Annotated in this window: 119 protein-coding genes and 1 tRNA gene (2 of these 120 cut by a window edge); 36 read left to right on the forward strand and 84 right to left on the reverse strand. The window is 39.6% G+C overall.

Features of this window, described 5'->3' with window-relative positions; all coding sequences use genetic code 11:
- Positions 1-1,042 carry the 3' portion of an RNA polymerase sigma factor RpoD gene (gene rpoD, locus N0B29_RS08160; RefSeq protein ID WP_263833209.1) on the forward strand. It extends 815 nt beyond the left edge of the window, so 1,042 of the gene's 1,857 nt are visible here — the last part of the coding sequence; its start codon lies off the left edge, out of view; its stop codon occupies positions 1,040-1,042.
- Positions 1,043-1,044: 2 nt separating this feature from the next.
- On the forward strand, positions 1,045-1,731 hold the full coding sequence (locus N0B29_RS08165) for a hypothetical protein (protein ID WP_263833210.1): 687 nt from the start codon (positions 1,045-1,047) through the stop codon (positions 1,729-1,731).
- Positions 1,732-1,776: 45 nt separating this feature from the next.
- On the opposite strand, the gene N0B29_RS08170 is transcribed toward N0B29_RS08165, so the two are convergent.
- Positions 1,777-2,139 carry a winged helix-turn-helix transcriptional regulator gene (locus N0B29_RS08170; RefSeq protein ID WP_263833211.1) on the reverse strand — a complete coding sequence of 121 codons (363 nt, stop codon included), beginning with the start codon at positions 2,137-2,139 and terminating at the stop codon, positions 1,777-1,779.
- 112 nt (positions 2,140-2,251) lie between these two features.
- Between N0B29_RS08170 and N0B29_RS08175 the strand changes: the two genes are divergently transcribed.
- Positions 2,252-2,935 carry a flavodoxin family protein gene (locus N0B29_RS08175; RefSeq protein ID WP_263833212.1) on the forward strand — a complete coding sequence of 228 codons (684 nt, stop codon included), beginning with the start codon at positions 2,252-2,254 and terminating at the stop codon, positions 2,933-2,935.
- A gap of 143 nt (positions 2,936-3,078) precedes the next feature.
- Here N0B29_RS08175 and acs read toward each other — a convergent pair whose 3' ends face one another.
- From acs to N0B29_RS08200, 5 genes are all read right to left on the reverse strand, one after another.
- Entirely contained in the window at positions 3,079-5,025 is a 1,947-nt protein-coding gene (gene acs, locus N0B29_RS08180; protein ID WP_263833213.1) for an acetate--CoA ligase, read from the reverse strand.
- A 147-nt stretch (positions 5,026-5,172) separates the two neighbouring features.
- Positions 5,173-6,813: a cation acetate symporter gene (locus N0B29_RS08185; RefSeq protein ID WP_263833214.1), complete on the reverse strand. Its 1,641-nt coding sequence runs from the start codon at positions 6,811-6,813 to the stop codon at positions 5,173-5,175.
- Entirely contained in the window at positions 6,810-7,124 is a 315-nt protein-coding gene (locus N0B29_RS08190; RefSeq protein WP_263833215.1) for a DUF485 domain-containing protein, read from the reverse strand. The genes N0B29_RS08185 and N0B29_RS08190 overlap by 4 nt, the downstream gene beginning before the upstream one ends.
- Positions 7,125-7,254: 130 nt before the next feature.
- The gene (locus tag N0B29_RS08195) at positions 7,255-7,932 is read right to left on the reverse strand and encodes a response regulator transcription factor (protein WP_263833216.1); all 678 of its coding nucleotides are present in this window, start codon (positions 7,930-7,932) and stop codon (positions 7,255-7,257) included.
- A 3-nt stretch (positions 7,933-7,935) separates the two neighbouring features.
- The gene (locus N0B29_RS08200; protein ID WP_263833217.1) at positions 7,936-9,408 is read right to left on the reverse strand and encodes a sensor histidine kinase; all 1,473 of its coding nucleotides are present in this window, start codon (positions 9,406-9,408) and stop codon (positions 7,936-7,938) included.
- 116 nt (positions 9,409-9,524) lie between these two features.
- On the opposite strand from N0B29_RS08200, the gene N0B29_RS08205 reads away from it, so the two are divergent.
- The gene (locus tag N0B29_RS08205; protein ID WP_263833218.1) at positions 9,525-10,517 is read left to right on the forward strand and encodes an agmatine deiminase family protein; all 993 of its coding nucleotides are present in this window, start codon (positions 9,525-9,527) and stop codon (positions 10,515-10,517) included.
- Positions 10,517-11,416 (forward strand): cation diffusion facilitator family transporter, encoded by a 900-nt coding sequence (locus tag N0B29_RS08210; protein ID WP_263833219.1) that lies wholly within the window; start codon positions 10,517-10,519, stop codon positions 11,414-11,416. Before N0B29_RS08205 ends, N0B29_RS08210 begins: the two co-directional genes overlap by 1 nt.
- Before the next feature lie 250 nt (positions 11,417-11,666).
- Here the strand turns inward: N0B29_RS08210 and feoB are convergent, their stop codons facing one another.
- Positions 11,667-13,763 (reverse strand): ferrous iron transport protein B, encoded by a 2,097-nt coding sequence (feoB, locus tag N0B29_RS08215; protein ID WP_263833220.1) that lies wholly within the window; start codon positions 13,761-13,763, stop codon positions 11,667-11,669.
- Positions 13,760-13,987 (reverse strand): FeoA family protein, encoded by a 228-nt coding sequence (locus N0B29_RS08220; RefSeq protein WP_263833221.1) that lies wholly within the window; start codon positions 13,985-13,987, stop codon positions 13,760-13,762. Before N0B29_RS08220 ends, feoB begins: the two co-directional genes overlap by 4 nt.
- A gap of 106 nt (positions 13,988-14,093) precedes the next feature.
- Between N0B29_RS08220 and N0B29_RS08225 the strand changes: the two genes are divergently transcribed.
- From N0B29_RS08225 to N0B29_RS08245, 5 genes are all read left to right on the forward strand, one after another.
- Positions 14,094-14,966: a carbon-nitrogen hydrolase gene (locus N0B29_RS08225; RefSeq protein ID WP_263833222.1), complete on the forward strand. Its 873-nt coding sequence runs from the start codon at positions 14,094-14,096 to the stop codon at positions 14,964-14,966.
- 54 nt (positions 14,967-15,020) lie between these two features.
- Positions 15,021-16,868 (forward strand): AAA family ATPase, encoded by a 1,848-nt coding sequence (locus N0B29_RS08230; protein WP_263833223.1) that lies wholly within the window; start codon positions 15,021-15,023, stop codon positions 16,866-16,868.
- Position 16,869: 1 nt separating this feature from the next.
- Positions 16,870-17,805 carry a hypothetical protein gene (locus N0B29_RS08235; protein WP_263833224.1) on the forward strand — a complete coding sequence of 312 codons (936 nt, stop codon included), beginning with the start codon at positions 16,870-16,872 and terminating at the stop codon, positions 17,803-17,805.
- Between the two features lie 116 nt (positions 17,806-17,921).
- Positions 17,922-18,113 (forward strand): hypothetical protein, encoded by a 192-nt coding sequence (locus N0B29_RS08240; protein ID WP_263833225.1) that lies wholly within the window; start codon positions 17,922-17,924, stop codon positions 18,111-18,113.
- 51 nt (positions 18,114-18,164) lie between these two features.
- Positions 18,165-18,584: a TOBE domain-containing protein gene (locus N0B29_RS08245; RefSeq protein ID WP_263833226.1), complete on the forward strand. Its 420-nt coding sequence runs from the start codon at positions 18,165-18,167 to the stop codon at positions 18,582-18,584.
- Positions 18,585-18,605: 21 nt separating this feature from the next.
- Here N0B29_RS08245 and N0B29_RS08250 read toward each other — a convergent pair whose 3' ends face one another.
- The 3 genes from N0B29_RS08250 to N0B29_RS08260 form a co-directional block, all read right to left on the reverse strand.
- The gene (locus N0B29_RS08250) at positions 18,606-19,175 is read right to left on the reverse strand and encodes an NUDIX hydrolase (protein ID WP_263833227.1); all 570 of its coding nucleotides are present in this window, start codon (positions 19,173-19,175) and stop codon (positions 18,606-18,608) included.
- A 4-nt stretch (positions 19,176-19,179) separates the two neighbouring features.
- Positions 19,180-20,139, reverse strand: coding sequence for a magnesium/cobalt transporter CorA (gene corA / locus N0B29_RS08255; RefSeq protein WP_263833228.1), 960 nt, complete (start codon positions 20,137-20,139; stop codon positions 19,180-19,182).
- A 202-nt stretch (positions 20,140-20,341) separates the two neighbouring features.
- On the reverse strand, positions 20,342-21,508 hold the full coding sequence (locus tag N0B29_RS08260; protein WP_263833229.1) for a peptidoglycan DD-metalloendopeptidase family protein: 1,167 nt from the start codon (positions 21,506-21,508) through the stop codon (positions 20,342-20,344).
- Between the two features lie 157 nt (positions 21,509-21,665).
- Here N0B29_RS08260 and N0B29_RS08265 point away from each other — a divergent pair, with 157 nt between their 5' ends.
- From N0B29_RS08265 to N0B29_RS08275, 3 genes are read left to right on the forward strand one after another with little or no spacing between them, the layout of a single operon-like run.
- Positions 21,666-22,388 carry a plasminogen-binding N-terminal domain-containing protein gene (locus N0B29_RS08265; protein ID WP_263833230.1) on the forward strand — a complete coding sequence of 241 codons (723 nt, stop codon included), beginning with the start codon at positions 21,666-21,668 and terminating at the stop codon, positions 22,386-22,388.
- Between the two features lie 7 nt (positions 22,389-22,395).
- Complete coding sequence (locus tag N0B29_RS08270) at positions 22,396-23,775, forward strand: FAD-linked oxidase C-terminal domain-containing protein (protein ID WP_263833231.1); 1,380 nt, start codon at positions 22,396-22,398, stop codon at positions 23,773-23,775.
- Positions 23,776-24,579 carry a YihY family inner membrane protein gene (locus tag N0B29_RS08275; RefSeq protein WP_263833232.1) on the forward strand — a complete coding sequence of 268 codons (804 nt, stop codon included), beginning with the start codon at positions 23,776-23,778 and terminating at the stop codon, positions 24,577-24,579.
- Here the strand turns inward: N0B29_RS08275 and N0B29_RS08280 are convergent.
- The 8 genes from N0B29_RS08280 to N0B29_RS08315 all read right to left on the reverse strand — a co-directional run bounded on the left by N0B29_RS08280 (position 24,541) and on the right by N0B29_RS08315 (position 31,784).
- Positions 24,541-25,803, reverse strand: a complete 1,263-nt coding sequence (locus N0B29_RS08280) for a ComEC/Rec2 family competence protein (protein WP_263833233.1) — start codon at positions 25,801-25,803, stop codon at positions 24,541-24,543. The genes N0B29_RS08275 and N0B29_RS08280 overlap by 39 nt on opposite strands.
- A 2-nt stretch (positions 25,804-25,805) precedes the next feature.
- Positions 25,806-27,236: a replicative DNA helicase gene (locus N0B29_RS08285; protein ID WP_263833234.1), complete on the reverse strand. Its 1,431-nt coding sequence runs from the start codon at positions 27,234-27,236 to the stop codon at positions 25,806-25,808.
- A complete protein-coding gene (gene ispG, locus N0B29_RS08290) occupies positions 27,233-28,297 on the reverse strand; it encodes a flavodoxin-dependent (E)-4-hydroxy-3-methylbut-2-enyl-diphosphate synthase (protein ID WP_263833235.1) in 1,065 nt (354 codons plus the stop codon). The genes N0B29_RS08285 and ispG overlap by 4 nt, the downstream gene beginning before the upstream one ends.
- 134 nt (positions 28,298-28,431) lie before the next feature.
- Positions 28,432-30,267 (reverse strand): primosomal protein N', encoded by a 1,836-nt coding sequence (locus tag N0B29_RS08295; RefSeq protein WP_263833236.1) that lies wholly within the window; start codon positions 30,265-30,267, stop codon positions 28,432-28,434.
- Positions 30,268-30,272: 5 nt separating this feature from the next.
- A complete protein-coding gene (locus tag N0B29_RS08300) occupies positions 30,273-30,749 on the reverse strand; it encodes a prepilin-type N-terminal cleavage/methylation domain-containing protein (protein WP_263833237.1) in 477 nt (158 codons plus the stop codon).
- Positions 30,750-30,791: 42 nt separating this feature from the next.
- Entirely contained in the window at positions 30,792-31,256 is a 465-nt protein-coding gene (locus tag N0B29_RS13030; RefSeq protein ID WP_318526699.1) for a type II secretion system protein, read from the reverse strand.
- Between the two features lie 79 nt (positions 31,257-31,335).
- Positions 31,336-31,554 (reverse strand): hypothetical protein, encoded by a 219-nt coding sequence (locus N0B29_RS08310; protein ID WP_263833238.1) that lies wholly within the window; start codon positions 31,552-31,554, stop codon positions 31,336-31,338.
- A complete protein-coding gene (locus tag N0B29_RS08315; protein WP_263833239.1) occupies positions 31,551-31,784 on the reverse strand; it encodes a hypothetical protein in 234 nt (77 codons plus the stop codon). Before N0B29_RS08315 ends, N0B29_RS08310 begins: the two co-directional genes overlap by 4 nt.
- Before the next feature lie 62 nt (positions 31,785-31,846).
- Between N0B29_RS08315 and uvrB the strand changes: the two genes are divergently transcribed.
- The 4 genes from uvrB to N0B29_RS08335 all read left to right on the forward strand — a co-directional run bounded on the left by uvrB (position 31,847) and on the right by N0B29_RS08335 (position 37,128).
- Complete coding sequence (gene uvrB, locus N0B29_RS08320; protein ID WP_263833240.1) at positions 31,847-33,823, forward strand: excinuclease ABC subunit UvrB; 1,977 nt, start codon at positions 31,847-31,849, stop codon at positions 33,821-33,823.
- A gap of 58 nt (positions 33,824-33,881) precedes the next feature.
- On the forward strand, positions 33,882-34,424 hold the full coding sequence (locus N0B29_RS08325) for a putative metalloprotease CJM1_0395 family protein (RefSeq protein ID WP_263833241.1): 543 nt from the start codon (positions 33,882-33,884) through the stop codon (positions 34,422-34,424).
- A 63-nt stretch (positions 34,425-34,487) separates the two neighbouring features.
- Positions 34,488-36,599, forward strand: coding sequence for an RNA degradosome polyphosphate kinase (locus N0B29_RS08330; RefSeq protein ID WP_263833242.1), 2,112 nt, complete (start codon positions 34,488-34,490; stop codon positions 36,597-36,599).
- Positions 36,600-36,603: 4 nt separating this feature from the next.
- Entirely contained in the window at positions 36,604-37,128 is a 525-nt protein-coding gene (locus N0B29_RS08335) for a gamma carbonic anhydrase family protein (protein ID WP_263833243.1), read from the forward strand.
- Here N0B29_RS08335 and N0B29_RS08340 read toward each other — a convergent pair.
- Genes N0B29_RS08340 through rpe form a run of 3 tightly spaced genes read right to left on the reverse strand, consistent with a single transcriptional unit; the run spans position 37,109 to position 39,141 of the window.
- The gene (locus N0B29_RS08340) at positions 37,109-37,912 is read right to left on the reverse strand and encodes a 3'-5' exonuclease (RefSeq protein WP_263833244.1); all 804 of its coding nucleotides are present in this window, start codon (positions 37,910-37,912) and stop codon (positions 37,109-37,111) included. The two genes, N0B29_RS08335 and N0B29_RS08340, sit on opposite strands and share 20 nt — an antisense overlap.
- Positions 37,909-38,496 (reverse strand): phosphoribosylanthranilate isomerase, encoded by a 588-nt coding sequence (locus N0B29_RS08345; protein ID WP_263833245.1) that lies wholly within the window; start codon positions 38,494-38,496, stop codon positions 37,909-37,911. The genes N0B29_RS08340 and N0B29_RS08345 overlap by 4 nt, the downstream gene beginning before the upstream one ends.
- 3 nt (positions 38,497-38,499) lie before the next feature.
- Positions 38,500-39,141, reverse strand: coding sequence for a ribulose-phosphate 3-epimerase (rpe, locus tag N0B29_RS08350; protein WP_263833246.1), 642 nt, complete (start codon positions 39,139-39,141; stop codon positions 38,500-38,502).
- 148 nt (positions 39,142-39,289) lie between these two features.
- Here rpe and rpmB point away from each other — a divergent pair, with 148 nt between their 5' ends.
- The 3 genes from rpmB (at position 39,290) to N0B29_RS08365 (ending at position 41,037) form a co-directional block, all read left to right on the forward strand.
- A complete protein-coding gene (rpmB, locus tag N0B29_RS08355) occupies positions 39,290-39,478 on the forward strand; it encodes a 50S ribosomal protein L28 (RefSeq protein ID WP_012857374.1) in 189 nt (62 codons plus the stop codon).
- An 87-nt stretch (positions 39,479-39,565) separates the two neighbouring features.
- Complete coding sequence (gene argJ, locus N0B29_RS08360) at positions 39,566-40,756, forward strand: bifunctional glutamate N-acetyltransferase/amino-acid acetyltransferase ArgJ (protein WP_263833247.1); 1,191 nt, start codon at positions 39,566-39,568, stop codon at positions 40,754-40,756.
- A gap of 53 nt (positions 40,757-40,809) precedes the next feature.
- Positions 40,810-41,037, forward strand: a complete 228-nt coding sequence (locus N0B29_RS08365; RefSeq protein ID WP_263833248.1) for an HP1242/YdcH family protein — start codon at positions 40,810-40,812, stop codon at positions 41,035-41,037.
- 155 nt (positions 41,038-41,192) lie between these two features.
- Here N0B29_RS08365 and N0B29_RS08370 read toward each other — a convergent pair whose 3' ends face one another.
- From N0B29_RS08370 to yajC, 12 genes are read right to left on the reverse strand one after another with little or no spacing between them, the layout of a single operon-like run.
- Complete coding sequence (locus N0B29_RS08370) at positions 41,193-41,855, reverse strand: 3-methyladenine DNA glycosylase (RefSeq protein ID WP_263833249.1); 663 nt, start codon at positions 41,853-41,855, stop codon at positions 41,193-41,195.
- A complete protein-coding gene (locus N0B29_RS08375) occupies positions 41,848-42,654 on the reverse strand; it encodes a TIGR00282 family metallophosphoesterase (protein WP_263833250.1) in 807 nt (268 codons plus the stop codon). The genes N0B29_RS08370 and N0B29_RS08375 overlap by 8 nt, the downstream gene beginning before the upstream one ends.
- Positions 42,651-45,620, reverse strand: a complete 2,970-nt coding sequence (gene mfd / locus N0B29_RS08380; RefSeq protein WP_263833251.1) for a transcription-repair coupling factor — start codon at positions 45,618-45,620, stop codon at positions 42,651-42,653. The genes N0B29_RS08375 and mfd overlap by 4 nt, the downstream gene beginning before the upstream one ends.
- The gene (locus tag N0B29_RS08385) at positions 45,621-46,019 is read right to left on the reverse strand and encodes a bactofilin family protein (RefSeq protein ID WP_263833252.1); all 399 of its coding nucleotides are present in this window, start codon (positions 46,017-46,019) and stop codon (positions 45,621-45,623) included.
- Entirely contained in the window at positions 45,953-46,858 is a 906-nt protein-coding gene (locus N0B29_RS08390; protein ID WP_263833253.1) for a peptidoglycan DD-metalloendopeptidase family protein, read from the reverse strand. The genes N0B29_RS08385 and N0B29_RS08390 overlap by 67 nt, the downstream gene beginning before the upstream one ends.
- Entirely contained in the window at positions 46,848-48,002 is a 1,155-nt protein-coding gene (locus N0B29_RS08395) for a bifunctional folylpolyglutamate synthase/dihydrofolate synthase (protein ID WP_263833254.1), read from the reverse strand. Before N0B29_RS08395 ends, N0B29_RS08390 begins: the two co-directional genes overlap by 11 nt.
- Complete coding sequence (locus tag N0B29_RS08400; RefSeq protein ID WP_263833255.1) at positions 48,002-49,546, reverse strand: GGDEF domain-containing protein; 1,545 nt, start codon at positions 49,544-49,546, stop codon at positions 48,002-48,004. The genes N0B29_RS08395 and N0B29_RS08400 overlap by 1 nt, the downstream gene beginning before the upstream one ends.
- The gene (gene lptE / locus N0B29_RS08405; protein ID WP_263833256.1) at positions 49,530-50,045 is read right to left on the reverse strand and encodes an LPS assembly lipoprotein LptE; all 516 of its coding nucleotides are present in this window, start codon (positions 50,043-50,045) and stop codon (positions 49,530-49,532) included. Before lptE ends, N0B29_RS08400 begins: the two co-directional genes overlap by 17 nt.
- 1 nt (position 50,046) lies before the next feature.
- Complete coding sequence (leuS, locus tag N0B29_RS08410; RefSeq protein WP_263833257.1) at positions 50,047-52,494, reverse strand: leucine--tRNA ligase; 2,448 nt, start codon at positions 52,492-52,494, stop codon at positions 50,047-50,049.
- Between the two features lie 15 nt (positions 52,495-52,509).
- A complete protein-coding gene (gene secF, locus N0B29_RS08415) occupies positions 52,510-53,481 on the reverse strand; it encodes a protein translocase subunit SecF (protein ID WP_263833258.1) in 972 nt (323 codons plus the stop codon).
- Complete coding sequence (gene secD / locus N0B29_RS08420; protein WP_263833259.1) at positions 53,481-55,061, reverse strand: protein translocase subunit SecD; 1,581 nt, start codon at positions 55,059-55,061, stop codon at positions 53,481-53,483. Before secD ends, secF begins: the two co-directional genes overlap by 1 nt.
- Positions 55,054-55,329 (reverse strand): preprotein translocase subunit YajC, encoded by a 276-nt coding sequence (yajC, locus tag N0B29_RS08425; protein ID WP_263833260.1) that lies wholly within the window; start codon positions 55,327-55,329, stop codon positions 55,054-55,056. The genes secD and yajC overlap by 8 nt, the downstream gene beginning before the upstream one ends.
- A gap of 11 nt (positions 55,330-55,340) precedes the next feature.
- Between yajC and N0B29_RS08430 the strand changes: the two genes are divergently transcribed.
- Positions 55,341-56,576, forward strand: a complete 1,236-nt coding sequence (locus tag N0B29_RS08430) for an apolipoprotein N-acyltransferase (protein ID WP_263833261.1) — start codon at positions 55,341-55,343, stop codon at positions 56,574-56,576.
- A gap of 38 nt (positions 56,577-56,614) precedes the next feature.
- On the opposite strand, the gene metK is transcribed toward N0B29_RS08430, so the two are convergent.
- From metK to N0B29_RS08485, 11 genes are all read right to left on the reverse strand, one after another.
- On the reverse strand, positions 56,615-57,829 hold the full coding sequence (metK, locus tag N0B29_RS08435) for a methionine adenosyltransferase (RefSeq protein ID WP_263833262.1): 1,215 nt from the start codon (positions 57,827-57,829) through the stop codon (positions 56,615-56,617).
- Positions 57,830-58,202: 373 nt separating this feature from the next.
- Positions 58,203-59,099, reverse strand: a complete 897-nt coding sequence (locus N0B29_RS08440) for an AEC family transporter (protein ID WP_263833263.1) — start codon at positions 59,097-59,099, stop codon at positions 58,203-58,205.
- Between the two features lie 37 nt (positions 59,100-59,136).
- Complete coding sequence (gene aat, locus N0B29_RS08445; RefSeq protein WP_263833264.1) at positions 59,137-59,817, reverse strand: leucyl/phenylalanyl-tRNA--protein transferase; 681 nt, start codon at positions 59,815-59,817, stop codon at positions 59,137-59,139.
- Complete coding sequence (gene clpA, locus N0B29_RS08450; RefSeq protein ID WP_263833265.1) at positions 59,807-62,005, reverse strand: ATP-dependent Clp protease ATP-binding subunit ClpA; 2,199 nt, start codon at positions 62,003-62,005, stop codon at positions 59,807-59,809. Before clpA ends, aat begins: the two co-directional genes overlap by 11 nt.
- Before the next feature lie 58 nt (positions 62,006-62,063).
- Positions 62,064-62,372 (reverse strand): ATP-dependent Clp protease adapter ClpS, encoded by a 309-nt coding sequence (gene clpS, locus N0B29_RS08455; protein ID WP_263833266.1) that lies wholly within the window; start codon positions 62,370-62,372, stop codon positions 62,064-62,066.
- Positions 62,373-62,381: 9 nt separating this feature from the next.
- Complete coding sequence (locus N0B29_RS08460) at positions 62,382-62,981, reverse strand: TlpA disulfide reductase family protein (RefSeq protein WP_263833267.1); 600 nt, start codon at positions 62,979-62,981, stop codon at positions 62,382-62,384.
- Between the two features lie 57 nt (positions 62,982-63,038).
- A complete protein-coding gene (smpB, locus tag N0B29_RS08465) occupies positions 63,039-63,503 on the reverse strand; it encodes an SsrA-binding protein SmpB (protein WP_263833268.1) in 465 nt (154 codons plus the stop codon).
- An 11-nt stretch (positions 63,504-63,514) separates the two neighbouring features.
- Positions 63,515-64,288, reverse strand: a complete 774-nt coding sequence (locus N0B29_RS08470; protein ID WP_263833269.1) for a 4-(cytidine 5'-diphospho)-2-C-methyl-D-erythritol kinase — start codon at positions 64,286-64,288, stop codon at positions 63,515-63,517.
- Complete coding sequence (csrA, locus tag N0B29_RS08475) at positions 64,288-64,515, reverse strand: carbon storage regulator CsrA (RefSeq protein WP_263833270.1); 228 nt, start codon at positions 64,513-64,515, stop codon at positions 64,288-64,290. Before csrA ends, N0B29_RS08470 begins: the two co-directional genes overlap by 1 nt.
- 1 nt (position 64,516) lies before the next feature.
- Positions 64,517-65,344 (reverse strand): tRNA pseudouridine(55) synthase TruB, encoded by an 828-nt coding sequence (truB, locus tag N0B29_RS08480; protein ID WP_263833271.1) that lies wholly within the window; start codon positions 65,342-65,344, stop codon positions 64,517-64,519.
- On the reverse strand, positions 65,344-67,389 hold the full coding sequence (locus N0B29_RS08485; protein ID WP_263833272.1) for an ATP-dependent helicase: 2,046 nt from the start codon (positions 67,387-67,389) through the stop codon (positions 65,344-65,346). The genes truB and N0B29_RS08485 overlap by 1 nt, the downstream gene beginning before the upstream one ends.
- 165 nt (positions 67,390-67,554) lie before the next feature.
- Here N0B29_RS08485 and N0B29_RS08490 point away from each other — a divergent pair, with 165 nt between their 5' ends.
- Positions 67,555-68,460, forward strand: a complete 906-nt coding sequence (locus N0B29_RS08490; protein ID WP_263833273.1) for a LysR substrate-binding domain-containing protein — start codon at positions 67,555-67,557, stop codon at positions 68,458-68,460.
- Here the strand turns inward: N0B29_RS08490 and N0B29_RS08495 are convergent, their stop codons facing one another.
- Genes N0B29_RS08495 through N0B29_RS08515 form a run of 5 tightly spaced genes read right to left on the reverse strand, consistent with a single transcriptional unit; the run spans position 68,461 to position 73,014 of the window.
- Positions 68,461-68,916 (reverse strand): hypothetical protein, encoded by a 456-nt coding sequence (locus tag N0B29_RS08495; protein WP_263833274.1) that lies wholly within the window; start codon positions 68,914-68,916, stop codon positions 68,461-68,463.
- A complete protein-coding gene (locus N0B29_RS08500) occupies positions 68,909-70,633 on the reverse strand; it encodes a M3 family oligoendopeptidase (RefSeq protein ID WP_263833345.1) in 1,725 nt (574 codons plus the stop codon). Before N0B29_RS08500 ends, N0B29_RS08495 begins: the two co-directional genes overlap by 8 nt.
- Positions 70,634-71,227, reverse strand: coding sequence for an aminotransferase class IV (locus N0B29_RS08505; protein ID WP_263833275.1), 594 nt, complete (start codon positions 71,225-71,227; stop codon positions 70,634-70,636). It lies immediately after the preceding gene.
- Positions 71,190-72,152 (reverse strand): aminodeoxychorismate synthase component I, encoded by a 963-nt coding sequence (locus N0B29_RS08510; protein ID WP_263833276.1) that lies wholly within the window; start codon positions 72,150-72,152, stop codon positions 71,190-71,192. The genes N0B29_RS08505 and N0B29_RS08510 overlap by 38 nt, the downstream gene beginning before the upstream one ends.
- Positions 72,142-73,014, reverse strand: coding sequence for an aspartate carbamoyltransferase catalytic subunit (locus N0B29_RS08515; protein ID WP_263833277.1), 873 nt, complete (start codon positions 73,012-73,014; stop codon positions 72,142-72,144). The genes N0B29_RS08510 and N0B29_RS08515 overlap by 11 nt, the downstream gene beginning before the upstream one ends.
- A 107-nt stretch (positions 73,015-73,121) precedes the next feature.
- Between N0B29_RS08515 and N0B29_RS08520 the strand changes: the two genes are divergently transcribed.
- On the forward strand, positions 73,122-73,643 hold the full coding sequence (locus N0B29_RS08520; protein ID WP_263833278.1) for a glycine zipper 2TM domain-containing protein: 522 nt from the start codon (positions 73,122-73,124) through the stop codon (positions 73,641-73,643).
- On the opposite strand, the gene bioD is transcribed toward N0B29_RS08520, so the two are convergent.
- The 3 genes from bioD to N0B29_RS08535 all read right to left on the reverse strand — a co-directional run bounded on the left by bioD (position 73,605) and on the right by N0B29_RS08535 (position 75,733).
- Entirely contained in the window at positions 73,605-74,279 is a 675-nt protein-coding gene (bioD, locus tag N0B29_RS08525; RefSeq protein ID WP_263833279.1) for a dethiobiotin synthase, read from the reverse strand. The two genes, N0B29_RS08520 and bioD, sit on opposite strands and share 39 nt — an antisense overlap.
- Before the next feature lie 73 nt (positions 74,280-74,352).
- Entirely contained in the window at positions 74,353-74,775 is a 423-nt protein-coding gene (locus N0B29_RS08530; protein ID WP_263833280.1) for a hypothetical protein, read from the reverse strand.
- 94 nt (positions 74,776-74,869) lie between these two features.
- Positions 74,870-75,733, reverse strand: a complete 864-nt coding sequence (locus N0B29_RS08535; RefSeq protein ID WP_263833281.1) for an AraC family transcriptional regulator — start codon at positions 75,731-75,733, stop codon at positions 74,870-74,872.
- 102 nt (positions 75,734-75,835) lie between these two features.
- Between N0B29_RS08535 and N0B29_RS08540 the strand changes: the two genes are divergently transcribed.
- A complete protein-coding gene (locus N0B29_RS08540) occupies positions 75,836-76,999 on the forward strand; it encodes an aminotransferase-like domain-containing protein (RefSeq protein ID WP_263833282.1) in 1,164 nt (387 codons plus the stop codon).
- On the opposite strand, the gene N0B29_RS08545 is transcribed toward N0B29_RS08540, so the two are convergent.
- The 16 genes from N0B29_RS08545 to N0B29_RS08620 form a co-directional block, all read right to left on the reverse strand.
- Positions 76,996-77,856, reverse strand: coding sequence for a damage-control phosphatase ARMT1 family protein (locus N0B29_RS08545; protein WP_263833283.1), 861 nt, complete (start codon positions 77,854-77,856; stop codon positions 76,996-76,998). The genes N0B29_RS08540 and N0B29_RS08545 overlap by 4 nt on opposite strands.
- An 81-nt stretch (positions 77,857-77,937) precedes the next feature.
- Entirely contained in the window at positions 77,938-78,294 is a 357-nt protein-coding gene (gene rplS / locus N0B29_RS08550) for a 50S ribosomal protein L19 (protein ID WP_041958257.1), read from the reverse strand.
- A 25-nt stretch (positions 78,295-78,319) separates the two neighbouring features.
- Positions 78,320-79,012, reverse strand: a complete 693-nt coding sequence (gene trmD, locus N0B29_RS08555; protein ID WP_263833284.1) for a tRNA (guanosine(37)-N1)-methyltransferase TrmD — start codon at positions 79,010-79,012, stop codon at positions 78,320-78,322.
- Positions 79,012-79,551 (reverse strand): ribosome maturation factor RimM, encoded by a 540-nt coding sequence (rimM, locus tag N0B29_RS08560; RefSeq protein WP_263833285.1) that lies wholly within the window; start codon positions 79,549-79,551, stop codon positions 79,012-79,014. Before rimM ends, trmD begins: the two co-directional genes overlap by 1 nt.
- Entirely contained in the window at positions 79,544-79,789 is a 246-nt protein-coding gene (locus N0B29_RS08565) for a KH domain-containing protein (RefSeq protein ID WP_067177159.1), read from the reverse strand. Before N0B29_RS08565 ends, rimM begins: the two co-directional genes overlap by 8 nt.
- A 2-nt stretch (positions 79,790-79,791) precedes the next feature.
- On the reverse strand, positions 79,792-80,022 hold the full coding sequence (gene rpsP, locus N0B29_RS08570; RefSeq protein ID WP_263833286.1) for a 30S ribosomal protein S16: 231 nt from the start codon (positions 80,020-80,022) through the stop codon (positions 79,792-79,794).
- Positions 80,023-80,100: 78 nt separating this feature from the next.
- Positions 80,101-81,441 carry a signal recognition particle protein gene (gene ffh / locus N0B29_RS08575; protein WP_263833287.1) on the reverse strand — a complete coding sequence of 447 codons (1,341 nt, stop codon included), beginning with the start codon at positions 81,439-81,441 and terminating at the stop codon, positions 80,101-80,103.
- Positions 81,442-81,614: 173 nt separating this feature from the next.
- On the reverse strand, positions 81,615-82,343 hold the full coding sequence (locus N0B29_RS08580; protein WP_263833288.1) for an RluA family pseudouridine synthase: 729 nt from the start codon (positions 82,341-82,343) through the stop codon (positions 81,615-81,617).
- Positions 82,327-83,496, reverse strand: coding sequence for a lipid IV(A) 3-deoxy-D-manno-octulosonic acid transferase (waaA, locus tag N0B29_RS08585; protein ID WP_263833289.1), 1,170 nt, complete (start codon positions 83,494-83,496; stop codon positions 82,327-82,329). Before waaA ends, N0B29_RS08580 begins: the two co-directional genes overlap by 17 nt.
- A gap of 3 nt (positions 83,497-83,499) precedes the next feature.
- Positions 83,500-84,219 carry a zinc ribbon domain-containing protein gene (locus N0B29_RS08590; protein WP_263833290.1) on the reverse strand — a complete coding sequence of 240 codons (720 nt, stop codon included), beginning with the start codon at positions 84,217-84,219 and terminating at the stop codon, positions 83,500-83,502.
- Positions 84,220-84,233: 14 nt separating this feature from the next.
- The gene (locus tag N0B29_RS08595; RefSeq protein ID WP_263833291.1) at positions 84,234-84,953 is read right to left on the reverse strand and encodes a Nif3-like dinuclear metal center hexameric protein; all 720 of its coding nucleotides are present in this window, start codon (positions 84,951-84,953) and stop codon (positions 84,234-84,236) included.
- On the reverse strand, positions 84,953-85,810 hold the full coding sequence (gene glyQ / locus N0B29_RS08600) for a glycine--tRNA ligase subunit alpha (protein ID WP_263833292.1): 858 nt from the start codon (positions 85,808-85,810) through the stop codon (positions 84,953-84,955). Before glyQ ends, N0B29_RS08595 begins: the two co-directional genes overlap by 1 nt.
- A 25-nt stretch (positions 85,811-85,835) precedes the next feature.
- Positions 85,836-86,324 (reverse strand): DUF3972 domain-containing protein, encoded by a 489-nt coding sequence (locus N0B29_RS08605; RefSeq protein WP_263833293.1) that lies wholly within the window; start codon positions 86,322-86,324, stop codon positions 85,836-85,838.
- Positions 86,325-86,337: 13 nt separating this feature from the next.
- Positions 86,338-86,832, reverse strand: coding sequence for a 5-(carboxyamino)imidazole ribonucleotide mutase (gene purE / locus N0B29_RS08610; protein WP_263833294.1), 495 nt, complete (start codon positions 86,830-86,832; stop codon positions 86,338-86,340).
- A gap of 3 nt (positions 86,833-86,835) precedes the next feature.
- A complete protein-coding gene (locus N0B29_RS08615) occupies positions 86,836-88,101 on the reverse strand; it encodes a peptidase U32 family protein (protein WP_263833295.1) in 1,266 nt (421 codons plus the stop codon).
- Complete coding sequence (locus N0B29_RS08620; protein ID WP_263833296.1) at positions 88,102-88,833, reverse strand: chemotaxis protein; 732 nt, start codon at positions 88,831-88,833, stop codon at positions 88,102-88,104. It lies immediately after the preceding gene.
- Between the two features lie 91 nt (positions 88,834-88,924).
- On the opposite strand from N0B29_RS08620, the gene N0B29_RS08625 reads away from it, so the two are divergent.
- A complete protein-coding gene (locus tag N0B29_RS08625) occupies positions 88,925-89,704 on the forward strand; it encodes a histidinol-phosphatase (RefSeq protein ID WP_263833297.1) in 780 nt (259 codons plus the stop codon).
- 71 nt (positions 89,705-89,775) lie between these two features.
- Positions 89,776-91,206: a type I glutamate--ammonia ligase gene (glnA, locus tag N0B29_RS08630; RefSeq protein WP_263833298.1), complete on the forward strand. Its 1,431-nt coding sequence runs from the start codon at positions 89,776-89,778 to the stop codon at positions 91,204-91,206.
- Positions 91,207-91,405: 199 nt separating this feature from the next.
- On the opposite strand, the gene N0B29_RS08635 is transcribed toward glnA, so the two are convergent.
- The 8 genes from N0B29_RS08635 to N0B29_RS08670 all read right to left on the reverse strand — a co-directional run bounded on the left by N0B29_RS08635 (position 91,406) and on the right by N0B29_RS08670 (position 102,306).
- Positions 91,406-93,331 carry a transglycosylase domain-containing protein gene (locus tag N0B29_RS08635; protein WP_263833299.1) on the reverse strand — a complete coding sequence of 642 codons (1,926 nt, stop codon included), beginning with the start codon at positions 93,329-93,331 and terminating at the stop codon, positions 91,406-91,408.
- Entirely contained in the window at positions 93,328-94,023 is a 696-nt protein-coding gene (locus N0B29_RS08640) for an ATP-binding cassette domain-containing protein (protein WP_263833300.1), read from the reverse strand. Before N0B29_RS08640 ends, N0B29_RS08635 begins: the two co-directional genes overlap by 4 nt.
- Positions 94,020-95,111, reverse strand: coding sequence for an aminotransferase class I/II-fold pyridoxal phosphate-dependent enzyme (locus tag N0B29_RS08645; protein WP_263833301.1), 1,092 nt, complete (start codon positions 95,109-95,111; stop codon positions 94,020-94,022). The genes N0B29_RS08640 and N0B29_RS08645 overlap by 4 nt, the downstream gene beginning before the upstream one ends.
- A gap of 2 nt (positions 95,112-95,113) precedes the next feature.
- Positions 95,114-95,668: a septum formation inhibitor Maf gene (maf, locus tag N0B29_RS08650; protein WP_263833302.1), complete on the reverse strand. Its 555-nt coding sequence runs from the start codon at positions 95,666-95,668 to the stop codon at positions 95,114-95,116.
- Between the two features lies 1 nt (position 95,669).
- Positions 95,670-96,167, reverse strand: a complete 498-nt coding sequence (locus N0B29_RS08655) for a hypothetical protein (RefSeq protein WP_263833303.1) — start codon at positions 96,165-96,167, stop codon at positions 95,670-95,672.
- Positions 96,168-96,170: 3 nt separating this feature from the next.
- Positions 96,171-98,717 carry an alanine--tRNA ligase gene (alaS, locus tag N0B29_RS08660; protein WP_263833304.1) on the reverse strand — a complete coding sequence of 849 codons (2,547 nt, stop codon included), beginning with the start codon at positions 98,715-98,717 and terminating at the stop codon, positions 96,171-96,173.
- Between the two features lie 96 nt (positions 98,718-98,813).
- Positions 98,814-100,766 (reverse strand): glycoside hydrolase family 17 protein, encoded by a 1,953-nt coding sequence (locus tag N0B29_RS08665; RefSeq protein WP_263833305.1) that lies wholly within the window; start codon positions 100,764-100,766, stop codon positions 98,814-98,816.
- Positions 100,767-101,187: 421 nt separating this feature from the next.
- Entirely contained in the window at positions 101,188-102,306 is a 1,119-nt protein-coding gene (locus tag N0B29_RS08670) for a polysaccharide deacetylase family protein (RefSeq protein WP_263833306.1), read from the reverse strand.
- 53 nt (positions 102,307-102,359) lie between these two features.
- Here N0B29_RS08670 and N0B29_RS08675 point away from each other — a divergent pair, with 53 nt between their 5' ends.
- The 3 genes from N0B29_RS08675 (at position 102,360) to N0B29_RS08685 (ending at position 104,523) form a co-directional block, all read left to right on the forward strand.
- Positions 102,360-103,526: a tetratricopeptide repeat protein gene (locus tag N0B29_RS08675; RefSeq protein WP_263833307.1), complete on the forward strand. Its 1,167-nt coding sequence runs from the start codon at positions 102,360-102,362 to the stop codon at positions 103,524-103,526.
- A gap of 205 nt (positions 103,527-103,731) precedes the next feature.
- Complete coding sequence (locus tag N0B29_RS08680) at positions 103,732-104,292, forward strand: hypothetical protein (RefSeq protein WP_263833308.1); 561 nt, start codon at positions 103,732-103,734, stop codon at positions 104,290-104,292.
- Between the two features lie 66 nt (positions 104,293-104,358).
- The gene (locus tag N0B29_RS08685) at positions 104,359-104,523 is read left to right on the forward strand and encodes a hypothetical protein (protein WP_263833309.1); all 165 of its coding nucleotides are present in this window, start codon (positions 104,359-104,361) and stop codon (positions 104,521-104,523) included.
- On the opposite strand, the gene N0B29_RS08690 is transcribed toward N0B29_RS08685, so the two are convergent.
- Entirely contained in the window at positions 104,520-104,999 is a 480-nt protein-coding gene (locus tag N0B29_RS08690) for an Lcl C-terminal domain-containing protein (RefSeq protein ID WP_263833310.1), read from the reverse strand. The two genes, N0B29_RS08685 and N0B29_RS08690, sit on opposite strands and share 4 nt — an antisense overlap.
- The gene (locus tag N0B29_RS08695; protein WP_263833311.1) at positions 104,996-105,682 is read right to left on the reverse strand and encodes an SDR family oxidoreductase; all 687 of its coding nucleotides are present in this window, start codon (positions 105,680-105,682) and stop codon (positions 104,996-104,998) included. The genes N0B29_RS08690 and N0B29_RS08695 overlap by 4 nt, the downstream gene beginning before the upstream one ends.
- Before the next feature lie 104 nt (positions 105,683-105,786).
- On the opposite strand from N0B29_RS08695, the gene N0B29_RS08700 reads away from it, so the two are divergent.
- The 3 genes from N0B29_RS08700 to hemH are packed head-to-tail and all read left to right on the forward strand — an operon-like array spanning position 105,787 to position 108,735.
- A complete protein-coding gene (locus tag N0B29_RS08700) occupies positions 105,787-106,878 on the forward strand; it encodes a DegT/DnrJ/EryC1/StrS family aminotransferase (protein WP_263833312.1) in 1,092 nt (363 codons plus the stop codon).
- A 3-nt stretch (positions 106,879-106,881) separates the two neighbouring features.
- Complete coding sequence (locus N0B29_RS08705) at positions 106,882-107,781, forward strand: Gfo/Idh/MocA family protein (protein ID WP_263833313.1); 900 nt, start codon at positions 106,882-106,884, stop codon at positions 107,779-107,781.
- Positions 107,782-108,735, forward strand: a complete 954-nt coding sequence (hemH, locus tag N0B29_RS08710) for a ferrochelatase (RefSeq protein WP_263833314.1) — start codon at positions 107,782-107,784, stop codon at positions 108,733-108,735.
- Here hemH and N0B29_RS08715 read toward each other — a convergent pair.
- From N0B29_RS08715 to flgB, 4 genes are read right to left on the reverse strand one after another with little or no spacing between them, the layout of a single operon-like run.
- A complete protein-coding gene (locus tag N0B29_RS08715; RefSeq protein WP_263833315.1) occupies positions 108,698-110,482 on the reverse strand; it encodes a peptidoglycan D,D-transpeptidase FtsI family protein in 1,785 nt (594 codons plus the stop codon). The genes hemH and N0B29_RS08715 overlap by 38 nt on opposite strands.
- A 12-nt stretch (positions 110,483-110,494) precedes the next feature.
- Complete coding sequence (gene fliE / locus N0B29_RS08720) at positions 110,495-110,791, reverse strand: flagellar hook-basal body complex protein FliE (RefSeq protein ID WP_263833316.1); 297 nt, start codon at positions 110,789-110,791, stop codon at positions 110,495-110,497.
- A gap of 5 nt (positions 110,792-110,796) precedes the next feature.
- Positions 110,797-111,291, reverse strand: a complete 495-nt coding sequence (flgC, locus tag N0B29_RS08725; protein ID WP_263833317.1) for a flagellar basal body rod protein FlgC — start codon at positions 111,289-111,291, stop codon at positions 110,797-110,799.
- Between the two features lie 9 nt (positions 111,292-111,300).
- A complete protein-coding gene (gene flgB, locus N0B29_RS08730; protein WP_263833318.1) occupies positions 111,301-111,738 on the reverse strand; it encodes a flagellar basal body rod protein FlgB in 438 nt (145 codons plus the stop codon).
- Positions 111,739-111,860: 122 nt separating this feature from the next.
- Here flgB and N0B29_RS08735 point away from each other — a divergent pair, with 122 nt between their 5' ends.
- From N0B29_RS08735 to N0B29_RS08745, 3 genes are read left to right on the forward strand one after another with little or no spacing between them, the layout of a single operon-like run.
- Positions 111,861-113,021, forward strand: coding sequence for an FtsW/RodA/SpoVE family cell cycle protein (locus N0B29_RS08735; RefSeq protein ID WP_263833319.1), 1,161 nt, complete (start codon positions 111,861-111,863; stop codon positions 113,019-113,021).
- Positions 113,018-114,055, forward strand: coding sequence for a UDP-N-acetylglucosamine--N-acetylmuramyl-(pentapeptide) pyrophosphoryl-undecaprenol N-acetylglucosamine transferase (locus N0B29_RS08740; protein WP_263833320.1), 1,038 nt, complete (start codon positions 113,018-113,020; stop codon positions 114,053-114,055). Before N0B29_RS08735 ends, N0B29_RS08740 begins: the two co-directional genes overlap by 4 nt.
- Positions 114,049-114,507, forward strand: coding sequence for a GNAT family N-acetyltransferase (locus N0B29_RS08745; RefSeq protein ID WP_263833321.1), 459 nt, complete (start codon positions 114,049-114,051; stop codon positions 114,505-114,507). The genes N0B29_RS08740 and N0B29_RS08745 overlap by 7 nt, the downstream gene beginning before the upstream one ends.
- Positions 114,508-114,513: 6 nt before the next feature.
- Here N0B29_RS08745 and N0B29_RS08750 read toward each other — a convergent pair.
- Positions 114,514-114,590 (reverse strand) — tRNA-Arg (locus N0B29_RS08750).
- A 67-nt stretch (positions 114,591-114,657) separates the two neighbouring features.
- Here N0B29_RS08750 and N0B29_RS08755 point away from each other — a divergent pair.
- A protein-coding gene (locus tag N0B29_RS08755; protein ID WP_263833322.1) for a nucleoside recognition protein crosses the window boundary here: on the forward strand, positions 114,658-115,343 show its 5' portion. 193 nt of this gene lie beyond the right edge of the window; only the first 686 of its 879 coding nucleotides appear in the window; its start codon is at positions 114,658-114,660; its stop codon lies beyond the right edge, outside the window.

A 115,343-nucleotide genomic window follows, 5' to 3' on the forward strand; every position in this document is an offset into this window, starting at 1 on the left:
CGAGCTTGTAAAATCTATGGAAACCGCACTTAAAAGTGACTTTGAATTCGACAAAGAACTCAAACGTTTAGAGTACCGTTTGCCACTTTTTAACGACACACTCAGAGAAAACCATGTTAATCTTCTCAAAAGCATTGTTGATCTTAACAAAGAAGACATTACGACAATGGTTCCAGAAGCTACGATGGTTTCAACCTATATGGAAATCAAAAAGCTTTTCCAAACCAAGGAAGCGAGTAAACAAGGTTTCGATCTTGATCCTGAAAAACTCAAAGAGGTTCTAGAACAGATCAAACGGGGTAAAAAAATTGCTGACGAGTCTAAAACCCGTATGGCAAAAAGTAACCTTCGTCTGGTTGTATCCATCGCAAAACGTTACACCAACAGAGGCTTACCATTCTTGGATTTGATTCAAGAAGGTAACATCGGTCTTATGAAAGCGGTTGATAAATTTGAGTACAAAAAAGGCTACAAGTTTTCGACCTACGCCACATGGTGGATTCGCCAAGCGATCTCACGTGCCATTGCCGATCAAGCACGTACCATTCGTATTCCTATCCACATGATTGAGACGATTAACCGTATCAACAAGATCATTCGTAAACACCTTCAAGAAGAAGGTAAAGAGCCTGACATCGAAACCATTGCACTAGAAGTGGGCCTGAGTGCGGACAAAGTCAAAAACGTTATTAAGATCACGAAAGAGCCTATTTCACTTGAAGCACCTATTGGTAACGAAGACGATGGTAAATTCGGCGATTTCGTTGAAGATAAAACCTCTGTTGCGCCACTCGATCACATTCTAAAATCTGACCTTAAAGATCAGATCGATGAAGTACTAGATCAGCTCAATGATCGCGAAAAAGCGGTTATTCGTATGCGTTTTGGTTTAATGCACGATGAGAGTGATAGAACACTTGAAGAGATCGGTAAAGAACTTAATGTTACGCGTGAGCGTGTTCGTCAGATCGAAAGTTCTGCGATTAAAAAACTGAAACATCCTAAAGTGGGACGTAAACTTAAAAACTACATCGAAAGTTAACCATGAGTAGTTTTGCCGAAGCATGGATTGAACACGATTACAATCCTTTTATTGTTTTTGATAGTACCGGTAAGATCATTTCCCTCAACCAAGAAGCGCAATACCTTCTTGGTGAGGTCAACCACAAAAAAATCTTTGATATCGCCCAAACGTATGCAAGCATGACGTATGGTTTTAAAACAACCATCGTTGACATTTCATTTAGTTCATACAAGTTTTATGCGATTACGGTGGGCTATACCGATGAAACATCCATAGGTATCAAGCTTTACAAGAGCGCAACGAAAAAATTTGCCAATGTCGAAGAGTATGGTGAGAGTGTGAATATTTACGCGCTACTTGACCTTTGCATTAGTGCATCTTCCACCAATGCAAACATCAAGTTTAAAAAAGAGTTTGACCCAACTTTCCCAGATGTTCGTCTCAAAGTTGAAGACTTTATGAAGCTCCTTACTAAAGTCTATCAGTCACATATCAACTCACCCGTCATTACCACGCGTCTAGCCCTGATTACAGGTGAATACATTCGCTTTAACAATAAAAAATACCCTATTTTTGCCATCTCCATCAAAGGTGATAGCCGAGATAGAAACTATGAAAAAAGCATTGAAGAGATAGGTGTTAAAGGTAACTGCACCATTCACTTTGAAAATGACGAAACCCTCATCCACGCGGCATTAGTGTCGTAAAAATCTTTACATGTAAAGTCATTTGGCTTTACATGTAACTTTTATTTACAAACTTAAACACGATTCTCCATCAAGCGCCTCACCTGGTTTTATATGCTCTTTTCCCCACTGATACATCAAACTTAAAATGGGTATGAGCGTTTCGCCCTCTGACGTGAGTGAGTATTCCACTTTGGGAGGTACTTGATTGTACTGTTCCCTGTGAATAATATTATTACGCTCTAACTCTTTGAGTTGTTGGCTTAATGTTTTGTGTGCAATCGGCTGTAACATCTCTTTTAAGCGATTGTAGCGAATGACTTTTGATTCCGATATTTTCCACAAAATAATCCACTTCCACTTTCCTTCCAAAATCGACATCGCATAATACATAGGGCATTTTTCGTATTTATCACTAAATTTTTCCATTTTTCCTCCATTACTTTCCTTTTGGTTAGTATATAACTAAAAAGTTCATTCTATACTTAAATTATATATTGTTCTATAATTCGCTTCAGCACATAATTAAGAAGGATTATCGATGAAAATTATAGCCATTAATGGAAGTCCGCGAAAAAATGCAAACACTGCCACTTTACTGAAAAAAGCGCTGGAGGGTGCAAAACAGCATGGAGCGAAAACAGAGCTTGTTCACCTTTATGACTTTGCGTATCAAGGATGTATTAGTTGTTTTTCTTGTAAGCTTCCTAAAGGAAAATCGTATGGAAAGTGCGCACATAAGGATGCGCTCAAACCTCTTTTAGAAAAGCTCCACGATGCCGATGCCATTCTTTTAGGCTCACCTATTTATTTTGGCAACATTACAGGTATGATGCGCTCATTTATAGAACGTTTAGCCTTTCAATACACCGTTTATGATGTACATTACTCCTCACTTTTTCCTCGAAAAATACCCATAGGTTTTATCTATACGATGAATTTAGATGAAAAAAGGATGCAAGAATGGGGTTATGTTGAAACACTTAAAGGTCTTGAAAAGAGACTTGGAAGTATTTTTGGTTCTTCTGAAGCACTTTATGTAACTGATACCTATCAATTTAAGGACTATTCCAAATATAAAATTACCGCTTTTAGTGAACCACTCAAAGCCAAAAGGCGCAAAGAAGTCTTCCCCATAGATTGCGAAAAAGCTTACGATATGGGAGCGCGATTTGTTACAATAGGCGCTTTTTTAGCTTCTAACAGTGAAAGTGTACCTCATTGAGTGTGACCTACTTTTACATGCAAGCTTATTATTTTGTATGTAATTTTAAATGAGATATGTCTTTACATGTAAAGATTTTCAATGCACTATTAGGATTAAAATTTAAGGAGCGGTTACACATTACATGTAACCGCTTTAGAAGTCTAGAATTCGATAAGGTTTTGGATTTTCTCAACGATACTTGGATCTTCAAGTGTTGAGATGTCTTGAGTAATAGGCTCTTTTTTCGCGATTGAGCGAAGAATTCTTCGCATGATTTTACCACTTCTGGTTTTTGGAAGACCAGGAACGAAGCGGATCGCGTCAAGTTTAGCGATATTACCGATCTCTTTAACAATGAGCTTGTTAAGCTCTTGGATCATGTAAACCTCTTCACTAATCGTATCTTGTCCTTTGATAACAATGTACGCAAAGATGCCCTCACCTTTAATCGCATCAGGACGTCCAACAACGGCAACCTCTGCAACGTTTTCATGATGCGCAAGAACAGCTTCGATCTCCGCTGTACCGATTCTATGTCCCGAAACGTTGATAACGTCATCTGTTCGTCCTGTAATGACGATATAGCCATCGTCATCGTACATTGCGCCATCGCCTGAGAAGTAAACAGGTTTACCGTCTTTTTTACAATCACCAAAATACGATTTTACAAAACGATCACTATCGCCCCAGATATTACGAATCATTGAAGGCCAAGGCTTAGTGATACACAAGAACCCTTTTTCACCTTTGGGTGTTGGATTACCATGCTCATCAATAATCTCAGCTTTAATGCCTGGAAGTGGGAATGTAGCAGAACCCGGTTTAATCGGCGTAGCTCCTGGAAGTGGAGAGATCATGTGACCGCCTGTTTCTGTTTGCCACCATGTATCCACAATCGGACAGTTTCCACCACCGATTTGCTCATAGTACCACATCCACGCATCAGGATTGATCGGCTCGCCAACGGTTCCAAGTACTTTTAGAGAACTTAGATCGTATTTTGAAGGAGCATCAGCACCCTCTTTGTGAAGTAAACGAATCGCTGTTGGAGCGGTATAGAACTGATTGACACGGTGCTCTTCAATCATGTGCCACCATCTGCCTACATCTGGGAACGTTGGAACGCCCTCATACATAATGGTTGTTGCACCCATCGCAAGTGGTCCATAGACGATGTACGTATGTCCCGTAATCCAACCAACGTCTGCTGTACACCAGAAGGTGTCGTTCTCTTTAACATCAAAAACGTGCTCCATTGTGTACTGCGCCCAAAGAATGTAGCCAGCACTTCCGTGTTGAACACCTTTTGGCTTACCAGTACTTCCTGAAGTGTAAAGTAGGAACAATGGATCTTCTGAGTCCATCCATTCAGGATCGCAGTACTGAGACTCGTTCATTATGATCTCGTTGTAAACATAGTCACGTCCTGGAACGTAGTCAATGTCTTCAAAGTTTCTTTGAACGATAAGCACTTTCTCACAACATTCACAGCCAACACTAAGCGCCTCATCAACAACGGGTTTTAACATGTATGGTTTACCGCGTCTAAATGCACCATCGGCTGTAATAACCAATTTTGCTTCTGCATCTTGGATACGATCACGTAAAGCTTCAGCAGAGAATCCACCAAAAACAACGGAGTGAATCGCACCAATTTTTGCACAGGCAAGCATTGCAAAAGCAGCTTCTGGAATCATTGGCATATAAAGAACAACACGGTCACCTTTTTTGATGCCAAATTTATTGCGCATCAAGTTTGCTAAACGGTTAACGCGGTAAAAAAGTTGAAGATACGTAATGATACGACGTTTGCCATCTTCGCCTTCCCAGATAATCGCCGCTTTATTTTTACGGGTTTTTAGATGTCTTCCTAAACACTGATGCGTAACGTTTAATTTGCCACCTTCGAACCATTTGTAGAACGGAGCGTTATCTTCATTTAACACTCTGTCATAAGGCTTAAACCACTCAATTTTCTCACGTGCTAGCTTATCCCAATAGCCTTCAAAATCCTCATCCGCTTGGATACAAAGCTCCTTGTACTCACACATGTTCTTAATTCTGGCTTCTTTGCTTAAAGCTCTACTTGGTTCAAAAAGTTGTGACATCGTTACTATCCTTTTTCATATAATTATTTTATAACGTCTCTTGGGCGAAGCCCAAAAGCCTACGTTGCACTATGCGCTAAAGCTTGCCTCTGATGAGGCAGAGATTTAGTTTTATTACGGCTTCTTTTAAAAAAAGCCGTATGTTTTTTAGTGACTTGAAGCGCCCTCTGCTCCAATACCTGTTTGACTTCTGATATACTGATGGTCAAACGCCGCTCTCTCTTGCTCTGCACTTTCGCTATTATCCATTAAAGAGATAATCCAAATGCCGATAAAGGCAACACTCATTGAGAAAAGTGCTGGGTTACCATAAGCGTAGATCGCTGTTTTATTGCCTAAAACATCTACCCAAACCGCTTTACTAAGAATGACCAACACAATCGCTGTGAAAAGTCCTAAACTACCGCCATAAACAGCACCTCTAGTTGTCAATTTTTTCCAAAACATTGAGAGGAAAAGAATTGGGAAGTTAGCACTTGCTGCAATCGCAAACGCAAGACCTACCATGAACGCAATGTTCTGCTTTTCAAACGCAATGCCTAAGATAATTGCTACGATACCAAGTGCAATCGTAGAGTACTTAGAAACTCTCATCTCTGTCATCTCATCCACACGACCTCTTGCAAATACGTTTGCATAAAGATCATGACTTACCGCACTTGCACCTGCAAGGGTAAGACCTGAAACAACCGCTAAAATCGTTGCAAAAGCAACCGCTGAAATAAATCCTAGGAATAAGTTTCCACCAATCGCATGTGCTGTGTGAATCGCAGACATGTTACCACCACCAATGATGCCACCCTTGATCGGATCAAGATAGGTTGGATCATTTGTTAATAATACGATAGCACCAAAACCTATGATGAAAGTTAAAATATAAAAATAACCTATAAATCCAGTTGCAACAAAGACTGACTTACGAGCTTCTTTTGCATCACTTACGGTGAAAAATCTCATCAAGATGTGTGGAAGACCAGCCGTTCCAAACATCAAGGCAATTCCTAAGCTAATAGCCGAAATTGGGTCACTTACTAAGCCACCTGGTGCCATAATTGAAGCACTTTTTTTAGCTGCTACGGCTTGAGAGAAGAGTGTTTCAAAGCTAAAGCCCACTTTGTACATAATCATGATTGCCATGAATGATGCACCTGAGAGCAATAATACTGCCTTGATAATCTGAACCCATGTTGTTGCCAACATGCCACCAAAAGTAACATATAAAATCATCAAGATACCCACCATGATAACCGCGTACTCATAATCAAGACCAAACAAAATTTGAATCAATTGACCCGCACCAACCATTTGAGCAATCAAATAAAGTGCAACCGTAGCGAGTGACCCCAATGCCGCAAGTGTACGGATCGGTGTTTGTCTCAAACGGTATGAAGCAACGTCAGAGAACGTATACTTACCCAAGTTTCTAAGCTGTTCTGCCACCAAGAAAAGAATGATTGGCCAACCGACTAAGAAGCCGATAGAATAAATCAAACCATCAAATCCTTTAAGGTAAACCAGTCCAGAAATTCCTAGGAATGATGCCGCTGACATGTAGTCACCTGCAATGGCTAGACCATTTTGAAAACCTGTAATGCCTCCGCCAGCTGTGTAAAAATCTTTAGCTGTTTTAGTTCTTTTTGCTGCCCAGTACGTAATACCAAGGGTTGCAAGAACAAAGAGGACGAACATAATGATCGCTGAAACGTTTAAGTCTCGTTTGCCGCTAAATTGAGCATCTGCAGCAAAAGCAAAATTGCTTAAGGTTAATAGGAGTAAGCCCCATTTCATTTTTCACTCCTTGCTTCTTCTTTGATTTGGTTGGTTAAGTCATCAAATTCACCATTGGCTCTTTGGGTATAAATACCTGTAAGAACAAACGCAATGACGATAACTCCCAATCCTACAGGGATACCGACGGTGGTAACACCTTCTCCAAGTTTAACTGCAAATGTTGCAGGGGAAAAAGCAATTACAAGGATGAAAGAGTAGTAAACAACTAGCATGATAATTGCTAGTTTCCATGCAAAACTACTTCTTTTTTTTACGAGTTCGGCAAATTTTGGATTGGCCTGTACTCTGTCGTAGATGTTCTGACTCATAAATGCTCCTTCATTATTTATTTGGTAGCCTGATGACATTGTAAAGAAGTAACGTAGCATTATCGTAGCATTTTGGATTTTGGTAAAAAGCGAAGATTTTTTTTAAATAATTTGAGTAGAAACGTAACTTTTAGCGGTTTTTTTCGGGAAAGTACTTATCAATCTTATAGCCAACACCTTTTAGATTGATAATAAAATCTTCTTTAAGAAGCTTGCGAAATCGGCTTATTTCAGCCCTAATAGAGGCATTATCAATGGGTTCATCATTCCAAACATAACTGCGGAATTTTTCAAAGTCAACGACTATGCCTATGTTCTCACAAAGCAATGTAACTATTTGTAACTGTTTTTTTGTGAGCACTTGAACATTGTTGTTGTAAAAGAGCATCTGCTGCTCTTTGGAGAAGACGTATTTGGGGCTGAGAATGATATGTTGCAAGTTTTTAATCTCATACTCTTTTTTGATCTTGTCAATGCGAAGCCCTAATTCTTTAAGATGAAAAGGTTTTTTGAGGTAGTCTGACGCGCCTAACTCAAATGCTTCCGAGATGTCATCAATGTCAACATTGGCACTAATAAAAATAGTAGGATAAGCGTGTTCAATCTCATTGAGCGCTTTAAGGAGAGCCAGCCCACTCATTTTTGGGATATTAATGTCTAAAAGCAACAGATCAAACACATCCTTTTTGATGGCTTCATACGCCTCTTCACCGTTACCAAAAGCGATGACTTTATGCCCAAGTGCTTCTAAATACTCCTCGATGGAGCTTCTAAGCATCAGTTCATCTTCAAGCAGTAAAATTTTCATGGTTTATCCTTTAGGAAAGCGGTAGGCAAAGAGCGTTCTGGACTCATCGGAAAGCACATCAATGCTCACATCATTGCTATCACAAATCTCTTTTACAATGTTTAATCCCAAGCCAAACCCTCCACGCGCCTCATCTTCGCGGTAATACCGACCAAAAACTTTCCAAGGCGCTTGAATCATTTCTCCGCAATTTTGCACTTCCAAAACAACACTCTCTTCTTCAGCATAAAGTCTTACATGTAAAGGTTGTTTTTCGTAGCTATACTTAATGGCATTGGAAAGATTGTTGTCACAAATGCGCTGCAATTCGATCTCATTAAAAACAATAAACAGATCAGGCGCAATGTCTGTAACGATGTGCAGTTTATTTCCTTCTGCTACGTCTTCAAAGTACTCTACTCTTTCGGTTATAAACTTTGAAAAATCGATCATCGATTTTTCATAAACGACTCTGTCTTTTTTCACCACATACGCCAAATCTTCATAGATGTTATCAAGCACTTTGACGGCTGCTTCGATTTTGATCAAATAAGGATTTTTGTCAAATTTGAGATTGTAGAGATCAATGTTCATCAAAATAATGGAGAGTGGCGTATTGATCTCATGTATCGCATTTTTCACAAAACGGTCTTGCTTTTCAAGAAGCTCCTGCGTAAAATCGACCGAGCGTTTAAGCTCTATGGTCTTTTGCTCAACGATCCCTTCAAGATTGCTGTTAAGATCAACCAGTGCACTGTTTTTACTCTTAATTTCCTCGATCATCACATTGGCATGCGTCACAATCTCTTGAAACTCTTGAAACTTGATCTTTTCCATATCAATAAACTCATAGCTTTGAGACGCTTTCTTAAACGAATAGACGATAAAGCGAATTTCACGCTTCATAATGTCGCTAACATAGCGATATTCAACCGTACTGACCAGATATAAAAAGAGTGTTAACATGTAAATTTTCAGTACAAAATTGATGATTTTATCTTCATACGCTTTCTTTTTCTGTGCTAAAACATCTTCAATACTATGCGTACTCACACCACTACCCAAGAGAAGATCTAAAGGCTCATACAGTTGCGTTACAATAATATCTTTACTTGTATCTTCGTGATTGAGTACTGCGGAACGATAGATTATTTCACCCGAACTTCGCTTTAAAAAAACATAGTTTTGCGCTTCCATGTTCGCCATCAGTGCCGTGATGTCTTCTTTAAGCTTTTTGTAAATCTTTTCTTTTGGAAGGTTTTTACTTTGAGAGTATCGGTATTCTGCAATATTTTGAAGAAGACTTAGTTGTGTAGAAGCACTCTTTTGTTGCATTTGAATGTAACTCTCTTCAACGACTTTGATCTCTTTTTGAAAGTCCAAGTATTCGTTGACAATGACCAAACACGCAGAGAGGAAAGCAAAAAGACCCGCAAAAAGAATCGCCATGAAATTGATCTGGTTGATACTCTTGTTATCTTTTTTCTTTTGCAGCAAAAAAATCCTTTACATGTAAAGCTTTGGTCGCTATTTTACCAACATTATCCCCAAATAAGAGAAACAAGCCATTTTTGGTATAATTTAACTCAAATACGAGCTACATGGAGTTACACATGAAAATCCGAATACCAGCTGAATGGGAAGAGCAAGAGGCACTTATCGTCGTTTTCCCTCCCAAAAAGAGTGACTGGGCACACTCCATCGAGGAAATTCACCAAACGTATCTTACTTTTATTACAACGATTGCACGCTTTCAAAAATGCCTTGTGGTCTGCGAAGACAAAAAAGCACTGGCGAACTTGTTACCAACGATGCAAAACATCGAACTCATCGAAATGGCAACGAACGATACATGGATTCGCGATTTTGGTGGCATCAATATCTATAAAAATCATAAACGACGCACCTACGACTTTATCTTCAACGCATGGGGCAATAAATTTGAAGCAAATCTCGATAACAGCATCACCAAACAGCTTTTTGAAGAGGGCTACCTAGAAGGTAAACTCAAAAGTTTTGACTTTGTACTAGAGGGCGGAAGCATCGATAGTAACGGCAAAGGCGTAATGCTTTCAACCGCTTATTGTCTGTATGAACAAAACCGCAATTCACATCTTTCCAAAAAACAGATTAGAAAAACGCTCATCGAACTCTTTGGGCTTAAAGAGCTTATCGTGCTTGAACATGGCGCACTTATGGGTGATGATACCGACTCGCACATCGACACGCTAGCTCGCTTTATCAACAAAAAAACCATCGCTTATGTGAAGTGTTACGATAAAAATGATGAGCACTATGATGAGTTAAAAAAGATGGAGAAAGAGCTTCGAAAAACAGAGTTTGACCTCCTCCCTTTGCCTCTGCCCTCAGCTAAATATTTCAACAATCACCGTATCCCCGCAACCTACATGAACTTTGTGCTTATCAATAATGCGGTATTGGTTCCAACCTACAGTGACCCTTACGATAAAGAAGTTTTAGCGATGTTTGAGCGATGTTTTCCCGAACGAGAAGTCGTTGGTATAGAGTCTTCAGTACTCATTCGCGAACACGGAAGCCTTCATTGTGCTTCAATGAATATCTATAAAGAAAGAGACGATTCCTAATGACATTACAAAAAAAAGCAACCATTATCTCAAGCAGTACCGCTACTGTACTCATTGTCATTAAGCTCTTTGTGGGCATTTTAAGCGGCTCCGTTGCCGTTCTTGCTTCTGCGATTGACTCTGTGCTTGACCTTATTGTATCGGCATTTAATTACTTTGCTATCACCAAAGCTGAACAACCTGCCAATAAAAAATTTAACTACGGCAAAGGTAAAATCGAAGCTTTAGCGGCTGTTATTGAAGGAACGGTTATTACCGTATCGGGTCTTTTTATTTTCTATACTGCTATCAAAAAAGCGATAAAAAGTGAACCGTTAGAGTATCTTGGTGATTCAATTATGGTTATGGTTATTTCTCTTGCCCTGACGATCGCTTTGGTTCTATTTTTGAACTATGCTGCCAAAAAAACGAGAAGCATGGTTGTCAAGTCTGACGCGCTCCACTACAAAACCGACGTTTTAAGCAATGGCGCGATTCTTGTCTCTTTGGTACTCATCCAAGTGACAGGATTTGAGATGATCGACTCCATCATGGGTGTGGTTATCTCTATCTACATTATCCATTCAGCGTATGAGATCATTCGTGATGGTGTCTACATCTTGCTTGACGCATCACTTGACGAGGAAGTGGTTGAAAAAATACGAAATTTCATTTTGGAAGAGAAAGAGATTAGCGATTTTCATTACCTCAAAACACGCAAATCAGGCAATACCAATTTTGTCGATGTCCATCTCGTCTTTAGCCCTGGTATTTCACTTCTAAGGGCGCATTATGCGGGTGATCGCATCGAAGAGAAGATCAAAGAGCTCATTCCCAATGAAGAGTGGGTCATCAACGCACACCTTGACCCTTATGATGATTCAGAAATGAACGATACACAACCTATAAAAATGGACTAGCCTATTAGTGTTGCGTTCTTGCAAACTTGCAAGAACGTTTGACACGCCTTTAGAGCAAAGCTCCAAAACGAAGTTTCTGTGAAAGACTACGCTAACGCTGTGTTCGCTTCGGCAGCGTGCCCGCGCACCTTCGCCTTTTATTTTTAAATACCTTTGACACGCCTTTAGAGCAAAGCTCCAAAGACTACGCTAACGCTGTGTTCGCTTCGGCAGCGTGCCCGCGCACCTTCGGTGCTTTTTATTCTTTATCCTAAAAAAACAATGCCACGCGATAACCGATAAAAGAGAGTCCCCACGCAATCACACTCGTAAAAACGAAGAGGTAAAAAAGGTACTTGTAACTTCCACTCTCTTTCGTAAAAACAATGGATGCCGCCATACACGGCAGGTAAAACATCACAAAGATGATAAATGAAACCGATGAAGCAAACGAAATTTGCTTTTGAAGCTCACCTATTAAGTTCTCATTACCCTCATCAACGCCAGAACCCAGTGCGTACAACACCCCTAAAGTTGAGACAACAACCTCTTTGGCGGCAAGCCCCGATTCAAGCGCTATGGTCATTTTCCAGTCAAAACCAATGGGTTTAAAAAGCACATCGGTAGACTTTCCGATCATGCCTAAAAAACTCTTCTCTAAAAGCTGTTGAGCTTTCTCATTTTCAAGTGTCACTTTTTCTTTATCGCTTTGAGCCAATTCTATTTTTTTTGCAAACGCTGTTTCGATGTCAGGATATTTGGGGTAATTACTTGCAAACCAAACAAGAAGTGAAGCCCCAAGAATAAATGTTCCCGCTTTTTTAAGGTACATAATTGCCTTGCTTACCACCGTATGCCAAATGAGCCTAAAAGAAGGAAGTCGGTACTTTGGCATCTCCATAACAAATGGCTCATCGATTCCTTTAAAGACAAATACTTTCAAAAATTTTGCCGCAAGAAGCCCTACGAGCGCACCTGCGATGTAGATGAGAAAAAGAACATTTCCCGCATTTTGTTTTGCAAAAAAAGCGCCTGAAAACAGAACATACACGGGAAGCTTGGCACCGCAACTCATAAAACCAATGATAAAAAGTGTGATGAGTCTGTCTTTATCGTTTTTAAGCGTACGCGCACTCATGTACGCAGGCACAGAACAGCCAAATCCAGTCACCAACGGAATAAAACTTTTACCATGCAAACCAAAACGGTGGAAAAAGCCATCGAGTAAAAAAGCAACGCGCGCCATATAACCCGTTGTCTCCAAAAGGGCTATACCAAAAAAGAGAATGACGATGTTTGGTAAGAACATCACCACCGAACCAACGCCCGAAATCGCTCCATCGGCTATCATAGACCCCAGCTCGCCATCGCCAAAAATGGTTTTAGCATACGCACCAAGAGAGACAAAAAAGAGATTGATCCAGTCCATTGGTATAGATCCAAGCTCAAACGTCAGCTGAAAAAGTGCCCACATAAGCGCTATGAAGATTGGAATTCCAAAGATCTTATGGATCAACAATGCGTCAATTTTCTCGGTAATCGTTTTAGAGATACTCTTTTTACATGTAAGAACTTCTGTCACAACACCTTTGGCAAATGCCGCTCTCTCCTCTGCAAAAATTTCACTCACATCTTTGGTTTCATGGTGCAAATACAGATGCTCCAATGACTCTTTAAGAAGCGGTGAAAACTCAAGCCAAATAGGCTCTTCGTGCATTTTTTGATACACTCTTGGATCTTCTTGTAAAAGTTTTAGCACCAAATCACGATACGTTAGAAGCGTTTTATAACGCTTTTGTTTTAAAAAGAAAGAGAGTTTTTCCACCTCCTCTTCGACGACATCGCTGTAAATAAGTTTTGATTTTTCATGCGGAAAGTTAGAGATGTCGATGGTTCGATTAAGAAGCTTTCCTATGCCTCTTTTGGTCGCAGCCGAAACTTTGACACAAGGAACACCCAGAATGGAGCTTAGTTGCTCATGGTCAATGCAAACGCCCTCTTTTTGGGCTTCATCCATCATATTTAAAGCGACGATCATCTTTTTATCAAGTTCTAGAAGCTGTGTGGTTAGGTATAAATTGCGCTCCAAATTGGTCGCATCGACCACGTTGATGATAAGATCGTACGCTTCATTTTCCAAAAAATCTTTGGTAACACGCTCATCTTGGGTGTAGTCGTTAAGTGAATAGGTTCCTGGAAGATCAACGATTTTGATGGAGTGCTCTTGCGCTATAAAACGCACCTCTGCTTTTTCAACCGTGACACCTGAAAAATTGCCTACTTTGAGCCTTGCATCGGCGATAGAGTTGATGAGCATGCTCTTGCCAACATTGGGTTGCCCCACAAGAGCGATAATAAGCTCTTTCATAACGGTGATACTTCAATGGACTTGGCTTCTTCAAACCGAAGAGCTAAAAGTGTTGTTCCCACTTCGATTTCCATCGTGCTTTTCGCAATGCTTGTCGCTTTGATTTGGAGATGACTTCCTTTGTGAAGTCCTAAAGAAAAAAGTCTCTGTTTTAGTTCACCATCAGCATTTACTTTTTTAACAATGCCCTTTTCGCCGGCATTCATGTCCGAGAGTGCTCTCATAAAAATCCTTAATTGATAATGCTCATCAAGATTGTAAGTTAAAACGGATTAAAAGCTTATTAATGTAGAATAAGTTATTCAAAACAACTCATACTAGGTGGATTTTATGAAAGCCGGACTCATCCAACACGCCGTTGAAAGTACCAAAGAAAAAACCATAGCCAAAACCGTTTCACTCATCCAAAAAGCTGCCATAGAGGGTGCAGAACTTGTCGTACTCCAAGAGCTTCATCAAGACCGCTATTTTTGCATCAACGAAGATGTAAGCTGTTTTGACCTCGCAAATTCGTGGGAAGATGACATCGCTTTTTGGTCAGATGTTGCTAAAGAGAATAGCGTCGTTTTAGTCACATCTTTATTTGAAAAACGCTCTGCTGGACTTTACCACAACACCGCTGTCGTCTTTGAAAAAGATGGTACGGTCGCTGGTAAATACCGCAAAATGCACATCCCCGATGATCCAGGATTTTACGAAAAATTCTACTTCACCCCTGGTGATCTTGGCTATGAACCCATCCAAACCAGTGTGGGGAAACTAGGACTTCTCGTCTGTTGGGATCAATGGTACCCAGAAGCAGCTCGTTTGATGGCGCTAAAAGGTGCTGAAATGCTCATCTACCCCACAGCCATCGGTTGGTTCGATGAAGACATGGAAGATGAACAAAGAAGACAATGCGACGCATGGGAGACCATACAACGCGGTCACGCCATCAGTAATGGTGTACCCGTTATCAGCGTAAACCGCATCGGCAAAGAAGAAGACAATCACGGTGTGCTTGACGGCATCCGCTTCTGGGGCAACTCTTTTGTAGCAGGCCCACAAGGCGAGATCATTGTACGAGCTAGCCACGACCAAGAAGAAGTGCTCATCGTCGACATAGACCTAGCGCGAGGCGAACACGTCAGACGCATCTGGCCATTTTTGCGTGACCGCAGAATCGAGACTTATGGGGATTTGACGAAACGATTTATCGACTAAAACCTTTTTACATGTAAAGACTCCAAGCTTTACATGTCAACCTTTGGAGTGAGCATGGAACTGGTTTATTTGTGGGTTGAAGAGTATAAAAACATCAAGAATCAGGGGTTTAATTTTTCGCCGAGGTTTACATGTAACTATGAAAATGGCACATTAACGATTGATAAGAAAGAGCCCGACCCCATAAGTGTTTTTCCTCCAAATATCAATGTTACGGCTATTGTTGGAAAAAATGGTGCTGGAAAAAGCAGTGTCTTAAAAAATATTTTAGCTTCACTCTTAGTTAACTATAAATTCCCAAATGCTACCCAAATGCAAGAAAATAAAGAGAACTTTTTACAAAAACAAATTTTACTTTTAATTCAAATGAACGATGGCACTTTTAAATGTTTTTCAAATATAGAAAATTTAAAGAATCAAACACACAAAATTGATTTTATAGCATCAAACTTTGGAGACAACCCTTTTTATACTATGTATCTCAATTTTATGCCAGAAATTTTAAATAATGGAAAATATGAAAGATGGACAGATGAACTATATCATCGTAATGACCACTATAGTTTACCTATTCTTGTAACACCAACTAAGAAACCGTTTACAAGTTCACACATGGATAGTATTGTGCTTACAAAAGTAGAATACTCTATAGATATAGCTAGATCTTATTATTTGACAAAGCATAGATTAGCTTTGCTTCATTTTTATGAACAAGAAAAATTAAACCCAAATCAATTAGAGCAGAATTTTTTTAGAGCAAATAAGATGTCGCTTTCCTTTAATAAATTAAAAGTAGATATATACTATAAAGAAAAATTTTTATACGATAACCAATTTAGTACAGAAATAGAAAAAAGTAAAAATAGCGAAAATGAATATACCCTTGAAACTATAAAAATTATTAATCTACTTTACATTATCAAAAAATCATATAGACCATTTACAAAAACAAACGATCGAAGATTTGAAGAGCTTTGGAAACACATTGATGATGCAATTAATATACAAGTAAATATAAAGGATTTACTATCTTCAATTGATAATGTAATCCCTATCAAAAATGAAGCTATAGATTTTTCTCACGTAAAGCTTGAAAATGCTATCAAATTTCATCATTTATTGAAAGATATTAACAATAAAAATGTCAGCTTATTATTAGAGGCACTAAATTCTTCTAAGCAAGCTATACATATCGCAAAATTTGACGAAGACTTCTTACAAATAATTCCTGGATGGATAGATATAGAACCTTATGATAATGAAAAAAGTTTTGAATCATTAAGCTTTGGTGAAAAGCACCTTTTAATGGTACTTACTGAAATAACATATCATATTAATAACATTATAAATGCACAAAGACATAGTTATGATAGTTTTCTGATAATTTTAGAAGAGACTGAATTAGGGCTACATCCTGATTGGCAAAAACGTTATTTAAAATATATTCTAGAGCTTTTAACTTTCTACTATTCAAATGAAAAAATAAAATTTCACTTACTATTTGCAACACACTCTCCTTTTATCTTGTCCGATATTCCATCGCAAAATATTGTTTTTTTAGATAGAGATCAAAATGGCAATTGCAAAGTCCTTGATGGGCTAAGAGATAAAAAACAAACCTTTGGAGCAAATATTCATACGCTTTTAAGCGATGCTTTCTTTATGGAAGATGGACTTATGGGCGAGTTTGCGAAAGAAAAAATCAATAAAGCCATTAAATACCTCAACAAAAAAGAACTCACAAAAGATGAGACAGATTATTGTGAAAATATCATCTCAATTATTGGTGAGCCAATTTTAAAACGACAACTTCAAAAGATGCTAGACAGCAAACGCTTGAGTGAAGTTGAAAAAATTAAACAACAAATAGCCGAACTTCAACGAAAGCTTGAAGAACATTAACATGCACAAGATTAATCTTTCACAAAAAACGATTGATGAATTTTATACTTCGATTGAAGCAATGTTTACGAACAACCGATTAGAAAAAAGTGAAGATAAAAAAGTTTTATGGACAATATCATGGTCTGAACTAGATAAACTTATCAAAAATAAATTCAAAGCCTTTGATCCCGACATTTCTTTTGAAAAAGTTATCAAAGCAGATTACACTTACCTTCAAAAAATCACAGAATACATCAATAGAAATCTCAAAAGAGTTGAACTTTCACCAACGGAAAAAGACTATTTTTTTACAATGTATTCACGACTTAAAAAGCCTGAACATATCAAAAAGCTTGACATAAAAGTTTGCCCATATTGTAACCGTAATTATATTTTCAACTTCAAAAAAGGAAAAGAACTAAATGCAACGGCACAACTTGACCATTTTTTCGATAAAAAAACATACCCTTTTTTAGCTGTAAGTGTTTACAATCTAATACCCAGTTGCTCTACATGTAATCAACGAAAATCAGCTAAACAAGAAGAGGTTTTTTATCCATTTTTAGAAAGCTTTAACGATCATGCAAAATTTGAATACCAAGGTATAAAATACAAAGAAGAGGGAAATAGCAATTTTTTTGATGAAGATAGAATTTTGCTTGAGCTAAAACCAATATCAGAAGATGAAAAAGTAAATAAACACATTGAAGTTTTTAATCTGCAAAATCTCTACAATGAACATAAAGATATTGTCTCCGAAATTCTTATCAAATCCGAAATGTACAACGAAAGCTACATCGAAGAGCTGATGAAAAACTACGAGGGAACGCTCTTTAAAAATAAAGAAGATTTACTGCGTTTGATCTTTGGTGGGTACATCAGCGATGAAGATTTGGGCAAGCGTCCGCTTTCCAAACTTACCAAAGACATTTTAGAGCAATTAGAGATTATTTAAAAACCCCTTACATGTAAAGCACTCAATTTTTCATTTGCTTAAAAACAAATCACCTTATCGTTATATATTTATAAATACTACGATATAATATGCCTAATTGATTTAGGAGCAATACGATGAGTGAAGTTTATTCTATTTTTCTATCGGCTGTTTTCTCAAGTTTTATTGTTACGACGGGTATTATTGCAGTGGTTGGTACTCTTTATTACCTGACTTACAAATGTTTTGCATCGTATATTTCATTTGACAAAATTGCCCAATCGGAAAAACTGCTATCAGAACCGAAAAGCACTACCGTTGGTAATTGACATTACATAACACTACGTGACATAATTTCATTAAATCTCAAGGAGCATGTTATGAAAATAAGCGCAAGAAATCAAATCGTTGGAAAAGTGGTCGAAGTTAAAAATGGACCTGTAAACAGTGAAGTTGTTGTCTCTACAAAGAGTGGCGATAAAATTGTTTCTGTGGTTACCCTTGATGCTATGAATGCACTTGATTTAAAAGTAGGTGGCGAAGCAGTTTGTATTTTTAAAGCGCAGAGTGTTCTTCTTGCAAAAGCTGACATTGCAGTGAGTGCAAGAAACAAAATCAAAGGTACTGTCACTGAAATCAAAGATGGTGCAGTTAACTGTGAAGTTATCATCTCTACACCTGCTGGGTTAATTGTTACAGCGATTGTGACAGAAGATGCAAAAAAAGATTTAGCACTCGCAAAAGGTGATAGTGTTTATGCGATCATCAAAGCTTCAAGCATTTTAGTAGGCGTTAACTAAGCTTTACGCTTTACATGTAAACTATTTTTCACGTGTTTTAAAGTACCACATCAGCGCAAACATCAAGCCTGATGTGGTCGCGATGTTCTCATCAAACATAAAATTCAGTGCTTCTTCACGTTTTAGGTAGATCACTTCAATGTTTTCACTATCGATGCCACCACCCTCTCCGACTCTCATACTCTCATCAATAATGGCAAAATAAAACGTTTGAAGACCGCCAGCAAAACCAACAGCCGTATAAAAAGAGGTGATTTTTTTGAGATCCTCAAGTGAAACATCATAGCCCGTCTCTTCTAAAACTTCTTCTTGGGCAATTTCAATGAGGCTTTTATTTTTATCGACGATGCCAGCACAAAGCTCATACGTAAAGCCATCGTTATTTTTAAGGTAAATGGAGGGACGAAACTGCTTAACAAAAACAAATGAATCTAAATCTTTGTGGTACAAAAGAATCGCAACACTATCGTGTGTATCGACGATATCCCAGCGTTTTTCTATACTGTTATGCAAGTAGTACATACTCTTAGGTTTGATATATTCCGAGCTTATGCACTCTTCAATTTTAAGCACCTCAATCGTATGTTCCATACGTTTAAATCCAGCCTTTTTTCTTGAAATACAAAATAGGTGAAACCGCAGAAAGCACCATCAAGACCAGCGAAAAAGCATACCCATAATCCCAACGAAGCTCTGGTAAAATATCGAAGTTCATACCGTAAATACTCGCAATCAACGTTGGTGGAAGGAAGATAACGTTCATAATGGTAAAGATTTTGATGACTTTATTTTGCTCAATATTCAAAACACCTAAGAAGATATTTTGGAGATAATCCAATCTTTCAAAATTAAACTCACTGTAATCAATCAACGACTTAATATCTTTAAGCATGATGACAATGTCATTGCGCAAAGAAGCGTCGTATTTGGTTGATTTGATAAAAGAGGTTAGGATACGCTGTTTATCCATAAGGTTCTCACGGATGTTCATGTTAAGATCTTCAAAAGAGGAGATTTTTTCCAACATCTCGGCATCATCATTGGTATAATCTGTAAAAACGTGTTTACGTAAACGTGTAATATCTTTGGAGAGTTTTTCGATGACGTCAGCATCGGCGTCAATTCTAATATCTAAAAGCTGTGAAAAGATGTAGTAGCCGTTTTTAAATTCACGAGGCGCATAGTAAAAACGCTTACTAAACTCTTCAAACGTTTTGAGTTCTTTATAGCGAATAGAAATAAGCAGATTGTCCTGCAAAATAAATGAAACGGTTTCATTGTGCGCATTGTCTTCATCGGTAATCAAGAAGAAACTGTTGATTTCGATCTTTTTGTCTTCTTCCCAGTAGCGTGAAGATATCTCGATCTCTTCAGATTCTTGTTTTGTTGGGAAGTCTATACCAAATGTCTTTTCGACAAAAGTGATCTCTTCACTTGTTGGAAGGAGCATATCAAGCCAAACAACTTTGCTCTTTTTATCTTCGTCACCATCAAATTCACTTAGATCGGTAACGACTTCAAGTTTATTACTGTTCTTAAAAAAACATCGTATCATAGTGGACTCTTTTTGATCATTTATTAACACTTCTTAGGCAAAGCCAAAGAGACTACACTCGCGCTATGGCGCAAAACAAGGGCAAAGCCCAAAGTTTCTGTGAAAAGTTTGCCTCTTTCGAGGCAGAAAACTTCTTGCTTTTTTTGCAAGAGCTTTATTTTATCGCAAAATGGTTTCATTTTGTTTACATGTAATGCTAAAATCAACTTTTTTCAAAAGGCACTGAGAGATTGAAATTCTCTTCTTTAAATGGAGGCGTATCGCTTTCTAGCGCACTCTCAACTTTTTTTCTAAGTCCAGAAGTATAATCTATAAAGGCTTTGAGTTCATTACCACTTAACGCACTTTTAGCAATCTTAACAACACTCGCAGGATTAATCGCGACACTGTTACGATACAAACCAAAATGTAAATGCGGTCCACTGCTCAGTCCTGTGTTGCCAACATACGCAATGACCTGACCTTGCTTCACGCTCTGTCCGCTACGAAGCCCTTTTGCAAAACCATTAAGATGTCCATAAAGTGTTTTATAACTGCTATCGTGGGTAATCTCAACGGTATTTCCATACCCACCTTTTTCCCCTGCAAAAACAACTCTTCCATTGCCTGCAGCTTTAACGGGAGTACCAACACTCGCAGCATAGTCAACTCCTAAGTGCGCACGGTACTTTTGTAAAATGGGATGCCATCTGTTTTGTGTAAAGGGAGATGAAATACGTGTATAATTCACAGGATTTGCCAGTAAAAAACTGGTTAGCTCTTGTCCTTTTGCATCGTAATAGTTCTCTTTATAATAGAAAATATAGTTTTTCTTTTTGGCTGTTTCAATCATTGATACGTCTATTTTTATAGAACCAAATGCTCTACCAAGTCGACGTTTTTGTTTATACACTAAAACCAATTTATCGCCCTTTTGTAGGTTGCGAAGATTGATTTCGCCTTTAAAAGACTGGGCAAATTCGTTGGCCAAACCATAACTATTGGTTGCGTTTAAAATGTCAACATACGGTGAGTTATGAATCTCAATCGCTAAAGTACGCTTTTCTTCTTGTAAAATGATCGGCGTAATTTCCATAACAAACTTGTCATCTTTTTTCTTGAGATGCATTTGAAGCTCTTCACCAATAGGAATTAAAACTTGTTCCAACTGGTTGTCTTCACTTTTGAGAACATGATATTTTACTCCCGCAACGATCTCCGCGGCAAGTTCTTGTTCTTCTTTATCTAAGGTATAGTAAATAGATGATGGTAAATGGTTTTTATCTAAAAAAGTAAGAAACGTTTCACCTTTTGGCCACTTTAACTCTTCAACGTAAGAAGCCTGGGCAAACGATAAAAAAAGAAATAATAATGTTAAGATTTTTGCCATTCGCACCTCCTAGTTCTTTTTCGATTTTATCTGAACAAATCTTACAAAATGCCTAAAACACTTCACTTACAAATAAAGAAGTTTTTTTAAAACAGTTATAGTATAATCTCTCTCATAAAAATAAAAGGGGTGTTATGTACCCTTCAAGGAGTTCCCGTTGAACAAGCTATTTTTGGTTGTGTGTCTGTTTTTATTTGGTACTTTTGCTCAGGCTCAGTCTTTTTTCAGTGAGTACAAAACAAAAGTCTTAGAGGCGAATGAAAAACAAATTATTATCGCTGACTCTTCAGAATTTGTCGTTGGTGCCAGTGGTATTGTTAGCCATAAATTTGATGCGAGAAGTACAAGTATTATTGCACGTGTTGATGTTATCAGCAAAGATGGTACAAAAGCCGTTTTACGCATTGAAAAATTTGAGATGCTTTCACAAGGTGCATTTCCCGACACGGGCGTCAAACCAGCTATTGGCGATGAAGTGACTATCAACTATCTTTATGACCGCGCGCTTATTATTACTCCAAATCAAAATGTTTACACAGAAGTGACCAAAAAATTCAACACGATTACATGGGTTCACCCAGACATCGTTGCAGCTTATTTAACAAAACTGTATCGTCCAAATCCAGATAAAAAGATTTTTCAACAAGCATGCTACCAAAATGCTGCATCGATTATTTTCTTTGGTATCAACAACACAGGATACTTTGTAGATTGCCATAATTTCAATACGCTTCAAACCGTTTCTATTTCTAACAATGGTGAAATTCAACTTCCTTTTTATGCACGTATCAAAAATATCGATACATCTTGGTTTAGCTGGGACAGTTCAAAAATTGGTGACTATAATACCTATTACACAACACTTATTAGTAAGAAGTAATCGCATCATGGAAGCAAAACATATTGACTATTTTAAAAACCTTCTTGGCATTGACAATGTCTATGACGATAAAGCGCACTTGATTGCCTACTGTTACGATGCAACACGTACACGCTACCAGCCTGATGCCGTTCTCTTTCCAAGAGATGAACAAGATGTAAGTACTATTTTAAAGTATTGTAACGAGCATCACATCATCATCACTCCTCGTGGAGCTGGAAGTGGCTTCACAGGAGGTGCATTGCCTGCAAACGGCGGAATTATCTTAGCTTTTGAAAAACACATGAACAAAATCTTAGAGATTGACATGGAAAATATGGTTGCTGTTGTACAACCCGGTGTCATCAACATGGCATTGCAAAAAGCGGTTGAGGCACAAGGACTTTTTTATCCGCCAGATCCTGCAAGTGAAGAGTACTCTACTATCGGTGGCAATGTCAGTGAGAATGCGGGTGGTATGAGAGCCGCAAAATATGGCATTACCAAAGATTATGTCATGGCACTTCGTGCCGTGCTTCCCAATGGAGAGATCATCCGTGCGGGAAAACGTACCATTAAAGATGTCGCTGGTTATAACATCGCTGGTATTATTATTGCTAGTGAGGGCACACTTGCGTGTATTACGGAGATTACCCTCAAACTGATCGCTAAACCTAAAATGTCACAAACGGCTATGGGAATTTTTCCAAGTGTCGATGATGCTATGAATGCTGTTTATAAAACAATGGCAGCAGGTGTTACGCCTGTGGCGATGGAATTTTTGGACAATCTTTCTATTAATGCTGTTGAGCAAAAATACAACAAAGGGCTTCCAAAAGATGCTGGTGCTATTCTCATCACCGATGTTGATGGAAATACACAAGATGAACTTACACAACAACTCGATGTCATTGAAAAAGCATTTGCTGAAAACGGATGCAGTGGTTTTAAACGAGCTGGGAGTGCTGAAGAGTCTAAAAACCTCTGGTTTGCCAGACGAAATGCCAGCCAATGTATCAACATTTATGGCAGTAAAAAGCTCAACGAAGACATCACTGTTCCACGTAGCAAGCTTCCTGCACTTCTTAAAGAGATCGGTAAAATTTCTGAAAAATACCATGTCACCGTCCCTTGTTTTGGACACACAGGCGATGGCAATGTTCACACCAATGTTATGGTAGATGGCAGTGACCCTAAACAACTTGAGATCGGACACCATGCCATCGAAGAGATTTTTAAAGCAACCGTAGCTCTTGGGGGAACACTTAGTGGCGAACATGGCATAGGACTTAGCAAAGCACCATTTATGCACCTCGCTTTTAGTGATGGCGAAATGGAACTTTTCAGATCCATCAAAAAAGCGTTCGATCCTAACAATATTTTAAATCCTTCAAAAATGGGACTCTAATTGTTAAGCGCTAAAAATTGTGTCGAATTTTTCAAAAAGCTCAGAGACGTAGAACTTGCACACTACGCCTCTTCTTTGAGTTTTCACACCATTTTAGCGCTTATTCCGATTCTGCTTATAACCTTTAGTATTTTTACCAAAATGCCTCTTTTTGAAGTTTACTACGAGAAACTTCAAGCTTTTATTTTTAGCTCACTCATTCCGACACAACAAGATGTGATGATCCACTACCTGCGTGATTTTATGGAAAATACGGGTAATATGGGCGTTGTAGGTACTATTTTTGTCCTTTACATTTCTATTATGTTTTTTTTGGATTATGAAAAAATTGTGAGTAAAATTTTTGAAATTCCAACGCGCAGTTTTTGGGAAGCACTCACCACCTACTGGACAATGGTGACGCTTATGCCTCTTGGTCTTATCATCTTCTTTTACAGCTCTGCGGTAGCGCAACAAGTGTTAGAAAGCAGCGAAGTGACGAGCTCTATCAACCTCCTTCGCTATACGCCTTATTTTATCGTATGGGGACTCTATTTTATTATGTACAGTGTCTCCGCTAAAATCAAAATCCACCTCAAGAGTGCCCTACTTTCTTCATTTACCGCCTCTTTGTGCTGGTATATTTCTAAAATTCTTTTCGTCTATTATGTCACCTACAACAAAACGTATTTGAGCATTTATGGCTCTTTTAGCATTTTGCTTTTCTTCTTTTTATGGATCTATTTTTCATGGTTTATCTATCTTTACGGTCTAAAATTTTGCTTTTTATTGAATGAAAAAGAGACTGAGAAAAGCAAAGCCTAAACAGCCATACAATGCCACTTTGTAGCGTATTGCCACAAGTGAAACTCCTACATATAAAACCAATATCCACCACGGAAAACTCAACAGATAACTTCCCGTTTTTACATGTAAAAAGTCTAGCAAATACGCATCTAAAATTCCTCCAAGATTCATTACATGTAAAAGTACACCTAACGGATAAAAGACGATAAACACAAGGCTTGAGAGTGGCGATGTCAGTTGCAAAAAGGTAAAGACAGGGAAAAAGGTATGAACGATGGGAACCATTAGGAGAAAAACGCCAAGATCAATGATGCCAAGCAATACCCAGCGATTGAGACTTTGAAAATGGTGTAAAAAAAGAAAAAGGTAAAAAACACCCGCTACTGAAAACCAAAAAGAGAGCGAAAAAAGAAGCGCTGGGAAGAGTGCTAAAAGTCCAAGTGATGTAAGACCAAGCATCTGAAATGAAAGCACTTTTATGCCTCTTGAATAAAAGAAAAAACCTAAAACACTCATCGCAAATGCCCTTAAAAAGGAGGGAACAAAGTCGATGATGACCATGTAGGCAAATAACACAACAAGCACCACCACTGTAAGATCTGCGTTGACATTACGGTAGGGAAAATAACGACTTTGAAAAAACTGATAAAGTGGTTTGAGAAAAAAGAAAAGCAAAAATGAGATAACCCCGACATTGTAACCGCTAATGGCGATCAGATGTGAAATACCCCATTTTTGAACCTCCTCACGTAACTCTTTTGAAATAGGTGTCGCAAATAGGAGCGTTTTATACAACTCTGCTATCGTTTCATTTTCATGTTGATGCTCAACCCAACGATAAAGCGGTTTTACATCAAGCGGTGGGTCATCTTCGTAGATTTCATACAACGACAATGAAGGGGCAAAAAAGCCTTTGAGATAGTCTAAAAAGGTGACTTTATCGACTTTGAGTTTCACCTTTACACGGCTTTTGAGAGGTGTGGATGTAACGCGCCATGATGTGGTGTAGACTTCCGCACCACTGCCATCGAGTTTGAGCTTGAAAACATCGTAGGTGCGCCCTTTTTCATTGGTTTTTGTGTAGTGATTGAGCACCGTGGCAGTGTTTACATGTAAAGCATTTTGAGTTAGTTTTTGGAAGTGGTAAAATTCAAAAAAAAGGGAACACGAAGCAACAAAAAGCACCACTGCTAGTGTCAGAAAAAATTCCTTTTTGCTGACAAAGAGTGGTACGTTTTGCATGATTACAATGGAGGCAAGCTAATCTTTGCCTCTTGAGAAATGGAGGCGTTATATTGGACGACTTCGATCGGAATAGAATTTTTTCCGCCATCCACAAAGCGCGTACACGCTTTTTGAAAGACAAGGTTGGCAACACCAACAGGTCCATTTCTATTTTTACCGACAATGACTTCGGCTAACTCTTCAGGTCTTTCAAAAAAGTCACTTTTGTACTCTTTGCCCTCAGTTCTAGCCTTTTGTTCTTTCTCTTTCTCTTCACGCATACGGTAAACATCATCACGGTAAACAAACAAGATCATGTCGGCATCTTGCTCGATGGCACCTGACTCTCTAAGGTCACTCAGCATTGGGCGTTTATCGCTACGTGCCTCTAACCCACGGTTGAGCTGCGAAAGTGCGATAATAGGGATGTTAAGCTCTCTAGCTAAAAGCTTCAGTCCACGACTGATGTCACTCACCTCGATATGCCTGTCTCTCGTTCCCGCCGAACTCATCAACTGCAAGTAGTCGATGATCGCAAGTGAGATTTCAGGGTGTTGGGATTTGAGCTTTCGAAGCTTTGCTCTGACTTTATGAATATCCACGGAGCCGTTATCATCCACAAAGAATTTTCGCCTACTCATCTCATCCGCAGCGCTCGTGAGTCTTCCCCACTGTTCATCGCTCATGTCACCTACTTTAAGTTTTTGAAGCGGTATGGAAGTTTTAGCACTGAGCATCCTGAGCATCAACTGCTCTGCTGGCATCTCAAGGGAAAATATCGCAACACCCTTGCTTCGATCTAACGCATTTTGCGCCAAGTTCAAACAAAAAGCCGTTTTTCCCATCGCCGGACGCGCCGCAACAATGATGAGATCGCCCTCGCCAAAACCAGAAGTCAAACGGTTGATTTCAGCAAAACCACTATCAACTCCTACAACACCAGAGTTTCCACGCTTTTTCATCTCATGAATGTGTGCGATGGTCGCATGCGTCATCTCTGGTGATTCACGGAACTCTTTAGAACCACTTTCTTGCGTGATTTGGTAAAGCTTTTGTTGCACCAAATCAACCACTTCATTCGATGGCAAATCTTTCTCAACCGCGATCTCTTTGATGTCGCTGGTCAGCTGTACAAGCTCTCGCTTAATCGCCTTCTCACGAATCTCCTCCACATACGCTTTGGTGGCAGGCAGAGGATTGGTAGAGAGAATTTCAAGCATCGCGTCTTCATCAAAACGCCCTTGTTGGTTAAGCTTTTTTTTGATGAACTCCTCATCAATCGGCAGGTCTTCCCTCTCACATGCCTCCATCGCTTCGTAAATATAACGATGACTTGGCAAATAAAAATCTTTCGCACCAATCAGCGCAGCGACATCTTCAAATGTTGCAGGGTTAAATAAAATGGAGCTAAGAACCGAGCGTTCTATGTTGACATTGTGCAGATTGCTCATGCTTTATACTCCTTGGCAGCAAGCTCTACGGCTTCTAAAAATTTATCGACGAGGTCTTCTTCTTTGAGTTTTGCCACGACTTCGCCTTTGACCATCACAAGCCCTTGCCCTTTTCCAAACGCAATGGCGACATCGGCATGTTTAGCCTCGCCAATGGCATTCACCACGCATCCCATCACTGAGATATTGAGTGGTGCTTTGATGTGTTTGGTACGACGCTCTACTTCAGCAACCGCTTTAACAAGGTTGGCTTCCAAACGCCCACATGTTGGGCACGAGATGATGTTTAAACCTTCTGCTTCAACACCACTGTCTTTTAAAATGGCACGCCCTACTTTGATCTCTTCTTCAAGCTCGCCTGTGATGGAAACTCTCAAAGTGTCGCCAATACCATCGAGCAAAAGAGAACCCAACGCAATGGAAGATTTAATCGTTGAGTGAAACAGTGTCCCCGCTTCCGTAACACCAAGATGAAACGGATACTCAACAAGAGGTCTCAGCATACGGTACGCTTCAACGGTGCGCTCGACATCGCTGGCTTTGAGTGAAACTTTCATATTGGTAAAGCCAAGGTCTTCAAGGTATTTGATGTTATACAGAGCCGATTCCACCATCCCTTTAGCGGTGGGTCCATACTTCTCATCGAACTCTTTTTCCAAGCTTCCACTGTTCACACCAATGCGAATAGGAATATTTCGCTCATTGCACGCTTTAACCACCTCTTTAACACGCTCTTTGTTGCCAATATTGCCAGGATTGATGCGAATACAGTCCACCACTTCCGCGGCAATAAGCGCCAAACGGTAGTTAAAGTGAATATCTGCAACCAAAGGCAAACTTGAACGCTCTTTAATGGCTTTCAGTGCGTATGCATCATCATAATCAGGCACAGCCACACGCACAATGTCAGCTCCAGCAAAATGCAAACGACGGATTTGTTCCACCGTAGCTTCCACATCGTGTGTTTTAGAAAAAGTCATCGATTGAACAGGTATTTTGGCATTGCCTCCCACGGGGACATTGCCAACAAAAATTTGTTTGGTTGGGTATCGTTTTATCATTGTTTATCCTAAACTTTATGCTACAAATAAATTCTGCCAACATGGTTGGCAAGCTTTAGTGCCACAGCGGCTAGCGTAGCCAAAAGGAGCTTTGCTTCGTTGGCGTTGTAAAAATAAATTATACCTTGTTCATATTAAGAAAATGATAATGGGTCTATATCTGCTTCTACATGTAAAAGTTTTACTGCATGTGCCAATTCGAGTAACGCTTTGCTTGAATCACTGCGCGCTAAGAGTTCGTAGCGGTATTTATTGGCGATTTTAGAGATGTTAGCTTTACCGTATCCCACCACTTCCACCTGTGGGAAATTTTGTGCGATGAGGGCTACTTTTTCGATCAACTCTTTAGCTTTGTCGTCTTTAACGTGAGAACTCATAAGCCTCAGCATCTTTTTAAACGGTGGATAAAGCCCTTTTCGAAACACCAACTCATCATTTAAAAACTGTTCAAAATCACTCAAATACTGCTTAAAAAAGTCACTGTTTTTACTCTGAATCAGCACCTCTCCATACCCTTTGCGCCCTGCTCGTCCTGCAATTTGTTGCACCAATGCTAAGGTTTTTTCACGCGATCTAAAATCGCTCATACCTAAAAGGGCATCGACACCAAGGATGACGGCAAGCCCCACACCATGATAGTCATGCCCTTTAGAGAGCATCTGCGTTCCCACCATAATGTCAATTTTATGCTCATTAAAGTCGCTCAAAATTTCAGAGAGTTTTTTCTCTGTTCGTACCTCATCGCGATCAAACTGTTGCACGACATGCTCGTGATAATGCTCCGTAAGTTTTTGGCTCACTTCCGCCGTTCCCATGCGTGTTGCCACGATCTCTTCGCACCCGCATTTGGGGCACACTTTGGGAATCACTTCGGTGTAATTACAATAGTGGCATTTAAGCGCGTTCATATTATGATGAATGCTCATCCCAACGCTACAAAACGGGCACTCGACGTTCGCGCCACAGCTTTTACATGTAATGTACTTAAAGTTCGCACGTGTTGGCAAAAAGACGATGACTTGCTTTTTGGCATTCAATGCTTTTTGAATCGCTTCTGTCATCTTGTAACTAAGCCCATGCTCGCCATCATCGTACATGATGTAGCTTTGAGAGTCAAAAAAAGTACCTTTGAGTCTAAAGGTTGGAATTTTGTGAAAACTCCCAAGTGTAGGCGTTGCACTGCCTAAAAGTACTTTGCATCCGAGTTTTTGACCAAAAAGAAGTGCTAGATCTTTCGCGTTGTAACGAGGACGATTTCCCGACTTATAGCTCTCATCATGCTCTTCATCCACCACAATCAAACCAAGATGCGAAAGTGGCAAGAAAAGCGCAGAGCGCGTTCCTGCGATAATGGAGACTTTACCCTCTTCAAGGTCACTAAGTATCTGCTCTTTTTTCTTCGCACTAATCTTTGAATGCCAAATGGCAACACGCGTGCCAAAATGATGCTTTAGGCGGTTTTTCATTTGAGGTGTAAGACCAATTTCAGGAAGCAAGAAGATGGCTTGCTTGCCCTCATTAATGGTTTTTTCAAAAAGCTTCATATAGATTTCAGTCTTACCACTTCCCGTGTCACCAAAAAGCAGGGATGCCTTCTGTGCCTCTATAAAATCATACGCCTTTTGCTGTTCATCTGAAAGCTTTATGTCCGTTGCAATAGATTCTTTTACATGTAAAGCATTTTGTGAGTAAGGGACAAAAAGACTTAATGCTTCACCCAAAGAGCAAACATAATACTCTGCTATAAAACGAGCAAGTTCAACTGTTTTTTGTGGGTAAAATATTTTACATGTAAGAGAGATAGACTCACATTCAAATTCAGGTTTTTCAACCGAAGCAATCACAACACCTTGCGTAGTACGTTTGGAAAGCGTAACTTCGACAATAGTACCAACCTGAAGCATTTGCTCAGACTGATAGGTTAAAGGAGAAAGAGGGGATTTTAAAAGAGCAATATGGTAGTAAAACACATTAACTAACGGGTAAGATCATTACAATTAGCATTGTTTGCAGTACAATTAAAAAGACCATTTGTGTTGGTATATGTAAAAGCAGTTGCCACACCACCCACAGTGAAAGAATATGCGTTAACACCCGTTTTTAACCAACCACCATCTCTATTTTGTGAAAAAATGGGATACTCTAAAATGTTGGAAGCATTTCCATCACTAACATTAAAAAGTCTATCACCCTCATTGCTCGCTGCTGCAATACCATCAAGATTTGTAGGGAAAAAAGTACCATTTGCTTGAACATTGCCTTCAAGCATATTTTTTGAGCGCTGTAATGCAATTCCACTACGAATAGCAGAAACGTCAGAACGTCCTTTTGTAATGTAAGCATCACCACGTGTTGCAGCAAGTCTTGGAATAGCTATAGCTGATAATATACCAAGTACAACAATAACAAAAACAAGTTCTATCATTGTAAATGCAGAAGTGTGTGTTTTCACAATGCAACCTTAAAGAGAGGAGAGTCATCCCTCCTCTTAGAATTATCGAGTAATTTTTTGCCCACCAAAAGTTTGATTACTATCAATTAATGCTTTAACATTAGGAAGATTTATAACTTCTGTACACACTGTAGAGTTTCCTTTATTCGCAACTGAACCTAAAGTACCATTTCTATCAAGTGTAACATCAAAGCATTTCGTACTATCAATATAAAATGATATGACACCATCTGTAGCATTTGCATCTGCTACGTTCGTCATACTTTTAAACTGTGCTACATCAACATTATCTGCTGTACCGGTTGAAGTATTCGTTTCGCCAGCCCAATGACCTTGAGATGTAAAATATGAACCTAAATCTGAGTACATTGTTGCAATATTTGTAGCAGATGCAGAAACTTTTGCATCATCTCTCGTTGCTGCCAATCTTGGGATAGCCACTGCTGCCAAGATACCTAAAATAACGATTACGAAGATAAGTTCGATCATCGTGAAACCTTTTTTCATTGTAACTCCTTTTGTTTTTTAGCCTATACACTTATAGACCATTGAATGTCATTCTAATACAATCTTTTTAAAGCAGGGCTTAAATCTCTTCTATCTTCTTGACAAGCGTTGTGATCTCTTGTTCTAGCATAAAGTTATCATAACATTTACCCACATACGCAAACAAAAGCTCTTTAGGGTCAATGGTACTTTTACCTTTAAACTTCTCTTTAAAATCCTCTTCAAACTGCACAGCAAATGCACCTTCTAACTTGATGTCAAAGTCTTTGCCACCAAGGCTGATGGTTATCTTACTCATCGACCGAGCACTGCTTCAATTTTACTGAGAAGATCATCGGCATTGACGTCTTTATTGATCAGGTCTTGCTCTAGCTTTGCAATTTGCACATTTTTAGCTTCTGCCATTGCTTTTGCTTTGACCACTTCTTGACGAAGGGCTTCATTTTGAGCCAAAAGGTCTTTGTATTTTTCCAAAAGTTCCGTTATCTTTTGGCTTAATGTGCTAATGTTTCTCTCTTCTTCAAACATTTAGGACTCCATTGTGGTCTGTTTGGTATAATTGTAACAAAATAATGGGAAAAGTATCAACTATGAGCGAATTTTATTTAGAAAGTCCCTATCAGCCCTCGGGCGACCAGCCACAAGCCATCGATAAACTCGTTGCCTCCATCAAAAAAGGAAGCCGTTACCAAACCCTCATTGGGGTAACAGGCAGTGGTAAAACCTATACCATGGCACAAATCATTCAACAATTGAAGATGCCTACTCTTATCATGACGCACAACAAAACGCTTGCGGCACAACTTTACAGCGAATTTAAGGGCTTTTTCCCTAAAAATCATGTGGAGTATTTTATCAGCTATTACGATTATTATCAGCCTGAGGCGTACATTCCACGCAGTGACTTATTTATTGAGAAAGACAGCTCCATCAACGAAGAATTAGAGCGTTTGCGCCTTAGTGCTACCGCATCTTTGCTTAGTTTTGATGATGTCATCTGTGTTGCTTCGGTTTCAGCCAACTACGGGTTAGGCGATCCAAGCGAATATAAAGAGATGGTGCAAGTCATTGAAAAAGGCGATACTATCAACCAAAAAAAGCTTCTTTTGCGACTTGTGGACATGGGCTACAAACGCAATGACACCTTTTTTGATCGAGGCTGTTTTAGAGTCAGTGGCGATGTTATCGACATTTATCCTGCATACAGTGAAGAAGAGGCGGTTCGTGTCGAGTTTTTTGGCGATGAAGTGGAGAGCATCAACTATTTTGAAGTCTTTCTCAACAAAAAACTGCAAAACCTGGGTAAAGTCGTCATCTATGCCGCAAACCAGTTCATCGTCGGACACGAGAGACTTCAAAAAGCCATCAAATCCATCGAGCAAGAGCTGGGTGAGCGCCTCGAATACTTCAAAAAAGAGGACAACCTGGTCGAATACCAACGCCTTAAGCAACGTGTTGAGTTTGACCTTGAGATGCTTCAAAGTACTGGAGCGTGTAAAGGTGTTGAAAACTACGCACGTTACCTCACAGGCATTGAGCCAGGTGCTACGCCCTACTCGCTATTTGACTACTTTGAGGCAATGAATAAAGAGTATCTTGTTATCGTCGATGAATCGCACGTCAGTCTTCCGCAATTCCGAGGTATGTTCGCAGGTGATCGCAGTCGTAAAGAAGTGCTTGTCGAGTACGGTTTTAGGCTTCCTAGTGCCTTGGATAACCGCCCTTTAATGTTTGATGAGTTTATCAACAAAGCACCACGCTATCTGTTTGTCAGTGCGACACCTAAAGAGTTAGAGCTAGGACTCAGCGGCGAAAACACCGCAGAGCAGATCATCCGCCCCACTGGTCTGCTTGATCCTGAGGTGGAAATTTTAAGCAGTAAAAACCAAGTGGAAACCCTTTTTGACAAGATCAAAGAAGTTACATGTAAAGATGAAAAAGTGCTAGTCACAGTACTTACAAAAAAGATGGCTGAGGAGTTGACACGCTATTACGCCGATTTAGGCATTAAGATCAAATACATGCACTCTGACATCGACGCGATTGAGCGTAACCAAATCATCCGATCTTTACGTGTCGGAGAGTTTGATGTCCTTGTGGGCATTAACCTCCTTCGTGAAGGGCTTGATCTTCCTGAGGTTTCCCTTGTCGCTATTTTGGATGCCGATAAAGAAGGCTTTTTACGTTCTGAAACGAGTCTCATTCAAACGATGGGGCGGGCTGCTCGTAATCTTAATGGTCGAGTCATTATGTTTGCCGAAAAAATTACCGATTCGATGCAAAAAGCGATAGAGACGACGCTCAGGCGGCGTGCGATTCAAGAAGCTTACAATACAGAACACGGCATCACGCCAACCAGCACCACGCGTAAAATGGATGAAAATCTTAAACTCGAAGAGCACGCTGACATCTACAACACGTATGATAAAAAAGACAAAATTCCACCGAGTGAAAAAAAGAAGATTATCGCTGAACTCACCAAAGCAATGCACGAAGCGGCAAAGATTTTGGAGTTTGAAAAAGCAGCAAAATTACGCGATCAGATCGAAAAATTAAAAAAAATGTAAAAACTCTTTACATGTAAAGGAATTTTGGAGTAAAATAGACTCGTTTTAGGAGAATACTATGCAAATAGAAAGCTTTTTAAACGCCTCTTACTTACGCATCAACAACACCTCCCTCTCTTCGGATAAAACAACAGCCTCCTCTTCGTCTCAAAAAAAAGACGAAAATACAAACGAACTGACTGCTGCTCAAAAAGCCTTAGTTGCCGAACTTCAAGCCATTGATACAAAAGTGCGTGCGCACGAAAATGCCCACATCGCCGCAGGGGGTGGCGTTATTCGCAGTGGAGCAGTTTTTTCCTATGAAAAAGCGCCCGATGAAAGGCTCTATGCCGTAGGTGGTGAAGTTGGCATCGACACGTCAGAGGGAGCAACACCCGAAGAGACTGTCACCAAAATGCAAACCGTACGAGCAGCAGCCCTCGCGCCTAGTGACCCAAGCCCTACGGATTACCAAGTCGCGTCCACCGCTTCGATGCTTCAAATGATGGCAACACTTGAGGTCGCTCGTCTAAAACAAGCCGAACTCTTAGCAAAGCCGAAGGAGAGCTATTCCTCTGCTAATAATGAAGATACAACCTCACTTTTTTCAAATTACGCCTAAAACGTTACCTTTTTATAACTTTTTTCTGATAAAATAATTGGTACTTTTTAAAAAGGATAAAACGTGCCTGATTTAACCGACTCTAGTCTGTACCTTAACCGCGAGCTTTCATGGCTCAAGTTTAACACCAGAGTCCTTGCTCAATCCATGAAAAAAGAGTTACCCCTTTTTGAGCGACTCAAGTTTTTAGCCATTTACGCCACCAACCTTGATGAATTTTACATGATTCGCGTTGCAGGTCTTAAACAACTTTTTAGTGCTGGTGTCATTGAAACAGGAGCGGATCAAAAAACGCCTTTGGATCAACTCAGAGAAATCAGAACTTACCTTGCAAGCGAAAAAGAAATTATTCAAAGTAGCTATGAAGAGATCGTCAAGGACCTTGAAAAAGAGAACCTTTTTGTAACCGACTATGATGACTTGAGCCCGGCTTTAGCAAAACTTTCAGATGACTATTTTTTCTCCAATATTTTGCCAGTGATTGTTCCCATTGCTGTGAATGCAACACATCCTTTCCCGCACCTCAACAATCTTAGTTTTTCACTCGCGGTTAAACTTCAAGACAATGAAAGCGAAGAAGAAGGCAATTACAAATACGGCATGATTCGTATTCCTCGCGTTCTTCCACGTTTTTTTCAAGCGGGGGACAACACCTACGTGCCTATCGAAACCATTGTGCGAAAACATACTGAAGAGATTTTCCCAGGGTATAAACTCATCGCTTCTGCCGCGTTTAGGGTTACAAGAAATGCCGACATGGTCATCGAAGAAGAAGAAGCAGATGATTTTATGATGATTATGGAGCAAGGGTTGAAGCTTCGTCGTAAAGGAGCTTTTGTGCGCCTTAATATCCAAGAAGGAACCGACCCAGATCTGCTCAATTTTTTAAATTCTCACATGCAGATTTTCTTTAAAGACATCTATACGTATAAAATTCCACTCAATCTTGGAGCTCTTTGGCAAATTGTGGGCAACAAAGACTTTTCGCATCTTGCCTTGCCTCCGTACAACCCAAAAACATTGCCTCCTTTTGATACCAATGAGTCTGTGTTTAAAGTCATTGACAAAGGCGACGTGTTACTCTTCCATCCGTATGAGAGTTTTGATCCTGTTTTAAGACTCATTCGAGAAGCTTCAAAAGACCCTAAAGTTGTCTCTATTCGTATGACGCTTTACCGTGTCGAGAAAAACTCACAGATCGTTCAGGCATTGATCGATGCTGCCAATGATGGTAAACAAGTTACCGCTGTCGTCGAGCTGAAAGCACGTTTTGATGAAGAAAATAACCTCCATTGGGCTAAAGCGTTAGAGCAAGCGGGTGCGCACGTGGTTTATGGTATTACAGGCTTTAAAGTCCACGCTAAAATCGCGCAGGTCATTCGTCAAGAAGAAGATGGCAAGCTTAAATTTTACATGCACTTTAGCACCGGTAACTACAATGGTGCAACGGCGCGTGTTTATACCGACACCAGCTTTTTTACATGTAAAGAAGATTTTGCGAAAGACGGCACGATGTTTTTCCACATTCTATCGGGCTTTTCAAAGCATAAAAAGCTCGACACGCTCTCGATGTCGCCGACACAGATTAAGCCTAAAATCATTAGCCTTATTAACCATGAAGCTAAAAATGGAACGGAGGGTCGCATCATCGTCAAAATGAACTCTTTAGTCGACTCTGACGTGATTCAAGCACTCTACAATGCTTCGATGCAAGGTGTTCAAATCGACATTATCGCTCGTGGTATCTGCTGTTTAAGACCAGGAGTTGAAGGGATTAGTGAGAACATTCGTGTCAAATCTATCATCGGAAAATACTTGGAACATGCGCGTATTTTCTACTTTAAAAATGGTGATCCAACCACAACATTCATCTCAAGTGCGGATTGGATGCCTCGTAACCTTGAGCGAAGGCTGGAGCTTATGACGCCTATTTTTGATAAAGCGTTACAGCAAAAGCTCTTTGAGATATTACAGCTTCAGCTCAATGACAATGTGCTCAGTTGGGAGTTAGGAAATGATGGTGAATACACCGAAATCGAGCCAACAGATGAACGTGCTATCAATAACCATACGGTCTTGGAAGACTATATGAATAAAATCTATAAAGCCCAAAAGAAAGACACCAGCTCCCACAAAGCGGAGAAACTCGCGCGTCGTCTTTTTAAAGAGAGTTAAATTTATGATTATGGAGTTTCAAGGAATATCGCCTCGCATTGCCTCTGACGTTTTTGTAGCACCCAGTGCTGACATCATCGGTGACGTGGTCATCGGTGAGGGAAGCTCCATCTGGTTTGGGTGTGTCATCAGAGGCGATGTAAACTCCATCACTATTGGAAAGAGAACCTCTATCCAAGACCTTAGCATGATTCATGTAACACACTTTAAAAAAGCTGATCGTAGTGATGGCTTTGCAACAGTCATTGGCGATAACGTCACCATAGCACACCGTGTCATGTTGCATGGTTGCACGATTGAAGATGCTTGCCTCATCGGTATGAGTGCGACGATTTTAGATGGCGCAGTTATTGGCAAAGAGTCTATCGTTGGAGCCAACTCATTGGTCACTAAAAACAAAATGTTCCCACCACGTTCACTCATTATGGGAAATCCTGCAAAAGTCGTACGTGAACTCAGTGATGAAGAGGTCGCATCGCTTTACCATTCAGCCGACAATTACGTCAAATTTAAAGCGATGTATCAGTAGGTTTAGCAGGCTTTTCTTTTTTCTTCTTTTTTTGGTTTTGCGGTTTGGTAAAATCAATCAACTGCTCTACCGTTTGAACATCTTCTGGTAATTTTTCCAACGCTTTAAAAAATACTTGAGCCGTAGCACGGGCATCACAAAGCGCTCGATGATGGTTTTCAAACCCAATCCCCAAATATTCAGTCAACGCACCAAGACCATATTTAGGTGCTTGGATGCATTTTCGCGCCAAATCAATCGTGTCAAGTCTGCGGTTTAAAAGAGGGCCAAACCCAGCTTGTTCTAACGAATAGGAAATAAAGTAGTAGTCAAAGTTCACATTGTGTGCCACAAATACCGCATCTTTAATAAAAAGTCGAAATGCTTCTAAAACAGAATTTAGAGAAGGTGCATGTTGCAGTTCTGCAAGGGTAATGCCAGTGAGTTGTTCGATGCTATCGGGTAAAATATCGGTTTTGATCAAAGAAGAAAACTGCGCCACCTCTTTACCGTTTTCAATCATCACCGCCCCAATTTCAATCATCTGATGCAATGTTGGTTTGCTACCATTGGCTTCAATATCCACAATGCAAAACTTCCCTTGCGATATAGGAGTCGTGAGTGTCTCAAGGGTAAAAGCGTAGTTGTTGTATTTGGTAATGGGAAGTCCCAAAAGTTTAAGCATAGAAAGATCTTCAACATCAACATGTTCAAGCTCTTTAAATGTGTGCATTTTGGCAAAAAATTCTTTGTGAAAAATGGGCTTTTGTGTCATCTTATAGATGTAGCTATCGAGTGCTCTCACGCTTTAGCTCTTTGTATAAATGCTCTCACTTTATCATGATCTTTAAAGCCTTTAGATTTTTCAACGCCACTGCTCACATCGACCCCATAAAAGCCTAAAGGTTTAATTTGCTCGATATTATCAGGAGTCAAACCACCTGCTAGGATGATGTTGTCTCTATCACTGTTTTCAAACCATGAAAGATCGATTCTCTGCCCTGCTCCACCAAACCCTTCCACATAGGCGTCAACGAGTCTGATTAAGCCTTCGTACTGTTCGACATCACGAGGTTCTCGCGTACGCACAACACGAACATAAGGCACTTTTAAAGCATTAAAAAATGCCTCATCCACTTCAAATTGAATCTGCGCCATATCCATCTGCGCTTCTTTACATGTAAAGCTAACTTCTTCGGGTGTAACGTCCACAAAAAGCCCAATCTTCTTTACATGTAAAGGTAGTTTTTCCGCAATTTCTTTCGCCTTTTGAGGTGTAATGTAGCGAGGGGATTTTGGATAAAAGACAAAACCAAGGGCATCAGCCCCTGCTTCTGTCGCACATAGTGCGTCTTCAAGGTTGGTAATACCGCAGATTTTAACCCACATCTGTTACACTTTTAAAGAGTCAATAGCGTTTTTATAATCATTGGATCCAAAAACATAATTGCCTGCAACGACAATATCCACACCCGCGTTGGCTAAAGCGTGAATGTTTTGATTATTCACTCCACCATCCACTTCAATCAGTGTTTTAGCATTTCGTTTTACAATCATCTCTTTTAAAATCGGTGCTTTTTCTAAAACACTTGGAATAAACTTTTGTCCGCCAAACCCAGGATTGACACTCATTAAAAGTACCATATCCAAATCTTCAAGCAAATATTCAATGCTTGAAGGTGGCGTATGCGGGTTGAGAACAATCGCTGGAGAGATACCTAAATCTCTAATTTTTTGAATCAAACGATGAGGATGTTTCTCTTCTTCAATATGAAAAGAGATGTATTTTGGGTTCAATGGGGCAAAAAGATCGACAAAAAAAGTATTGTTTTCGACCATCAAGTGAACATCAAGTGGCTTTGTAGCAGCCTTGGCAACAGCACTGACAACAACAGGTCCAATGGTAAGGTTAGGAACAAAATGCCCATCCATAACGTCCACATGCACAAGATCACATCCTGCTTCACAAATCGATACTATCTCTTCTCTTAACTTTCCAAAATCAGCAGAAAGGATACTTGGAGCAACTAACATATTTAGCCTTTATACAATCAACATAAAAAATTTATTGAAATTGTATCAAAATTTATAATATTTTCGATATAATCTCAGGCTGCGTTGAATTAAGCGTTTCTTTTGCTTGTTTAATGTAAAATTCACGAAAAATTTTAAGGATATCGATATGGCAAGAAAATGTGCTCTTACTGGAAAAGGCCCTATGGTTGGTAACAACGTAAGCCATGCGAACAACAAAACTAAAAGAAGATTCCTTCCAAACCTTAGAACTGTCCGTGTGACACTTGAAGATGGAACGACTAAGAAAATTAGAATTGCTGCTTCGACACTTCGTACAATGAAGAAAAACGGCTAAAATTTCTCCTTTCACGGGGAAATTTTATGCTAAGTTATTTTTGCTCTTACCTCATACTTTCACACTAAAATCCTAAAGGGTTTACCCATGTTTACCATTCTTCCACTTAAAAACGGACTTGATAATGTAGCTGGTTTTTTCTGCCAAGGCACTCACGCTGGCTTTAAACCCAATGGCAATAACGATGTTGCATTTATTCGCTCAAATGAGCCATGCGATATTGCAGCAGTTTTTACAACCAATGTCTTTCAAGCAGCACCCATTAAACATTTTTTACGTTACCCAAAAGGGTTTCAAACCAATTTCATTTTGATGAACGCAAAAAATGCCAATGCAATGACCGGTGAAAAAGGTATTGAAGATATTGATACACTTTTTGACAAACTCAAAGCAAAATTCCCAAGCCTGCATAACCCCATTATGAGCTCAACCGGTGTTATCGGGTACCGTCTCAACGTTGAGAAACTTTCAACGGCATTCGATAAATTTGACTTTAACGCTAAAGATTCACACGCTACTGCCTCTGCGATTATGACAACCGATAGCTTCAAAAAAGAACTTTGTTTCAAGGTGATTTTAGAAGATGGAAGCTTCTTTCATATTGCAGCCATCTGCAAAGGTGCGGGTATGATCAACCCTGCGATGGCAACAATGCTTTGCTTTATCCTTACCGATGCGAACATCCCAAAAGCCGATATGGATGAGCTTTTATTGCCAGCCATTGAGCGTTCATTTAATGCCGTCAGCGTTGATGGCGATACTTCAACCAATGACACGGTACTGCTTCTAAGTTCTAAACAAAGTGGAGCTTACCATAAAGAGGCGTTTAATGAAGCACTTCGTTTGATAACCAAAGAGCTCAGTCTGATGCTGGTACGTGATGGTGAAGGTTCAACCAAAGTCGTTGCTTTTGAAGTGAGTGGTGCCAAAACAACAGCAGAAGCAGAAAAAGCGGCGAAAGCTTTAAGCAATTCCCTTTTAGTCAAAACAGCGCTCTTTGGTGAAGATCCAAACTGGGGACGTATTGCTTCAACTATTGGAGCCAGTAGAATTACATGCAATGAGGAAAGCCTTGTTATCCACTATGACGATGTCTTAATTTACAGTAAAGATCAGCGCTCTTTAGATGCTGAAGCGGAGAAAAAAGCAGCAACTGTTATGAAAAAAGAGTCTTTTCGTATTCATTGCGAATTAGGCGTTGGAGAGGCTAGTTTCACTGCTTATGGCTGCGACTTGGGTCATAAGTATGTTGAAATAAACGCAGATTATAGGACATAGCCCTTAAATTAAGCACTTTTTGATAAAATAAAACAAATACAAAAGGAGAACCAATGCTACACGAATACAGAGACGTTATCTCAAAACTCAAAGTTGAAAATGCACACTTTGCAAAAATTTTTGAAAAACATAATGAACTTGATCAAAAAATCACCGATGCAGACGAAGGCAGATTACATATTAGTGATTTAGAGCTTGAGACAATGAAAAAAGAGAAACTAAGACTTAAAGACGAAGCGTATGCACTTATCGTTGCGTACAAAAAAGAGCACAATCTCTAATAGAGTTCTTATAGAACTCTTAACACGTTTTTAAAGCAAAGCTCCAAAAACTACGTTAACACTGGGTTCTCTTCGGCAGAGTGCCCACGCACTTTCAGTGCTTTTACCTTTTGCAAAATTAAATTTTGTAAAAGGTCTCATAAATCTGTTTGGGCTTAAATGCCCAAACTTTCTACGAGAACTATCTTCCCTCGACTATTCTCTTTACAAAATTCCACGATTTTCCCATGAAACCGTGCATAAAGTTCATTGAGCGTTATCTCTTTTTCGTAGAGCTGATTGATTTTTGAAACATTCCCTAAAAGTCCCTCTATCATCCACTCTTGCAATGCCCCGTACGATTCAAAATTGTATCCAAAACCTGCAAGTAACCGTGCCGTATACGCATCAACAACAAAAGCTTCTTGCTTGCAGGCATAACACAAAATAGAGTCTGCACTCTCTTCGCCAATCCCTTTTTGTGCCAACAGCCATTCACGATCTACGTTTTCGCAAAACAGTTCAAAAGAGCTAAATTCCTCAAGAATGGCTGTGGCTAACAGGTGAAGATTTTTGGCTTTCGTATTGTAAAAACCTGAAGGCTGAATCGCAAGACTAAGACGATCCATCTCAAGATTAGAGAGTTTTTCTAAATCATCAATGCCTAAACACTCCAAATTTTCAATGCTCTTTTCAACTTTTTCCCATTTGGTCTGCTGTGTCAAAATTGCACCTACAACAACCCAAAAAGTACCCGATCGTGGCCACCAAAGCGGATCGCGAGTTGCCTTGAGATAGCCTTTGTTTTTAAATGCTACCAAAAGATCAAAACTATTCATGCACCGCCTTGGCGATCAAACGCTCTTGATCATCAAAAATACGCAATTTAAACGCTTCTATACACTTACCCTCATCGATTTCCATAATAACCATCTGCAAAATTTTCTTGCATTTTTTAGGAATTTCGAGCGCGGCTGGCATGCCAGTGAGAAAACGTTTGAGTGGAGCATCTTTATCCATGCCTATAACACCATCACGTGCCCCACTAAGCCCAACATCGCTCACATAGCATGTTCCCTCAACAATTTGAAGATCATCTGTTCCTACGTGCGTGTGGGTACCTAAAATGGCACTCACCTTTCCTTTTAAAAGATGGAGCATGGCGTATTTTTCAGAAGTCACTTCCGCATGAAAATCGACTACTATCGTTTTCACACCCTCATCCTTTAATACTTCAACTGCTTTTTGCACTCTTAGGAAAGGGTTTTCAACCATGGGCATGCCATAATGTCCCATAACATTGATGATAGCGATCTTCTCATCTTTTACATGTAAAACACTTACCCCTCGACCAGGGACACTGGAAGGATAATTTAGAGGTCTAAGAATAGGCATAACATCTAAAAGAGGGATGATCTCTTTTTTATCCCATGAGTGGTTTCCTCCGGTGAGAATATCTGCACCATACGAAAAAAGCTCTTTGGCATGCTGTGAACCTAGTCCAAACCCGTGACTGGCATTTTCACCATTAGCGATAACCAAGTCGAGTTCATACTCTTTTCGGATTTTTTTAAGGTGCTGTTCGAGCATGAAACGCCCCGGACGACCTACTATGTCACCGATAAACCCTACTCTCACGCTTTGCTCCTTAAATGCAACAACACCGTTGCAATGACATCGTCATCGTCACGGCTTCGTGATTGGAGTGTGATTTTTTTCTCATCTTCATATTTGATCGTAATGTTTTGTCCGTAATTAGAGATAAGAACAATGTTTTGCTGAGTCGCTAAAATTTTAATCTCGATAAGTTGTAAAAACTGTTTCGTTGGAACATCAAGTTTTCCAAAGCGATCCACCATCTCCTCTTCAATTTCTAAAACATCATGAACACTTCCACAACGGCTCAAACGCCTGTAAAGCTCCAACCTAACGCGATCTTCGGTGATGTCGTTATCGCTGATAAACGCACTGATAGAGAGTTTAATGTCCACTTCGCGTGAAGCAATAGGTGTTTTACCCAAAAGTGAATTGATAGCGTCTTCAAGCATTTTAAGATAGAGCGAATACCCAATATTTTTGAGATGCCCACTTTGTGCCTCACCGACCAAGTTACCGCCACCTCTGATTTCAAGGTCATGGTACGCAAGAATGGAGCCACTCCCAAGATAAGAGTTTGACTCAAGCGCAATGAGGCGTTTTTTAGCCGATTCCGAGAGTTCCTCTTTGTCTTTAACCAAGAAGTAACAGAATCCCTGACGTTTACTTCGCCCTACACGACCACGAAGTTGGTGAAGATCTGCCATGCCGAAGTGATCGGCTGAATCAATAATGATCGTGTTGACATTAGGAATGTGAATGCCTGATTCGATGATGGAGGTACTCAAAAGCACATCATACGCCTTCTCTTCAAAGTGCAGCATCTCTTTTTCAGTGATTGCCGCACTAATCTCGGAGTGAAGTGTTAGGATGCGAAGGTTTGGCATCATGGAGAGTAACTCTTTTCGTTTAGCCTCAATGGTCGCAATGCGGTTATGGACAAAAAAGACCTGCCCCCCTCGCCTCATCTCACGAATGATCGCCTCTTTAATGACTTTTTCATCGTACTCTTTGACAAATGTTCGCACATCTTCCCTATCGTTTGGAGGCGTAAGAAGTTGCGAATACTGTTTGATGGAACTCAGTGCCATATTAAGGCTTCTAGGAATCGGGGTTGCACTCATGGAGAGAATATGCACGTTTTCACGGAAGTTTTTAAGTTTTTCTTTCTGCTTCACGCCAAATTTATGCTCTTCATCGACCACGACAAGAGCGGGGTTGTGCAGTTGCACTTCAAAAAGTGAGTGTGTTCCAACGCAGACCTGTAATGCTCCACTTTTGAGCTCTTTTAAAATGACCTGCTTTTGAGCTGGTGTAGTAAAACGATCCAACTGAGCCACTTTAATGTTGTACTTAGCAAAACGAGCCGAGAGGCTTTTAAAATGTTGAGAACATAAAAGGGTGGTAGGTGCGATTAAGAGAGCTTGAAATCCTTGTCGCACTGTAGCAAATATCGCGTTCATTGCGACTTCTGTTTTACCAAAGCCAACATCGCCACTTAAAAGACGATCCATCATCTTACCACTTTTAAAGTCCGTCAAAATTTCATTGATGACACGCTGTTGATCTTCGGTATAGACAAATCCAGCATCATTTTGAAAACGTGTCATCTCATCTTTTTCCATAGCAATGCTGAGTCCATCGACCATCTCACGTTTGGCCGCAATGGCGATAATTTCGCTCGCTATCTCTAAAAGTCGCTCTTTGGTTTTTGCTTTGAGTTTTTGGAAACTGCCTTTACCAAGGCGATCTACACTTACAAGACTGCCACTCTCTCCAATGTAACGATCGATTACATGTAAGTTTTCAACGGGAAGTAAAAGTTTGTCATCGCCCAAATATTCAATCAGAACAAAGTCTTTGGTAGCACCTAAGACGGTGGCTTGCGTTAAGCCTTTAAAAATACCGATTCCATAGTTTTCATGCACCACATAGTCGCCATTTTTAAGCTCATCAAGAACGATATTGGCACGCTTGCGTTTGATTTTTGTTGTAGGCTTATTGAGGGAGAGAATAATCTCTTCTGCGCTCATGATATTGACAATGCGTTCACTCTGAACCCATTTTATAGGATATGGCTCAATATCTGCTATGCGTAGTAAAACTTCGTTTTTAGCCAGAATTGTAATCTTCTTATTTTGATGCAACTCTATAAATGTTTTAACATTTGAGGGTGCAATCTCGCGGTAATTTCGTGCTTCGGGAATACGCGGAAGATTTTGAAGGCTTTTAGCCCCTTCTTCGTCAAACAGTGCGATCTCATCAAGCTCATTTAGAGCATCAGCACTCAAAAAAGTTTTGAAACTCTCAGTATAAACTGCCCCACTCTCTCCAAGTACCCAAAGTCCAAGAGAGTGAACATCTTTGGTAAAACTATCACTTTTGAGCGTATCAATGCGCTTTTGCATCAGTGTATGACGCTCTTCATTCAACGCAAAAAGTGCTGGAAACAGTGCAAAGCTCTCCAACTCCTCTTTGGCACTTTTTTGACTTTCACAGTCAAAAAAACGAATACTTTCGACTTCATCATCAAACAGACTGAGTCGAAGTGCCTTTTCGCTATCAGGCGGGAAAATATCAATAATGTCACCGCGTATAGAAATTTCACCCTTACCTTGAACCACATCGACGGCAAGGTAACCCCAATAAAACATCTGTTCACGAAAACGTTCCAGAGGCAGACGCATGCCAAATTCAAGGCTCAAGGTATCAAAAAGTTCTGCTTTTGGAAGAGGCGTTAAAAGAGTACGAAGCGGTGCAATTAAAATCTTTTTGGTTGAATGATCTTGATAAAACGCATGAAGTACACGTAAAAGATCCACCATTTCTTCGTGAAAGGAGAGTAAGTCATCACCACTATTTGCCCTAAGGTCGGGTAGAACATAGCTTTTTTTACCAAGAAAAAGGGCTACTTCAGAAGCTTGTAAAGCCTCTTTTTCGCCTTTGACGCCTAAAAGTTGAAGGTCATTTTTGGTCTGTAAAAATTCATAACACGCAGCTTGTAACAATCAATCCCTTTGCTCTTCATACGAAGGTGTCTCAACACTCTCCATTTTTATTTTACTCTCGCCTTCAAAAATAGCTTTGGCTTCAATCACAAGCTCTTTTGCAATGACTTTACCTAAGAACTTGCCACCTTCTAAGACTTCAACGTTATCACAATTGGCATTGCCTTCAAAAAGACCGTTGATAATCAAATGGCTTGCATTAATTTCACCGCTAATTTTGCCTTGCTTTCCAATGATAACAATGCTATCAGAGAGTATTTTACCGATGATTTCGCCGTCTACATGTAAACGTGTTTGGCAGTTGAAAATGCCCTCTATTTTAGCTCCACTGGCTATAATGGTTGTCTCGGAAGCGGGTACTGTTGTTGTGTATTGATCAACTTTATTAAAGATTCCCATGTGACTCTCTTCTCCTTTTTAAAGATTTCCATAAAATTAGACCCTCTCCATCTTAAAAATGGTTGTGGATCAAGTATTCGTCCAATAAATTTTACCTCATAATGCAAATGAGGACCTGTTGTCATCCCACTAACACCAGAATAAGCAATAATATCACCTTTTCTTACAAATTGTCCCTCTTTAACGACTGGTTTATTTTGTAGATGTGCATAATAACTTTCAAATCCATAGTTGTGACTGAGTGAAACGACATTACCATACCCACTGTTTTGATTGTATTGTGTAAATTTAACAACGCCGTCTGCTGGTGCTAAAACAGGTGTTCCAACAGGAGCCCTTAGATCAATTCCCGTATGAAATTCTTTTCGTTTTAAAATAGGATTGTCTCTCCATCCAAAAGGCGACGAAATCTCGCTGTACGCCATAACATCACCACTTGGAATATTATCAAAAAATGTTTTTTGTTGCATCACGGTAAGATCAATCTCTTCAAGTCGGTTGTCGATGTTTTCTTCTTCATTGACACGAAGACCGATCATCTCTTCCATATTACTGATTTTATCGCGAATATTTTCATACTCTTGCGCTTTTTCAGAAATCTTGCTTTGAAGCTCTTCATTTTGCGTTAAAAGAAGATTTCGTTCAGCAACAGCACTCTCTTTTTTAGCTTCTAAACTTGTAACTTCTTTCATCAAAAATAAAATAACAAAGCTACCCACTAAAATAACGAGCGCTACAAACAGTGTAAAATAGAGTAAAAATTTCTTAATCAGCTGATGTAATAAAAAATGCCTCGAACCATGTACATCGGAAATTGTAACGGTAAATTTATTTTTCACATAAAACCTTTAAAAAAGCTTCCACAACCGAAAAAGAGCCAAATACTAAGTACTCTTTGTTCTTTTGGATAGCAAAAAAGGAAGAGATTGGAAGTGTCAATGCACGAGCAGCGTCATACAAATCGCTCTTTGCAGCAGCTCTTGGGCTGTCGATCTCAATCACTAGAATCTCTTCGATAATGGGTTTTAAAGTCTCTAAAATGACTTTAAAATCTTTATCTTTATAGCTATTATAGACCAAAATAACCTTTTTTTCACCTAAACTCTTTTTCAAAGCTTCAGCTGCCATTACATTATGCCCTACGTCAATGGTGACATTGGGTAAAATTTTTTGACAGCGCCCTTGTAGAACGGAAGGAAAAAATGTTTTTAGATCACAATCATACCCAAGTATTTTTAATGCGCAAAGTGCTGTTTTAAAATTCTCTTGCAGATAAAGAGGCAATCCCAACTCTAGCGCATACGCATCAAGTTCCAAACACGCCTTTGAATCAAAAAAGTCTTCCACGCAGTAGAGATGACTGTCAATTTCTTGCGCTTTGCGAGTAGCGATTGGAAGGATTTTGGGAGAGTATTGTTTCGCCAAAACAAAATCTGTCGTCACACTATTAATTTTTGTCTGAGCAATTTCTTCGATGCTCTCGCCTAAAAATGCTTGATGATCCAATCCAATAGGGGTGATGATAGAAAGACATTTAGGGAAAACATTGGTAGCATCATATTCACCCCCAAGCCCTGCTTCAAAGACGACATAATCGCATCTTTTGCAAAAAATACTTATGGCTAAAAGTGTCGTATATTCAAAATAGGAAAGAGCTTCCGCCATCGAAGGCTCTAACCAAGAGAGCAGTTCTTGATGCGCTTGCTCTAAGGTTGCATCATCCACATCTGAGCCATCGAGCCAAATACGTTCATTAAACTTTAGAATATGAGGAGAAGTATAATGTCCTACATGTAAACCATTGGCTCTAAGCATTTGCGCTAAAAAGCGTCCTGTTGTACCTTTACCATTTGTGCCTACAAGGTGAATAATTTTAGGAAGGGTAAAATGCGATTGTATGCTTTCGTACGTTTGAGGCATACGTGCATAATCAATCACATCATAAAAAAGCGGTTTTGTCTCTAAAAAGGATTGGAGTTGCATTAAAGCACTGGCATCACTTGGTTTCGTCCAGCCTCTTTTGCTTTATACAAAAAGCCATCGGCTGCACTGATGGTCTCGTCTTTGGATTTTTCTAAAGAGCGTTGAGCAACACCGCAACTGACCGTCACATTAATGCGTTCATTTTTATAAAGAAACTTAAATTGCTCAACGATGGAGCGAATTTTATCGGCAAAATGAACTGCATGCGCAAGGTCGGTACTAGGCAAAATCACCAAAAACTCTTCGCCACCATAACGTCCAACAAAATCAACTTGTCTAATGTACTTACGTAAAATTTTGCCAACAGTCGAGAGAATAACATCACCCGCTTCATGCCCGTATGTGTCATTGACTATTTTAAAATGATCAATATCGATAAAGCAGATCGTATAATCAATTTTGTAACGCATAAAGGCATCTTCCACACGATTCATCTCATTTGCAAGAGCTCGTTTGGTTGCCACATGAGTTAGATAATCTTCTTTGACCTCTTGTTTTGCCACTAAAAGAGCGGATTCTAATTTAGAAACGCGGTTTTGGAGTTTGGTAATGGTCTCCTGATTATTCATCATTTTTTCACTCAGAGACTTGGTCTCATTTTCCAAAGAGGAAGCAATATTTAAAAGCTTAACGTGAACATTTTCAAAACTATCATGCTCGAAATTAATATTTTGTAAATCTGCTTTAATGACTTTGACCTGTTCATGACTCAAATTACTACTTTGAATCAGTTCCATAATCTTTCTATTGATTTCATCCAGAATTTTATCTAAAGCAGAAACTTTCTTTTGTACTTCTGCTTTATCTAACTCTATACGCTTTGAAATAAGATGCTTAATCTCTTGTTGGAATGCAGGAGTACCTAGTGCATCAGGAGAATTACGCAATTCATTACTAATAGAAGCTAATTCATCATTCATTCCAGAAGCGATAGAAGGTGAAAGTGATGCGATAATAAGAGGAACAAGTGTTTTATAGAGTTCTGTGCTCGTATCTTTACTCATGATGCGAATGAGATCTCGCACCATCATTTCAAGATCATCTTTACTCACATGCCCAAATACGTCCAATTTTTTAAGATAACTGTCATCGTAATTGGAGATAAAGTCAAACCATTTTTCCTTAACAAGCTCAATGGATTGAAGATTCTGATGAAAATCAAGGCGTTCAAGTGAAGCATTTGCCAAACTCGTGGCTTTTGCATCGTGTAACAATGTAATGGCTTGAAGCACTCGCTTTGTCAAAATTGCAAGGACATTAACCATTTTAAGGGCATCACCCTCATTGGCACGATTTAATTTCGCTACCAAAAATGCCAGAAGTTCATCGACAGAGCTGATATTAAATCGCTTCATATCGGTAACAATATTAGGATCAAGTTTTTTGGTATATTTATCTACTTTTTGACAATCTTCAACAATAACACCTTTTTGTTTAGCAACTTTACAAAAGACTTTCGCATAATTATCAGGTGTTAAATTAAGATGCTCCGCTTTAATAAGCTCTAGTGCATCTTTAATGATTTCATTAATTGTTGTTGCCATTACGGAGTCCTTTAATAGCTATCTTTGAAACAAACTCATCTAAAGCATCACTCGCTGCATATCGAATTGCATCAAAACGATTATTATCAGAGATAACACTGTTAGATTCAATAGAAAAATCGTATTCTCCTGAAGCGGTTAATTTTTGGACTTTCTTAGTTTCATCTTCATAGTCTATTGCCAAAATAACTGTGGTTTTATAGGCGACAACATAACCGTATTTATCATACACGGTAGGAGAGAAAGCAATGGAACCAATCTTTACATGTAAAACACTATCTGCTTGTTCTTTAGCGACCAGCTTTCCGCTAAAACGGCTTACAATCGCTTCATTGACTGCATCTTTAATGAGAACACTATTTCTTGGATCTTGTCTTGAGATCGTAACTTCTGCATATATTTTATTGCCCAATGCTTGCTTTGCATAATAAGATGATGGTTTATAACCACATCCACTGAGAAATGCCAACATCAAGATTCCAAGAAATAGTCGTTTCATCTTATTTTACCACCAAGTTAATCAGTTTATTTGGAACATAGATCTCTTTGAGAAGCTCAGTATTTTCTAACCATTTTGCAACACTCTCTTTTCCAAGGCGTAATGCTTCTTCTTTAGAAACAGATGTTGCTACTTCAATTTCTGAACGTTTTTTGCCATTGACCGTCACGGCTAATATCATACTATCTTCTACAAAAACTTCTTCTTTCATCGCAATAGGCGTTAAGTTGGCACAACCAAAAAGCGCCTCACTCATCTCCCAGCACAAATGCGGAACAATCGGCTCCAAAAGATTTAAAAGAATAAAATAACCCTCACTCCAGACCGCTGGATCATTTTGATCGCCAAGTGCATTTAAGGCTTCCATCGATGCTGCTATTAGTGTATTAAAAGTATAACTTCCCTCATAAATCTCATTTGACTTTTTAAGTGCTTCATAGACTTTCTTGCGAGCATACTTGGATTCTTTAGAAAGTAATGCATGATCAATACTTGGAATTGCTTTACATGTAAGCGCATTTTCACTCTTTTGAGCAAAACGTTTCAAAAATCTAAAGGCACCTTCTACCGCACTGTCGTTCCACTCAAGCTCTTTTTGCGGAGGCGCTGCAAACAGGATGAAAAGGCGCGCCGTATCAGCACCATAGGTTTTGATAATCGCATCAGGATCAACGGTATTGCCTTTAGACTTGCTCATTTTTGAGCCATCTTTAAGCACCATGCCTTGTGTCAATAAGTTTGCAAAAGGCTCATCACAACTCACATAACCTAAATCACGCAGTACTTTTGTAAAGAAACGAGAGTAAAGAAGATGTAAAATCGCATGTTCAATACCACCAATGTATTGATCGACATTCATCCAGTAGTTTGCACTCTCTTTATCAAAAGGTACATCATTCCACAACGATGGATCGGTGGTATAACGTAAAAAGTACCAACTTGATTGAAAAAAGGTATCCATGGTATCGGTTTCACGAACAGCTTCACCATTACATGTAGGACATTTTGTGTGCTTCCATGTAGGGTGCTTATCAAGAGGATTGCCTTCTCCTTTAATCTCAACATCATCAGGCAATGCCACAGGAAGATTTTCAATCTTTTCTGGTACAAGTCCACATTTTGGACAATGCACCATTGGAATTGGAGCACCCCAATAACGTTGACGGCTAATACCCCAGTCACGAAGTTTATAGTTAATGACTTTGGTGCCCATTTTGTTCGCTTCAAAATGCGCAATAATTGCTTTTTGTGCACTTTTAGAATCAAGCCCTGTAAATTCTCCTGAATCAACAAGTTTTCCATACTCAGTTGTTGCTGCACTACCATCAAAAGGAGTTGTTGTTTCAATGCTTTGAATAATCGCTAAATCATACTTTGTCGCAAATTCAAAATCTCTCTCATCGTGCGCTGGAACTGCCATAACAGCACCCCCACCGTACTCGATCAAAACAAAATTTGCTACCCATACAGGTACATTTTTACCGGTAAGTGGATGAATAACGTCAATTTCTAAACTGACACCCTCTTTTGGTGCTTGAGCACGATCACGCGCACCCACGCTTTGCATTTTTTTAATTTGAGCAATTTTATCTTCGCTTAATAACTTATGCTCAATCAGATATTTAACAATGGCATGTTCGGGTGCAAGTGCCGAATAACTAACGCCATAAATCGTATCAGGGCGTGTGGTGAAAACTTTGTAGCTTTCAAATTGATTGCCAAGTTTTGCTTTAGAAGCATCACTAAGGGTAAAAGAAAACTCTAACCCTTCACTTCTGCCTATCCAGTTTTCTTGCATTGTTAAAACTTGACTTGGCCAGCCTTCTCTTAGTTTTTCACAATCATCAAGTAGCTCTTGTGCATATTGCGTGATTTTAAGGTAGTAACCTGGAAGTAATCGTTGTTCTACTGGGTTATCACAACGCCAACAACACCCTTCTTCGACTTGCTCATTGGCTAAAACCGTTTGGCAGGTATTACACCAGTTTAGTGTGGCACTTTTTTGATAGACCAATCCTTTATTAAACATCTCAATAAAAATACGTTGTTCGTGTTTGGTATAGAGCACATCACTTGCGGCAAATTCTCTTTTCCTGGAAAAAGAGAGTCCTAATGAGGCAAGCTCTTTACGCATATAGTCTATGTTCTCATACGTCCATTTTTTAGGATGAACACCATGTTTAATCGCAGCATTCTCAGCAGGCATACCGAAACTATCCCACCCAATTGGATGCAAGACATTAAAACCATTTTTACGGTGATGACGCGCTATGGCATCGCCTATGGTATAGTTGCGAACATGCCCCATGTGAATACGTCCACTAGGATAAGGGAACATACTTAAAATATATTTTTTCTTTTTACTCATATCGGCAAGGGGTTCAAACGCATTGGTTTGTTCCCACTTTTGCTGCCATTTTTTTTCAAGTTCTAAAGGATTGTATAACATCTTCTCTCCATCAAATTAAACGGTACCTTTTTCATACTGTGAACGCATTTTCTCTTTTTCGATCTTGTTTTTCTCTTTGAGTGCAATTTTATTTTTGTACTCTTCTACGCTAAATCCAAGTACCTTTAAAAAAGGTGCAGAAATAAAAATAGAACTATAACATCCTACAATAACACCTAGAAGCATCGTAAAGCTAAATCCATGAATAATCTCTCCACCAAAAACATACAGTGTTAATACAACAAAGAATACCGTCAATACTGTCAAGACAGTACGTGAAAGTGTTTTCGATACAGAAACATTAATGACCGTCATCAAATCTGTCTCTTTAGTGCTTTTGAGTTCTTCACGAATACGGTCGTAAATAATAATTGTATCATTAATAGAGTAACCAATCAGCGTTAAAATAGCCGCTAATACATCCAAGCTCATCTCGACTTTGAAGAGAATAAGCGCTCCCACTGTAATAGCAACATCGTGTAACAACGTGATAATAGAAGCAACCGCAAAGGTCCATTCAAAACGAACAGCAACATAAATCATAATACCTAGCATACTAAGGGCTGCTGCCATAATACCTTTTTGCCTGAGTTCGCCACCCACTTTTGGACCTACAATGTCGACTTTACGAACATCAAATTTGCCCGTATCTTTAAGAAGTGCTCTTACTTTATCCCCCACATCTTCACTGACACCGCCAGAGGTTGAAGCAAAGCGAATTTGGATCTCTTCAGGTGAGCCAAACTCTGTAATAAGTGCGCCGGCAAACATTTTGTCTTTGGCAAGATCATCTCTGATTTTATCAATCGGTGCATGCTGGTCATACTTTAACTGAACAATAGTACCACCTGAAAAATCTATTCCGTACTCAAGTCCTTTGGCAAAGAACAGAACAATGGAGAGTAGTGCTATCGAAAGTGTCGTTGTAATGAAAAAACGACTGACCTTCATAAAATCATAAATTTTATGCTGTGAAAAAAACTCCATTAGTGACTCCTCTTCATACCAAACCACAAGGAAAGGTTCTTACTTTTTTCAATACGTGGCATTAAAAATTCATAAATACCATGTGTTCCTAAAATGGCAGTTAGCATGGAAACACTAATACCAATAGCGGTACTAATTGCAAATCCTTTAATTGGACCCGTTCCGTACACATAAAGTAGTACTGATGTAATGATTGAAGTAACATTACTATCAAGAATAGCACTCATTGCATTTTCATAGCCATGCTCAATCGCTTGTCCCATGGGAACCCCTTGCCGTAAAAGTTCCCTTATACGTTCATTGATAATAACGTTTGCATCTACTGCCATACCAATGGTCAAAACAATACCCGCCATACCAGGTAGTGTCAATGTTGCTCCAAAGAGCGCCATGATGGCAATCAATAAAAAGAGGTTAACAATCAAAGCGATATTGGCAACAACACCTGCTATACGGTAATAAAAGAGCATAAAGCCTGAAACAAGTACAAAACCAGAAATCAACGCTATCAAACTTGCTTGAATACTATCAGCACCTAATGAAGGTCCAATACTTCGTTTTTCAAGAAGCGTTACAGGAGCCAGTAGCGCACCGCTTCGAAGTGCAATAGCAACATCGTGTGCTTCTTTCACACTAAAGCCGCCACTGATTTGTCCACTGCCGCCACCAATACGTTCACGAATCACAGGATCAGAATAGACTTTATTATCCAAAACAATCGCTAAACGATTGCCAATATTATTAGCTGTAAAATCACCAAAGATTTTTGCACCCTCAGAGTTTAGGGTAAAGTTAATCACCGGCTGATGCATTTCGCTAAAAGCAACTTTGGCATCACTGAGCATACTGCCATCAAGAACAGGGATCTCTTTTAAAATGTGTTTTACCTGCTCACTTCTAGCATCGGGTAAAATGACATCACCATACTGTGCCGCTTCCATTGGGCTCATTGTATTGGTACGATCTTTACGTTTTTCATCCACAGCCATAAGTTGCAAATGCGCTGCTTTTGCAATGAGTTCGCGCGCACGTTGTTCATCATCGGCTGTTTTAATACCAGGAAGTTCCACTAAAATTTTATCATTACCTTGTTTAGCAACATTCGGTTCTGAAAGACCAAATTGATCCAAACGGTTACGAATCGTTTCTACTGCTTGAGAAAGAGCATATTCGCGAATAACGTCTTTTTCTTTATCACTAAGTGAAAGCGTATAACGAAGTGCTTCTTTATTGACTTGTAAACCGCTAATAGTCTTGAGCATTTCATCAATTTTTTTCTCTTCATCTTTATCTAAAAGTGTAAAAGAGAGAAGCTCTTCATCAATACGGAAATCATCAATGATGATATCTCCGCTTTGTGCAAAAAATTTGATACTAGAAGCGATAGATTTGATTTTTGATTTGATAGCTTCTTCAGTTTGAACACCTAAAAGCATGTGAAGACCGCCTTGAAGATCAAGACCTAATGAGACTTTAGCACCTTTTTCGCTTTGGAAGAAAGTGGGCATTGACATGCCCACCCCAAAAATAATAGCGATTAAAAAGATAACTAAACGATAGTTAAATTTTCCTCTATTCATCGATTTTCTTTGCGATATATTCTCTTGAAACCTTAACCATGATACCTTCATCATTAAGCTTAACTTTGATAGAATCTTCCTCAGGTTTTACGACTTCACAGATCAAACCACCGCTGGTAATAACCTTGTCGCCCTTTTTGAGTGCATCAAGCATCTCTTTATGTTTTTTCACCTGTTTTTGTTGTGGTCTAATCACAAGAAAAAAGAAAATTGCGAAAAGAACAACGAGTGGTAGTAAAGAAGAGAGTAAACTTGCAGAACCTTGCATGGAAATCCTTTATGAAAAAAAATTTAGACATCTATTTTACCCGCATTTACATAATAAAAGCCTTTGTTATAGCACTCTTGCTTTCTGCCTTTATCTACCTCGATTATTTTGGGCTTACATTCCTCATACTTAACACGACGCTCGCGTTGATTGGCTTTTATTTGCTGTTAGGTGAAAATCGCATCGTTTGGTTTTGGAGTGGTTTGTTTATAGGACTTTTGTGGTTTTACTGGATCAGTTTTAGCTTTGTTTACTACGATTTAGCTTTTCTTATACCCTTCATTATTTTGGGTGTTGCTTTTGTTTATGGTATTCTTTTTTGGCTTATTGGTCGAGTGGGGAGTCGTTCTATTTACGTGCAACTTCCGTTACTTTTTGGCGTCAGCTTTGTTGATCCTTTTAGTTTTAACTGGCTCAAACTTCAACTCATATTGCTCGATACTTATTTTTCGACCACACATCTTGCATTTGGACTTTTTTTAAGTGGTATTACCCTTTTTAAAGCACTACCAAAATGGACAAAAAGCGTTGCACTTCTACCGCTCATTGCGGCACTCTCTTTCAACCATACGACTTTGGAATTTCCTAAAATTGATGTGGCTTTACCCATCATGCACATTCCACAATCCCAGCGTTGGGATGCCAAGTATCAACAAGAAGCCATTGATCTTAATTTTGCATTGATTGAAAAAGCTATTGTTGAGAAAAAAGAGCTGATTATCTTTCCTGAGAGTGCATTTCCTCTCTACTTAAACCGTGCCCCTCGTTTGATTGAAGCTTTGAAAAACTACTCTGAACGGATTACGATTGTGACAGGGTCATTGACGTATGAAGAGAATGAAGGTTTTTACAACTCTTCGTATCTTTTCCAAAAGGGAGAGATGCAAATTGCTCACAAGATTGTTCTTGTACCTTTTGGTGAAGAGGTACCTTTTCCTGCATTTATTGTTGAAATCATCAATAAACTCTTTTTTGATGGGGCAAAAGATTATCAAAAAGCCAAAGAGCCACACGATTTTGTGATAGATGGAATTCCATTTAGAAGTGCCATTTGCTATGAAGGAACAAACGATAAGCTCTTTGTGGAAAATCCTAAACAGATGATTGTCATTAGCAATAACGCATGGTTTAGCCCGTCAACTGAACAGACCTTGCAATATTTGTTGCTGCGTTACTATGCGAAAAAATATCAAACGGTGATTTATCATAGTGCCAATAGTGGCAAAAGCGGTATCATCATGCCCTAAAGGCACTCTTTTGAGTGCCTTTACGAGCTACATGTAAACTATTTTTTGAGTGCTTTAAAAATCTCGAGGCTATCCAGTTTTTCCCACGGATAATCACTTTGACCTACTTGCCCACGTGCCGCAACATCCGCATACAAAAATGTATCCGCGCTTGGTTTATCCAAGCCAAATTTTTGCGTAATCCAACGTGGTGTTAAGCTAAATGTCTCTAGTACAAAACTTGAAAGTTCATCATCACTCACACTGGTATAAGTTCCAGAGGTATCAACTGCAACAGATACTGGTTTTGCAACACCAATGGCATAAGAAAGTTGTACAGAGCATTTTTTAGCAAGTCCAGCTGCTACAATATGTTTTGCTATCCAACGTGCCGCGTAAAGTCCACTACGATCAACTTTTGTATAGTCTTTACTGGATTGTGCGCCACCACCAATAGGTGAGTATCCGCCAAAACTATCGACGATGAGTTTACGTCCTGTTAAACCAGAATCATGAAGCGAACTGTGGTTTACATAACGACCTGTTGGGTTAATGTGAATAATGGTGTCATTTGGATCGTAAAGTTCTGTTGGAAGCCCTGTATCGTCAATCAGCCCTTTAATCAAAGCTCTTACTTCTTCAATTGGCATATTTTCATTTGAAGGGGCTGAGACGACGATGGTGTGAATTTTTTGAGGTTTGCACTCTTCAAAATTTTGTTTCGTGCCATAATCAACGGTTACTTGTGTTTTGATGTCCACACCTAGTTTATGGTTATGAGCAAGCGCATAGTTATACACTTTATCGCACAACATTCTGGCATAGGTAATGGCAGCTGGCATAAAATCAGCCGTTTCAGATGAGGCAAAACCAAACATAATACCTTGATCGCCGGCGCCAATTTCGCCACTCTCTTGGTCAACACCTTGGTTAATGTCGCTACTTTGTTGATTAAGAAGGACTTGTACTTTCACTTCATCAGGGTAAAGGCACTGCTCTTTTGTAAAAGCAGATTTGCCATCGTATCCGATTTTAATGAGTGCATCTTTCACAATTTTTTCATAATCTGCAAAAGAGAGAATGCTTTTTGTATTGACCTCTCCACCAATAATGACGTGCTTACCGGCAACAAAAACTTCGCTTGCGACGCGTGAGTTTTTATCGGCAATGAGAAGTGTATCAACAATGCTATCAGCAATGATGTCAGCACATTTGTCAGGGTGACCTGGGCTTACCACTTCAGAGGTAAAAAGGTAGTGTTTTGTGTGTTCCATTTTTGTTTTCCATTTCTTTGTTTTCCAGCAAAAGCCTAAACCTCTGCATTGTTTTCCATCCCTTTGTTTTCCATTTATGGTTTCAAGAAGATACGAAACATAAAATAAAATTAAAAGTTTGAATAAGAACTCCTATGAGCCCACCGCGTATTAAGAAGAGTATAATACTCTCTTTATTCTAAAAATTTCTTTGACCATTTAGGCTTCTTTTATAACTCTTGAAAAGATAAAGAGTTTGCCCAGAGTGCGTTAATTTTTTAAAACTCAAAATTGAGTCATAGCCAAAGCTATGGCGATGTTTTTAGTTTTAAAAAGTGATGTGCTATAAGCGATACTCTTTTTTCAATGGGTTATGAAAGAAGTCTATTAGTTACTATGAAATGATAAGATTCCATAAACCAATACTGACAAATGAAAAGAGAATGCCTAAAGCAAGGGCATTAATCAATAAATCTCGATTCAACCCTCCCCTAATTCCAAAGACCACAGCCATCGTCATCGGAGGCATTGCTGTTTCTAAAAAAGTGACCCTAACCCATTCGGCTTTTAAATCGGCAAAGAAATAAAATCCTACAAGCATCAAAAGAGGTGCAATGACCATCTTAAGGCTGAGTGCGACCATATTCTCCTTGAAGTAAAGCGATAAGGTCCGAAACTCTAACTTCATACCTACGATAGCAGTGACCAAGGGAATCAGTGTGGCTTGAAACTTATCGAGAATTGTTTCAATGAGCGGCGGAAATTCTGTACCTTGAAAATAGATTGAAACCACAATAGCAAGAAGTGGCGGTGAAAAAACCATCTGTTTTGCGACATCGCGCACGCGTTGCTCTTGTCCTCCACCCCATGCGATGAGCGCTATACCAAACGTCATTAAGGCAATAAACGTACCAATTTGATCATACACCAACGCATAACTAACCGCATGCAGCGAGTAAAAAGACTCAATGTAGGAAAAGCCAACAAAGCCTGTATTGCCAAAGCCGACAATCACCATCATCGTGACAAGATTTTTTCGATCCATTTTCATAAAACGCCCAGCAATATAACCCAAGGCCAAAGAGAGTGCCATCGTCATATAGGCAATGAGAATAATGGAAAAAACTTCATGGCTAAATGTCATGTGACGAATTTTGGAAAGGGCTAAAGCAGGGAGTGAAAAGTAGATCACAAACTCGGTTAAAGCATCTGAAATATCGTGTTTGATTTTTTTAAAGATATACCCTAAGGCAACAAAAATAAAGACGGGAGCAACATTTTCAATCATCATAAACTTCTTTTACATGTAAAGGCAAAAAGGCGCACAATCACCACGGTTTCGTGGTAGAATTTTCAAAAGCGTTTTCTAACATACCTAAAAATTTCTCGCGTTCTATAACACACGCACCTAAAGATTGAAGATGATCTGTTGGGAGCTGACAATCGATAAAATCGCCACCTAAACTTTTCAGCTTCTCACACAATCCCACTAAAGCTGCCTTTGAAGCATCGCTTTTAGTTGAAAACATCGACTCACCACAAAAGACGCCTCCAAGGTAGAGTCCATACAAACCTCCAACCAATTCTCCCCCATAATAGCACTCCACCGAGTGAGCAAAACCCTTTACATGTAAAGTGCAAAATGCAGAAATTAAATCCTCACTAATCCAACTCTTTTGTCCTTTTGAAACTCTGGTTTCCAAACACAAGCGCATTACCTTCTCGAAGCAGGTGTCATAACGTATCTCAAAATGTTTCATGCTTTTGGCGAGACTTTTTGAGATTTTAATGTGCGAGGGAAAAAGAATAAGTCTAGGATCGGGCGACCACCAAAGAATCGGATCGCCCTCATTAAACCATGGGAAAATGCCTTGAACATAGGCACGAAGCAAGCGATCGGGTTTAAGATCGCCACCCCATGCTAAAAGCCCTTCAGTACTGGCATCCATGGGGTCTGGAAACGTATAATCGTTTGGATGCAACTGAGGAATAAGTATCTTAGTTGCCACCGCTGTAACTAAACACCAATTTTTTAGATTTATAATCTATTTTACAGACACCGCCATTTTTAAGCTTACCAAAAAGAACTTCTTCGGAAAGTGGTGTCTTAATTTGTTCTTGAATAACACGACGCATAACACGAGCACCCATCTCCTTGCTATACCCCTCACTCGCGAGGAATTTTTTAGCAGCAAGACTTGCGACGATCTCTACTTTTTTATCTTTAAGTTGATCGGTGAGTTCACCTAAAAGCTTCTCGACAACGTTGATCATCACAGACTCTGAAAGCGGCGCAAAATGGATCACCTCATCCAATCGGTTTCTAAACTCAGGAGAGAAGAACTCTTTGATCGCATGGTCGGTTCGACTCGTTTCACTTTTTGTAAAGCCCATTGTTGGGGCTTCTTTTGTTCCAAGATTGGATGTCATGATGATGATGACATTACGAAAATCGATCTTTGTACCGTTATTATCGGTCAAGGTCGCACTGTCAAAAATTTGCAGCAAGATGTTCAGCATATCAGGATGCGCTTTTTCGATTTCATCCAAAAGAAGAACGCTGTAAGGATGCTTTTTAATCGCTTCACTGAGCTGTCCACCCTCATCATACCCCACATAACCAGGAGGCGCACCGATCAGACGACTTACCGTATGCTTCTCCATATATTCGCTCATATCGTAACGCTCAAAATGCACGCCTAGCTCGAATGCGAGCTGTTTTGCCACTTCGGTTTTGCCCACACCTGTTGGTCCTGCAAACAAGAAAGAACCAATCGGAGATGTAGGATTTCCAAGCCCAGCGCGACTTCGTTTAATGGCTTTAACCAACGATTCAATCGCTGTATCTTGACCAAAAATTTTAGATTTGAGGTGTGCTTCTAAGTGTTGCATCACTTCACCTTCATCCTTGGTGACACTGCGGCTTGGTATGTTGGCAATTTTGGCAAGAACAGCCTCAAGATCGCTCATCTCAACCACTTTTTTGCGCTTCTTAGCGAGGTGAAACGATGCACCCACTTCATCGATGAGATCAATCGCAGAATCGGGTAAAAATTTATCGCTAATGTATTTTTTGGCAAGCTCCACAGAAGCCCTTATGACTTCATTTGGGTACTTCACACCATGATGTTTCTCGTAACTTCCTTTAAGCCCTTTAAGAATCAAAAAGGAGTCCTCAATGCTTGGCTCTAACACATCAATCTTGGCAAAACGACGACTCAGTGCTTTGTCTTTATCAAAGAAATTGCGAAACTCCCCATACGTTGTAGCCCCTATGCAGCGAATTTTCCCAGAAGCGAGTGCTGGCTTTAAGAGGTTAGACAAATCCATTGAGCCCCCACTTGTCGCACCCGCACCTACGATGGTATGAATTTCATCGATAAATAAAATAGCCCCTTTTTTCGCTTCCAATTCAGTAAGGATCTCTTTGAGGCGTTTTTCAAAATCACCACGGTATTTGGTACCGGAGAGAAGTGCTCCCATATCAAGGGCATAGACAGGTGTATTTTTTAAGATTTCAGGCACTTCGCCCTCACTAATCTTCTCAGCCAAACCTTCTACGATGGCAGTCTTTCCAACCCCTGGCTCACCCACTAAAAGAGGATTGTTTTTCTTTCGGCGACACAAAACTTGCATCACGCGCTTTACCTCATCGGCTCTGCCAATGAGAGGATCGATCTGTTTTTGTTTAGAGAGGGCAATCAAATCAAGTGTGTATTTTCCAAGCGCGCTCTCTTTTTGCTCACCAAGACTTTGTTCTTTATTGTGAGGAGCATTTAACGCAGTGACTTCTTCAACAACGAGCAGTTTATCGACGCCTTGTTGCAACAGAAGCGACACACAAAACGCATTGCTCTCATCCATCATGGCGATTAAAAGATCAAACACACTCGCTTCAGATTTACCCGCACTCTTTACATGTAACATCATCGACTCAACGACGCGAGAAAGCGCTACGGTCTCTAATGGCTCGTAATTCTCATCACTTGGAACAACTTGCGGATTTGCCACAAAGTATTTTTCCATAGAGCGTTGCAAGAAAGTGATGCTTAGACCACAATTGATAAGAAGCTCTGCCACATTTTCATTGCTCAAAAGAGCAAAAAAGAGGTGATCGACGGTGATGTATTCGTAACGATGCTTTCTAACAAACGCAATGGCATCGTTAAAAACGAAATTGAGTTCTTGACTGACCATAATGACCTCCTTCTTAATTGTTACACGCAAGCCAACAAAGTTGGCAAAATTATACTTATCATTCTGCTTCCATAATGGCACGAAGCGGAAATTGCTCCTCTTTTGCCATTTTTCGCACATGTACTATTTTTGTTTCTGCAATCTCATACGTGTAAACGCCACACAGTCCTTTACCTTGTTCATGCACCAAAAGCATGATCTCGGTTGCTTTTTCAAAACTATGATGAAAAATCTGCATCAAGACTTTAATGACAAATTCCATGCTACTATAATCGTCATTGAGCAGCAGAACTTTGTACATTCTTGGCTCTTTTACATCAATGGCGTCAATCGTCTCGTTTTGAAAATTGCCCTCTACATGGTGCATTTAAAGCCTCTATTTTGATGTGAGTTTATCAATATCTTTTTGGATAATATCCAAGCCTACTTTTCCAATATAAAACTTATTCTCAGGATTCGCGCTGTAAATGTCCGTTATCTTTTGATAGCTACCATCTTTTAAAACGACTTTAAACGGCACTTGCAATGTCTCTTTGTATTTAATATCTTGCAAGATGGTCTCAACCAATTTTTTATTTTTAGGCGAATTGGTAATGAAATAGTAAGCATTGTATTTTGCCGCAAAATTCTCTACCACGTACTCGTCACTCACCTCTTCAAAAAAGTTAAGCCCGATGAGCATCACATCATCAGCATTTTGAAGCTGAAAATCCATGAGGGAAGGAGCTTCTTCTTGGCATGGTGCGCAGAAAGTACCAAATATATCAATCAGGACAATCTTACTTTCATCATCTTCAATCACAAAACCACCATTTTTACGAAGCAATGTCAGTTTTGCGCCCGCTACGCTTTTAAGTTCTACTTTATCGCCCTCTTTATAGGTCTCTTTCAGTGTTGGCGCATTTGATTTTTCAGAGCCACACCCCAAAAATAGTAGTGATGTTATAACCGCGATTAAGCTGATTAATTTTTTCATGTTTCCCTCGTATAACTTTTGGTTTATTCTACTTTGTTTAAATAAATAATATGTAAACTACTCTTTATAAGCATGATTTTTCATGGCTGTTTTAGCTTCTCTTTGGGCATCTTTTTCTTTTAAACTCTCGCGCTTGTCGTGTTCATTCTTTCCACGCGCCAACGCAATCTCCACTTTAGCAAGATTTTTGCTGTTAAAATAGATCGAAAGTGGCACAATCGTTAAGCCATCTTTGGCGACTTTCATATCCCATTTGCGTAACTGCTTTAGATGTAAAAGCAATTTCCGAGGGGCTCTCTCGTTAGGCGCATAGTTGAGATTCGCCGTTGAGAGATGTGAAATATGCGCATTAAGCAAAAAAGCCTCACCTTTGATAATCTTCACAAACGAATCTTTAAGATTGACTCTGCCTTGGCGAATTGCCTTTACTTCACTGCCTTGAAGCACAATACCCGCTTCAAGTTTTTCTAAAATTTCATAGTCATGGAACGCTTTTTTATTGCGTGCAACGGGTTCACCCATTTAAGTACCTCTTACTTTGCTCTAATTCTGAAAAAACTGCTTCCACTGCCGCTAAAAAACCATCCCTCTTTGGCATACGCACCAAGTTCTGGGTACGCTTTTAAACATGCAGGGAAAAGATCGTTTAGCGCTTCTTTACTAAACCCTTTTAGCAGTTCGGTACTTTTCAAGTCAACCATGTTGAGCGCAAGCGCTTGATCCATAGATTGCAAGAAATATTCCCTATATGTTTTATAGACCAATGCTGTGTTGCATGCTAATGGTGGGGTAAAAACTTCAATATCAAGGGCGGATTCATCAAACTTTTCAACCACCTCTCCAATGCCGCTCACATTGGCACTCTCATAACCTGAGACAAAAAAAGCAACATCGGCACCCACGTCGCTTCCAATGCGCATCATTTCATCTCGTTCAAGCCCTAAATTTGCTCTCTCATTGAGCATTTTTAAAAAGGTCGCTGCATCACTACTTCCTCCCCCTAGCCCTGAGCCTGTAGGAATATTTTTCTTTACATGTAAAGCGTATTCGCTCATCACACGCTCGACCTCTTTGCCAAATCCTTGCGTTTTAAGCACTTCAAAAATGCGGTAGAGCGTATTATGTTCCAACGCACAATTAAACTCCCCTACTAACTCAAAAGCTTCGGTACTTTTTTTAGGAATGAAACTGAGCGTATCCCATAAAGAAGGCACAATCATAAAGCGTGAAAGCAATTCATGGTAATTCCCACGTTTGCCCACGATTTTAAGAAAAATATTGACTTTTGCGTGCGCTTGATAGTGCATTATTTAAGTTTCTCGCTAAGGCTAAAGAGTGCGCTATGATCGGTACTTTTACTCGCTTCAATATTGGACTCTTTAATTGCCTTTTCTAACTCTTCGCGAAGAATCAACATATCTTTGGGTGCATCAAAACCCAGTTTAACAACACCTTTTGAGATTTCAATAACACGAACGGTAATATTTTCATTTAAAACAACACCCTCTCCGACTTTACGTGTGAGTATTAACATGTTACGCCCTTAGCGATAGTGAATTTAGGAGATATTCTACTCCATTTGCGCTGATTTCTACAACGCTGAGCATCTCATCAAGGATGATTTGATAAATGCCCTCTTCTTGCTTTTCAAAATTTTGGGCACTCAGTTTTCGACCCAAGAGAATATCTTGAGTGTCGCCTAAGTAGTGGTTTAGGGGAAGATCAAGATAATCAAGGGGGTTAAGTGCTTTTTCATTATCATAGACAAAAGCCCCTTCATTCAGACGCTCTAACGCACTTAAACACCCACTAAATCCAAGCCTATGGGCAATCATCGCTCCAATGCTTCGTACATAGCCACCCTCTGAAATCGTAATCTCAAAGGTCAAAAAAGGATGCACATAATGCACTAAATGACAGTCATAAATCGTGCTTGTAATGGCTTTAAGTTCAAACTCTTTATCGTTACGTGCCAAGTCATACGCACGCACTCCATCAATCTTTTTAGCCGAATATTTAGGGGGCAAGTATGTTTTTTCTCCTACCATACTTTGCAGTACAAAGTTGACAGCATCAGGATGAAACGCCATCATCTGCTCGACATGTTCAATTTTTTCGATGTCTAATGTTGGACTTGATGCCCCCATCCAGAGTGTCGCCCGATACGTTTTAGGTGCTTTTTTTAAAAAACGAAACAGTTTTGTAAACTGCCCAAAAGCAATAATCAAAACGCCTTGAGCAAACGGATCGAGTGTACCTGAAAATCCCGCTTTCTTTACATTGTAACGTCGTTTAATACGGCTTAAAAAATGGTTTGAAACCATACTTGCAGGTTTATAGGCAACAAAAAGGCGATTGTCCACTATATCTTCTCCACAAATGAAGCTAAGATATCCCTTCTCGTACCACTAAAATTGATCTGAAGTTTAAACTCACGCCCCACTTTACTCACTTCGGTCACACGCCCAATACCAAAGATTTTATGTTTGACAAGGTCGCCTTTTTTAAACGAAGTCGTCTTCTCCAAGATCAAGCTTCCCTCACAGACACCCGCTTCTTTGAGAAAACGGCTCTTCGTAAGCTCTGTTCTACGACCTTTGTAAAAACGACTACCAGAAAAACTGAGTGTCAACTCTTTTTTTGCACGTGTAATCGCTACATAGCCAAGACGACGCTCCTCTTCGATGTCACTACCATCGCCAATGAGCGGGAAGAAACCCTCTTCCATACCAATGACAAAAAGGTATTCAAATTCCAAGCCTTTACTGGCGTGAATACTCATAATGGAGATATTTTCACTGTCAATCTGGTCTTGATCACTCTGAAGTGCCAACTCATTTAAGAAGTCATCGACACCCATTTGAGGATTTTGCTTGACATAATCACGGAAAAGTCCGTAAAATTCATCAATGTTGGAAAGACGCTCTAGCGAATCAGGTTGATTGTTATAGTACTCTTTAAGCGCAAAGGCTTCTTCGATTGCATCGATCATATCGTAGGTTGAGTTTTTCTGAATGCTTTGTATATGTGCGATATTTTGAACAAACTCTTTAAGCGCCAAAGAAGCCTTCTTAGTCGCCTCTTTTTCAATAGCCGCTTCGTTACATGTAATGTATTCATAAATGGATTGACGAGCATCATAAGCCGCTTTAAAGATACGCTCAATGGTGACTTTACCCAGTCCACGCTTAGGGCGATTAATAATGCGTTTAATTGAAAAATCATCATGGGGATTGGCAATGACGCGCAGGTAGCTGATAACATCTTTAACCTCAGCACGCTCATAGAACTTGACGCCTCCAACCATATTGTAAGGGATTTGCTCTTTATTAAGACCCTCTTCGAGTGAACGACTCAGCGCGTTAATGCGGTACAAAACAGCAATTTCATTCGGACTTATGCCACTTAAAATAAGTTTTTTAATGCGCTTTGCAATGGAGTGAGCCTCTTGATTTTCATCGTGTGAGTCCATCACTTCTATCGCTTTGCCGTCCCCTTTAGTACTCTCAAGCACCTTGCCGATACGCCCACGGTTATGCTCGATAAGATCATTCGCCGCTTTAAGAATTTGGGTGGTTGAACGGTAATTTTTCTCGAGCTTGACGATTTTGACATTGTCAAACGATGCGTGAAATTCCAAAATGTTTTTTATATTTGCACCACGCCAGCCATAAATACTCTGGTCATCATCACCCACAACACACAGATTGTTGTGCGTATGACACAATTTACGAAGGAGTTTGTACTGCAATTCATTGGTGTCTTGGTACTCATCAACCATAATATACTGATAACGACGGCTCACCTCTTCGCAAAGGGCATCATCGCTCTCTAAAATCTTATAAGGAAGCACCAAAAGATCATCAAAATCAACCAAGTTATTGGAGACTAAATAGTCTTCGTATTGCTCGTAAAGTTTAGCGATAAATTGATAACTCTTCTGCTCCGCTTTTTCCCATGCCACTTTAGGATCAATCAGGGAAGTCTTATAGCGTGAAATTTCACTAGCAATCATACCGGTAGGAAGTTCTGTGGAGGTACTAAAGCTTTTTAAGATACGTTTTTTATCATCGGTATCAATGACCACAAAACTGTTTTTACGCCCTATTTTTTCAATATGAAATTTTAAAAAAAGCAGACCAAATTTATGAAACGTACATAAAAGCGGTGGATAGGTATGCTCTTCTATCATTGCCATAGCGCGTTCTCGCATCTCACTTGCCGCTTTATTGGTAAAAGTAAGCGTCAACGTGTTCGCAGGAGGAATGCCTAAAGAGAGCAGATACGCTAAACGTGAGGTGATCGTCTTCGTCTTTCCACTACCTGCACCTGCTAAGATAAGCACAGGACCATCTACACATTTGACTGCATCTTGTTGTGATTCGTTTAACATCGCTAAATCTTGCATACGTTCATCTACTTTTTTATAATATAGTATCTTTATTATAGCGAAAAAAGTTTAAGCAAAACTCTTGGAACATTTCATGATTTTACGCATTGTTTTTACTATTATTTTTAGTTATAATCATGCAGAGTTACAAAAGATATTTATATAATTAATAAGGATTATTTCATGCTTAAAGATTTCTCCAAAGTAGAAACCTTTTTAACCGTTGTGCGCGAAAAGAGCTTCTCAAAAGCCTCTAAAAAATTAGGAATCAGCCAACCAGCAGTCACACAACAGATCAAACTTTTAGAAGAATATTTGGACATTCAGATTGTTGATCGTAAGAAAAACGGCATCAAACTGACCACCGCAGGCGAAGAACTCTATAAAGTAGCTATCAAACTTGAAAAACATCTCTTAGCCGCTGAACGTGAAATGTTACGATTGGTCAACAAAGAGGTTATTTTTGTGCTTGGGGCATCTCCTGTCATTGGCAACTATATTCTGCCAAATTTTCTCAATGATATTCAAGAAGCCATTAAAAATAATGTAATGCTCAAAGTTGAAGATGCTAGAGAAATTACTGAAAAACTCCTTGATAAAAAAGTGGATTTAGCATTGATTGAAGCGCCTATTTTTCAAGAGGGCATTATTTACCGTGAGTGGTTAGAAGATGAACTGGTCATCACCTCTCGCTCACCGCTTCCAAAGCTTGTTAAAAAAGAGGATTTGCTTTCTTATAACTGGATTTGTCGCGAAGAAGAGTCCAATACCCGTAAAATTATTCATGAGACATTTGAAAAAATGGATGTGGATTGTAAAAGTTTTAAAGTCAAAAGCATCGTCACAAGTTCCACGGCGGTAAAACATACACTGATGAAAGCTAATATTGAAGAGACACCAACGGTTTCGATTCTCTCAAAACATATTATTGCAGATGAACTGGAAAATGGACTATTGTATACAACAAAAATGAAGGGCTTGAAGCTCACACGAATGCTTTATCTCTGCTATATCAAAGACCGAAAGCATGACGCGTTAATCGATAATGTCATTAATTACATTATGAGCAAACAGGACATTAAAGCCTAGTTACGACTTCTTTACCAACTTTTGATTTTCAGGATTGGACATAAATGCTTCCATCGAGCGTTTAAGTCCACTCTCTTTGGGTAGCTTTTCAACGGTTTTTGGAGGCGTACTCAAGTTTATAAAAACAGGAATTTCTTCAATGATAATCTGCAAAATTGCCTCTATCGGCAAACTCACCAAAGAGCCAAAATTATCACTTCCAAAACCTGCTTCAAAGCTGATTTTACCATTGTAGATTTGCGTACTCTCAAAGGTATACCCTGCTAGAAAGAACATCGTAATGGGTTTAAACCCTTGACTGATCTGCATCGGCAAAGCAGGGTCAAATGATACATCAGCAATGTTAGTTAAAATGGAAAAATTAACCCCACGCTTTAGGAGCAACTCCAACACCTCTTTGGTGTGCTTTTTCATCAGAGTATGAAAATCCTCACTGCCAAGTAACGTTTCAAGCATTGCACATTCCTTTAAACTCCGCCAAAAGGGATTCTATTTCGCCAATACCTAATTGCCAAAAATGCTCATCCTCAATATCAAAACCAAATTTTTTAATGAGTTCTTTGGGGCTTTGGCTTCCCCCTGCACTTAAGAAGCTCGTATAATTTTGAACAAAAGTCGCTTTATCACTTTTTTTATAAAGTCCATAAAGTGCTAAAACAAGCAGCTGACCATAACTGTACGCATAGCAATAAAATGGAGAGTGAATAAAATGAGGAATATAACTCCACCACAAATGATAGTTTGAACTCAGCGTAATGCTTTTGCCAAACATCTTTTGGCTCTCTTCCATCCAGTATTTGTTAAACGTAGCAAGATCCAACTCACCTTCATGGGCATGCACTTTACGCTCAAATGTTGTAAAGTTGATCTGTCTGTAAAGTGTTGAGAAAATATCTTCTATCTTACTCGCATACAAAGCGCGTTTTTCATCCGCATTGAGATTCTCTTTGATCGCATCAAATACCAACATCTCCGCAAAAACGGAAGCGGTTTCAGACGTTGTTAAAGGGGTATCGCTTCCCAAATAGCCTACGTCGCGTGAAAGGTACTGATGAATGGCATGTCCTAACTCATGCGCTAACGTGAAAAGGTCGCGTCTTGTGTCTGTATGGTTTAAAAGCACATAAGGATGCGTTGAAGGCGTTGCTGGATGCGAAAAAGCACCCCCTCTTTTTTTATCTTTTGGAAGCACATCAATCCAGCCTTGTTCAAACGCAATGGAAGCGATCTCATAAAATTTAGGATTGAATTTTTTAAAAGCATCTAAAACAATCTGCTTTGAAGTTTTAAAATCATACTTCGCATTAGAAGTCTCAAGCGGTGCATAACGGTCATACTCAAAAAGTTCAGGAAGCCCCAAAAGTTTTGCTTTTTGCGTGTAATAATCTTGCACCAAATGAAAACTACTTTCCGCACTTTTAATAAGAGCATCAACACTTTTTTGTGTGATTTTATTATCCATGTGGCGTGGTTGTTCTGCATTTTTATAGCCTCGAAGCTCACACTCACTGGCAAGATCGGTTTTAATCATATTGAAAATATACGCCAAGAGTGGCTGATGCGGCTTAATGCCTTTGGTAAAAGCATTGGCTGCTTTTTGTCTTACGTCTCTGTTTTGGTCTTGGAGTTTGCTCAAAATCTCTTCTTCAGAGAGTTTTTCACCTTCATAAGAAAATTTGAGTCGGCTAAAATGCTCATCAAAAAGACGACTAAACGCTGAAGCTGACGTCATCTCTTTTTTAAGAAGAATGCGCTCTTCTTTTTGACTAAGCTGATACGGCTTTTCTTCCATAAGCGATTCGAGATAGTACTTGTACGTGGGAACTGAGGCAATCAACTCTTCTTGTTTTGGTTTGGAAAGTTTGTTAAACTCAAGTTCAAAAAAGAGAAGATTTTCAGCGATATTGGTGTGTGCTTGTTGGTATTTGGCATAAAAACCACCATTGTCACTATTGGTTGCAAATTTCAAAAATGCATACGTCATAATACGACCAAGCTTCTCATTGATCGCTTCATATTCTCTGATTGATTCTAAAAACTCGTTTACATGTAACTCTTTAAGTTTTCCTTTGCAAACACATTCAAAGCTTTTTGCGCGCGTTGCAGCATCTTTTAAATCTGCTTCTAATAACGCTTCATTTTCGTACAGTGCGGATAGATCCCAATTCAATATTTAGTCCTTAATACATACTTCTTTAACTATTTTAAACCCTATAAGAGCATTCATTATAGCAAATTTCTCCGATTTTTGAAGACTTTTAGTGTCTAAATGATCACACTTTAAAAACCCACTTGCAAGTAACCGAGCCCTGGTTGTGCCTTCTAAAAGCGGGTGTGAGGGTGTTTTCCACTCTCCATCAATCAAGAGCGCGATATTGGCAATGCTTGTATCTTGAAGCATCCCTTTACATGTAAAGATGACATCATCGACGTCACTTTGTAAATGCTTATTCAACGCTTCCCTGTTGCAATATTTATAGGCATATGCAACATCGGCTTCTATGAGTGTAAATGTCTGAATAACACGAGGTGTGTAGGGAAGATACTCTACCTTTAAAATCTCGGTGTCATACTCGACGCGCACTCTACATGTAAGCTCTTTGGGTGGCGTTAAAAGCTCTGCCAATGAAATTTTGTGCGTTGTACCATAAAGCTCTTTGCGTGTTTTATCAAACCGTGCTTGGTGAAATGAAAGATGTTCTATTTCGCCATCCACTGCTTTAAGTGTCTCAAAACAAGGGAACATAGACTTTGTCACACAGTTCATCGTACTCCTTTTGCGCCTCACTTAAAAGCGTTATGCCTCCTCCACTTTTAAAGAGGTACCCCTCGTCTGTTTTTTCTAAAAAACGAATCATCACCGCACTATCGAAACTTTCGCCATCGTAAATGCCAAAAACACCTGTAAAAAAACCTCTATCATACCCTTCAATGCGCTCAATGATTTTGACACTGCTACGCTTGGGAGTACCGCTGATGGAGCCTGCTGGAAGCAACGTTGCAATGATATGACCTATTTTTTCATGCCAATCTTCATCAAGTTTGCCCGCAATTTTAGAGCTTACTTGCAAAAGCTCTTTATCCCCTGCTTGAATCTTTTCCACATAACGAAACTGCTCGACACGCACCTCTTTTGAGACCATAGAGAGATCATTGCGTAAAAGATCCACCACCATCACATGCTCCGCTTTTTCTTTCTCATCGTTTAAAATGATCTCTTTGGCACTCGGAATACTCGCATCAATCGTACCTTTCATAGGATAAGTACTGATGCAATTTCCTTCAATTTTGACAAAACGTTCAGGTGAAAAACAGATAAACGCATCATGATAGCAAAGTTTAAAAGGAGCATTTGCCGCATAAAAAAGAGTTTCCAAAGGAGTCGAAAGCTCTACTTTAGTGGGTGCCGTTAGGTTGAGCAGATAGGTATTGCCCGCTTTGATCTCTTCGACCACCGCTTCAACTTTGGCTTTATAATGTTTGGGATTTGGATAGGTTTTATGCCATGAAAAATCTTTACATGTAACGTCATCTAAAGCGTTTGTTTTAGTTTCTAATTGGTATAAAACACCACTAGGTAACGCTTCAAGCGCAAAGAGTTCAAACTGTTTTGCAGCATAATCAATGACAAAGAAAAAAGGCTTCCTCTCTTTACCAAATGTATTGAGTTTTAATGCAAACTCAATGTTCAATCAGCTTCTCCAAAACCGCCATTCTCACCGCAACGCCGTTTTTGACTTGCTCTAGAATTTTTGAACGTGGGTCTTTCATCATCAAATCATCGACATCGACATTGCGGTGTACGGGACCTGGGTGAAGAATGATGATGTCTCGATCTTTCATCAGTTTTGATGTAATGCAAAAATCGGTTCCATAATCTTTCAGTGATGCGTATATCTGGTTCGCATGACGTTCCGTTTGAGCACGCAAACTCATAATGACATCCACCTCATCAATCACCTCTTCAATGCGGTGATGCACTCTAAGATCGGTTTGAGGAAGAAAATGGGGAGGTCCAACCAAGATGACTTCAACACCAACACGTCCTAAAAGTTCAATATTGCTGTTCGCTACGCGAGAATTTTTAATATCTCCCACAATCGCCACTTTCTTACCTTTAACATCACCAAAATGGCGTTTCATCGTGAAAAGATCTAAAAGCGCTTGGGTTGGATGTGCGTGGCTTCCATCGCCGCCATTGACAATCGGGCAGTTAACATAATTGGCAAGAATGTGAGGGACACCTGAGCTTTTATGGCGCACGACAATGGCGTCTGGGCCCATGGCATCAAGGTTTGCCGCAGTATCAAAGAGTGTTTCACCTTTACTCGAAGAACTACGTGAGACATCAAGGCTCACAACCATAGCGCCAAGGCGTTTGGCTGCAATTTCAAAACTACTGCGCGTTCTCGTAGAGTTTTCAAAAAAGATGGTGATGACCGTTTTGTTTTTTAGAATTTCGCGTGGTTTTTCATCCAAAAACTCCGTTGCTCGCTCAAACAACTTCTCAATTTCCTCCAACGAAAAATCCCGTGTATTAATCAAATGGTTCACGCACCGCTCCTTGATGATTTTGCAAAAATAATAACAAATTTTGACTGTAAGTTTTGTTAACACTTCATTCAAAACTCTGTGGTACAATTCGCAAAAAAGGAGATAACATGAAAAAAATCTTTTATGCCCCGCTTCTACTTTTGGGTTCTCTCCTCTATGCTGAGAGCTTTACGTTTCAAGAAGAGGTGCGTGTTACGAGCAGTAAACCAGAATATCGTATGGTTACCACACGAACACCTTTTCAAGAGTGTTGGGATGAACAACTCGAAACACACTATGCTCCACAGCCTCAAAATGATGGCAGTGGTGTTGTAGGCGGTGTCATTGGTGGTGTTGCAGGTGGCGTTTTAGGACACCAGATTGGTGGAGGAAGTGGAAAAACTGCCGCAACCGTTGGTGGAGCAATTGTGGGAACATTGGTTGGTAAAAACCTTGCGGAGCAAAATGATCGTGTTGCACCGCCTCCAACCTACAGAACCGAGAGGCGATGTACAACACGCTATGAAGAAAAAAGCGCTGAAAAATTTATGGGATACCGCAATACCGCCAACTATAAAGGTCAGAGCATTGTCAAATACTCCGATCAACCTTTAGAGTTTATCCACATGAGTGTCACGGTAAGCTACTAAACTCTCAATAATTTCGTTCATATTCTCTTGCAATGAGAGCACTCTGCCAAACAGTTTTTTAAAAAATGGCAGGGTGATCTCATCAAAAGAGCCACGATCCCCTTTGAAATTAATACACCACTCATAATCATCCACACCCAGAGTATCAAGCAGATGCAAATTGAGCAAAATGTCGTTAATGCACCCGAGTTGATCGTGCCCAACGAGCAGTGTCTTCGCATTAAAAAGGCGAATAAAATCGTACATGTAAAGATCTTCTTCAATAGGCACTAAAAGCCCGCCAGCCCCTTCAATAAGCACAATATCGCATAACTCTTCGATCTTAGCGTAAGCACTTTCCAATAACTCTAAACTAATCTTCTTACGCCCTTTTGCCACGTAAGGAGCCGCAGGAAGTTCAAACTGATAAGGGGCAATATCTCTCATCTTCAAAACTTCGAGTGCAGGATTTAAACGCTTTGCATTCTCAAAAAGCAGTGTGGCATCAAGCGGTTCTATAACAACACCCGTTTCTATGGGTTTCATCACGCCAACTTTAAACCCTTTGGCGCTGAGTGCTTCAAGAAGTTTGAGGGTGGTATAGGTTTTACCCACATCGGTGTTGGTTGCGGTAATAAAAATAGGAGGGTATTTCATGGAGACTCTTTTTTACATATTATAACAAAAAAGGCTTAGAGAAGACGGACGCCAAAAGAGCGCCCGTAGTGTTTTAACCTATTAAATAACGTGTTAAAAAAGCAAGTGAAGCGGCAACGATGTGTGGGGCACCATACAAAAAAGTTGCAAAGACTTGCACCAAAATGCTTTTTTTCAGCTTCATTCCAAAGATAATCAATGTACCAATAAATGTTGTCGCAAAGATATATGAGAGCGCATGAGTTAACCCATAGCTTGGATCGTACTTAATACTAGCAAGGGCTAAAGAGATCACATAACTTGCAATGAAAAAACCAATCACATTGGAGAGTGTCTCATAGCGTTGAAACTTCTCATAAAAATCTTCCACACTTGGAGGTGGTAGCCCCTGTGATTCTTTGAGTTTCTTAGATGCGATGGCTCTTTTCTCGAAGAAGAAAAAGACAACTAGCGTTAAAGCAACCCCAAGTGGAACGATTAAAAACAGTGCATCCATAACAAACTCCTTGTGTCATTTTTGTGATATTTGAAGATTGTAACGTTGGTTGGTTTGGGGGATGCTTAAAAGGAATAATTAATGATAATTTGCGCTACTTAAATCGTACGGGCACACAAAAATCCAAATCAAACGTCTCATCGGCATTGATAAAATGGTTTTGCCTATACACCGCAAAGGAGGGAAGTGATGCCTTTTCATAATCGCTTTTAGGTAACCACTCGTGGTAGATCACATCCATAAATTTCTTGAGATCACCATAAACACCTTGCAATGAAAAAACAGCACAAAATGTTTGAGGAATTCGCATAACACCTATTTCACCGCTTCGATAAAATTTCTTCTTTGCAGGCAGTTCTAAACACGCTACATAATGGCACTGAGATGACTCCACAAAGCGAGGATTGCTGTGGTGCAGACCTATCATTGTTTGCTCTTTAAACTCTATTCCTTGGCGCAATGCCCACGCTTGAAGTTTCAGCCACGCCGTCTTGATGCTGCGGTCATACCCTTTGTGTCTGACGTAGGCGACATCGAAACTTGGCATGGATGAGATCTTTACATGTAAAGGTTTATGGGCAAAACTAAAGTCCCTATTTTCATTGGCTTTGTCCACCTCTCGCCACTTGGTTGGAGTTACGCCAAAGTTCTCTTTAAAGGCTTGAGAGAAGGAAGCATTGGAGACAAAACCGACTTCGTGCATAATATGTGTGATGGTTGCATCGGGGTTAAAGAGAAGCAGGTTAGCAGCGTGTTCAAGCTTAACACGCTTTATATAGGCATGTAAACTCTCATGGGTTAATTCTTTAAAAATACGGTTAAAATGAAACGGTGATGTGGCAACGAATGTTGCAAGTTCCTCCACAGAGAAGTTTTTCTCAATATCGCCATGAATGTAAAAAAGTACCTCATTCACACGCTCGATATGGTCATTTTTCGTGATTTGTTTCTGTTTCATAAGGAAATTATAGCACAAATGGACAAAACTAATCCCTCGTTTTATGTGGTATGTCCAATCCATCCTCGCTATAATACGGTACATTTTTTATAAAGGCAGAGGATGCAAACCAAATTTGCAAAACGTGTTACCACAGCGTCACGTTCATTTACACGAACCATCTTAGATTTAACCGCACAAAGCTCCATCATCTCGTTTGCAGGCGGACTTCCGGATGCGGCACTGTTTCCCAGAGAAAACATCGAAAAACACGCAAAAGAACTCTTTGAAACAGGCGATAACCGCCTCTTTCAATACAGCAATGCTTCAGGCGTTGAAGCTCTCAAAGTCGAGATTGCTAAAAAATATCTAGGTGCAACTTCAGCACAGATCATGCTGACCAATGGTTCACAACAAGGGCTTGACTTGGTCTGTAAAACCTTTTTGGATGAAAAAGATTGTATCATCGTTGAAGATCCAAGCTACCTTGCCGCTCTTGGACTTTTTCACATGTACAATGCGACCATTAAAGCCGTACCACTTAGTTCACAAGGCGTAGATACGAAAGTGTTGGAAACGTTATTTAGAGATCATTCGCCTAAGTTTTTCTATACCATTCCTATTTTTCAAAACCCAACTGGCTACTCTTACACGCTTGAAAATCGTCAAGAAGTGGTTCGTTTGGCAAAGAAGTATAATGTCATTTTACTCGAAGATAGCCCTTATGAAGCGCTTCGTTACGATGGTGTTCAAACCACAGCCTTTGCTGATTTGCTCCCAGAGCTTACCATTGCACTCGGAACATTTTCAAAAACACTCGCCCCTGATTTTCGCATCGGCTGGATGAAAGCACCAAGTGAAATTATCAGTGCGCTCACGCTTTCTAAAGAGAGTACGGATCTTCAAAACTCAAAGTTTTTCCAGCATGTATGTGCTGCAATGATGCAAAATGGAGAGTTGCAAGAACATACCAAGACCTTGATTCAAGCTTACCGCCCCAAACGCGATGCAATGGTCAAATCATTACAAGAGCTTTTTGGTGATAGCATTGAGTTTGTCATTCCAGAGGGCGGTATGTTTATTTGGGTTAATTTTAAAAAATGCGATGATAGCATGAAGCTTTTTGATGTCGCCATCAAAAAAGGGGTTGCGTTTGTCCCAGGGAGTGTTTTCTTTGCCGACAAACGTGTTAGCTCTTATGGACGACTTAACTACACCAACTCAAATCTAGAACAGATTAAAGAGGGTGTCAAAAAACTGCATGAAGCCTACGCAGAGCTTAGTTAAATTCCACGTTTACAGATAATATTACCAAGCTGTGCTCCCACAGCACGGGCTACCACATTGCATTTCACTTTAAAGAGAAAGAAAATAGGTAGCCCTTTGGTTTCACCCAAACACTCATAATTTCCCATCCCTTTCGAGATAATGCACTCTGCTCTTTCAAAAATAACACGTGCATTTTCATTCATAAACTCCATGGCAAGCCCTGGTGTTGGCACGCCACTATCGACAATAACGGCTACGTCATCCATTCCTGAAGCGAGTGCGTCTTTACATGTAAGATCATTAATAATCGGACGACCTCTCACGAAATAATAGACCTCTATATTTTGGTAGAGCTCTTTAATGGTTTGAATGTAGAGTTTATCAAAAATCTCTTCACCGGCATTATCCGCCAAATAGACCAACGTTTGAGTACGCGCTAATTGCTGCTCAAGTGCCTTAAAATCATCAATCGCAAATGGCGTATGGTAAATCTTCTCAAGCTCTTCTTCAAGGTCATACAGCATCACCGCCGCAAGATCAATCACATTACCAGCCACAGCTGTTTTTGTCGCTTCAAAGAGTTTATTTTGGGAATTTTGAATTTTGTTTTTGCAGAAAGGAAGAAAGGCTTTCGCTTTTTCGGATGAAGCTTTTTTAAATTCAGCATAAAGATCACCGACATTTAAAAGCTCTGCCATAGCTTCATATAAAGGTGCGGCATTATGTGGAGGTGTTTGGTTCATATCAAACGCTTTGATGTGCTGATGTGCTAAGAGATCAATCGCATGAGCTTGCTTAGTGTTTACATGTAAAAGTTCACAAACACGTTTAGTTTGATCGTAAATACAGGTTAAACAGTGCTCTTGCAGTTTCATAAAATTCTTTTAAAGTTTGGTTGGGAGAAGAAAAAGGAGAGAAAAGGCAGTAACAACGCGTTTGCTACTGCCGAAAAAGTATTATTTTCTAAGTTCTCTAATTTTAGCAGCTTTACCACGTCTATCTCTAAGGTAGAAGAGTTTCGCACGTCTTACAACACCACGTCTAAGAACAACGATCTCATCAATACTGTCAGAATAGATTGGGAAGATTCTCTCTACGCCAACACTGTTTGCACCGATTTTTCTTACCATAAAGGTCTCACCAGTACCCGTACCACGTCTAGCGATACAAATACCTTCAAAATTTTGAACACGTTGTTTATCGCCTTCAACAATTTTAACAGCAACTCTAAGTGTGTCACCTGCTCTAAAAGCTGGAACGTTTTTCTCAGCAATTTGGCCTGCTTCAAAAGCTTCAATAAATTTATTTCTCATCAATTATCCTTTTTGTTCATTCATTCTAGTGCTTCACGCTAAAGCGAGAAAACAGATCTGGTCTGAAATATTGTGTCTTAGATTCAGACATTTTATTTTTTAAGCTTGTGATTTTAGCGTGGTTTCCCTTTAAAAACTCTGAGGGCACTGATTTATTTTCATAAATAGGCGGTTTTGAGAAACACGGTGCCTCTAATAGCGGGCTCTCAAAACTCTCCATGCTTAAAGAATCCTCATTTCCAAGAACCCCTTTTATGTTACGACTGATCGCATCACTCATCACAAGACTCGGAAGTTCGCCTCCCGTTAAAACATAATCACCTATGCAAAAAAGCTCGTCGGCAAATGTCTCAATGACGCGCTCATCAATTCCCTCATAACGTCCACTGACAAAAACCAAATGCTTCTTGAGAGCCAATCGTTTTGCATCGTTTTGCGTAAAAAGTTTTCCAGATGGTGTTGGAAAAATAATATACGCTTCGCTAGATTCTTGTTTAATATGACGTAACAGATCAAACAAAGGTTGAGGAAAAAGTACAAGCCCTGCTCCGCCACTGGCTTGATAGTCATCGACTTTGCCATGTTTGTTGTTTGTAAAATCGCGTGGATTTGCAAAATCAACACTCAAAAGCTCTTTTGCAATGGCGCGCTTTAGAATAGAATCTTCAAAATATGAAGCAATCAATCCTTCAAAAAGCGTCACATACGTAAAACGCATTAGGAGTTCTCCAGAATTCCTAAACCGTCTTTGCTTAGTACCTCTTTTTTCGTCTTATCAAACGCAATAATATAACGCTCAATGTACGGCAAATAAAACGTTTTAGCAAGCCCTTTTTTCACCAATGCCTCATCGGTTTTGATAACAAGATAGTCCGTAGCGGCAATGCGCTCTATCTCATCTACCATTCCTAGCAGCGTTCCATCTTCATCCATAACGCGGGCGTCAATCACATCAAACCAAAAGAATTCACCCTCTTTAAGCGCACACTCGTTGATAGAGTTTTCTTGTGTTGTAAACAAAAAAGTATTAACAAGCTTTGCAGCTTCTTCTCTACTTTGATACCCAACAAAAGAGATAAGCTCGCGAGATTGATTAAAAGAGAAGACTTCAAGTATCTCGCCCTTTTGGGTTTTAAACTTTTTGCCTTTTTTAAACTGTTCTGGAAAGTCACATTGTAGGTGAAGTTTAAGCTCACCTTTTAAGCCCACGAGTCGCCCAATTTGAGCGACTTCAATGAGTGAAGATTGATTATTCATCGTTAGCTTTGACAGTAACTCTGTAAGATTTCCCGTCTTTTGCTTTACACCCAGAGATAAGCGTCTTGAGTGAATTGATCATTTTGCCATCTTTACCAATTAACTTACCGGTATCAATTTTATCTGCATAGATGACAACTTCGCAAAATGTTCCATCAACATCGCTTCGCTCAACGCGTACACCTGCTGGGTTATCTACCAAAAGCTTGGCAAACTCTTCGAGAAATTTGTCAATCATGATTATTTACCAGTGATTTTAGCAACCCTGTCACTTAGCTTAGCGCCAACACTTTTCCAGTACGCAAGTCTCTCTGCATCAAATTTGATTGCTTGAGGATTGCTAAGTGGGTTATAGTAACCGATAGTCTCGATTGATCCACCATCACGTTTTTTTCTGCTGTCTGTTACGACGATTCTGTAAAATGGAGCTTTATTTCTACCCATTCTTGTTAATCTTACAACTGTTGCCATTTTTATGGTCTCCTTAAATTTTTTTCGACGACTTAGATTTACATGTAAAGCTTACATGTAGATATAAACCGTCACATCTTAACGAAGATGTGCGTGTTTACTTTGCGAAAGCATATTTTGAAGATCTTGCATTCCCTTCTTACCAGAGAACTTCTTCGCCATCTTAGCGGCATTGCCAAATTGCTTTAAGAAGCGATTGACTTCAACTTGAGACAGACCTGAGCCTTCTGCAATACGACGCTTTCGACTGTTGTTCAATAATTCTGGATCTTCACGCTCTTTTTTTGTCATTGAGCCAATCATCGCTTTAATACGTTTCATCTCAACAGAGTTTTCCATATCAACATCTTTGAGTTTTCCAGCCATCTGCGAAAGACCTGGAATCATACCGATCAAAGACTTCATACTACCAAGCTTTTTCATCTGTTCCATCTGCTCTAAAAAGTCATTAAAGTTAAATTCACCTTTTTTAATCTTTTTAGTCAGTGCTTTTGCTTGTTTTTCATCAATAATAGAACTTGTTTTTTCCGCCAAAGTTTCAAGATCGCCCTCGCCCATCAAACGGCTGACAATACGATCAGGAATAAAGTGTTCTAAATCTGCAACTTTTTCGCCTACGCCGATAAAACGAAGTGGGACATTGGTCTGCTCTGCAATACCAAGTGCGACACCACCTTTTCCATCGCCATCAAATTTACTTAAAATAACACCGCTAAGGGTAATTTTTTCATGGAAAGTCACCGCACTTTTTACAGCGTCTTGACCCGTCATAGAGTCCGCAACGTAAAAGATTTCGTCCGGTGTCACTTCTTTTTTAATGGCTTCTAGCTGATCCATAAGTTCTGCATCAATTGCCAAGCGACCTGCGGTATCCACTAAAACGACATCATACAAGCCTTCTTTGGCTTTTTTCATCGCGTTTTTAGCAATATTTACAGGATTAGCATTTGCATCTTCAGAATAAAGATCAATCTCATTGGCTGAACAGAGTTGTCGTAATTGCTCAACTGCCGCTAAACGTTGAAGGTCACACGCTACGACTAAAACTTTTTTTTGTTTTAATTTTAGATAATTCGCTAACTTTACAGTCGTGGTTGTTTTACCACTTCCTTGTAAACCTACCATCAACACAGTGGTTGGTGGTTTAGAGGCAAAAACAAACCCTTGACGTCCAGGAACGGTTAAGATGGTTGTTAAATTTGTTTTTAAAGAGCGTAAAAAATTGGCTTGACCAATTCCTTTTGCTTTCGTCTCAAGTTCTACTTGTCGCAATAAATCACGTACAATTTTATGATGGACATCCGCTTTGAGAAGCGCTTTTTTAAGGTTCTCTAGGGCACTTTTTAAAGACTTTTCATCATCACTGAAACGTATTTTATTGATGGCTGAACGAAACGAATCGGTTAAAACCTCAAACACAAATTATCCTTTTTGATCTATTCATGCATACCTGCTTTTGGCAAAGGAACGCAATTTTACAAAATAAATACTTTAAACTAAATTAAACCTTAAATTACGGCAACTATTTTTGAACTTAATATTTAATATAAAGCCCTAAAATACAGATTTCTATTCGTCTTTCTCTTTTTTTATCAAACGCTAAATTTTATAAAATCTTCAGGTTCTTTTGTTTGAAAAATATAACCTAATAGCATGATTTTAGAAGCATGTAACATCAAACGCTTAAAGGGTCGTCCACCGTATTCGGTATCTCCCAAAATAGAAGCACCAATGCTTTTAAGATGTACTCTAATTTGATGTGTTCTGCCTGTTTCAATGCGTACTTTGATCTTGGAACGTTTTCCCTCAATCATCAAAGGCTCAACATGACTAATCGCCTCTTTGCCATCTGCGCTGATTTTACTGTACGCCGTATTGCCTTTTTTAATGGTCATAATTGGGGCATTAATTTCTACGGGTTCAACAATCTTAGCTTCCACGATGGCAAGATACTCTTTTTGAACTTCTCGCTTCTTAAAGGCGATCACCGCACGTTTGCGGAACTCATCATCTTTTGTTAAGAGTAAAACGCCACTTGTTTCACGATCAAGTCTATGCAAGAGTGGCAATTTTTTGATCTCTGCGACTTCTTCTGATGTCATAAAGGCGGGTTTATCCACTGCCATAATAAACTCATCTTCAAAAATCACTTTTATCGGTGCAATTTTTTCAACTTTAAATTTAGTGGTTTCGATAAGTTCACCACGTGCAACACTTACTTTTTTACCCGCGGAATATACAACACCACGATCAATCAAATCTTTTGCAGCACGGTTTGAAATGCCCTCTTGCAAGGCTAATAATTTATAAGCTTTTTCCATTTTTATTTCCTAATATTTGCTCTAGTAGTGGCTCAAAGTCGCCACGATGAACGATAGTACTTTTTGGGTAAGTATCAATACTATCAAAAACGTTTTTTAAATCTTCAACTTTACATGTAAAAGCATTGTCAACGGCATCAAAAAGTACTTTTTGATTGAAAATAAATTCGCCACTGATGATCTTTGTACCAAAAAAAGCAGGCTCTAATGGATTGTGCCCACCGATGCCATCAACAAAAGAACCGCCTAAAATCACCACATCTGCAATGGCGTAAAGATTAATGAGTTCTCCCATTTTGTCGCACAAGATAATATCTGAACCAAACACATCATGTTCGGACAACCTTGCATACGCTTTGTTCTCATTGAGCGCATAGGTTTTCAAAAGCTTATCCACTTTTTCAAATCGCTCAGGGTGCCTAGGACCAACAATCAGTTGATCATTGGTCTGCAATGCAAGGTGCGATAAAATTAATTCCTCTTCACCCTCATGGGTGCTGGCTAATACTATGACCCTTCTAGTATCCATTTTTGGATAGACATGTGTCACAGAATACTCGCTAAATGCCTTAATGTTACCACTCACCTGAACGCTCTTAGCACCAAGTGTTTTAAGTCTTTGCTCATCTTCAATGCTTTGCGCAAAGATGAGATCAACATGGCTAAAAATCCAATGGTACAGCCAACCAAAACGAAGATATGAGGCATACGAATTATCTGAAATGCGCGCGTTCAATAAAACGGTTTTTATACCCTTTGCTTTTGCAACAATAAAAAGGAGCGGCCAAAGTTCAGCCTCCATAACAATCAGTACTTTTTGTTTGCGTATCCAAAAAGGCAAAAAGATCTCAAAAGGCAGATAGCGAACCTCTGCTTGGGAATGTTTACTCGCCTCTTTAAATCCCGTTTGGGTAATCACACTAATGCGAACATCCAAAGGTGAAATCTTGTCGATAAAAGGACTTAACGAACGTACTTCGCCAAAAGAGCACGCATGAAACCAAATGCCACCATCAGTAAAGCTGGGATTATTTTTCAAAAAAAAGCGTGCGGGAATGGAATCTTTGTATTTAGGCTTGAAGCGAAGGTACATGAGATAAGGCAACGCTACAAAATAGAGTAACGTTGCCAAAAGAGAGTAAAAAAAGCTCAAAGCTTACGCCTTTACTTCCTCTATCTCTTTGTATAAAATACGACCACAGTGTGGACATGTCACGATGTCATCTTGTTTTAAAACACTGGCATAGGTTTTATCATTCATTCTCATGAAACAACCATAACATGCCTGTTTTTTAACAGGAACAACGGTTGAATTTTGCGCCCATTTTCTAATTTTTTGATAAAACGTTAAGATTTTTTGACTCATCCCAGAGACAAGTTCATCTTTCGCTTGGTAAACGTTTTTACGCTCTTCTTCAATCGCTTGGATTTGAGAATCAATCGATGCTTTAATCTCTTCTGCTTCTTTAACAGCGTCTGCAATCTTTTCTTGTAATGCAGCAATATTTGTTTGTTTGAGATCAATAATTTTATCTAAACGGTTGATTTCATCATTGGCAAAATCACACTGTTCTTTTGAAATTTCTTCTTCAAGTTGAAGCGCTTTAATCTCTTTGGCTGTTTTAACTAAAGAACTTTTTTTAGTAAGATCTTTTAGTTTTGCTGAAAGTTCTGCAAGATGTGCTTCATTTTTTGCTTTTTTGAGTTTTGCATCCGCGATATCCGCTTGGAAAGACTCTGCTTGGAGTTTTAAATCTCTCTCTTTGTCTAAAGAAAGTTTCAACATTTTCTCAACTTTGGCAATTCTAGGGCCAAAATCGTCGATCTCTTTGTCTAACTTGGAAAGCTCAATTAACTGTTCTAAATACTTATTCATATCTTGTGTGTCCTCTATTTATACTCAAACGGATTTTTAGAATTTGACATTATAGCCTTTAATGGCAAATTTTTCAAATAATTGCCTAAACACTCTGGGAAATAGCGCTCGGACTCAAAGTGACCTATGTCAATTAATGAGAGGTTATTTTCTTTTGCCTCCAAAGCTTGATGGTACTTTAGGTCTCCACTTAAAAAACAATCAGCCTCAATTTTAGAGATCAAATCGCCTCCTGATCCAGTGGTAATGGCACAACGTCCAATCCACTCTTTCGTTCTCACCAAACGCACGTTTTCAATGCCTAAAACACGCTTTACATGTAAAGCCAAATCATCGAAATTTTGGTTCACATCGAAGTAGCTTACAAACTCTCTGCTCTCTTTGATTTCAAAGCCAAGCTTAGAGGCGACATAAGCATTGAGATGCGAGAGATCAAAGTTCGTGTGCATCGCAATTAAACTAATATTTTTTTGCACCATCCTTTGAATCAAATTAGAAGGATATTTCGCAAAATTAAGCTGTTTAAGACCACTAAAAATCAGTGGATGATGCGTTATAATAAGCGAATGCGCTGCTACTTCTTCTAAAAGTGAGCTATCGACATCAAGGCTAAGGTAGATTTGCTCTACTTCATCGTCCTTGCTTCCGATCAACAGCCCACTATTATCCCAACTTGCCTGTGTGGCAAATGGGCTAAGGGTGTCTAAAAAGTCGTAGAGTGCGCCTAGCTTCATTAACCTACAACTTCTTTATACTTAACAGCACACCCTTTAGCGAGTTCACGAATTTTAAGGATGTAGTTTTGACGCTGCGTTACCGAAATGGCTTTTCGTGCATCAAGTACGTTGAATGTATGTGAAGCCATCAAACAGTAGTCATACGCTGGCAATGGTAAGTTTTCTTCCAAACAACGCTTGCATTCGACTTGCGCGTTTTCAAAGTGTTCAAAAAGCATCGCGACATTGGCGATCTCAAAGTTGTATTTACTAAACTCATACTCACTTTGTTTGTGTACATCACCGTACGTTGTGACACCAAATTGGTTCTCATTCCATACAAGATCGAACACAGACTCTTTCTCTTGCAAATACATCGCGAGGCGTTCTACACCATAGGTAATTTCAACCGAAACAGGGTTACACGCAATACCACCTACTTGTTGGAAATAGGTAAATTGAGTCACTTCCATACCATCCAACCACACTTCCCAGCCAAGTCCCCATGCGCCAAGCGTTGGCGATTCCCAGTTGTCTTCCACAAAGCGAATGTCGTGTTTTTTGATGTCAAGCCCAAGCATTTCAAGACTTTTGAGGTAAAGCTCTTGAATGTTGTCAGGACTTGGTTTAATGAGCACTTGGAACTGATAATAACTGCCCAAACGGTTTGGGTTCTCACCATATCTTCCATCGGTTGGTCTGCGACTTGGTGCGACATACGCTGTTGCCCAAGGCTTTGAGCTCAAGCTTCTTAAAAACGTTGCATTATGAAAGGTTCCAGCCCCTGCTGGCATATCGTAAGGTTGAACAATTGTACAGCCTTGATCTTGCCAAAAAGTTTGGAGGTTTAAAAGCATTTGACTAAAGGTTAACACTATCTTTTCCTTTTACATGTAAAGATTATTTGGTTGGAGGGGTATAACTCTCCACCGCTTTATTCCACATCATTTTATATTTTCGCTTGGTAAATTCCAGTTCATCTTGCAATAGTGCAAGTTGCTTGGTCAATGTTTCCATTGTTTTACGATCTTCTTCGTAAAGCTCTTGCATTGAAAAAAGAGCCTCTTTTAAAAAACGATTTTCACTTTTTAGCGCATCGAGGGTCTCTTCTTTGGCATCTAAGACTTTTTCATGCAAACTGAGTATGGCGCCAACCGTTTTTTCCACAAACTCTGAGCTCATTGAGATGGAAGATCCATCATAAGCGTCATCAAGGACAATCCCTTTGGTAGCAGGAATAAGTGCATGAGCACTTCGGCTTACTTCAACAAAACATTGCCCATCTTCCTCTTTTGCTATCAGCTTGCCCTCTTCGATCAATGATTGAATGGCAGAAATATCCAAATTGACTAATTTACTAAACTCTTCAATCTCTAACCAACTGTTCATTGTTTTACCTTACTTATAGAATGATTTCAATACCCATAGAATCCGTTTCGACTTTTTTTGCTTTCAAAATACGATCTTCTTTGAGTTTTGCACTCAATTCTTCATCGCCGATTGCAAGAATTTGCATCGCTAAATACGCACTGTTAACCGCGCCTGCTGCACCAATAGCCACAGTACCTACGGGCATACCTCCTGGCATTTGAACTGTACTTAAAAGTGCGTCCATTCCTTCCATAACGCCACCTTTCATCGGAACACCAATAACAGGTTTCGTGGTAAGTGAAGCTACCACACCGGCTAAATGTGCCGCCATACCCGCTGCACAAATAAAGACTTTAGCCCCTTTGGCTTCAGCACTTTTAACATACTGATGGGTTCGCTCAGGACTTCTATGCGCAGATGAGACGATGATCTCATGCATCACGCCAAATTTCTCTAACGTCTTTGCGCACTCTTCCATAACAGTATAATCACTTTTACTTCCCATTATAATAGAAACAAACTTCACGCTCTATCCTTTTATCTTTGCTCTTAAAAATGTAAATCCAGGCACGATTGCTGGTAGCACAATCGCATTGGTATTTCCGCTGTGTATCTCATCAAATACTTTGCCCATTGGCGTTTGTAGTTTTTTGAAACACACTTTCCACGAACCCTCTTCTTTAAAAATCGTACCAATTTCATTATCAACAGCCTCAATCTTTGCAACTGAGGGCATAATCAATTCATAGTTTACATGTAAAGATAAAACGTCTTTACAAAGGCAGTTCGAGCCATCTTCACTCACTTGCGCAATCACTTGGTGTGTGCCTTCGCTAATCGAGTGCGCGAGGTTTTGTGTATCATTTTTTTCATAAGGGCGATTGACCAAATAGCCATCACTAAACCCTCTATTTTTAGTTGTGTCTAGTTCAGCGGTATATTTACTCGCATCAAACTGATTGGCATAATAATCATCAATCGCTTGACGATATGTTTTGGTGGTAATTCCCACATAATAAGAACTCTTCGTTCGTCCTTCAATCTTGAGTGAATCAATGACACCCGAATCCAGTATCTCTTTCACGTGAGCACTCAAGTTGAGATCTTTCGCATTCATAATATGCGTCCCCTCTTCGCCCTCTTCCAAACGAAAGAGCGTCCCACTCTCTTCATTATGGGCATAAAGCGTATAAGGAAAGCGACAGTCATTCGCACAGCTCCCACGGTTTGAAACACGTCCGCTTTGAACAGAACTAATCAAACAACGACCGCTGTAGGCAAAACACATCGAACCATGCACAAAAACTTCAAGCTCTAGCTTTGGTAATCGCGCTTTAATTTGCTCAAGATCTTTCAGGCTTACTTCGCGTGCTGCAATAATACGCTTCACACCCATATCATAATAGACTTCAGCATCAAGATAATTCAACACATTCGCTTGCGTGGAAAGATGCACAGGAATGTGTGGTGCAATCTTTTGCGCTAACTTTATAACGCCTGGCGCTGCTACAATAAACGCGTCAGGGTTCATTGCCGCTACACGCTCAATATGTTTTTCTAAAAGCGAAATTTGTGCGTTAAAAGGAAAACCATTGATGGTAACATAGAGCTTTTTGCCCATGGCGTGGGTATAGTTGATCGCTTCTTCAAAACTTTCATACGTAAACTCTTTGCCTGAACGTATGCGAAGAGAGAAGTGACTCACCCCCGCATACACGGCATCTGCGCCATAAGCAAGCGCGATTTTTAACTTTTCAAAATTTCCAGCAGGAGAAAGCAGTTCGACGTTTGACACCTATTTCTTTCCTAAACTAGCAATCAATGCTTCAATATCTTCACTGCTAACAACATCTTCTGTTGTTTCATCACCATGAATATGTACAGCTGAACTTACACGTTTAGAGTCGTCTTTAGAGCCTTCAAACAATGCGCTCATGTATTTTGAAAGGGCACGCATAACATTAATAACGCGTTCGATTTTTTGGCGATGAATATCTTGGTATTGCATAATGTCCATCGTCATCATGATCTCATCTTCCGCCATTTGGGCATTCATTAAAAGATCTTCAACACGATCCTTCATCCCTTTGTTGTCATCAAGCGCTTTTTGAAACTGATCAATTTTAGGAAATTTTGTGACTAAAGTCTCAAAAAGAGTAATGTTTGACTCAATGAGTTTAATAACCTCTTTAGCATTCTCTTCAGCACTCATCATAAAGTTATTCACAGTTTCAAGCTTATCAAACACTTGCGTTGCTTTGATCTCAGAATCTTTGGTAACATCATCAAGCTGATGCACCATTTTATGATCATCTGTTGGTGGCGGTGGCGGCCAAGACATTGTCGATGATGGTCTATACTCATGCATCAATTGAGTAGCAGCTTTATCTTTTTCCTCTTCTAAAGCTTCACTCTCTGTTTGTTCTTCAAAATCTGCACTCTCTTCAAGCGCCGCTTCTGTTGGAGCGGCATCGTCCATATCATCTAAATCGCCCGCCATCAAAGCATCAAGTTCTTCTTGCGTCATAAGCTTTCTCCTCAAAATGACAAATTATGGTCTATTATAGTGAACTTTTTATATAATTTAACTTTAAGACCCTGATTGAAGGACACCTATTATGATCATTGATTTACATAACCATACTATTTTATGCAACCATGCGGAGGGGAGTATTGAGGAGTATATTCAAAGTGCTATTGCTAAAAAAATAGATATTTTTGGCTTTTCTGACCATGCGCCAATGAACTTCGATGAAGCGTATCGTATGAGCTTTTCAGAAATGGATACATACGAAAAAGATGTTTTACATGTAAAAGAAAAATACAAAGATCAAATCAAAATATTACTTGCCTATGAAGTGGATTTTTTAAGAGGGTATATCGATGAGAGGGTCCTTAAACGCAATGTTGATTATTTTATAGGTTCTGTACATTACCTAGGTTCTTGGGGCTTTGATAATCCCGAATTTATAGGTGAATACCGCACTAAAAATATCGACGAAGTATGGGAGCATTATTTTGAAGCGATCGGCGCGATGGCAAAAAGCGGGCTTTTTGATATCGTAGGACATTTAGACCTCATAAAGGTTTTTAATTTTCTGCCTAAAAAAGATGTAAGGCTGATCGCAAAAGAAGCCATTAAAGCCATCAAAAAAGCCAATATGTCCATAGAACTCAACGCTGCAGGCTTTCGTAAACCTGTGGGAGAGCAGTATCCAAGCAATCCTTTGATGGAACTTATTAGCGAGCATGATATCCCTATTACGTTTGGTTCCGACGCACATGCTCTAAGCCATATTGGCTACCAGCAAGAGGAACTTCGAGAGATTGCAAAAGCGTATGGGTATAAAAAATGTGCAACTTTTGAAAGTCGAGATCGAATATTGGTTAATTTTTAAGCACCTTTTGCAATGTTATTTTCAGTTCAATCTGATAAAATTACTAAAATTTAAAATTTAGGAGTTACAACATGGGTAAATTCGTTAACAGTGTTGAAGAATTTTTCAAATACTGTGCTGACAATGAAGTTGAATTTGTTGATTTTCGTTTCACTGACATGAAAGGAACATGGCATCACCTTACATATACTATGGAAGCGATTAGTCCAGAGTCTTTCACCAATGGTATTCCTTTTGATGGTTCATCAATCGATGCTTGGCAGCCAATCAACAAATCTGACATGCTTTTAAAGCCAGAAGCTGAGAGCGCATTTTTAGATCCATTTACAGCTGATTCAACCATTGTTGTATTCTGTGATGTTTTTGACATTTACAAAGGTGAATTGTATGAGAAATGTCCAAGAAGTATCGCTAAAAAAACATTGAAGTACCTTGCTGAAACAGGTCTTGGTGATGTTGCATACTTTGGACCAGAAAATGAATTTTTCGTATTTGACGATGTAAAAATTAGAGATGAAATTAACTGTTCATACTACGAAGTAGACTCTGAAGAAGGTGCTTGGAATAGCGCTAAAAATTATACTGATGGCTACAACACAGGTCACCGACCAGGCACAAAAGGTGGTTACTTCCCAGTTCAGCCAATCGATTCTATGGTAGATTTACGTGCTGAAATGGTACAAACTCTTAAACAAATTGGTCTTGAAGTATTCGTTGTTCACCACGAAGTTGCTCAAGCACAAGGCGAAATCGGTGTTAAATTTGGAACATTGATTGAAGCAGCTGACAACGTACAAAAATATAAATACGTTGTAAAAATGGTAGCTCACCTCAATGGAAAAACAGCTACATTTATGCCAAAACCACTTTACGGTGACAATGGTAACGGTATGCACGTTCACCAATCAATCTGGAAAGATGGCAAAAACATGTTCTATAAGGCTGGCGAATACGCAAACCTTAGTGATATGGCTAGATGGTATATCGGTGGTATCTTGAAACACGCAAGAAGTGTTGCGGCGTTTACAAACCCATCAACTAACTCTTATAAACGTTTGATCCCAGGATTTGAAGCGCCTTCAATCCTTACTTACTCTATGCAAAACCGTTCAGCTTCATGCCGTATTCCATACGGTGCGGGTGAGAAATCAGTTCGTGTTGAGATGCGTTTCCCAGATTCAACTTCATGCCCATACCTTGCGTTTGCTTCTATGCTTCTTGCAGGAATTGATGGTATTAAAACAAAAGCTGAGCCTGTTGGTCCAATGGACGAAGACTTATTTGAACTTACACTCGATGAAATTAGAGAAAAAGGTATCAACCAAATGCCTCATACATTAAGAGGTTCACTTGAAGCGTTAATCCGTGACAATGACTATCTTAAACCTGTTATGACTCCAGAATTTTTGGATACATACCAACACTACAAATTTGAAACTCAAGTTTGGCCAGATGAGGCAAGACCTACTGCATTTGAATTTAAAACAATGTTCTCTTGCTAGTCGTTTTTTTATTTTGACACGCTTTTGGGGCAAAGCCCCAAAAGCTACGCTGCGCTATGCACTGAAGCTTGCCTCTGCGAGGCAGAATTGACTTGATCTTCCATCTTCATTTTTTTCACACTTCCCCAAGTAAAGATTGAAAAACTACGTTGCACTTGGCGGCTAAAGCTGCCCCTTACGAGCAAACTTGTTTTAGCTGCTAAAACATCAAACCACCATCGTCTTTAAGTTGTTTTGTATTTGTTTTAGGAAATGGCGATACATCGGTAAAATACTCTGTTGATCCATCGATTTTACGAGAGCCTACACCTTCTGGCATTTTAAACTCACGTGTTGTTTCCGGGTGAAGCTCTACATACTTGGTCATAAAGTATTTAAACGCAGGAGCTGCCGATTTTCCACCGGTTTCGCCTTTTTTAAGCGGTGTATTATTGTCGTTTCCATACCAAGTGAGCACCTCTATGTCAGGAGAAAAGCCACAAAACCAGACATCCACACTGCTGTTGGTTGTTCCTGTTTTTCCAGCAATTTCTATGCCCGAAACTTGAGCATTTTTACCCGTACCTCGTTTGACAACCTCTTTCATCATATCTATCATCAAATAGCTCTGTTTAGGTGATGTGATCGTCTGTGTTTTGGTTTCATAGACTTTTTCAACGCCTTGGCGGTTAATCACTTTTTTAACCAGTACTGGCTCAACACGTACACCGTAATTTGGGAACATTGAGTAAAAACTACTGTATTCTAGCGGTGAAATACCAAAACTTCCAAGTGCCAATGAAAGATCCATCGATAAGCCCTTGAAACCATCTTTTTTGAGCTCTTTATAGACACTATCAAGCCCTAAAAGAGATAACAAGTTAATCGTCGCCAAGTTACGTGAATGTACCAACGCCTCTTTGAGGGTAATAAGGCCTTCAAAATTACTTTCATAGTTCTTTGGTGTCCATGTTTCATCGGTTTCACTGTTGACGTAAGTACGTGAAATATCAGGGATTTCAGACAGTGGAGAGTATCCCCAATCTAAAGCTTTTTGGTACACAAAAGGCTTAAAGCTTGAACCTGGTTGGCGTTTACTTTGCGTTGCACGGTTAAAACTGCTCTTTGCATAATCAAGACCTCCGACCAGCGCTAAAATATTACCTGTGCTATTTTCCATAACCACCATAGCACCATTGAGCTCAGACGCATTCACATCTTTCCCAAGTCGTGACACCATGCCGTTGTAACCCACTTTTAGGGATTCATGTGCAAGTTGTTGTAATTTCAAATCAATACTCAAATAAATCTGAAAGCCACCTTTTTTAATATCGCCATATTCTGTACTCAAGCTTTTAATGACTTCATCGGTGACATAAGGTGCACGATTGCGTGTTAATGTCTCATCGAAAACCATAGGATGCTCTAATGTTGCCTTAGTGTATTCGTTCTCACTAATCCAGCCTAATGTGTACATACGACTAACCACTTGATTGGCTCTGCTTAAAGAGAGATCCATGTGTTTGGTTGGATCATACGAACTAGGCGCTTTTGGAAGTCCCACAAGTATAGCGATCTCTTTTAATGTCAGCGCATCAAGCGTTTTGTTGAAATACCCATGTGCCGCGGTTTTAACACCATAATAGCCATGCCCAAAGTAAACATGGTTAAAGTAACGCTCCAAAATCTGCTCTTTGGTTAAAGACGATTCTACCGTATAGGCTAAGATAGCTTCATTGAGTTTACGTGTTAATGTTTTTTGGCGTGTTAAAACGGTATTTTTAATAAGCTGTTGTGTAATAGTACTCGCACCCTCAACCATTTTCATCGCATGAATGTCTTTGACTAAAGCTCTAAAAATTGCTTCAAGGTTAATACCGCTGTGCTCAAAAAAGGAGGTATCTTCCGTTGCAACAAGCGCTTCGATCAAACGTGGAGGGAGGTCTTTAAAATCGACATACAACCTATTCTCTTCGTCAAAAAGATTCGCGATCAATTCACCATTGCGGTCATAAATTTGTGTGGTTAATTTAGGGGTATAATCAATAATCTTATAGGCATCGAAACGAATTTGTGCGTATAAAAAGATAATTGCCATCAATACTGCAAATCCAAGCATTGCTAAAATAGTCATAATATATTTCACGTTCTAAAACTCCTTTGTCTAAATCCAGACTCCAATAATTGCTTCGTATAAGCCTCTTTGGGGTCATGCAAAATATTTTTGGTTAAACCGTACTCAACGATTTTCCCGTTTTTAATAATCCCCACTTCATTGCATAAATGCTCAATCGTTCCAATATCGTGCGTTACAAAAAGTAGATCAAATCCGCACGTCTGATGAAGCAAGGAAATCAACTCCAACACCGTTGTTTTGCTCTCCTCGTCCAGTGCTGTTGTGGGTTCATCCAGTAACAGCAATTGTGGCTCAACGCTTAGAGCCATCGCAATGATAAGCCGTTGTAACTGCCCACCGCTTAACTCTGAGGGAAAACGATTTAAAAAATCGACATCTAAACCTACCATACGCAAATACTTTTCTGCTTGCTCGCGCGATGCCATAAACTGCTTCTCAATCTTCGTCAAAGGCGAGAGAGCCGTAAAAGGATTTTGAGGCACAAACGCGATGCTTTTCCCACGCTTTAACGCATAAGATGCATCATACTCTAAAAGGGACTCCAACTCTTGTGGTAACATCCCTAAAAGTGCTTTAAGCGTCAAACTTTTTCCACTGCCACTCTCACCAATCAGGGCAAACGACCTCTCAAAAGAAAACTGCACATCTAGCAGTGTTTTTGCCTTACTTTTGATGAGAAGTTGTTTACATGTAAAGCTCAAAAGCTCCCCTTTTGGATAAGAGAGCACACTGTTTTTAACGACTCAACGCTTTCTCCCAGCCTTGGAATAAGGCGTAAAATAGGCTTTGGAACCGTTGGCGGACGAATAGCTCCCACTAAAAAACCTTCATCAATCAGATTCTGCTGAACAGAAAGAGCATCAACACCTTCGCTCAAAGGGTACGCACAAATCAGCCCTTCGATTTTTAAACCTAAAATGGTTTGCACAACCGCTTGGTGCGCCTCAATCTCAGCTTTTAACGCCGCATGATTTTTTAAAATATAGAGCAACCCTTGGTATCCCAAAGCAATGTCAAATAAAGAGGGTGCGGTTGTATAAATGATAGCTTTGGCACGATTTTGTAAAAACTCGGCAATGTGTTCACTGCATAAAATGTATGCGCCATAACTTCCCAGCGCTTTTCCAAGTGTGCCCATCTTAATATGGTTGGCTTTAGGCGTAATGCCAAACAGATCAAAGACGCCTCTCAGGTTTTCCCCCACAACACCTACACTGTGCGCTTCATCGACAATCAAAAGGGCATTGTAACGATCGGCAATTTCGAAAATATCGCGATTTAAAAGATCCCCGCTCATCGAATAAATGCCTTCAACGGCGATAATAATGCGGTTATGATTATGCGTGTTAATCAAGCTTTCAAGATGATTGGCATCGTTATGCCTAAACAGTAAAACTTCGGCATCCACGGTTTTAGATGCTACCATACCACTGGCATGATACTCTTCATCCAAAATCAAAAGATCTTTTTTGCGCGGTAAAGCTTCAATAAGCGAAAAATTGGCTAAAAAGCCACTACCACACACAAGGGCTGCTTCAAAACCATTATGGCGTATCAAAAATTCTTCAAACTCCTGATGAATGGGATGATAACCATTGACTAAGATAGAAGCTTTGGGCGCATGGGTTTTATACATGGAAACTTGGGCAACCGCACGCTCAAAAAGGGTATGGTTTTGTGCGAAGCCTAGATAGTCGTTGGAGCTAAAATCAGCCAAATCATCACTGTACAGCTTACGGCTTCGGTAGCGATTTGACTTTGTGATGGCGTGGAGTTCGTTTTGGTACATGGTTATTGAGGTAAAAAAGGCAAAAGCTTCTCAACGCTCAGCCCCATGGCGGTACTTTGAAGCCCAACCACTTCTTTGATGTAGGATTTACAAAACCCCTCCACCATACACGCACCCGCTTTTCCTCTCCAATCATCACCTTCTAAATAAGCCTCTAGCGCTTTAGCATCAAAAGGGAAAAAGAGATAATCCGTGGCGGATAGATCAATGAGTTCACATGTTTTGGATTTGTAAATCATACAGCTAAGAATGCTGACTTTATTGCCACTTTGCGCTTCTAAAATACGTCTCGCATCAGCCTTATCTTTGGCTTTGCGTAAAATCGCTCCATTTGCAGTGACAACCGTGTCGGCACACAAAACTGGCATTTCCAAGTCATACTTTTCAAGGTAGCTTTGCATCTTTCCTTTAGTGGCATGATAGACAAAATGCGCCGGATCAGAAATTTGCAATTGCTCTTCGTCAAACCCAGCATCTCTTTGAATAAAAGGAACCCCAAACGTGGTAAGAAGTTCCGCTCTCGTGATAGAAGATGAGCCTAAAACAATCGTTTGCATCTTAGTAGCCTCGTAAAATCACGCCAAAGTAGACAGAAATGATTGAGAGAATCAGATTGAGAGGAATGAGATATTTGACCATCAAGATCACATTCTCTTCCACCTCAATATAATTTTCTTCGGCTAAACCTTTTTTGGCATTAAGGTATTTGAAATACATGTAAATAAAATTAAATGCTATAAACGTCCACAATGCCTCTTTCGTGTGTACCATAACGTAAGTCGCTGGATTGCCACTTTTAAAGCCAAGTCCAAGGTGCATAAACACTGAAGTAATGATGATAACCAACATGACTGGCACTAAAAAAACAATGTAGCGTCGCATCATTTCAATGCAGCTGCTAAATTTGATCTTTTCATCAGGGACATCCACTTCCACAGGCTGAATCACAAAACGCATCACAAACATACTGCCAATAAGCAATGCTGAACTGATGATATGTAAAAAGACAATGATTCTGCTAAAGTCACCGAATATATCTATGAAAAAATCGCGCATCATTTAACCTTGAAGAACCGCTTTTGCATACGCAAGTGCCGCAGCTTTTGCCTCTTCTATTTTTGAAGCATCTTTTCCTCCGGCTTGGGCAAAGTCATCTCGACCGCCGCCACCACCACCAACGATAGGTGCGATCTCTTTGATCCAAGCACCTGCTTTAATGGTTGCATTTTTAACACCCGCTGCGATTAACACTTTGTCATCTTTGACTTGAAGTAAAAGCACAGCAACGGACTCTTTTTCATTTTTAAGATCATCAATACGCGCCTTAATATCACCTGCACCCAACACGTCAACAATGAGTTCAACACCGTTTACATGTAAAGATTCCACTGACTTTCCAGCGTGCGAATTTAAAGACTCGACTTCGGTCTTAAGGGTTTTGATCTCTTCTTTAAGACGGTTGATACCGATGAGTGGCTCTTTGTGTTTAACACTCTCTTTAATCGCTTCAAGATCGCTTCTTAAACTTTGTGCGTAAGAAAGTGCCGCACTTCCGCAAATCGCTTCAATACGACGAACTCCCGCACTAACCCCACTCTCTTTTTGGATAAAGAAGCTGCCAATGTTGGCGGTATTGCTGACGTGTGTTCCACCGCAGAGCTCAACACTTGCATCGCCAAAGCTCACAACACGCACTTCCGAGCCGTATTTTTCACCAAAGAGTGCCATTGCACCACTGTTTTTGGCTTCTTCAACATTCATCAATTTTGTCTGCCCCGCAACACCACTCGCAATGACGCTGTTCACAAACGCTTCAATTTTCGTGATCTCATCAGAACTGAGCGCTTTTGGATGCGAGAAGTCAAAACGTAAACGATCTTTTTCAACCAAACTACCCGCTTGAGAAACGTGCTCGCCCAAGACTTTACGAAGCGCGCTGTGAAGGAGGTGTGTTGCACTGTGATGTTTTTCAATCTCCAAGCGAGAGAGATCCACACTAAGGCTTACCTCATCGTTGACATGTAAAGGCTTTTCAAGCTCTACGAGTGAAAGATTGAGGTCAAAAAATTTCTTCGTATCAAGTACTTTTCCATAACCCTCTATGACACCCTCATCGCCGCTTTGTCCACCGCTCATCGCGTAAAATGGTGTTTTCTCAAACATCACCCAACCGTTTTCTTCTAAACTTTGAACCTCTTTGAAGTTCTCATCTAAAAGTGCTAACACTTTTGTTTTCGCTTCTTTTTGAGTGTAACCCACAAAGGTGTTAAGACCAAATTTTTCAAGAAGTGGTTTAAACTCACCTTGAGTTGCTTTGTCTCCACTGCCTTTCCATGAAGCTTTTGAACGTGCTTTTTGTTCTGCCATCAAAGCTTCAAACTCGGCTTCGTTAACGCTTAAACCTTTTTCTCTCAGCATATCAGCAGTAAGATCAAGAGGAAAACCGTAGGTATCGTAAAGTTTAAATGCTACTTCACCGCTAAACATTGTTTTGGTGTTTGGTAACTCTTTTTCAAACAGTTCAAGTCCTGAAGCGATGGTCGCAAAAAAGCTCTCTTCTTCATTTCTGATCTGTTCAGCAATCACATCTTTTTTCGCTACAAGATAAGGGTATTGTTTACCCATAAGCTCACACAAGGTGTCTAAAAGTTTGTACATAAATGGAGCGCGGAGTCCCAAAAGGTAACCGTGTCGTACCGCACGTCTTAGAATGCGTCTTAAAACATAACCACGACCTACACGACCAAAGGTTGTGCCTTGTGCCACAAGAAAGGAAACAGCACGGATGTGGTCTGCAATAACACGGTAACTTGCACCCGTTTTATAAGCATAAGGCTTTCCGCAAAGCTCTGCTACTTTGTCGGTTAAAGGAATAAACAGTGAAGAATCATAGTTGCTAAACACGCCCTCTTTGACCGCAGTCACACGCTCCAAGCCCATTCCTGTGTCGATGGAAGGTTTTGGAAGTGGATGAAGTACACCCGCTTTATCTCTTTCGTACTGCATGAAAACAAGATTCCAGATCTCTAAGAAGCGATCGCCGTCTCCTCCCATGTAGTCTTCTGGTGTATTAAAATTCTCAGCCCCTTGATCGATGAAGATTTCACTGCACGGTCCACAAGGGCCTGTGTCGCCCATTTGCCAAAAGTTGTCTTTGTCGCCAAAACGCATAATGCGACTCGCATCAATGTGTTTTTTCCAAATCGCTTCTGCCTCATCATCGCTCTCATGAACGGTCACCCAAAGTTTTTCTTTAGGCAGTTTTAGCACTTCTGTGACAAATTCCCACGCATGTGAGATGGCATCTTCTTTAAAATAATCACCAAAAGAGAAGTTTCCAAGCATTTCAAAAAAAGTATGATGGCGTGCTGTGTAGCCGACATTATCAAGGTCATTGTGTTTACCACCCGCTCTGATACACGTTTGACACGTTGTCGCACGTGGAGGGTTTGGACGAGGTACTTCGCCTGTAAAAACACTCTTAAAAGGAACCATGCCTGCATTGGTAAACAGAAGCGTCGCGTCATCTGGCACAAGGGGAGAACTCTCGATAATCTTGTGACCTTTTTGTTCAAAAAACTTTAAAAACTCGGCTCTAACATCCATACTATTGTCCTATTTTTTTATGAAAAATTCATCTATTTTAGCTAAAAAACCTAAAGGGTATTATTAAACACCCTGAAAACACTCTATAAGAGGCAATTATAATGTGCATTTATCGTTTAAACGATACCCAACAATCCACCAACCAAGTACTACAATAATCGCACCCAAAAAGCCATTGAATGTTAAAAGACAAAAAAGCCCCATGATGATGGCGATCATACCGAGCACATAGCTTCCACTAAGCACACTAAAGATGGCAACCACAATGCCCGAAAGCCCTACGTAATTGAGATAAACCACTTTACCGAGAAGTGCTCTAAATTGACATACTGGAAGCAGAGGATCAGCAGCACACACCTCTATCCACGACTCATTCACAAAGACACCCTCTTTCATCGCCACAAAGACAACTGCCGCGATAACAAGGATAAGAAGTGTTTTAAAAATTCCGCACAGTTTAGCAGAAGAAAGCCACAACGTTGAGCCAAAAACCAGCACTAAAACAACCCAATTCAGCGCAAAGTCATTGCGCGCACTCTCATGCAGTAAAACGGCTAAAGCACAAATGAAAAGCGTCAAACCACTCACTTTTTCCATCAAACCATTGAGTTCTTGACGCTCTGTGGAAAAATAGATGACCGCATAGACAGTTGCAATGATACCCAGCGTTCCAACCTCAAAGTTAAGGTACCTTCCAGCAAACGCTAAAGAAAGTGCCATAACAAGCACCACGCTCACACTCAGAAGATGCAACACATCTTCCCAAAACGTTTCACTTTTAGGTTCACTCAGCGTTATAACACTCATAAATCGCGCCATAGAACCACGCATCTCTATCTCTTCGTCGATGAGAAAACGAACCAATTTAAGCCATGAAATAAACGCGATGGTAAGGCATAAAATCGCCCAAGCGTACTCTAAATTGTTCCGAGAGACGATCCAGTAAGCATTGGCTTGCCACGTGAGTGCCACCGAGCCACCAAAGAGCGTTGCAAACCAATACGGCGCTTTTTTACACGAACATGTTGGCACACCCCAAAGCCAAATGAGCCCAACCAAACTCAGCAGAGAGCTGGCGATAAAAAGCCATAGGGCATTGGGGAAGTTAGAGACAAACCCATGCAGGATGTGCTTATCAGCCCTATCCGCATCAAACAGTCCCCAAAAACCGCCCACAGCACCTTCGCTCATGCGTTTCCACGGCTGGTCAAACGCTTCGATAAAATTGTACTTCCATCCACCCTCTTCTGCCATTTTGACAAAACCGCGCGTGAAAATGGCTTGATTGACTGCACTTGGGTACGCACCTTCTCGCATACGCCCTTCGCTCGGCCATCCTGTCTCACCAATGACGATCTCTTTGTCAGGAATTTTTTGCTTCATCAGGTCGCGAATATTCCTTACATGTAAAAGCGCTTTGTCCACACTGATGGGCTTGTCTTCCCAGTACGGCAAGATGTGAATGGTGACGCGATCCACTACAGGAGCGATCTCAGGATGCTTGTTCCAAAACTCCCACACATCTGCGTAGGTGATGACCATATCGGGAAGTGCTTGTTTCACCTCGTGAATGTAAGCGACCAGTTGAGAAGCGCTCACATCGTTACGCAAAAGGGCTTCATTTCCCACCACAACGGTTTCGATGATGTCTTTGTTCTCTTTAGCCAGACGAATCGTCGTGTCGATCTCTTTTTTAGTCAAAGCCGCATCACTGCTCACCCAAGCACCAAGCCACAACTTCAGCCCATGTTTACGAGCAATCTCAGGTAACTCTTCCAGCCCAACGCTTGAATAAGAGCGAATACAACTCGTCATCGTCGCCAAATGCGCTAAGTCTTTATCCATTTGCTCCGCTGAAGGACGAAACCCTTTGGCAATGTTCATCGGCGACTCATCTTTACCAAACGGCGCGTAAGAGAGGCATTGCAGTTTAACGTTTGGATCTAACGTAATAAGGCTAGAAGAAGGCAAAGCCATCCAAAACCAAAAAAGTCCAAGCGACACAAACATCGCAATATAAAAAAGGATCATTTTAAACGTATGGTTCATATAAGGGTACTCCATTTATTAGACTTCTTGCATAACCTTTGAGACATAAAGAGTTTGAACAGAGTGCGTTAATTTTTAAAACTCAAAATTGAGTCATAGCCAAAGCTATGGCGATGTTTTTAGTTTTAAAAAGTGATGTGCTATGTCTCAACACTCTTGTTTCAATAGGTTATGCAAGAAGTCTATCAGTTGCGCGATTATACTAAAAATGGGTTTAAGGGTTTACATGTAAAGAAAGAAAGATAAAAATTAAGACGATTTGAAGTAACCTTTTATGCTTGTTATATTTTACATGTAACAAAATATTTTCAAAAGTTAAAAATTTAGCTCTTATCTCTAAGAATAAAAAAGGCTTGACATGGAGTTTAAAAAATATTTAACTTTTAAGATGCTGATTCAAGAATAAAAACAATTTAGCGAGTCATTGTCCTATTTCTTTACAGTTTACCCACGACGTGATTTGATTGCGATGAAATATATCTAACTCTTCTATCACCTTTAGCGCTTTGGGATGAATGTCATGAAATAATATAATCCCTTTGCGATGTAAAAGCATAAGAGTTATAGTCCTATCTTGCACTTGTTTCGTCGTTAACTTTTGGTTCCAGTCTTGCGAATCAATATTCCACAGCATAACCTTATCCCCTAGATTCCAAAGTCTGTTGACCAGTTCTTGCTGGCGTTGACCATAGGGCGGTCTAAACCAGATATGATTTTTGGATGTGCCTTGTAACTGATTGTCAGTAATCATACTGCGTGTTTTGTCATAGAATTCAGTCCAATTTTCGAGCTTCAGATGAGGTTTGTGCATATAGCCGTGGGAGCCGACACACATTCCTTCGTACAACTGTTTAAGATTATTTGTTCCATGTGTTTTTAATGCGCTTTCTAAATTTTCGCCCAATACAAAAAACATTCCATTGATATTGAGTTTGTGTAATTTATCGGCTACCAACGGTGTTTGTGAATATTTCGGACCATCATCGAAGGTTAGGAGGAATTGACCGTCCGAATAGTCAAATCCCTGTACTTCTCGCTCATCAAGCGTGTCAATCTCAGAGGTAATTCTAGGAAAGAGTGCAGCTAAACGCACCTGCTCATAGAGGTAATACGAAAAAAAAGTTTGAGAAGCTGCATACCAAGGAAAAAGCATTTGATTTGACTTGTATTCTGCAGATAGAGTGGATAAGTCGTGCCAATTGCTGACATTTTGACAAAGTTCTTGTTTATCGTTGCAACTTTTTTGAGCTTGTTTGAAATTATTGACTAAGTTATTTTGGGTAAATGTAAGCCATTTCGATACAGAAGCAAAATTGATGTTTTTGATGGAGGTAAATTCTGTAATCGAGGTTATATCAGAAAGATTGATACTATTTATTTGGCGAACATAGCTGATAATTTCATGCCGTGACGCATCGTCAAACGCGCTTTTTGAATGAATAGGATAAGGCCACAGGGCTCTATCAAATGTTGCTATTTTTTCTGGGCCATTGGCATAGCAAAAAATAGAAAATAATAAAAACCAGGTAATAAATCGCATAGTATTCCTTTATGATTGTGTATAATACAAAAAAAACACAAAAGGGGTTTATAGTGATTAAATTTTCTTCTCTTGTTTTATTATGTTCCTTGCTGAGTACAACTATGATAGCAGGTGAAATACAACTTTTATCTGCAGTAAAAAAAGATACTCCTATCACGAATGCGGAAGTTATTTTTCAAAAAACAGGAGAGACATCTATTAAGATTACTTCTGATGAGCAAGGGAAGCTTTTTTATGAAGGTTTTGGGGGTATTGATTCGGAAGAGACAATGATGATTATTAAAAAGCCAGGTTTTTCCACGTTGGTTGCAAAATGTCCTTGTAATGGGCTAACGTATGCATTGAGCCCCAATATGCAAAATCTGGATGGAATTCGTGTTGTTTTGACGTGGGGGAAAAATCCGCCTGATTTAGATTCACATTTGGCATATCCTGGAAATAACATCTATTTTGATTCTAAAGTAGGAGTACAAGCTAATCTAGACGTTGATAATATGACCGGATTCGGACCTGAAACGATTACTATTAATCAAAAACAAGCCGGTAAAAAATATCTCTATGCCGTGCATAATTATTACAGTGGCATTAGTCCTGACTCTAATACGTTGGGTAACTCAGGTGCAACGGTCAATGTCTACATCGGTCAAACTTTGGTTCGTACCTATCATGCAACGCCACAGAGTGTAGGCAATATCTGGCTCGTGTTTGGTATTGATGAGAATGGAGCATTTCAAGATATTAACAGCTATACAGGTACTACAAAGAATTCAGAAGGTGTCATCAGTATGATGCGTGAAATGGTTGGATCAGAGGCTTTTCATGTCGTAAGCAATGTTGATTCATCTCAGGCAAAAGCATTAAATCTTCAAGGTGAGCAACAATATCATCAGGGCCACATAGAGGACGCCATGTATTTGTTTCAAGAAGCAGTAAATCTCGCTTCCAATTACGGACAAGCGTATAGCAATCTTGGATTGACTTACCAAAAATTAGGACGCGAGGCAGAAGCATTGTGGGCAAACCGAAAAGCGATTGAACTGGCTAGTGGAAGCACTAAAAATACCGTACAGGCAAGTTCATTTTACAATATTGCCAAAATTTACGAAAACCGCTCCCAATGGCAAGATGCATTAAATAATTACCAAAAGGCACTTTCTAAAAAAGAGCATTCAGCTTATCGTCAAGGGATTGAAAGAATGCAGGCAAAATTGCAATAAAGAGTTTTGTCTAAACGATCCAGAACAATACCAAAACTCAGTTCAAGCCTCTAATCTAAAAAGAAAAGAGGCCTGAGCTAAACTTTTAACTTTTTGGCTGCCAATTCAATATATAAATGCTTTAAAACACCCCATACTTTTTTCTCTCAAAACCTCACGGAATAGTTCTTGTATAACCTTTGCTATCACACATTAAAGGATATACATGTCGATTTTGCAGTTTATCAAAGAGAATAATTTAGCGTGGCAACCATCATTTAACGGCGAGATCGGAAACGGACTCGTTGGTTACAGAGGCGCTTTAATCGTTGAAGAGGGAAAACAGCTCTCCCCTGATCGCATCTTGCCACCAAAAGTGCAAGCCAAACAAGTTTTATTGGTTTCAAACGACGACAGAGTCACTTTTTTTTCCGCTGAATTAGAGAGTATTTTGCATTTTGAAGCCTTTTTTGAGCGCTATAAAGCATTTTTTACCCCTGCAACATTGGTCGTGCTTTATGTCACCGATTTGGATAAAAACGGCACATTTACCTATGAAGGTGTCACTATTCATGCCTATTCGTTAGCAGAAAGTTCTGTGTGGAATGAACTGCTTGATCTCTCAGGACTCGACAAAAGTGAACTCAAAAAACTTGACAATAAAAAGAAAATCGAAGTGCTTTATGAAGGACTTTTAAAAGCAGACTGTACGGCAAAAACGATGAGTTTTGAAGAGGTACTCAGCCACAAAGGCGAGAGTTCCAAAAAAATTATGGGCGCTGTGTAACCTCTCTTTTAAAGCATGCTCTGTTGGATTTCATGCTACACTCTTACATGTAAAAAAGGAGTGAGCATGAAAATCAAAAAACTCTGTTCTCTTAAAAAAGATGACATTGAAAACTATGCAAAAAAGATCATCAAGATCGTCTCAAAACCAAAATTTATCTGCGAAAAATGCGCTCGTGTCGCTAAAGATGAAAAGCACTTGTGCCATCCAACATCTCTTAAAAAGCTCTAACGCACCAATCGCACCGCACCCATATACCCTTTCGTATGAGCATCCACACTTCCATCTATATAATTGATCGTGTAAAAAAGTGTCGGTAGCACCTCATCGCCCTCAAGGTAAATGGAAGCACTTAGATAATTCGCACCCTCACCTGTGTCGTGAAGTTTTCCAAACAGTGTACTATTGAGCACAGGTGATTTACAGCGTTCATCCACCAAAGTTAAAAGCTCATCAATGCTCGGCATTCGCCAACCATTTCCCAACGAGTGAGCGCGCTTCTCAGCCTCTTTTCGTTTGATCAGTTCTATTTCGCCCACACACCCTTTGCCTTTTTGCCACTCCTGTCCTAGTGAACATCGACGCCAGATCAAACCACTTTTTTTATCAACCACTTCGCCCTCTTTTGCGATCAATGTGGTGCTCTTAAACGAACACTCGGCCATTAAACTCAAAGTTGCTAAAAAGAGAAAGAGCAATCGTTTCATGGATACACCATTTTTTTACTCACACCGCCATCGACCACAAAATCGCTCCCCGTGATAAAACCATCTTCTCGCTCCAATAAAAAGCTCACAACCTCAGCAACATCGCTTGGCTTCCCAACCCTACCACTCGCATGCCATGCCTTTTCTTCTACCGTTGCCACATAGCTTTCATCGGTATTGATCCAACCAGGGCTGATGGAATTGACACTGACGTGACCTGAGAGCGACATAGAAAGCGCATGGGTTAAAGCGACTATGCCCCCTTTTGATGCAGAGTAAGGCTCAGTGCCAACTTCTGACATGTAAGCCCTTGTGGAAGCTATGTTAATGATATGCCCGTGATTTAAAAAGGATGCAAAGGATTGAGATAAAATATACGGAGCGGTAAGATTGACCGCAATGACTTTCTCCCAGTCCTGCAAATTCTGCTCAGTTAAGGGTTTATGGATAAAAATTCCTGCATTATTGATAAGTCCATACAACATATTTATTTCATTTTTAATCTGGCTGATTGTCTTTTGAAGTTCTTGGGTATTGCTAAGATCACACGTGTAAAATCGCTCAAAAAAATGATGTGTTGGTGTCTCTTTATCGAGGGCAAAAACACGATACTCTTGACACAATTTTTCAGCAATCGCTTTACCGATACCATGCGATGCACCTGTCACTAAAACGGTTTTCATAAATCACCTCCAAAACGCGTATAAAACAATAGCACACCAACACTTTATCCTCGCAAAAGAATGATTGGAGTAAAATACGCGATATTTTAACCAAAGGTGCGACTATGCAAATCCCTTTTATCGACCTCAAAACGCAATATGAAACCTACAAAGAAGAGATAAACAAAGAAGTTTTAGATGTTTTAAGTTCAACTCAGTTTATCATGGGTCCACAAGTGACAAAACTTGAGGAAAATCTAGCAAAATACACAGGTGCAAAATACGCCTATGCATGTTCAAGCGGAACAGATGCTCTTTTAATCGCGCTTATGGCGATAGATGTACAACCTGATGATGAGATTATCACGACTCCATTTACGTTCATCGCAACGGCTGAGACTATCGCACTTTTAAAAGCAAAGCCTGTATTTGTTGACATCGATGAGACAACCTACAACATTGACCCAAAACTCATTGAAGCGAAAATCACCCCAAGAACCAAAGCGATTATGCCCGTTTCTCTTTACGGACAAACAGCAGATATGGACGCGATTAACACTATTGCTAAAAAACACAATTTAGTCGTTATAGAAGATGCATGCCAAAGTTTTGGAGCAGAGTACAAAGGCAAAAAATCATGTAACCTAAGCACCATCGGTTGTACCAGCTTCTTCCCATCAAAACCTCTTGGATGTTACGGTGATGGTGGAGCGATTTTTTGTAGCGATGAGGCACTAGCGGCTAAAATCAAATCTCTACTTAACCACGGACAAGGCAAGCGCTATGAACACAAATACATCGGTATCAACGGTAGACTCGATGCGCTTCAAGCAGCTATCCTCAATGTCAAAATGAACCATTTTGAAGCAGAATGTAAAAAACGTATCGAAGTGGGTAACCGTTACAGCAAATTGCTTGAGGGTGCTGATGTCATCACCCCAAAAGTGATGGATGATCGCAACTCTATGTACGCACAGTATTCTATCCGCGTTAAAAATCGCGAGAGTGTCATGCAAAAGCTAAACGATGCGGGTGTACCAACAGCGGTTCACTACCCAATTCCACTTCATTTGCAAGAAGCTCTTTCATACCTTGGCTATAAAAAAGGTGATTTCCCTCTTAGTGAAAAAGTCGGAACAGAGATCATGAGCCTTCCAATGAGTCCATTTTTAACCACAGAACAACAAGATTTTGTTGTCAACGCAATTAAGGCATAAGTTATGGTAAAAGTAGCATTAATCGGTCTTGGATCTATGGGTCAAAACCACTACAGAGTTTTAAAAAGTTTGCCAGAATTCGAACTTACAGCATTGTGCGACATTCAGCAAACCAGAGAATACGATGAGCCTTTTTACACAGACATTGATGAAATGTTAGAAAAAGCGGATATTCAAGCTGTTGTCATTGTTGTTCCAACCTTTTTGCATAAAAGTGTTGCACTCAAATGCCTTGCCAAAGGCAAAGATCTGTTTATCGAAAAACCCGTAGCTTCCAATTGTGACGAAGCCAAAGAGATTTTAGAAGCAGCAGCCAAAGCCAAAGCAAAAGTGTGCGTTGGTTACATTGAGCGTTTTAACCCTGTGGTTGAGGCACTTAAAAACGAGCTTGAAGGTAAAGAGATCTACAGTATTGGCATTACGCGCGTAGGACCGTTTCCTCCACGTATCGCAGATGTCGGTATCTTAACTGACCTCTCTGTGCATGATATTGATCTTATTCGCTACATCACAGAACACGAGATCGAAAAAGTCTCTATCTACAAATCACAAAAAATTCATAATCACCATGAAGACAACGCTATTTTATCGTTTCAACTTAGTGGCGAGATCGTTGCAAGCATTACGACCAACTGGCTAACACCGTTTCGTAAACGTACCATCGAAGTCGCAACCAAAGAGGGTTACTATGAGGCTGACTTGATGGCACAAGATTTGACGGAATACTCAGAATACCAAAAAAACAACTCTTATGTCATCCGCAAGATCATGCTTAAAAAAGAAGAGCCTTTGGTTCGCGAACACAAAGCGTTTGCTCAGTACATTGAAACGGGTGATCGTCATGGTTTAAGCACCATTGAAGACAGTATGATTACCCTCGACATCTCTTCTCGAAAGGCATAAATGGCACAAAAAGCGCTTGTACTTCTCAATATGGGAGGTCCTAACAACCTAGACGAAGTCAAGCTCTTTTTGTCAAATATGTTCAACGACAAAAATATCATCACCGTTAACAGTTCACTTTTAAGGCGTTTGATTGCCTTTATGATTACCACATCGCGCACGAAAAAAGCACAAGCCAATTACGCCAAACTTGGAGGCAAATCGCCTCTGGTTGGTTATACTAAAAAGTTGGTTGAAAAACTCCAACACGCACATCCTTCTTTACATGTAAGTTTTGCAATGCGCTATACCCCACCTTTTTGTGAAGGTGTTATTCGTGAGCTTCAAGAGAAAGGGATTGAAGAAGTTATTTTATTGCCACTGTATCCACATTACTCCACCACAACAACCAAGTCTTCCGTTGAAGATTTCAAGGATGTTGCAAAAGCGTTGGGATATACGGGGAAAATAAGTGTAATTGATCGTTTTTACGAAGATCAAAACTACAACCAACTGTTGGTCAAAAAGATCAAAGAAGCATTAGGGGAGAATGATCCTTCACAGATGGAGCTTATCTTTTCAGCACACTCACTGCCTCAAAAAATCATCGCTAATGGTGATCCGTATGAGAGCGAAATCACTTTACATGTAAAGCTCATTGAAAAACTTTTAGAAGAGTCAAACCTTCATTTTAAAACGATTCACATAGCCTATCAGTCCAAGTTAGGACCGGTTAAATGGTTAGAGCCTTCTTTGGAAGACAAGCTCTCCTCATTAAACACTAAAAATGCGCTCATTGTACCGATCTCATTTACGATTGATAATTCTGAAACAGAGTTTGAACTAAGCATGGAGTATGCAGAAGTAGCGGAAAAACTTGGATTTGAACGTTATTTAGTGGTAAAATGCCCAAATGATGATGAGGCTTTTGTAGCCGCTATTGGTAACTTGGTTGAATCTCAGATGAAGGCGTAAGATAACCGTTATCGACTAATTTTTCAATAATTCCTTTAAAGACAGGAACCGCACTTTGCGCTGCAAAGTAAGCTTGGCGTTTCTTGGCTTCACGTACCAAAACACCGATAGTATATTTGTTTTTCTTATCATTTACAAAGCCAAAAAATGAGCTGTTATACACTCTTACGTATTCGCCATCTTCTGCGATGTGAGCCGTTCCAGTCTTTCCACCAATCTCTAAGCCTTCCATTTTAGTACCTGTACCCGTACCTTGTTGAACAACTTTGATTAAAATCTTCTGCATACGTTTAGCCACAGCAACTGGAATAATCTGAGGATCAGCTATTTTTTCTGGAAAATATTCCTGCCCCGTAGGAGAAACCATTTTCTTAACCAAATGGGGTGTTAATATGCGACCGTTATTGTTAAAAACATTATAGGCCTTTAGTATCTGCATAAATGTTGCATTCATACCATAGCCATAACCCACTGTTGCTTTATAAATAGGTGAATTAAATCTATTAAGAGCAGGAATAATGCCAGGATTTTCAAAAGGTAAATCTACTCCCGTTCGTACCGAAAAGCCAAAGTCTTTAAGTCCTTGATAAAACTCAACCGCATCAAGCTTCTGCGCCACTTGTGCTGTACCGACGTTACTCGAATAGGCAACAACATCTTCAACACTCAATTTATCCGCTTTATGCTCATCCTTAATGACTTTCGTTCCAATTTTATAGCTTCCTCCGTAAACATTGACAATATCATACGGATTAAGTTTATTGGCTTTAAAAAGTAGCGCAAAAGTGATCGGCTTCATAACAGAACCTGGTTCGTAAATATACTCAATCGCTGAGATATTGAGTGCCGAATAATCCTTTTTCTCAATACTATCAGGATTAAAACGATTGCTTGAAGCCAGTGTCACAAATTCGCCTGTTTCACTGTTAATGACCGCTACAATAATCTCTTTTGCATCAAGATTTTTTTGTTGTTTATCCAGCAGGCTTTCAATAATTTTTTGCATCTTTAATGAAATACTCAAATGAACATCATAGCCATCAAATCTTCGTGATGAGACACTATTGCCATCTAAAATAATCGCATTCGAAATATCACGCGCACCAACAACCAACGAATCTTGAACCGAAGAGAGGCGGTCTTCATAAAATCGCTCAATACCTTTAACGCCTGTTGATTTGGTAATGTTTTTTTGCTCAATCTTTTTAACATACCCAACAATCGGTGTAACGGAGTCTGAAGACGGGTAAAGTCTGTACTCACCACTTTCAAGGACACTTAAACCGTGCAAGAAAGCAACGCCCGTTTTTGGGTCTTCATAACTTTTAAAAACACCCAATTTATAAAGTTTTCGGGAGAGTTCTTGGAGGTATTTTGCACTTTTTGAGTCAATGCGATACGAAAGAACTGTCGTGCCAACATTGGCATTGAGTGTTGCAGCGACAGCTTTAGGGTCATCCCCACTGTACAAAGAGTAAAGCTTTACAAAAAGATCAAATTTTTTAGGATCAATATTGCGTGTATCAATAATTGCTTTATAGAGTTTTTGGCTCGTAGCAATTTTGAAACCATCAGCACTAATGATGTTTCCACGAAGCGCATAATTGACTTCACTGTGTTCTAATTTGGGCAATCTTCTATCAATGGTCGCCCAGTAAAAAAGCGTTCCAAGGAAGATAATAAATCCAATAAGAACAACAACAAAGAGGAAAAGGATTTTAATTTTTTTGGCGTCAGATTGTTCCATGTAGGCGAAAAATTAGATCTGTGTCCTAGCAATCTCTTTGTAAGCACTGAGCGCTTTATTGCGGATCTCTAACATCATTTTCATATTGGTTTCTGCTTTGTTAATGGCAATAGCCGCTTGATGCAAGTCTTTCACTTCACCTGTGGCAATATCAGCCATCGCTTTATCACCTTTGACTTGGCTGTCATTGACCTCATCAAGAGATTCTTGTAAAATTTTTGAAAAACTTCCATTAGTAGTATCAGTTTTAGCAACAGTTGAATTGGACTTATTGGTTAATGATGAAATGGTATCGATTGTACTTGGCATTTACCTTATCCTTTTAAAATATCTATTGCACTTTGTGCGATGGATTTTGCACTTTGAAATGCTGAAACGTTTGCTTGATAGGCACGTGTCGCCTCAACAAGGTTAGACATCTCAATGACAGGGTTGACATTGGGGTATGCCACGTATCCCTCTTCATTTGCATCAGGATGAGTTGGGTCATATTTGTACTTAAATTCACTCTCATCACGTACCACTTTATCCACTTTGACACTCATTATAGCAGGATTGGCATTTTCTTGCAAGAATGGGTCATCTAGCGGGTTTTCATACTCAAGCAGATTATTTTGACTGGCAATTTTTTCGTTAAGTGTTTTATTAAAATCTATTGCTTTGAAAACAACATCTTTACGCTGATAAGGACCACCTTCACTGGTACGGGTTGTATTAGCATTCGCAATATTGGAGCTAATGACTTCCATACGATAGCGTTGAGCAGAGAGTCCATAACTGCTAATATCAAAACTACTTAAATATGCCATTTTTTTTCCTTACAACTTCGCTGAATATTCAATAACGCTTTTAAAAATAAGACTATCTTTTTGCAATGCCGAACTTAGAGCATTAAACATCATGGCGTTTTTGCCAAGCTCTGAGCTCTCTACGTCTAGATCAACGGTATTGCCATCATTTCGAGCCATTTGACCATCACGAAGATAAACGGTTGCTTTAGAGTTATCAAACCCTGTTGCACCTGTAAGATGAGAAGCATTGGTTTGCGCCATCTCAAGTTTAGAAGATGTATTACCATGCTCACCGTAAATCTCTTTAGATTTTTGAATCAAAGTACTCTCAAAATCGATGTCTCTTGACTTATAAAAAGGGGTGTCGATGTTTGCAATGTTGCTGGAAACGAGATCTTGACGCATTGCTCTAGCATTTAAGCCTTCAACCATCAATTTGTTTGATTTACTGATCTCAAAACCCATCTTTTTTCCTTCCGTGTATAAGTTACTTTATATAAGCAAATTTTATTCCAAATAGCGCGATTATAAGGTTTAATCTATTTTAGTGTAAAATGATATAAATTCTAACTATACAATAAGAAACCATGGAAACAGATAAAATACTTTTTTCACTTAGCACCTTTGCCATCTTTGTCGGCATCGTTTTTTCATTGTCTTTGCCAGTGTTTACAACACTTTTCTTTGACTATTCAGAATATCATTTCTTTGTCCGACAATTTGCAGTAGGAATGATCAGTATAACCATTATGTGGGCACTTTCACAAGTTGATCCTGATAAATTTCTCATGCATATTGGTTTTACAATCTTTCTGAGTTGTCTTCTTTTAATGGGTGTTATGCACTATCTGCCAGAATCGCTTGTCACCTCTGCGGGTGGTGCGAAACGATGGATCAGACTACCGGGTTTTTCACTCGCTCCGGTAGAGTTTTTTAAAATTGGCTTTGTTTACTTTCTAGCATGGAGTTTTGCGCGAAAGCTGAACAACAATAAAAAAACCCTCAAAGAAGAGATGAAACTTATTTTGCCGTATCTGGCTGTTTTCGTTTTGGTTATCTACTTAATTGCCGTCATGCAAAATGACCTTGGACAAGTTATCGTCTTAGCCCTTACCCTTGCGGTGATGGCATTTTTTGCAGGAACAAGTTTGCAACTCTTTATGCTTGCAATTTTGGGCTCTATTTTTGTCTTTTTAGTCGCTATCTTTAGTTCATCTCACCGAATTTTACGTATTAAAACATGGTGGGCAACAATTCAAAATATGGTTCTTTCCCTTTTCCCTGAAAAAATTGCGGCTGTTTTAAGAGTCGATGATGCCCCAGAGCCTTATCAGATTTCGCACTCTCTTAATGCGATTAAACATGGCGGAATTTTTGGTGAAGGCATTGGAAACGGCATGTTCAAGCTAGGCTATCTTAGTGAAGTTCATACCGACTTTGCGCTTGCAGGCATTGCTGAAGAGGTAGGCGCACTTGGCGTTACATTTTTAACCTTAGTTATTATGACCATTATTTACCGTATTTTTAAAATCGCGAGTCGAAGTACCAATAAAGTTTATTATCTTTTCTCACTTGGCATTGGACTTTTAATTGTTTTTTCTTTTTTGATGAATGCTTATGGTATCACTTCCATTACGCCTATTAAAGGTATCTCTGTTCCTTTTATTAGTTATGGAGGTAGTTCTATTTTAGCCCTTGCTGTAGGTATTGGCATGGTGTTGATGATCAGTAAAAAGGCGAAATTATGATAGCTATTACAGGTGGAGGTACTGGCGGACATCTTGTTATTGCGCGTGCGATTAAAGAAGAGCTCAATAACCGTGGAATGAAACCTATTTACATTGGCTCAACGGCAGGACAAGATAAATCATGGTTCGAACACGATACAGGATTTGAAAAAACTTACTTTCTTGAGAGTCAAGGCGTGGTCAATAAAAAAGGACTTCATAAACTTGTGACACTCTTTTCTATCATTCGTTCAGCCTTTACATGTAAAACTCTTTTTAAAAAACATCAGATCAAATATGTTTTTTCCGTAGGTGGTTACTCAGCTGCTCCTGCTTCTTTTGGAGCTTTGCTTTATGGAATCCCTCTTTATATTCACGAACAAAATGCCATTCAAGGTAAGCTCAATTCCCTTCTTCGTCCTTTTAGTAAAGCCTTTTTTAGCTCGTATGATAAAAATGCCATTGAAACAAGCTACCCTGTTAGTGAAGCTTTTTTCAAGATCAGACGAGTGCGTACGCACTTAAAAACCATCATCTTTTTAGGTGGCAGTCAAGGAGCCTCTTTTATCAATGCCCTTGCGCAAAAGCTAGCACCATTACTGCATCGTGAAGGCATTGCTATTATTCATCAAACAGGCAAGAAAGAGTTTGAAGCGATGAAAACATTTTATGAAGCAGAAGGTATACCTGCGGATGTCTTTGACTTTTCCAAAGAAATTCCAAACAAACTTGCATCTGCTGATTTTGCTATTAGCCGTTCGGGAGCTAGTACACTCTGGGAGCTTTGCGCCGCATCGGTTCCTGCTTTGTTTATTCCCTTTCCGCATGCCGCCGCGAATCATCAGTATTTTAATGCCAAAATGCTGGCAGATCAAAACTTGGCGCTTATTTTGGAACAAAGCAATGAAATTGACGCGAGCTCATTGTTAGAGCAAATTAAACAGATTGATCTCTTGCATGTCTCTGAAAGATTGGCACAAACAATCCATGCAGGTGGAGCTAAAGAAATTGTTGATACACTATTACAAAACCCAAAGAAGGAGAAACCATGTTAGAAAATCTTGTTGTTCGTATTGCAACTCGCGATGATGCTAAAGAGATTGCAACTTTCAATGTGCTCTTTGCCAAAGAGACCGTCAATAAAAATGTTCCGCTCGCACTTACTACTGAAGGCGTTCACCAAGTCTTCGCTAAATTCCATAATGGATTTTATATTATTGCAACTGTTGAAAATGTCATTATTGGACTCGCGATGATTACGCGAGAGTGGAGTGATTGGAGTAATGGTGCCTATTATTGTATTCAAAGTATTTTTGTGACAGACCACGAACATGAAAAAGAGATTCATGATGCACTTTTAGATAAAGCAAAAGATTTAGCGAAAGAACATTATGATGTATGTGGCATTAGACTTTACGTGCATAAAGATGATAAAGCGACACAAAAAGCGTATGAAGAGTTGGGATTACAGAAAACAAAATACAGGGTTTTTGAAGAGACGTTTTAAACGAAGTGGTGCGCCCGAAGGAATTCGAATCCCTGACCTCCGGTACCGCAAACCGATGCTCTATCCAGCTGAGCTACGAGCGCACATATTTGTTTGAGGTCGGTATTATATCTTAGCTAATATAAATTAAGTATTAAAAAAAGAGCCAAAATGTCATTTAGCATACAAAAATCACTTAGAACATCCGTGCGAAGCTCTTGGACGATTCTAAAGCTTATTGTTCCTATCTACATTTTGGCAGATATTTTATTCTATTACGACCTACTTTCACACATTACTTTCATTTTCAAACCTGTTGTTTCACTTTTAGGATTGCCTCAAGAAGCAGCTCTTTCCATCGTAAGCGGACTTTTCCTCAATCTTTATGCCGCTATCGCCTTTGCTGCGCCATTGGGACTTGGAGGCAAAGAGTGGACAATCTTAGCAGTCTTTTTAGGCATTGCGCACGCATTATTGGTTGAAACTGAAATTATGAAACGATTGGGTATTTCAAGACTTTATTCCATTTGTTTACGCTTAATTGTAGGGCTTTTAGTTGGATGGTTAACTTCAAGGCTTCCAGATGAATGGTTCAACCACGCAACCATCAGTACTGCTCTAGCGCCTGAGCATCCAATCTTTACTTCTCTTTTTGAATTACTTCAAAATTCTTTATACGAATCTTTTTCATTGTCATTGAAAATTATTACATTGGTTACAACGCTTATCTTTTTTCTTGATTTTATTAAATCACTCCCCATCATTGAAAAACATTCTCAAAAAGTTAATAGCGGTTTTTCCATTTTGGTTGGCGTCATTTTAGGGATTACGTATGGAGCGGGTATATTGATCTCTGA

It is taken from the genome of Sulfurospirillum oryzae, assembly GCF_025770725.1.
Classification (GTDB): Bacteria; Campylobacterota; Campylobacteria; order Campylobacterales; family Sulfurospirillaceae; genus Sulfurospirillum; species Sulfurospirillum oryzae.

Bases quoted from the DNA above. Each gene is read 5' to 3' on its own strand.
- N0B29_RS08165 (WP_263833210.1), top strand. From the start codon at position 1,045: ATGAGTAGTTTTGCCGAAGCATGGATTGAACACGATTACAATCCTTTT.
- N0B29_RS08170 (WP_263833211.1), bottom strand. From the start codon at position 2,139: ATGGAAAAATTTAGTGATAAATACGAAAAATGCCCTATGTATTATGCG.
- N0B29_RS08175 (WP_263833212.1), top strand. From the start codon at position 2,252: ATGAAAATTATAGCCATTAATGGAAGTCCGCGAAAAAATGCAAACACT.
- acs (WP_263833213.1), bottom strand. From the start codon at position 5,025: ATGTCACAACTTTTTGAACCAAGTAGAGCTTTAAGCAAAGAAGCCAGA.
- N0B29_RS08185 (WP_263833214.1), bottom strand. From the start codon at position 6,813: ATGAAATGGGGCTTACTCCTATTAACCTTAAGCAATTTTGCTTTTGCT.
- N0B29_RS08190 (WP_263833215.1), bottom strand. From the start codon at position 7,124: ATGAGTCAGAACATCTACGACAGAGTACAGGCCAATCCAAAATTTGCC.
- N0B29_RS08195 (WP_263833216.1), bottom strand. From the start codon at position 7,932: ATGAAAATTTTACTGCTTGAAGATGAACTGATGCTTAGAAGCTCCATC.
- N0B29_RS08205 (WP_263833218.1), top strand. From the start codon at position 9,525: ATGAAAATCCGAATACCAGCTGAATGGGAAGAGCAAGAGGCACTTATC.
- N0B29_RS08210 (WP_263833219.1), top strand. From the start codon at position 10,517: ATGACATTACAAAAAAAAGCAACCATTATCTCAAGCAGTACCGCTACT.
- feoB (WP_263833220.1), bottom strand. From the start codon at position 13,763: ATGAAAGAGCTTATTATCGCTCTTGTGGGGCAACCCAATGTTGGCAAG.
- N0B29_RS08220 (WP_263833221.1), bottom strand. From the start codon at position 13,987: ATGAGAGCACTCTCGGACATGAATGCCGGCGAAAAGGGCATTGTTAAA.
- N0B29_RS08225 (WP_263833222.1), top strand. From the start codon at position 14,094: ATGAAAGCCGGACTCATCCAACACGCCGTTGAAAGTACCAAAGAAAAA.
- N0B29_RS08230 (WP_263833223.1), top strand. From the start codon at position 15,021: ATGGAACTGGTTTATTTGTGGGTTGAAGAGTATAAAAACATCAAGAAT.
- N0B29_RS08235 (WP_263833224.1), top strand. From the start codon at position 16,870: ATGCACAAGATTAATCTTTCACAAAAAACGATTGATGAATTTTATACT.
- N0B29_RS08240 (WP_263833225.1), top strand. From the start codon at position 17,922: ATGAGTGAAGTTTATTCTATTTTTCTATCGGCTGTTTTCTCAAGTTTT.
- N0B29_RS08245 (WP_263833226.1), top strand. From the start codon at position 18,165: ATGAAAATAAGCGCAAGAAATCAAATCGTTGGAAAAGTGGTCGAAGTT.
- N0B29_RS08250 (WP_263833227.1), bottom strand. From the start codon at position 19,175: ATGGAACATACGATTGAGGTGCTTAAAATTGAAGAGTGCATAAGCTCG.
- corA (WP_263833228.1), bottom strand. From the start codon at position 20,139: ATGATACGATGTTTTTTTAAGAACAGTAATAAACTTGAAGTCGTTACC.
- N0B29_RS08260 (WP_263833229.1), bottom strand. From the start codon at position 21,508: ATGGCAAAAATCTTAACATTATTATTTCTTTTTTTATCGTTTGCCCAG.
- N0B29_RS08270 (WP_263833231.1), top strand. From the start codon at position 22,396: ATGGAAGCAAAACATATTGACTATTTTAAAAACCTTCTTGGCATTGAC.
- N0B29_RS08280 (WP_263833233.1), bottom strand. From the start codon at position 25,803: ATGCAAAACGTACCACTCTTTGTCAGCAAAAAGGAATTTTTTCTGACA.
- N0B29_RS08285 (WP_263833234.1), bottom strand. From the start codon at position 27,236: ATGAGCAATCTGCACAATGTCAACATAGAACGCTCGGTTCTTAGCTCC.
- ispG (WP_263833235.1), bottom strand. From the start codon at position 28,297: ATGATAAAACGATACCCAACCAAACAAATTTTTGTTGGCAATGTCCCC.
- N0B29_RS13030 (WP_318526699.1), bottom strand. From the start codon at position 31,256: ATGAAAAAAGGTTTCACGATGATCGAACTTATCTTCGTAATCGTTATT.
- N0B29_RS08310 (WP_263833238.1), bottom strand. From the start codon at position 31,554: ATGAGTAAGATAACCATCAGCCTTGGTGGCAAAGACTTTGACATCAAG.
- N0B29_RS08315 (WP_263833239.1), bottom strand. From the start codon at position 31,784: ATGTTTGAAGAAGAGAGAAACATTAGCACATTAAGCCAAAAGATAACG.
- uvrB (WP_263833240.1), top strand. From the start codon at position 31,847: ATGAGCGAATTTTATTTAGAAAGTCCCTATCAGCCCTCGGGCGACCAG.
- N0B29_RS08325 (WP_263833241.1), top strand. From the start codon at position 33,882: ATGCAAATAGAAAGCTTTTTAAACGCCTCTTACTTACGCATCAACAAC.
- N0B29_RS08335 (WP_263833243.1), top strand. From the start codon at position 36,604: ATGATTATGGAGTTTCAAGGAATATCGCCTCGCATTGCCTCTGACGTT.
- N0B29_RS08345 (WP_263833245.1), bottom strand. From the start codon at position 38,496: ATGTGGGTTAAAATCTGCGGTATTACCAACCTTGAAGACGCACTATGT.
- rpe (WP_263833246.1), bottom strand. From the start codon at position 39,141: ATGTTAGTTGCTCCAAGTATCCTTTCTGCTGATTTTGGAAAGTTAAGA.
- rpmB (WP_012857374.1), top strand. From the start codon at position 39,290: ATGGCAAGAAAATGTGCTCTTACTGGAAAAGGCCCTATGGTTGGTAAC.
- argJ (WP_263833247.1), top strand. From the start codon at position 39,566: ATGTTTACCATTCTTCCACTTAAAAACGGACTTGATAATGTAGCTGGT.
- N0B29_RS08365 (WP_263833248.1), top strand. From the start codon at position 40,810: ATGCTACACGAATACAGAGACGTTATCTCAAAACTCAAAGTTGAAAAT.
- N0B29_RS08370 (WP_263833249.1), bottom strand. From the start codon at position 41,855: ATGAATAGTTTTGATCTTTTGGTAGCATTTAAAAACAAAGGCTATCTC.
- N0B29_RS08385 (WP_263833252.1), bottom strand. From the start codon at position 46,019: ATGGGAATCTTTAATAAAGTTGATCAATACACAACAACAGTACCCGCT.
- N0B29_RS08395 (WP_263833254.1), bottom strand. From the start codon at position 48,002: ATGCAACTCCAATCCTTTTTAGAGACAAAACCGCTTTTTTATGATGTG.
- N0B29_RS08400 (WP_263833255.1), bottom strand. From the start codon at position 49,546: ATGGCAACAACAATTAATGAAATCATTAAAGATGCACTAGAGCTTATT.
- lptE (WP_263833256.1), bottom strand. From the start codon at position 50,045: ATGAAACGACTATTTCTTGGAATCTTGATGTTGGCATTTCTCAGTGGA.
- leuS (WP_263833257.1), bottom strand. From the start codon at position 52,494: ATGTTATACAATCCTTTAGAACTTGAAAAAAAATGGCAGCAAAAGTGG.
- secF (WP_263833258.1), bottom strand. From the start codon at position 53,481: ATGGAGTTTTTTTCACAGCATAAAATTTATGATTTTATGAAGGTCAGT.
- secD (WP_263833259.1), bottom strand. From the start codon at position 55,061: ATGAATAGAGGAAAATTTAACTATCGTTTAGTTATCTTTTTAATCGCT.
- yajC (WP_263833260.1), bottom strand. From the start codon at position 55,329: ATGCAAGGTTCTGCAAGTTTACTCTCTTCTTTACTACCACTCGTTGTT.
- N0B29_RS08430 (WP_263833261.1), top strand. From the start codon at position 55,341: ATGAAAAAAAATTTAGACATCTATTTTACCCGCATTTACATAATAAAA.
- metK (WP_263833262.1), bottom strand. From the start codon at position 57,829: ATGGAACACACAAAACACTACCTTTTTACCTCTGAAGTGGTAAGCCCA.
- N0B29_RS08440 (WP_263833263.1), bottom strand. From the start codon at position 59,099: ATGATGATTGAAAATGTTGCTCCCGTCTTTATTTTTGTTGCCTTAGGG.
- clpA (WP_263833265.1), bottom strand. From the start codon at position 62,005: ATGGTCAGTCAAGAACTCAATTTCGTTTTTAACGATGCCATTGCGTTT.
- clpS (WP_263833266.1), bottom strand. From the start codon at position 62,372: ATGCACCATGTAGAGGGCAATTTTCAAAACGAGACGATTGACGCCATT.
- N0B29_RS08460 (WP_263833267.1), bottom strand. From the start codon at position 62,981: ATGAAAAAATTAATCAGCTTAATCGCGGTTATAACATCACTACTATTT.
- smpB (WP_263833268.1), bottom strand. From the start codon at position 63,503: ATGGGTGAACCCGTTGCACGCAATAAAAAAGCGTTCCATGACTATGAA.
- N0B29_RS08470 (WP_263833269.1), bottom strand. From the start codon at position 64,288: ATGCACTATCAAGCGCACGCAAAAGTCAATATTTTTCTTAAAATCGTG.
- csrA (WP_263833270.1), bottom strand. From the start codon at position 64,515: ATGTTAATACTCACACGTAAAGTCGGAGAGGGTGTTGTTTTAAATGAA.
- N0B29_RS08485 (WP_263833272.1), bottom strand. From the start codon at position 67,389: ATGCAAGATTTAGCGATGTTAAACGAATCACAACAAGATGCAGTCAAA.
- N0B29_RS08490 (WP_263833273.1), top strand. From the start codon at position 67,555: ATGCTTAAAGATTTCTCCAAAGTAGAAACCTTTTTAACCGTTGTGCGC.
- N0B29_RS08495 (WP_263833274.1), bottom strand. From the start codon at position 68,916: ATGCTTGAAACGTTACTTGGCAGTGAGGATTTTCATACTCTGATGAAA.
- N0B29_RS08505 (WP_263833275.1), bottom strand. From the start codon at position 71,227: ATGAACTGTGTGACAAAGTCTATGTTCCCTTGTTTTGAGACACTTAAA.
- N0B29_RS08520 (WP_263833278.1), top strand. From the start codon at position 73,122: ATGAAAAAAATCTTTTATGCCCCGCTTCTACTTTTGGGTTCTCTCCTC.
- bioD (WP_263833279.1), bottom strand. From the start codon at position 74,279: ATGAAATACCCTCCTATTTTTATTACCGCAACCAACACCGATGTGGGT.
- N0B29_RS08530 (WP_263833280.1), bottom strand. From the start codon at position 74,775: ATGGATGCACTGTTTTTAATCGTTCCACTTGGGGTTGCTTTAACGCTA.
- N0B29_RS08535 (WP_263833281.1), bottom strand. From the start codon at position 75,733: ATGAAACAGAAACAAATCACGAAAAATGACCATATCGAGCGTGTGAAT.
- N0B29_RS08540 (WP_263833282.1), top strand. From the start codon at position 75,836: ATGCAAACCAAATTTGCAAAACGTGTTACCACAGCGTCACGTTCATTT.
- N0B29_RS08545 (WP_263833283.1), bottom strand. From the start codon at position 77,856: ATGAAACTGCAAGAGCACTGTTTAACCTGTATTTACGATCAAACTAAA.
- rplS (WP_041958257.1), bottom strand. From the start codon at position 78,294: ATGAGAAATAAATTTATTGAAGCTTTTGAAGCAGGCCAAATTGCTGAG.
- trmD (WP_263833284.1), bottom strand. From the start codon at position 79,012: ATGCGTTTTACGTATGTGACGCTTTTTGAAGGATTGATTGCTTCATAT.
- rimM (WP_263833285.1), bottom strand. From the start codon at position 79,551: ATGAATAATCAATCTTCACTCATTGAAGTCGCTCAAATTGGGCGACTC.
- N0B29_RS08565 (WP_067177159.1), bottom strand. From the start codon at position 79,789: ATGATTGACAAATTTCTCGAAGAGTTTGCCAAGCTTTTGGTAGATAAC.
- rpsP (WP_263833286.1), bottom strand. From the start codon at position 80,022: ATGGCAACAGTTGTAAGATTAACAAGAATGGGTAGAAATAAAGCTCCA.
- N0B29_RS08580 (WP_263833288.1), bottom strand. From the start codon at position 82,343: ATGGAAAAAGCTTATAAATTATTAGCCTTGCAAGAGGGCATTTCAAAC.
- N0B29_RS08590 (WP_263833290.1), bottom strand. From the start codon at position 84,219: ATGAATAAGTATTTAGAACAGTTAATTGAGCTTTCCAAGTTAGACAAA.
- N0B29_RS08595 (WP_263833291.1), bottom strand. From the start codon at position 84,953: ATGAAGCTAGGCGCACTCTACGACTTTTTAGACACCCTTAGCCCATTT.
- N0B29_RS08605 (WP_263833293.1), bottom strand. From the start codon at position 86,324: ATGAACAGTTGGTTAGAGATTGAAGAGTTTAGTAAATTAGTCAATTTG.
- N0B29_RS08620 (WP_263833296.1), bottom strand. From the start codon at position 88,833: ATGACGCAAGAAGAACTTGATGCTTTGATGGCGGGCGATTTAGATGAT.
- N0B29_RS08625 (WP_263833297.1), top strand. From the start codon at position 88,925: ATGATCATTGATTTACATAACCATACTATTTTATGCAACCATGCGGAG.
- glnA (WP_263833298.1), top strand. From the start codon at position 89,776: ATGGGTAAATTCGTTAACAGTGTTGAAGAATTTTTCAAATACTGTGCT.
- N0B29_RS08645 (WP_263833301.1), bottom strand. From the start codon at position 95,111: ATGTACCAAAACGAACTCCACGCCATCACAAAGTCAAATCGCTACCGA.
- maf (WP_263833302.1), bottom strand. From the start codon at position 95,668: ATGCAAACGATTGTTTTAGGCTCATCTTCTATCACGAGAGCGGAACTT.
- N0B29_RS08655 (WP_263833303.1), bottom strand. From the start codon at position 96,167: ATGCGCGATTTTTTCATAGATATATTCGGTGACTTTAGCAGAATCATT.
- alaS (WP_263833304.1), bottom strand. From the start codon at position 98,717: ATGGATGTTAGAGCCGAGTTTTTAAAGTTTTTTGAACAAAAAGGTCAC.
- N0B29_RS08665 (WP_263833305.1), bottom strand. From the start codon at position 100,766: ATGAACCATACGTTTAAAATGATCCTTTTTTATATTGCGATGTTTGTG.
- N0B29_RS08670 (WP_263833306.1), bottom strand. From the start codon at position 102,306: ATGCGATTTATTACCTGGTTTTTATTATTTTCTATTTTTTGCTATGCC.
- N0B29_RS08680 (WP_263833308.1), top strand. From the start codon at position 103,732: ATGTCGATTTTGCAGTTTATCAAAGAGAATAATTTAGCGTGGCAACCA.
- N0B29_RS08685 (WP_263833309.1), top strand. From the start codon at position 104,359: ATGAAAATCAAAAAACTCTGTTCTCTTAAAAAAGATGACATTGAAAAC.
- N0B29_RS08690 (WP_263833310.1), bottom strand. From the start codon at position 104,999: ATGAAACGATTGCTCTTTCTCTTTTTAGCAACTTTGAGTTTAATGGCC.
- N0B29_RS08695 (WP_263833311.1), bottom strand. From the start codon at position 105,682: ATGAAAACCGTTTTAGTGACAGGTGCATCGCATGGTATCGGTAAAGCG.
- N0B29_RS08700 (WP_263833312.1), top strand. From the start codon at position 105,787: ATGCAAATCCCTTTTATCGACCTCAAAACGCAATATGAAACCTACAAA.
- N0B29_RS08705 (WP_263833313.1), top strand. From the start codon at position 106,882: ATGGTAAAAGTAGCATTAATCGGTCTTGGATCTATGGGTCAAAACCAC.
- hemH (WP_263833314.1), top strand. From the start codon at position 107,782: ATGGCACAAAAAGCGCTTGTACTTCTCAATATGGGAGGTCCTAACAAC.
- N0B29_RS08715 (WP_263833315.1), bottom strand. From the start codon at position 110,482: ATGGAACAATCTGACGCCAAAAAAATTAAAATCCTTTTCCTCTTTGTT.
- fliE (WP_263833316.1), bottom strand. From the start codon at position 110,791: ATGCCAAGTACAATCGATACCATTTCATCATTAACCAATAAGTCCAAT.
- flgC (WP_263833317.1), bottom strand. From the start codon at position 111,291: ATGGCATATTTAAGTAGTTTTGATATTAGCAGTTATGGACTCTCTGCT.
- flgB (WP_263833318.1), bottom strand. From the start codon at position 111,738: ATGGGTTTTGAGATCAGTAAATCAAACAAATTGATGGTTGAAGGCTTA.
- N0B29_RS08735 (WP_263833319.1), top strand. From the start codon at position 111,861: ATGGAAACAGATAAAATACTTTTTTCACTTAGCACCTTTGCCATCTTT.
- N0B29_RS08740 (WP_263833320.1), top strand. From the start codon at position 113,018: ATGATAGCTATTACAGGTGGAGGTACTGGCGGACATCTTGTTATTGCG.
- N0B29_RS08745 (WP_263833321.1), top strand. From the start codon at position 114,049: ATGTTAGAAAATCTTGTTGTTCGTATTGCAACTCGCGATGATGCTAAA.